General features: G+C 40.4%; 57 protein-coding genes (1 of these 57 running past the window's edge). 41 read left to right on the forward strand and 16 right to left on the reverse strand.

Going from position 1 to position 101751, the window contains the following annotated elements:
* Positions 1–1638, reverse strand: the 5' portion of a protein-coding gene (locus EV194_RS05010) for a BNR-4 repeat-containing protein (RefSeq protein WP_132432699.1). 3159 nt of this gene lie to the left of the window's left edge; the window shows 1638 of its 4797 coding nt (coding positions 1–1638); it begins with the start codon at positions 1636–1638; its stop codon lies off the left edge, out of view.
* Positions 1639–1953: 315 nt separating this feature from the next.
* Between EV194_RS05010 and EV194_RS05015 the strand changes: the two genes are divergently transcribed.
* From EV194_RS05015 to EV194_RS05055, 9 genes are all read left to right on the forward strand, one after another.
* Entirely contained in the window at positions 1954–3732 is a 1779-nt protein-coding gene (locus EV194_RS05015; protein ID WP_132432701.1) for a hypothetical protein, read from the forward strand.
* A 105-nt stretch (positions 3733–3837) separates the two neighbouring features.
* A complete protein-coding gene (locus EV194_RS05020) occupies positions 3838–6591 on the forward strand; it encodes a glycosyl hydrolase (protein WP_132432703.1) in 2754 nt (917 codons plus the stop codon).
* 698 nt (positions 6592–7289) lie between these two features.
* The gene (locus EV194_RS05025; protein WP_132432705.1) at positions 7290–9860 is read left to right on the forward strand and encodes a fasciclin domain-containing protein; all 2571 of its coding nucleotides are present in this window, start codon (positions 7290–7292) and stop codon (positions 9858–9860) included.
* Positions 9861–9987: 127 nt separating this feature from the next.
* Positions 9988–13278 carry a SusC/RagA family TonB-linked outer membrane protein gene (locus tag EV194_RS05030; RefSeq protein ID WP_207915911.1) on the forward strand — a complete coding sequence of 1097 codons (3291 nt, stop codon included), beginning with the start codon at positions 9988–9990 and terminating at the stop codon, positions 13276–13278.
* Between the two features lie 183 nt (positions 13279–13461).
* Entirely contained in the window at positions 13462–15024 is a 1563-nt protein-coding gene (locus EV194_RS05035) for a RagB/SusD family nutrient uptake outer membrane protein (RefSeq protein ID WP_165921803.1), read from the forward strand.
* Between the two features lie 10 nt (positions 15025–15034).
* Positions 15035–16993, forward strand: a complete 1959-nt coding sequence (locus tag EV194_RS05040; RefSeq protein WP_132432709.1) for a fasciclin domain-containing protein — start codon at positions 15035–15037, stop codon at positions 16991–16993.
* 23 nt (positions 16994–17016) lie between these two features.
* Positions 17017–18561: a fasciclin domain-containing protein gene (locus tag EV194_RS05045; RefSeq protein WP_132432711.1), complete on the forward strand. Its 1545-nt coding sequence runs from the start codon at positions 17017–17019 to the stop codon at positions 18559–18561.
* Between the two features lie 28 nt (positions 18562–18589).
* Positions 18590–21787: a SusC/RagA family TonB-linked outer membrane protein gene (locus EV194_RS05050; RefSeq protein ID WP_165921804.1), complete on the forward strand. Its 3198-nt coding sequence runs from the start codon at positions 18590–18592 to the stop codon at positions 21785–21787.
* A 59-nt stretch (positions 21788–21846) separates the two neighbouring features.
* Positions 21847–23457, forward strand: a complete 1611-nt coding sequence (locus tag EV194_RS05055; RefSeq protein ID WP_165921805.1) for a RagB/SusD family nutrient uptake outer membrane protein — start codon at positions 21847–21849, stop codon at positions 23455–23457.
* A gap of 144 nt (positions 23458–23601) precedes the next feature.
* Here EV194_RS05055 and EV194_RS05060 read toward each other — a convergent pair whose 3' ends face one another.
* The 4 genes from EV194_RS05060 to EV194_RS05075 all read right to left on the reverse strand — a co-directional run bounded on the left by EV194_RS05060 (position 23602) and on the right by EV194_RS05075 (position 36268).
* Entirely contained in the window at positions 23602–26148 is a 2547-nt protein-coding gene (locus EV194_RS05060) for a cadherin-like beta sandwich domain-containing protein (RefSeq protein ID WP_132432717.1), read from the reverse strand.
* 118 nt (positions 26149–26266) lie between these two features.
* A complete protein-coding gene (locus EV194_RS05065; protein WP_132432719.1) occupies positions 26267–28810 on the reverse strand; it encodes a cadherin-like beta sandwich domain-containing protein in 2544 nt (847 codons plus the stop codon).
* 270 nt (positions 28811–29080) lie between these two features.
* A complete protein-coding gene (locus EV194_RS05070) occupies positions 29081–32530 on the reverse strand; it encodes a LamG-like jellyroll fold domain-containing protein (RefSeq protein WP_132432721.1) in 3450 nt (1149 codons plus the stop codon).
* A gap of 312 nt (positions 32531–32842) precedes the next feature.
* Complete coding sequence (locus EV194_RS05075) at positions 32843–36268, reverse strand: cadherin-like beta sandwich domain-containing protein (protein WP_132432723.1); 3426 nt, start codon at positions 36266–36268, stop codon at positions 32843–32845.
* A gap of 523 nt (positions 36269–36791) precedes the next feature.
* On the opposite strand from EV194_RS05075, the gene EV194_RS05080 reads away from it, so the two are divergent.
* The 6 genes from EV194_RS05080 to EV194_RS05105 all read left to right on the forward strand — a co-directional run bounded on the left by EV194_RS05080 (position 36792) and on the right by EV194_RS05105 (position 50915).
* Entirely contained in the window at positions 36792–37667 is an 876-nt protein-coding gene (locus tag EV194_RS05080) for a glycoside hydrolase family 16 protein (protein WP_243699332.1), read from the forward strand.
* 243 nt (positions 37668–37910) lie between these two features.
* Positions 37911–38882, forward strand: a complete 972-nt coding sequence (locus tag EV194_RS05085; protein ID WP_132432725.1) for a family 43 glycosylhydrolase — start codon at positions 37911–37913, stop codon at positions 38880–38882.
* 912 nt (positions 38883–39794) lie between these two features.
* Positions 39795–42674 (forward strand): beta-galactosidase GalA, encoded by a 2880-nt coding sequence (gene galA / locus EV194_RS05090; protein WP_243699333.1) that lies wholly within the window; start codon positions 39795–39797, stop codon positions 42672–42674.
* Positions 42675–43135: 461 nt separating this feature from the next.
* A complete protein-coding gene (locus EV194_RS05095) occupies positions 43136–45553 on the forward strand; it encodes a glycoside hydrolase family 31 protein (protein ID WP_207915913.1) in 2418 nt (805 codons plus the stop codon).
* Between the two features lie 255 nt (positions 45554–45808).
* Positions 45809–47782, forward strand: a complete 1974-nt coding sequence (locus tag EV194_RS05100; RefSeq protein ID WP_132432729.1) for a glycoside hydrolase family 97 protein — start codon at positions 45809–45811, stop codon at positions 47780–47782.
* 448 nt (positions 47783–48230) lie between these two features.
* On the forward strand, positions 48231–50915 hold the full coding sequence (locus EV194_RS05105; protein WP_132432731.1) for a family 16 glycosylhydrolase: 2685 nt from the start codon (positions 48231–48233) through the stop codon (positions 50913–50915).
* 163 nt (positions 50916–51078) lie between these two features.
* Here the strand turns inward: EV194_RS05105 and rlmN are convergent, their stop codons facing one another.
* Both rlmN and EV194_RS05115 read right to left on the reverse strand, forming a co-directional pair.
* A complete protein-coding gene (rlmN, locus tag EV194_RS05110) occupies positions 51079–52122 on the reverse strand; it encodes a 23S rRNA (adenine(2503)-C(2))-methyltransferase RlmN (RefSeq protein ID WP_132432733.1) in 1044 nt (347 codons plus the stop codon).
* A gap of 2 nt (positions 52123–52124) precedes the next feature.
* Positions 52125–52796: a ferredoxin--NADP reductase gene (locus EV194_RS05115; protein WP_132432735.1), complete on the reverse strand. Its 672-nt coding sequence runs from the start codon at positions 52794–52796 to the stop codon at positions 52125–52127.
* Positions 52797–52996: 200 nt separating this feature from the next.
* Between EV194_RS05115 and EV194_RS05120 the strand changes: the two genes are divergently transcribed.
* The 5 genes from EV194_RS05120 (at position 52997) to EV194_RS05140 (ending at position 62278) form a co-directional block, all read left to right on the forward strand.
* Positions 52997–57268, forward strand: a complete 4272-nt coding sequence (locus tag EV194_RS05120; protein WP_132432737.1) for an ATP-binding protein — start codon at positions 52997–52999, stop codon at positions 57266–57268.
* Positions 57269–57457: 189 nt separating this feature from the next.
* Positions 57458–59056, forward strand: coding sequence for an endonuclease/exonuclease/phosphatase family protein (locus tag EV194_RS05125; protein WP_132432739.1), 1599 nt, complete (start codon positions 57458–57460; stop codon positions 59054–59056).
* A gap of 8 nt (positions 59057–59064) precedes the next feature.
* Positions 59065–59619, forward strand: coding sequence for an RNA polymerase sigma-70 factor (locus tag EV194_RS05130; RefSeq protein WP_132432741.1), 555 nt, complete (start codon positions 59065–59067; stop codon positions 59617–59619).
* 39 nt (positions 59620–59658) lie between these two features.
* Positions 59659–60657, forward strand: coding sequence for a FecR family protein (locus EV194_RS05135; protein WP_132432743.1), 999 nt, complete (start codon positions 59659–59661; stop codon positions 60655–60657).
* 106 nt (positions 60658–60763) lie between these two features.
* Positions 60764–62278, forward strand: coding sequence for a carboxypeptidase-like regulatory domain-containing protein (locus EV194_RS05140; protein WP_132432745.1), 1515 nt, complete (start codon positions 60764–60766; stop codon positions 62276–62278).
* Positions 62279–62396: 118 nt separating this feature from the next.
* On the opposite strand, the gene EV194_RS05145 is transcribed toward EV194_RS05140, so the two are convergent.
* Positions 62397–62636, reverse strand: coding sequence for an acyl carrier protein (locus EV194_RS05145; protein WP_079556620.1), 240 nt, complete (start codon positions 62634–62636; stop codon positions 62397–62399).
* Between the two features lie 191 nt (positions 62637–62827).
* Between EV194_RS05145 and EV194_RS05150 the strand changes: the two genes are divergently transcribed.
* Positions 62828–63274 (forward strand): DUF4494 domain-containing protein, encoded by a 447-nt coding sequence (locus EV194_RS05150; RefSeq protein ID WP_243699334.1) that lies wholly within the window; start codon positions 62828–62830, stop codon positions 63272–63274.
* 101 nt (positions 63275–63375) lie between these two features.
* On the opposite strand, the gene EV194_RS05155 is transcribed toward EV194_RS05150, so the two are convergent.
* Positions 63376–64314, reverse strand: coding sequence for a diacylglycerol/lipid kinase family protein (locus EV194_RS05155; RefSeq protein ID WP_132432749.1), 939 nt, complete (start codon positions 64312–64314; stop codon positions 63376–63378).
* 301 nt (positions 64315–64615) lie between these two features.
* Here EV194_RS05155 and EV194_RS05160 point away from each other — a divergent pair, with 301 nt between their 5' ends.
* From EV194_RS05160 to EV194_RS05180, 5 genes are all read left to right on the forward strand, one after another.
* On the forward strand, positions 64616–65227 hold the full coding sequence (locus tag EV194_RS05160; protein ID WP_132432751.1) for a TetR/AcrR family transcriptional regulator: 612 nt from the start codon (positions 64616–64618) through the stop codon (positions 65225–65227).
* Between the two features lie 65 nt (positions 65228–65292).
* The gene (locus EV194_RS05165; RefSeq protein WP_243699335.1) at positions 65293–66642 is read left to right on the forward strand and encodes a TolC family protein; all 1350 of its coding nucleotides are present in this window, start codon (positions 65293–65295) and stop codon (positions 66640–66642) included.
* Between the two features lie 178 nt (positions 66643–66820).
* Positions 66821–67864 (forward strand): efflux RND transporter periplasmic adaptor subunit, encoded by a 1044-nt coding sequence (locus EV194_RS05170; protein WP_132432753.1) that lies wholly within the window; start codon positions 66821–66823, stop codon positions 67862–67864.
* 36 nt (positions 67865–67900) lie between these two features.
* The gene (locus EV194_RS05175) at positions 67901–71026 is read left to right on the forward strand and encodes an efflux RND transporter permease subunit (protein ID WP_132432755.1); all 3126 of its coding nucleotides are present in this window, start codon (positions 67901–67903) and stop codon (positions 71024–71026) included.
* Between the two features lie 89 nt (positions 71027–71115).
* The gene (locus EV194_RS05180) at positions 71116–71409 is read left to right on the forward strand and encodes a PG0541 family transporter-associated protein (protein WP_132432757.1); all 294 of its coding nucleotides are present in this window, start codon (positions 71116–71118) and stop codon (positions 71407–71409) included.
* A 293-nt stretch (positions 71410–71702) separates the two neighbouring features.
* Here the strand turns inward: EV194_RS05180 and EV194_RS05185 are convergent, their stop codons facing one another.
* Positions 71703–72563, reverse strand: coding sequence for a universal stress protein (locus EV194_RS05185; RefSeq protein WP_132432759.1), 861 nt, complete (start codon positions 72561–72563; stop codon positions 71703–71705).
* An 84-nt stretch (positions 72564–72647) separates the two neighbouring features.
* Complete coding sequence (locus tag EV194_RS05190) at positions 72648–74240, reverse strand: BCCT family transporter (RefSeq protein ID WP_132432761.1); 1593 nt, start codon at positions 74238–74240, stop codon at positions 72648–72650.
* A gap of 672 nt (positions 74241–74912) precedes the next feature.
* On the opposite strand from EV194_RS05190, the gene EV194_RS05195 reads away from it, so the two are divergent.
* The 5 genes from EV194_RS05195 to gluP all read left to right on the forward strand — a co-directional run bounded on the left by EV194_RS05195 (position 74913) and on the right by gluP (position 80910).
* Positions 74913–76304: a sugar MFS transporter gene (locus tag EV194_RS05195; protein ID WP_132432763.1), complete on the forward strand. Its 1392-nt coding sequence runs from the start codon at positions 74913–74915 to the stop codon at positions 76302–76304.
* Between the two features lie 129 nt (positions 76305–76433).
* Positions 76434–77417: an ROK family protein gene (locus EV194_RS05200; RefSeq protein WP_132432765.1), complete on the forward strand. Its 984-nt coding sequence runs from the start codon at positions 76434–76436 to the stop codon at positions 77415–77417.
* A 151-nt stretch (positions 77418–77568) separates the two neighbouring features.
* Positions 77569–78774, forward strand: coding sequence for a tryptophan synthase subunit beta (trpB, locus tag EV194_RS05205; protein WP_132432767.1), 1206 nt, complete (start codon positions 77569–77571; stop codon positions 78772–78774).
* Positions 78775–78856: 82 nt separating this feature from the next.
* Positions 78857–79615, forward strand: a complete 759-nt coding sequence (locus EV194_RS05210) for a YdcF family protein (protein ID WP_132432769.1) — start codon at positions 78857–78859, stop codon at positions 79613–79615.
* A gap of 68 nt (positions 79616–79683) precedes the next feature.
* Entirely contained in the window at positions 79684–80910 is a 1227-nt protein-coding gene (gene gluP / locus EV194_RS05215) for a glucose/galactose MFS transporter (RefSeq protein ID WP_132432771.1), read from the forward strand.
* Here gluP and EV194_RS05220 read toward each other — a convergent pair.
* Positions 80907–81908 carry an LPP20 family lipoprotein gene (locus EV194_RS05220; protein WP_132432773.1) on the reverse strand — a complete coding sequence of 334 codons (1002 nt, stop codon included), beginning with the start codon at positions 81906–81908 and terminating at the stop codon, positions 80907–80909. The genes gluP and EV194_RS05220 overlap by 4 nt on opposite strands.
* An 18-nt stretch (positions 81909–81926) precedes the next feature.
* Positions 81927–83333, reverse strand: coding sequence for a hypothetical protein (locus tag EV194_RS05225; protein ID WP_132432775.1), 1407 nt, complete (start codon positions 83331–83333; stop codon positions 81927–81929).
* Between the two features lie 142 nt (positions 83334–83475).
* On the opposite strand from EV194_RS05225, the gene EV194_RS05230 reads away from it, so the two are divergent.
* The 10 genes from EV194_RS05230 to EV194_RS05275 all read left to right on the forward strand — a co-directional run bounded on the left by EV194_RS05230 (position 83476) and on the right by EV194_RS05275 (position 96778).
* Positions 83476–85068 (forward strand): YfcC family protein, encoded by a 1593-nt coding sequence (locus EV194_RS05230; RefSeq protein WP_132432777.1) that lies wholly within the window; start codon positions 83476–83478, stop codon positions 85066–85068.
* A gap of 127 nt (positions 85069–85195) precedes the next feature.
* Positions 85196–85726, forward strand: coding sequence for an NUDIX domain-containing protein (locus EV194_RS05235; protein WP_132432779.1), 531 nt, complete (start codon positions 85196–85198; stop codon positions 85724–85726).
* Between the two features lie 216 nt (positions 85727–85942).
* The gene (locus EV194_RS05240; RefSeq protein WP_132432781.1) at positions 85943–86293 is read left to right on the forward strand and encodes a hypothetical protein; all 351 of its coding nucleotides are present in this window, start codon (positions 85943–85945) and stop codon (positions 86291–86293) included.
* A 150-nt stretch (positions 86294–86443) separates the two neighbouring features.
* Positions 86444–87256 (forward strand): universal stress protein, encoded by an 813-nt coding sequence (locus EV194_RS05245; protein WP_132432783.1) that lies wholly within the window; start codon positions 86444–86446, stop codon positions 87254–87256.
* A 171-nt stretch (positions 87257–87427) separates the two neighbouring features.
* Positions 87428–89011 carry an AbgT family transporter gene (locus tag EV194_RS05250; protein ID WP_132432785.1) on the forward strand — a complete coding sequence of 528 codons (1584 nt, stop codon included), beginning with the start codon at positions 87428–87430 and terminating at the stop codon, positions 89009–89011.
* Positions 89012–89216: 205 nt separating this feature from the next.
* On the forward strand, positions 89217–90722 hold the full coding sequence (locus tag EV194_RS05255) for an NAD(P)H-hydrate dehydratase (RefSeq protein ID WP_132432787.1): 1506 nt from the start codon (positions 89217–89219) through the stop codon (positions 90720–90722).
* Between the two features lie 36 nt (positions 90723–90758).
* A complete protein-coding gene (locus tag EV194_RS05260) occupies positions 90759–91850 on the forward strand; it encodes a DUF4831 family protein (RefSeq protein ID WP_132432789.1) in 1092 nt (363 codons plus the stop codon).
* A 93-nt stretch (positions 91851–91943) separates the two neighbouring features.
* Entirely contained in the window at positions 91944–93401 is a 1458-nt protein-coding gene (locus EV194_RS05265) for an aminoacyl-histidine dipeptidase (RefSeq protein WP_132432791.1), read from the forward strand.
* 20 nt (positions 93402–93421) lie between these two features.
* Positions 93422–94978, forward strand: a complete 1557-nt coding sequence (locus tag EV194_RS05270) for an MFS transporter (RefSeq protein ID WP_132432793.1) — start codon at positions 93422–93424, stop codon at positions 94976–94978.
* A 3-nt stretch (positions 94979–94981) separates the two neighbouring features.
* A complete protein-coding gene (locus EV194_RS05275) occupies positions 94982–96778 on the forward strand; it encodes an ABC transporter ATP-binding protein (RefSeq protein WP_243699336.1) in 1797 nt (598 codons plus the stop codon).
* A 405-nt stretch (positions 96779–97183) separates the two neighbouring features.
* Here EV194_RS05275 and EV194_RS05280 read toward each other — a convergent pair whose 3' ends face one another.
* The 3 genes from EV194_RS05280 to EV194_RS05290 all read right to left on the reverse strand — a co-directional run bounded on the left by EV194_RS05280 (position 97184) and on the right by EV194_RS05290 (position 101028).
* Positions 97184–98176, reverse strand: a complete 993-nt coding sequence (locus tag EV194_RS05280) for an L-threonylcarbamoyladenylate synthase (protein ID WP_132432795.1) — start codon at positions 98174–98176, stop codon at positions 97184–97186.
* A gap of 265 nt (positions 98177–98441) precedes the next feature.
* Positions 98442–100358 (reverse strand): DUF4914 family protein, encoded by a 1917-nt coding sequence (locus EV194_RS05285; protein ID WP_207915915.1) that lies wholly within the window; start codon positions 100356–100358, stop codon positions 98442–98444.
* Positions 100359–100476: 118 nt separating this feature from the next.
* Positions 100477–101028 (reverse strand): helix-turn-helix domain-containing protein, encoded by a 552-nt coding sequence (locus tag EV194_RS05290; protein WP_132432797.1) that lies wholly within the window; start codon positions 101026–101028, stop codon positions 100477–100479.
* Between the last annotated feature and the right edge of the window lie 723 nt (positions 101029–101751).

Below are 101751 nucleotides of genomic sequence, written 5' to 3' on the forward strand. Positions count from 1 at the left end.
AGAGATGTTGCCATCTCCAGCCAAAGAAGCTTCTTGTATGTTTGTTTCAGCATCAATGTTAATTGATGTAGTACCTTTAGGAACAATCAAATTATATTGCGAAACTTCCGGGTCAAAGATGGGATCCAGAGCCCCTATCTCAGGTGTGATTTGAGCCAGGGTTGCATCTTTCGATTCATCAATTACAACCAATTGAATATTGTAACTTGAAGTTGTAATACCGTCTGCAGCTGTTACAATGAGTTCTATTTCAGCACTTCCACTTGAAACATCAATGATACCACTGTTTGGGTAGTGGATGTTAGCCCCATATATAACTGATGTTTCAGCAGATATGTTAACTGAGGTAGTGCCTGAAGGTAATTCTGCTGTGTAGTTAAATATTGAAGAGCTGAAATTTTCATTTATGCTGCCTGTGCTAAGAGAAATGCTCTTTAATGATGCATCTGTTAAGTCAACGTAAACAGCGCCATTTATGATCCCGTGTTTCTCATTATTTGTAAGATCGGTGACCTGAGGAGATGCATTATTGAAGTTCCAATAACCTATAATCCCATCTTCGCAACCTGTAAGGGTTTCGTTTTTATAATCGGATAGTTCTTGTGCTGATCTGGCAGTATTCCATATCCTGAATTCATTAACCAGACCTCTTAAAGTCCGATCATTTACAGCAGGATCCCACCCAAGATAAGTTGTTCCATTAAAGTTGAAATTTGTAAATGACCCTGTTTGTTCAAAAGGTACACCATTTAAGTACAGAGTCTTTGTGTTTTCGGTTATTACCAAAGCAACATGGTTCCACTCTCCTTTTAGCGGGTAATTAGGATGAAGTCCTGTACCGGAACTCCCGTTCCAGACTCCTTTAATTTTTTCAGTATCTCCCCATCTGTCATATTGTACTCCACTATTGTTATTTTCAGATTCCCTTGTGTACCATAATGTTGAGTAAAATGGTTGCATGGGGTCAGGCATGTACCACATTTCGATGGTAACCGGCAAGTTTTCTATATTTAATGGAGGAATAGCTACGTTGCTATGATTGCCATCATTTCCTCCTGGAAAGTAAATTGCCATTGGTGGCAATTTACCAACTGCATCAACTAATTTTATAGTTTTCACTTCTACAATATCAGGTTCACCCTGCGGGTTGTTTATGGTGCTCCATCTTTCAATGGCTGTTGCATCCTGATTCCTAAAATCAGCATTTTCAAATATTAGTACCGGTTCAGGCATGTTTCCTGTTTGTGCCCAAGTAGTGTAGGTTTTGGATACAGGATCAATTTCAATCCAAAAATGATATAGTGAACCTGAAACAACAGGAATATTTGTAATGTTGTTTTCGCCACTAAAAACTCCTCCATGGCGAACTTGAATGTTGTTGTAAAATGCTATTGCAGCTGAATAGTCACTCCAACTCTGAATTTCATCCTGAGATAGAACGAAAGCCGCATCATGGTTCCCATTTTCATTCTCGTCTATAAAAATCATCGATGCGTAAACGATGCTTTGACTGGTTATAGGTTCGGGAAACGCAGAACTTTCAAGAACCCTCTGAGCATTGATGTCGTTAATACCCCAGAGAAACAATAATAATATTGTAAGATTCAGAGTTAATTTCTTTGGTAATAGGCCATTCATAATAGTCTGTTTGTTTGTAAATAATTAAAAATGTTTAATAGTGTGAAATTAGGCAGGCTTTTGGGAAAGGATTTGCATAAAATTTAAATAGGCTATTAATTATTTGAAATAGCTTACACAACATCCCAATTAATTCGCAAGTGTGAATGGATATTGTTTTTGATGGCACATCAAATTTGTGTTATTGATTGTGTTTTTTGTTATATCCAGTATCGATTTCAAATACTATTTTTGAAATGTTAAAAACTATAAAATTGTGTGCTACAGTATTTATTAAAAAGCATTTATTTAAATTTTTAAAATAATCATCATAATATGAGAAGTCTTTCTTTAGTGTTTTTAGGGTTAGCAATTATATTTATTGCCTTTGGTTGTTCTGATGATAAGGACTCCAAATCGTTGCCGGTTGTTGCTGCGATGGAGGTTGATCATATATCCAAATCTTCGGCTACAGTTTTAGCTCAAATAATCTCAACCGGCGGTTCTTCTGTTATGAGTTATGGCGTTTGCCTGGATGTTAATCCTTCACCCGATATAGATAATTTGTATGTGGAAGGTTCAGGAAAAAGTCCTGATGGAATTTTTTCTGTTGAGATCACTTCACTGAAAAGCGGGACAGAGTACTTTGTCCGGGCATTTGCTATTAATGAAGTAGGCATAGCATACAGCGATGATGTAAGCTTTATTACAGACAAAAGTCCTACAAGTAAGATTTTAATCAAAGATGTTACTGATGTTTCATATACATCTGCCAGGGTTATTTCTGCCGTAAAAGTAAATGAAGGTTTTGATTTGGAAGAGTATGGCATAGTATGGGATTTTAACACAACACCTGACATGGAATCTAATAAAGTGGAGGGTGAGGAGATAGACCAGGACGGTTCCTTTATTGTTGATTTATCCGATCTTGAAAGTGGAAAGACATATTATGTGCGGGTTTATGCGATTATTGATGCAGAAGTAATTTATGGAGAGGAATACTCTTTTAATACTCTTGAAACAGAAGTAGCAAAAATTGGACAATCAGAAATTATAGAAGTTGCTGCCAATTCTATAAAGATTAGAGCTTTAATAGAAGATGATATGGGCACATCCGTTATTTCAAGGGGCGTTTGCTGGAATACAACTGGTATGCCTGAGATAGACGATTCATTTGTTGAGGATGAGGATGGTGGTATCGGAGAGTTTGTCACAACAGTAAGCGGCTTAAATAGCTCTACAACTTATTATTTCCGTGCTTTTGCTATCAACAGCACAGGCGTCAGTTATGGTGAAGAAATGGTAGTTGAAACAGACGCTGCTGAACTGGCCCGGGTTTTTGCTGGAGGAATTGAGAGCCAAACAGGTATCACTGCCAACTATTTAGGACGTGTTCCAAATGATGGAGGTTCACCTGTTACCAGCCGCGGAGTATCCTGGAGCAAAGAACCCAATCCTACAATAGAGTACAATCATATAATAGAAGGTGAAGGAACTGGAACTTATCGAACAAGAATTGAGTGGCTTGAACCGAATACAAAATACTATGTAAGAGGTTTTGCCATCAATGGGGAAGGAATCGCGTATGGCCCTGAAATAACCTTCACTACTAATAAAGCAAATGTTACCTATACTTTACACCGATCAGCTAACCCAACGGCAGATGAGTTGGATGCATACGAGCGGATCACAGTTGCTATGGATGAGGCATTATATTATTATAATAAGTATACTGCTTTTGAAAAGCATCTAAATGTATATTATAATCCCGATGTTCCAACAGCTGATGGTAACTTTAACGGAACCATTCGCTTTGGGAACAAAAATACCATGCAAAAGGTAACTGCTATGCATGAAATTGCTCATACTGTAGGGGTAGGAACAACAAATCATTGGAGGAGTAACCTGATTGTTGGAGGGGTGTACCAAGGTGCTAATGCCACATCGATGCTAAGATATCTTACAGGAAATGCAACTGCAAGACTAAATGGAGATGCTGCTCATTTTTGGCCTTATGGGTTGAATTTTTATCATGAGTACAGTTCGGAGCAGGATCTTATAAACCATTGTAAAATAGTTTATTCTATGACTTTGGATGGTCTTGGTAACTGGTAATTTAATATCACAAATTATGACTTGCACTCATGGAAACAGCAATATTCTATTAGAGTTATATAATTGAAGAAACGTTTAACCAGAAACTTAAATATATTTTTTCAAATGAATAAACATTACTATTCCATAGGAGAAGGTTTATTATCAAAACTTATTTCCTTAGATAAACTGGTATCAGTCAGAAACAGACTTAGACTGGTTTTTGCTATCCCGGTGTTTTTGCTGATGTTCTCGACCATGGCCATTACTCCTGAAGTCGTTGAATTTCTTGAGAATGAAAACCGGGTTTTGGATCAACCTTATGAGCTGCATATTACTGCGGATGAAAATCCTTTAGTTAATAGCACAATCTCTTTAAATCATGTGGATGGTTGGGTTTTCTTTTTAAATATTAAACCTTCTGTTGTAAATGAAAATTATATCGACAATATTTTAGTCAATGGTGAACCTTTTCAGCATGGAGTAAACGGTCGTATCGGTATTTATGCTCATGGAGCTGTGCTAATGCCTCACGGATCAGGTTTTCGGCCATTGACGGTTTTCACTGAAGAAGGATTTGAAGGCGAATCACGTGAGTTGGATTTGCACACCTACCACAACAATTTAGGTGATTTCAACAATGAGATTCGGTCATTTATTCTTAAAAGAGGGTATCAGGCAACATTTGCTGTTAATTCTGATGGTTTAGGTTATAGTCGGGTTTTTATCGCCGATCAGGAAGATGTTGAAATCGATGTTATGCCTGAACTATTAAATGGAACAGTTTCATTTGTTCGGGTATTTCGTCATCAATGGGTCAGTAAAAAAGGATGGGCCGGTTGGAATATGGATGAAGTTAGAAGAACAAATTCGACCTGGTATTATGACTGGGGAGCAGGAGGGAACACTTCATTGGATTATGAATATGTACCCAACAAGCATAATGCTGGTTGGCCAGGTTGGAATGAAATTAATAACAAGCAGAACATCTCCCATTTGATGGGATTCAATGAGCCAGATCGTCCCGATCAGGCTAATATGACTTTTGATGCTGCTTTGGCCATGTGGCCTGAATATATGAAGTCCGGACTCCGAATTGGTTCCCCGGCAACTTCTGATCCCTTTAACAACTGGTCTCTATTTAATTTTATTGACAAATGTGATGAGCTTGACTATCGAGTTGACTTTGTTGTTATACATGCATATTGGGGCGGAATGACCCCAAGACAATGGTACGACAGGCTTCTTCATGTACATGAGCGCACAGGAGGTCGTCCAATTTGGATCAAGGAGTGGAACAACGGAGCCAACTGGACCAATGAGTGGTGGCCTGAATCCTGGGAAGATAAGTTGCAGAAACAATTAAACGATTTGCAAGGAATTCTTAATGTTCTTGATACCACTTCTTTTGTTGAAAGATATTCTATTTATAGCTGGGTAGAGGCGCATCGTGAGATGTTCCAGAATGGAGAGTTTACACCTGCAGGTGCATATTATGCCAGTACGACACCTCCTATAGGATATAATTCAGCTTTTGAAGTTATTCCAAGCTGGTCGTACCGTAAGCCTGAATTGTCAGGAAGACATTTAACCTTGTCCAACAGCATTAGTTTGTCGTGGACTGATCCCAATGGTGATTTATCTCAATCCTATATTATTGAGAAGAAAACCGGGAATGGCAGCTTTGAAGTAATTTATAATTCCAGTGATGTTTCGGTTCGAACATTTGCTGACCCTGTGGATCCAAATGTTTCAGGGATTACAACTTATCGTCTGGGTTTAGAGTCTATGTTTGGGGGGTATGTTTATTCCAATGAATATTCTTTCTATCAAACAGAGGGAGACCAACAAATTCAGGCAGGAAAATTTCCTGTTAACAACCCTGATTGGTCAAGAGTGATATTCGCCGAAAGATTTTCTGAAAATCCGATGGTTTTGTTGGGAGCTCCATCTTTTCAAAACGTTGTAGCATATTCAACCAGGGTCAATTCGGCTTCTGTAAATTCATTTAATTTCCGTTTGCATCCATGGAATTACATCAGCAATCCAAATTTCAATTCAATTGATCAATTATCTACCATAGCATTGGTTGCAGGTAATTATAATTTTGGAGGATTAAAAGCCGAAACCAAAGCTGTTACAGGAGTTACTCAGGATTGGGTGGCAGTAACATTTGATGAGTCCTTTGAGACAGTTCCAGCTGTGTTCTGTACACAGGTGTCCAACAGTAACAATTTCGCGACAGTTGTAGCGGTAAGGAATATTACCACTGAGGGATTTGAGGTTGCCATCAGAAAAGAGGAAGGAGTTACTTCCAATGTGTTTGGAGAGCGGATTAATTATCTGGCTATTGAAACCGGTACCGGAGAAGTTGATGGCAAAAGAATCACTGTTGGACGCTCAGAAGAAGGTTCAGGAATAACATCTCAACCTGTTAATATAACCTTTGATAATACATATTCGGAGCCTGGGGTTTTTGCAGGCTTGCAATCAACAAATAATCCATTTGCATCTGTTGTAAGGCATCATAACCTTCAGGCCGGATCGGTGAATTTGTTACGACAAAGGGAGATGTCCGGTGCTATAGTGCCTATCCAATCCGATGTATTGGCATGGATGATCATCGATTTTGCTGCCGATCAGTCAACCAGTATTGGAGGAATCCAAAACTCTAACAGCCTAAAGATTTTCCCAAATCCCACAAGAGGAGTTTTGTTTTTGAATATTGATCAACCTGCAAAAATAGAGGTTGTAGATATGTTTGGAAGGTTACAGATTGAAACAGTTGCGATAAACCAGATAGATGTGAGTTCATTGCCATCAGGATTTTATATTCTGAAAGTAGAGGATCATCAACCTGTCAGGTTTTTAAAGCAATAATTTGAAGGTGTTAATTTTTTCAGCCGGGTAGTTCAATTTAATTGGATTACCCGGCTTTTTTTTAACTACTATTGAATTTTTGAAATGTTATAATCGAATTTGTGCTAATATTTAACGGAAGGTTTTAATCATTTTTAACAGTCTGTATTTTTATTTTTGTTTAAATATCAATCAGATAATCAGGGTGGTGTAATTTTTTTAGATTAGTGTTAAAGTTTGTGTTTTGCTGTGGTTGTTTTATATGAAATTCCATTTTGGTTTATTATTTTTATGCTTTCAACTTATACTATCCCATCATTCTTTGGTCTTTAATTGAATTCGCCTTTTATTTCATTACCCAAGATTTTTAAAAATTAGATCCGATTTTACACTCTGCTCTAATTGTATAAAAGTGTTATGTACTTGAAATCATTCAGATATATTATCAGATGGTTGTGTTAATTTGATTTCGGTGCATATTTAATGATCATGAAATGAGGTTGTTGTGACGCTTGTCGAATTTCTTATAGTTTATGTTGATTTATTGCAAAACATATAGAATATGAGAAAATATATTTGTAGTGTTAAAAAAGATTTTTTTTAACACTTATTTCAAAAGAGTCATAATTACTGTAAAGAATGTCCTTCCTATCACCCAATATCACAGAAGTCTGTTTATTGTATTTATCATCATACTTTAATTAAATTTTAATATTAAGATGAAGCAAAGAATTTGGAAACGAAATTCTCGTTATGTCATAACGGCTTTCTTTTTTCTGGCAGGAATGCTTGCGATGGTTTCCTGCGAGGATGATTACCTATATACCGAAAAGGAACCAGAGTGGCTTGGTGAGAGTATCTATGATTATCTGGCAGAGGATGGTAATTTCAATTATTATCTGCGGATTATTGATGATGTTGGGTACGCTGAGGTGATGAAGCGCACAGGCAGTAAAACCGTGTTTGCTGCCAATGATGAAGCGTTTGAGAGGTTTTTTCAGGGTAATCCTTGGGGTGTTACCCGCTATGAAGAACTTTCGTTAGCTCAAAAGAATATATTACTTAACTTTAGTTCCATTGATAATGCCTACCTAATTGAAACATTGGCTAACTTCTATGGCAGCGGACAGCTAAACAGAGGAACCGCTTTACGTCGTGCTTCGTCTATTTCAGTTCTTGATACTGTAGGTTTTGAATCTGGAGCACAATTACCTGACGGACCACACTGGGATTCATTCCGCCAATCGGGTCTTTATCTTGTAAAAGATGATTCTCCATGGCCGCTTGTTCATTTTCTCGACAGACCTTTGCGCAGAGCTGGTATCAGCGACAGCGATTTCGAATTAATTACTGGTGTTCAAAGAAGTGGGGATGACGCATTTATCTTTGATAGCAGAATTATTGAAAGGGACATCACCTGTAAAAACGGATACATTCATATTTTGGAGGAGGTTCTTGTTCCCAGAGTAAATATGGCACAACACATTGCAGAAAATGAGCGTACCACAATTTTTTCTAGTTTACTTGAGCGGTTTAGTGCTCCTTATCCTGCCATGGATTTAACTGATAATTATCGCCAGATTAACCCCGGATTTAACGATACCATATACACAAAAGAGTATTTCAGTCTGGTAGGAGGACGAATTCAATATCCGGATTTTACTATGATTAGTGATCAATACTGGTTGCCTTTTAATCCCGGTTGGAATAGTTATCAAAATCCTACCTCCGCAGGATTACAGGCTGATATGGGTGCCATTTTCGTACCTACTGATGAAACAATGGAGTTTTATTTTAACAGTGGGAGTGGTGCCATACTGAAAGATCGTTATGGAAGCTGGGAAAATGTTCCTGATGACATAGCCGCATTGTTACTCAGAAGACATATGCGAACCTCTTTTCTTGAATCGGTACCTGCTCGTTTTCATCGGTTGAGAGATGCAGAGAACTCTCCGATTCCTATTTCAACTTCTGATATTGAGAGTGCTTATGTAGGGGTTAATGGAGTCGTATATCACACGAGCAATGTGTATCCTCCAGATGATTTTATCTCTATATACGGTCCGGTTTTGTTTAGTGAAGACACGAGAGTATTCAATTGGGGAATCCGTCAAAATGACTTCCGACTCTATTTGAACTCCCTGGTTTCACGTTATAGCTTTTTTGTACCAACCGATGAGTTTTTTGAGAATTACATTGATCCGTATGCCTTTGGAATGGACCAAAAAGCGGCACTTAAATTTTGGTATAATACCGAAACAGAGGCTGTAAATGCCACTGTTTATGAGTACGACCCATTTAATCAAACAATTGGAGACTCTTTGAGAGTTATTACGACCTCTGCATTTTTAGCAAATCGTTTGCTTGACCTGCTCGATTCTCATATTGTTATTGGCGATGTTGAGTCCGGTGCTCGTTATTACAGGACGAAAGGGAATAATACCATACGTATTCAGGGTGCTGGCGAGAACTTAACAATTCAAGGTGGTGGTGATATCGAAAATGGTGCCATCGTAAATGTTACAGAGGTCTACAATCAGGAGAATGGACGTACATATTTTATTGATAAGCCAATTCAAACGCCACTTAGATCTGTTTATGCTATATTAAGCGAAACACCTGAGTTTAACGAGTTTTTTAATCTCATGTCTGGTTTTCCTCCCCCTGCTACATCGCAGGATCCGGATAGACGTATTTTTGTAACAGGGAATAACTTTTTTGGCATTGATTTTTCAACAAGATTCTTCAATACTTTCCACTATACAGTTTATGTTCCCACAAATGATGCGGTTAATGATGCCATAGAGCAGGGATTAATATCTCCATGGATCAGTAGACCGGGCATTCAGGGAATTGAAGATATGGATGAAGGACCTGCACGTCAGGCAGCCATTGATCAACTTGAAAGATTTATCAGATATCATTTTCAGGATAATTCACTTTTCATAGGAGGTCAAGCTTTCACAGGGTTATTTCAAACCTCTACCATTAAACTTGATGATGAAGAGACTCTTTTTAGAACCTATCAAGATAAATATTATCGTGTTAGAGCTCAAAGTAGTGGGGAAGACCTTGTTCTTACCACGGAAATAGAAGAGAATATAGATGTGGTAAGTGCCAGAGTTAGAACCGATAGTGGTCTTTATAACATCATGGCCAGGGATTATATTTTTAATTCAAACCCAGGAAATGTTGTGAATCTCGAAAGTGCTCTTTATACCAATTCGTCTATAACAACTTCCTCAACAGCTGTAATACATCAAATTGATAATGTGTTAAGGTTTGAATAAGATAAGGTTGTCATGGTTAGAGTAAAGATAAACGGCATGAAAAGTGGGAAAAATTATCCCACATCACATCGAGAATGGAATTTATTTTAATAGGGTTTATCCCTGGTAAATATATAATTATAATCAGATGAAGATTAATTTTTCAGCATTAACATTCATACTTTGCATGCTTTTTCTCTGCGGAGATTATATGCAAGCTCAGGAAAGCAATGTAGTGGTTCAGGGAACTGTTACTTCGGCCACCGATGGTGAAACTCTTATAGGAGTAAATGTTATCGAGATCGATAACACCAATAGGATGGTAGGTGCCACGGTAACAGATTTAAATGGGCGGTATCTGCTTGTTGTTCGAAACCCACAGAACCGTCTTGTTTTTAGTTTTATATCTTTTGTTAGTCAATCCATAGAAGTTGGCGATCAGCGACGAATTGATGTTCAACTGCAAGAGGAGATTCAGGAGTTGATGGATGTTACCATTACTGCAGAACGTACGTACTCAGACGGGGCTTTTGCGATTCCTCAACGAGAGATTTCCATGGCAATGTCTACAATTAGTTCCCAAGCGTTTGAGGGAGTTCAGGTAACATCCTTGGATGATGCACTACAGGGACGTGTTCCCGGTTTTGATATTGTAGGTTCCTCCGGTGACCCCGGAAGTGGCTCAACCATGCGAATTAGAGGGACTGCTTCCATTAATGCCAATGCGCAACCATTGATTGTATTAAATGGTATACCATATGAACAACCAGTCGATCCAAGTTTTGACTTCTCAAGTGCCAATGAGGAGCAATTTGCAAACATGTTGAGTATTAATCCGGATGATATCGAAGAGATCACTGTGTTAAGAGATGCTGCTTCAACAGCCATTTGGGGTTCTCGTGGAGCCAATGGGGTTTTACAAATTAAAACCAAGGAAGGAACCAGAGGTCCCACCAGGGTTCAGTACTCTTATCGTTTGTCACGCGCCACCATTCCTCAAGGCATCAAGATGCTTACGGGGGATGACTATACCATGATGATACGACAGGCTTATTTTAACCCGTTTCAAAATGAAACGGCAGCGAATATTCCTGAATTGATGTATGACCCTACATTTCCTGAATACCAGAATTTTAACAATAATGTAAACTGGTTTGATGAGGTTACCAGAACCGGTTACAAACATGATCATTATATTACTCTGACCGGTGGAGGTGAACGCGCTCGGTTTAGGGTTTCCGGGGGGTTCTTGGAAGAACAAGGTACTGTAATCGGAAATAGTTTAAGCAGGATATCTTCACGTGCTTATCTTGATTACGCCGTTTCTGACAGGATCCGATTCATATCGGAGTTCTCGTTTACATATACAGACCATGATCGTCCCTGGCGTGTAAATAACGACGCACCTACAATTCTGGATTTGGCCTACCGTAAAATGCCAAACGTTAGTGTTTACCAGCAGGATTTACAAGGAAATAGCACCAATATTTATTACAATATTTCCAGAGATTCTGATTTGCATGCTGCTCAGAGAGATATGTTTAATCCCGTGGCCATAGCTAATTTGGCTACCAATAACGTGCAGAATTATAGAATTCTGCCAACATTCCGTTTGCAGTACGATATGCTGCCCAGGACTGACAGGCAGATGTTGCGTTATAACATGTATGTCTCTTTTGATGTGAATAACGACAAAGTATCAAGATTCTTGCCGGCCGAAGCATCCAATCTGGTTTGGAACAATGAGATGGTAAATCTTGCCGACCATAACGATTCTGAGAATGTTACAGTCTATACCGACCATAATATTTCCTGGCAGCCCAACATAGCAAATCCCAACCATTTCTTGTTGCTTTATGGTTCTGTTCAGGCCACAACCGGAAGTAATATGAGGCACAGAAACGCAACTGCTAATTTACCTTCAGGACAAATCGTGGATGCATCCGCTTTGGGTTTTATTAATGACTTTCACACAGATCGATACAGTTACAGATCAAATGCATTGCTTTTGAGAGGACACTATTCCTACATGTCCAGATATATTTTGAGTGCAGTATTCAGGCGTGATGGAAGCACCAAGTTTGGCGATAACTACAAATATGGAAATTTCCCCGGCGTATCTGCAAAATGGATCATTTCTGATGAAAGGTTTATGGATTTTTCAAATAACTGGTTAAGCATGTTGGCGGTTCGACCCAGTTGGGGTATTACCGGAAACCAACCCGCCCATGAATATCTTCATTTCAGTCGCTATGCTCCTTATGGAAGTTATATGGATATGAGTGCTACCCGTCCATCAACATTACAGCTTTCAGATTTGAGATGGGAAACCACCACTTCATTAAACTATGGATTTGATTTGGGATTTCTTAATGACAGATTCAATCTTAAATTGGATCTTTATGATCAGAGAACGGAGGATTTGTTAATGAAAGACTTGTCAATTCCTTCATCCTCAGGTCATGGTCTAATTCCTTGGCAGAATGTTGGAACCATGGATAACAAAGGTTGGGAGATAGAAATGTGGACCAGCAATGCCATACGTGCCAATGACTGGACCATTGACTTTAACTTCAACATAGCTAATTTTGTTAATACCATTGTTGAGCTTAGAGATGATATCCTGGATAATTATAATTCTGATTTCAATTTTGAAAATGGTAGTTACCTGACGCGTGTTCAGGAAGGTAATCCGTTTGGATCAATTTATGGATTCCGTTTTAAGGGAGTTTACCAATACGATGAGTATATTCCAGGAGTTCAGGAGAGTGCACCTGTTGCTCGCGATAGAAATGGAAATGTCATTGTGGATGCCAATGGTGATCCGTTGCCAATGATGTTCGCATACGGCCGCAGTAACCAATACCAGTTTAGAGGAGGAGATGCCATTTATGAAGACATAAATAATGATGGTTCAATAGATGAATTGGATATCGTTTATCTTGGAGATTCCAACCCCGATTTTAGTGGTGGATTTGGAGCCACCGTACGTTTTAGAAACTGGAGAATGACCCCGTTTTTTAACTTTCGTGTAGGTCATAAAATTGTGAATCACGCCAAGATGCATGCTGAGAATATGCATTCAAATAACAACCAGAGTACTGCCGTGAACTGGCGTTGGCGTAAAGATGGTGATGAAACCGATATCCCAAGAGCACTTTTTAATCATGGATACAATTGGTTAGGAAGTGACCGTTTCGTAGAGGATGGTTCATTCTTAAGATTTCGCCACCTCACCATTAATTATTCAGTGCCGAGCAATAAACTAAACTATTTCCAACAACTTAGTTTTTATCTGACTGTAAACAACCTTTATGTATGGACCAATTATTCCGGTGTGGATCCTGAGGTAGGGACAGATTGGAGGGGAATTGCTGTTGACAGGTCAAGTACACCTCGATCTAAAGATTTTACCATAGGTGTGACGGCTATTTTTTAACCGTGAGTTAGAAATATTATCAGCCGGATTTTCTTAATGACATCTGGCGAAGCTTAGATTGAAAAACAAATTGAATAATATATGAGCATGAGAGAGTGTCGCAACAAGAATAGAATGAATTCCGATTATGCAAGAACTTATGTCCATAGTATTCTGTCAATGAATAAATTAAATTATATTCTAATGAAAAAGATATTTTCAATAGTGATGATGACCGGATTGATCTTTGTTTTTTCCGGTTGTGATGACTGGCTGGACATCAAGCCTGAAGGCGAAGTGGTTTTAGAGGATTTCTGGCAAGATGAAAGTCACGTAATGCAGGTTTTGGCCGCATGTTATCAGTCCTTGACTGAATATGGAGCAATGGAAAGCATGCTGATGTGGGGAGAGGTGCGTTCAGACAATATTATGCCTGGAAGCTTGCCACAAGATGGTGGCGCTGCTACAGATATGTTGAGAATGATGAATTTTGATATCATTCCTAATAATCGATATGCTCAATGGGGTGCCTTTTATACTACTATTAACTATTGCAATACATTCTTGCACTTTGCTCCCGAAGTCGTTAGACGTGACGAGAATTTTACGGAAAATCGGTTACGCGCTCTTACAGCCGAGGTGTTAACAATCAGAGCATTGTCCTATTTTTATTTGGTTCGTGCTTTTCGTGATGTACCGTGGATAGAGGTACCAAGTATCGATGATGATCAGGATTATCGCGTGCCTAAATCACCAGAAGATGAAATACTTGATAACCTGGAAGAGGATCTCAGATATGCCTTAATTTATGCGAGAGAGACTTTTGAAACCAATCGTCATACTAAGGGGCGTGTTACAAGAAACGCTATTCGTGCACTGTTGGTTGATATTTATCTGTGGCGCGAAAAGTATGAAGAGAGTGTAGCCATGGCTGATGCCATCATCAATGATTCTCAGTTCAGCCTCGTTCCCGGTGAGACTCTGTTACAGCAAGTGTTTTACACCGGAAATTCCACTGAATCCATATTTGAGTTACAATTTGATACTGATAACCGTTTTAACCAAGTTATTTACGATTATTATGGGGGAAGCGGACGTACCATAGGGCATTGGCAACTTAATTATAACTTGGTCAGTCCCACTAATACTTTCCGAATTTTCAACCGACCTAATTCCGGGAATGTGATTGAGAGTGTAGATGACATCCGTAAAAAGGACTTTGTCAGAACCATGGTTGATATGGTTTTCCCTTTCAAGTATGTAGGCTTGCGAACTGAAAGCGCCAGCGGAGTCAGTTCATATTTTTACAGGTCTAATACCGCGAACTGGATATTTTATCGCCTTTCAGACATCAAGCTGATGAAGGCTGAAGCTCTGATCCAAATGGGAGAGGGGCATTTTTCTGAAGCTATGGAATTGATTAATGCTGTTTATATGCGTTCCAATATTGAGGAAGATCAACAACCACTTTTGCTTGATCATTATAATTCAAGGTTGGAATTGGAGGGATTGTTATACAGAGAGCGTCAGCGTGAACTGATGTTCGAAGGGAAGCGTTATTTTGATTTGCTGCGTATTGCACGTCGGGAGAATAATCCCGGATCGCTGCTAAATGTGGTAGCACGCAAAGTTACCTCTCTTCCTACGGATAAACTGTCGTCCATGGATGCGCTCTATCTTCCTATTCACATCAATGAATTAAGGAACAACCGGGCTTTGGAACAAAACCCCTATTATTTGTTAAGTGATCAATCTATCAACTGGTAAATAAAATATTATGGATAGAAAAAATATTTTTAATCAAAAAAGAAACATACTCAAAGTAATGAATGTGTTGACGAAATCGCTGGCTGTTATCATGTTGGTTTTGTCGGTTGGTTTCTTTAGTGGTTGCAATGATGATGATATTGGTGAAAACTACTACACTTTTCGAGGCGAAACAATTGGTCAGTATATTGAGGCGCGTCCTGAGAGATTTTCTGAATTTGAAAAAATGCTGGAGTTATCCGGTGTAATGGGATTGTTAAATGCCTATGGAAGATACACGGTTTTTTTACCGGAAAACGATGCCATGCTTGCGTTGTATAGTTCCAGAGGAAAATCTTCTGTAGAAGATTTTCCGGTTGATACAATTCGCAGAATTGTACATGATCACATCATTAGAAACTTTGAGGTTCCATCTATGGAGTTCACAGCAGGAACTCTTCCATATCTAACCATGACTGGTCGATCATTAAACATCCAAATCCAGAGTACAAATGGAGGATATAATTTTGTTGTGAACGAACTTTCTGTTATTCGTAATCGTGATATAGCTGCTCATAATGGTATTATACATGTTATAGATAAAGTTATAGAGCCCAGTGATCTGACCGTGGTTGAAGCCTTTTCACAGGATGATCAATTTTCTCTTATGTATCAAGCTCTGATTGAAACTGAGCTTTACCAGGAATTGCTGAAGATAAGAGATGAGGATTATGTTATTCCGGCCGAATATGCGGATTTACCAGTGACTAATAACATTGGAAGTTTAAATGTTGTTCCCCAGGAAAGATTATATGGTTTTACCATTTTCGCAGTTAGTGATGATACATTTGCCGAACATGGGATAAACTCTTTGGAAGATATGGCTGCCTATGCAGCAACTGTTTATGACAGAATGTATCCCAATGATTCCGGTATTGAAGACATCACAAACAGGAGAAATAGTTTGAACAGGTTTATTGCATATCACTTGGTGAACAAAAAGCTTCCACGACATTTATTGATCGAAGCATACGACAATACCGGTTCGAATCCAACGGAAAGTCATTCTGTTAAATCTGTAGATATGTTTGAGTACATTGAACCAATGGCTCCAAACACATTGTTGGAAGTGAGGACTTTAAGGGATAATAATGAATACGATGTGTTCAATATGATCCCGTCTTCCGGACAAGCGGTTCGTTTGGTTCGTGATAATGTTGATAATGACGCATTAAACGGTGTTTATCATGAAATTGACGGTATTTTGATCTATAATGAGGAAGTTGAGCAGATGCTATCCAGCAAGAGAATTAGAATGAATTCCGCCAGTTTTTTCCCTGAATTAACTAATAACAATATCCGAGTGGGTAATAGAAGAGGAGGTTATCCATCGGAAAGATATTATTTCCCTAGAAATTATATCGAACGCGTTGATGTTTCTGAAACAACTGAATTTGGATATTTTAACTCTGATGACCGGTTTGTTAATTATCAGGGAGATGAAGTTTTTCTTATTGGAATGTATGAGTTTACCATCGTTACCCCACCTGTTCCACCCGGAACTTATGAAGTTCGATTTGGATTTGTAGCAACAGGTAACAGAGGTGCTGCTCAGTTGTATTGGAACGGGATTCCCAGCGGTATTCCTTTGGACTTGTCCAGAAATGCAGGACATGCATCAATAGGTTACATTCCACCGGGCAGCGATCCTAACGATCCTGAGGGTTTTGAGAATGACCGGATGATGCGTAACCGCGGGTATATGAAAGCTCCTGCCAGTTTCAGGGTCATCAACGGAACATGGTATGGACATTCAACTCAGTCTGCACGCCAGGGTCCATCTGCATTAAGAAGAATACTTGGCATTTATACTTTTGACGAGGCAAAAAACCATGAGTTTACTGTGCGTGCGGCACGTTCGGGAGAATTTATGTTCGATTATCTAGAATTTGTTCCCGTGGAGGTGTTGGAATTTGAGGATATTTATTAAACGTGGATTATAATCTTTTATATATGAAAAGGACAGTATTATATCGCATTTTTAGCGTAATAATTCTGGTCATGACCTTGGTGTTAACAAGCTGTAATGATTCATGGGATGATCATTACTCAAAATCAACCAAAGTTGTTTCCGATCAGACTTTATACGCGTATATCAATTCAAAACCTGAACTAAGCACTTTTGCAGAAATGCTGCGCATTTCCGGGTATGATAAAGTAATTAATTCAGATCAGACCTATACTGTATGGGCACCAAACAATGCTTCACTGGAAGGTGTAGATTTGCAAAATGAAGATTTGGTAGTAGAAATTGTTCGAAACCATATAGCCAGAAGCATTTTTTCTACTTCTGGAGTGATGTTAAGCAGAGTGAGTATGCTTAACGGAAAGTATGTTACATTTATTCGGGAAGAGGCAGGATTTAGCTTTGGGCGAATGCTATTAAGTGAAGGGAATACCTTGTTGAAGAATGGATTGTTACATGTTATTGATGGGTACGTTCCATATACCAATAACATTTGGGAGCATATTGGCAGGACATCAGGGTTAGATTCTTTACGTAGCTTTCTCTATGGGCAAGATCGATTTGTATTTGATCCTGTTAATAGCGTTGAGATTGGTTATAATGAAGACGACCAGCCTATTTATGATTCAATTTTTGTTTACCGAAATCTGGTTTTAGATCGTCTTGGCCACATTAATGATGAGGATAGTATATATACAGCACTTCTTCCAAACAACGATGCGTGGAATGAGGCCTATGAGAAAATTCGTCCCTATTTCAATATCCCGGATGTTTTTGGTGGGGCAGGAAGAGCCCGTTTTATTACACAATTTACCATTATTCAGGATTTGTTTTACAGAGGGGTGTATGAGAGTCCGGAGGCAATGCCGTATTTGACATCTACCAATGGAAATACTATGTATAATCCGGCTGGTTTGTTTTCGAATACTGTTGCGCAGGAGTTGAGTAATGGTTGGGTTTATCAAACTGCTTCCATACAGATTTCAGACACAGCTTCATGGTTTAAACCAATTTTGGTTGAAGCAGAAATTCCTCAAGGACGCACCAATGCAAACAGCAGCATACTTCAACGCAATAGCCAAGGTTCAGGGTTTGATATATCTGACGACAGGTACATTGTTGTAGAGCCCACCGGCTTGAGTAACGTTGCTCAACCATCAGTGACCTTTCAAATTCCAAATACTTTATCTGCTACTTATAATATTTATGTAGTTTTTGTACCGGAAGCAATTGTAAATCCAAACAGTCCAAGGCCAAATAAAGCAAATTTCACCTTGGTATCCATTAATACAACCACAGGTCGTATTCGAAGGAATCCAATCACACCTTCAAACAATGTGACAGATGCGCATGAAGTAACAAGGATGCATTTGGGCGAATTTACCTTTGATTTTGCTAATGTAGTTGATCAGGAGTATCCTTCTGTCCCTGTTGTATTGGAAGTAACCAATGCTGTCCGAACCGATGAGACTGCTGAGTATAGCAGAACAATGCGTATCGATTGTATCATTTTAGAACCCGTAATTGAGTAAGGGGATGCTAAATATTATTTTGATGATAATGAAACACAATATCTTAAGAAACCATGGCTTTAGAGCCTGCGCACTGATGAAAAGCCTGAGGATTTTGATGGTCTTTGGAGCTATAGCAATGTTTTCTACGGTATCCGGTAATGATGCTACTCAGGGAGATAATTCTTTCCCGGTTCACGTTTTAGTGCGGGATGCAAATACCGGAGAATCTGTATTAACTGCCCGTATAGAGGCTGTTAATAATCGGGCTGCCGCAACTCTTCAGGATGATGAGAGTTATATCATAAGCCTTACTTCGCCCAACGAAATTCTTCGAATTGTGGCCATTGGTTATGGCACGCGGGAAGTCCCTTTGAGAGGAAGAGAACGTCTTGTAGTTGATTTGTTTCCAGATATATTCACAGACAATTATCGGGAGATTGAAAGTTTTAAGGGGCCTGTTCGTAAAAGTTTTATGCCTTTGGCATATGGCGAAACCAGGGATGTTGATCATCCATCAATTTTAACCATCGATGATGTCATTAAAACCCGTTTAGGTGGAAATGTGAGATCTGTAAATCGTTCCGGCGTTGCTGGAATGGGATCTTCCATGTTTATTCGTGGATTCAATTCATTAAATATGAATGCGCAGCCGTTAATTATTGTGGATGGTGTTATATGGAACAGTCTTTATGATATAAACTCAATACATGCCGGATATTTTGGCAATACATTGGCTGACCTGGATTTAAATGATGTTGAGAGCATTAGTGTGATCAAAGATGGTACTTCCATTTATGGAAGCAAAGGAGCCAATGGAGTCATCCTTATTAAAACCAGAAGAGGAGAGGGGGTTGTAACCCAAATAGAATTTAATGCTTATGGAGGAATCACCACTCAACCGGAATCGTTGCCTGTTATGGGGGGAGATCAATTCAGGATCTATGCATCTGAACTTCTGGGGACAACCAATATTCACCGAAGTGAATACAGCCAATATGGCTTTTTGATGACTGATCCAACTCGTCCGGGATACAACCGTTTTCATAATAACACAAACTGGGACAATGAGGTATATCGCACTGGTTTAACCCATTCATACCATGTAAGTGTGAACGGCGGTGATAACATGGCATTATACGCTCTTTCTGTTGGATATACAGGTGTTGAAGGTGTTGTAAGAGACACAAGAATGGAAAGATTAACCACCAGATTTAATGCTGATTTTGATCTTTCTGAACTTTTTACTTTAGGCTTGAATGTGTCTTTTTCAAATGTTGACAGGGAGCTGTTTGATGACGGAGTTGTATTTCATACATCTCCTACCTATCTGGCTATGATCAAGTCACCATTTTTAAATCCATATACTTTTACATCTGCAGGTGTACAATCCAACGATCACGAAGATAGTGATGAGTTTGGCATCAGTAACCCAAGTGCAGTTATGGATCGCTCCTTAAATGTTAACAAGCATTACCGATTTTCATTGGGGGCAAAACCAACCTTTTATATATCCCCAAGGCTTCAGTTGAGTACTCATTTTGATTATAGTCTCGACAAAGTTAAGGAGACTTATTTCAGACCTATTCTTGGGGTGGCTGATATTGATTTACCTGGGTATGGGGTTTCAGAAAATATGTTTATGTCTCAGCAAATGCGCAATGTTGCTATTTTTGACGACACACGGTTGACTTATCGCAATACGTTTGATCATGTGCACAGAATTGATGCTATGGCTGGCTGGCGTTTCCTATCCAATTACTACGAATTGGATTATGGAGAAGGGCATAACTCTGGAACGGATCAAAGAAGAAATCTTTATGGAGACATGGAGTTCCGTTTTATAGATGGAATTAACGACAGAATCAGGTCAATTGCCAACTATGCTAACGTAGAGTACAGTTTTGATAACCGCTATTTTGTAACAGCTGCTGTTTCAATGGATGCATCTTCCCGTTTTGGAAAAGAGACAGAAGGTGGTTTTCAAATGTTAGGCCACAGTTGGGGTATGTTTCCATCATTAAATGCCGCATGGCTTGTTTCTTCTGAAGAATTTATGGCCGGAGCAGATTTTATTGACCGTTTAAAGTTTCGTGCAGGTTATGGTATTTCTGGTAATGATGACATTGCAGCTTTTTCCAGAGATTCATATCTGATATCTACACCTTATATGAATCGTGCGAATGGTTTAATCATTGGCAATATTGCTAATACTTCCATTCAATGGGAAACAACTTCCAAAGCAACTTTTGGATTTGATGCCATCTTGCTTAATGACAGGGTAGCATTATCTGCAGGGATATTCCACCATAATACAAAAGATTTGCTGGGTTTAAAAGAGCTTCCTGAAGTGGCCGGACAGGGATATTATTGGCAAAATGGTGGAGAACTTCAAAATCAAGGGTTTGACTTCTCAGCCAATGTTAAGGTGATCAACAACAGTAATTTCCAATGGGAACTTGGAGCTAGCATCGGACATTATAGAAATGAAATTGTTTCACTTCCTGATGGAGATTATACTACAACCATTTATGGTGCAGAAATTCTCACATCTGTTGGAAATCCTGCAGGGCTGTTTTATGGATATAAAACCAATGGTGTTTTTGCAACAGAAGCTGAAGCTTTAGCTGCTGGATTGTTAATGACCAATTCTCAGGGACACACTTACCTTTTTGGAGCAGGAGATGTTCATTTCGAAGATGTTGACGGTGATGGGTTTATTACCGCCAATGACAAACAGATTATTGGTGATCCAAATCCTGATTTTTATGGTTCTTTTAATACCCGATTTGGTTATAAGAATTTCACATTGGATGCTTTCTTTACTTACTCTGTCGGTAACGATGTTTATAACCACTTAAGAGCCAGTTTGGAGTCAGGTAGTGATTTCAGTAATCAGTCAACCGCCATGCTCACTCGATGGAGAGCAGAAGGTCAACAAACCAATCAGCCGCGTGCTTACTATGGAGATCCAATGGGGAACTCAAGGTTTTCTGATCGATGGATAGAAGATGGGTCATTTCTTAAGTTAAAGAGCATAAAACTAAACTATAAGGTTCCTGTGCAGAGTAACTGGCTAGGAGGTCTGGATGTTTGGGTAGCGGCCAATAATCTTTGGACAATGACAGATTATCTTGGTCGGGATCCTGAAGTTTCTGTTGGAAACGGAGTCCTATATCAAGGAATAGACGCAGGTCTTCTTCCATCCACCAAGAGCTTTTTTGTAGGAGTTAAAATGAATCTCTAACAGAACTTACTGTATAATTTTAGCAGATATTTTATTCTGTAGCATAAATGAAACAAGAGATGAGAAATATATTAAAACTATTAGCAGGCAGTCTCATGGCCGTTATTTTAATTACCGGCTGTGATGATATTCTGGAAGTTGATTCAGATCGACTGTTACTGGAAGAGAATCACACCATTAATACGACTTTTGACGCCATGTATGGTAAAACCGGGGTTTATGCCAAACTTCAGGAGTTAGGTAGAAGGTATGTTCTTCTGGGGGAGCTTCGGGGCGACATGATGGATATTACCAACAATGCCGGTCGTGATTTACGTGAAATTTCTGAATTTAATATTTCACCAGATAATCCTTACGCTGACATAAGAGATTATTATGCAGTTATTAATCAGTGTAATTACATCATTAGTAAATTAGATACTTCTGTGGTCATTCAGGCAGAGAAGGTTCTGATGCGCGAGATGGCTGCTGTTAAGGCTGTTCGTGCATGGACTTATTTGCAAATGGCTCTTAATTACGGTTCAGTAAGGTATTATGAAGAACCCTTACTTACAATAAATGCGGCCAAAAAAGATTTTCCTGAACTTTCTTTGAATGACTTATTACCAATTCTTATAGCTGATTTAGAACCTTGGAGAAATATTCTTCCCCCTAATGAGTTTACCATTGACGGAAATATTACCTCATTGGAAGTTAATTTTCCTGTACGGTTTGTTCTTGGAGATTTGTATCTCTGGAATGGTGAGTATGAGCGAGCTGCCTTGGAGTATAGAAATCTGATGGTGGCAGAATTTATTATAGCCTGGTCTATTAGAAATACATGGGAGGTTACCGGTTCTGCTTTTACGGGGCAAAATCGTACATGGTGGAATGCTTTTGATATTGAGAACATCCACGCAGAAAGGTTAACCATCATGGCTAAATCCACTGAATATGGTTCCGGTGCGTTTTTGGATTCAATTATGGTTTATAATTTTGAAGTGGCGCCCAGTAATGCCGCAGTTGAAACATTCCTTGAGCAGACCTATTATCACAATGCAAATGTAACAACAGATGGCGATTTACGCCGTGTACATACTTTCTATCTGTTCGATGAAATGTTTGGAACTGTTCCTGACCAATATGTAGGGCAGTCAGGATATATATCAAAATATGTAAATTATGCCAGTACTGAATCAGCAAGTGCAATTTTTATTTATAGAGCAGCTCAACTTCATTTGAGGTATGCAGAAGCTGTTAACAGAGCCGGTAAACCGAACCTTGCGTTTTCAGTGATTAAGCACGGATTGAAGGAACAAGTGATTATGAATGATAGCATTGTTCCATCGCGAGAACGGACAGCCAATTTGCCAACTTACATGGATTTTTCCCATGCATTTTTTAACAATAGTCGGGGAATTCGTGAGCGGGGAAGTGGAAATGTAAGTACTGTTAATTCTTTCAGAATTCCATCTCTTCCTACTTTACAGGATTCAATTCGATATGTTGAAGATATGATCATAGAGGAGTATGCATTGGAATTGGCTTATGAAGGTCACCGTTTTCATGATCTGATGCGTGTAGCCTTAAGACGTAACGATCCGGGATATCTTGCTCGAATGGTAGCAAGGAGAAACAGCGCCTTGGAAGGAATTCTTTCTGATCCTAATAGTTGGTACCTGCCTAAATAACATACAATGATTTTTGGTTTTCATAATTTTTGATTTGGAGTTGGATGTAAAAAGGGACTTGTGGTAACACAGTCCCTTTTTTTTTGTTTAAGCTTACTCTCAGTGAATGTTTTTGATCTGCTATAATCGTTATTCACTGAATACTTAGTTTGTCTTAATTACTTTTATCATCTCAATCTTTAATTCTGTTTCAATAACCAAAATATACACACCTGTATTTTGAACAGTGATGGTTTGTTCTGTTGACTTGTTTGTATATTTTGCTATAATTCTGCCGCTGATGTCATATACCGTAATGTTATTAATTGGTAATTCAGAAATAACATTAAACTCGCCTTTTGAAACAGTTGGGAAAACAATTACTCCTTTGCTTTCTGGTGTATAGAAATTACTTCCCGGGTCTGGATCAGGATCAACAACCTCTTCTTCTTCTACATCAAAAACAATGGTATAAATGAGTATGTCAATACCATTTTCGGCTGTTACCTCAATGGTAGCAATGCCAGGCAGTGATGTAGCATTTTCTACCAATGCGGTCGCGATAGGATTTCGTGTTGTCGCAGTAACGGCCGGCAAAATTGTTGTTCCAAACGGCAATGTAACCTCATAATCCAATATGTGTGGATCAAATTCGGTCAATAAAGCTCCATTAACCCTTATCTCTGATAGTTTGGTATCAGATGCTGCGTTGTAAAATTCAATTGAGTATGTGGTGGTATATTGGCCGTTTTCTGAAGTTACCATGATGGTTGTGATGCCAGGTAATGATTCAGCCGACGTAATAACAACTGTAGAGTTGGTGTTTTTTGGTGCTGCCAATACTTCAGGGACTTCTGTTTCGGTTTCTTCAATGTTTATCAAATAACTTGTTGTATGTGGGACAAACCCCTCCAATTCTGCGCCTCCTATCATTATTTCCAAAAGAGTAGCATCCGAAGTCATATCATATACAGGAAAGTCCGTAGATCTTAAAGCTACAATGGCAGGATCCATAACACCGTTATATATATTAAATTCTATAATTGAGCCTCTCCATGTCTGGTCCCCTGTGTAGCCTGATTTCCCCAGATATGCTAAAGAGTTCCCAATGTTTTGCACTTTATGTGATTCTGGTAGGGATGCAGAACCAATATATTGCCCGTCTACAAATAGAGAAATTGAGTCTCGCGTAACAGTACTTACCAGATGGTGAGGCATTCCGTCATCGAGTTTGTCCCCTCTTACATCAATGTCAGCGTTCCATGGACTTCCGTATTGTCCTATGCTGATGGATGCACGGCTGTTGTTGTCGTTGGTTGCAGAGAGATAAAAATAATCATTCCCATAATTATTACTTGGGTTTGTATCACCAAAATAGGCCAGCATGGTGTGGTATGGGTTGTCCTGACCTGCGATAATATAGGCCTCAAATGTTACTATTCTGTAATTGTTAATTCCAATTTTATGTGCAGGCAATTCTATATATTCATTGTTGATTGTTGTGGTAAAACGTCCCTCCGAAATAGCACCCCCATGAACTTTTCCGTGTGCATTGCCTATGACGTCAGTTGCTGTTCCACTATCAAAACGGTACGAATGTATTAATTCGAAAGGTTCTTCAACGATGTTTAAATGATAGCTTTTTGAACTGCTACCATCTTGCGATGTTACTTGTATTGTTGTGGATGCTTGTCCATTGCTAAGGTTTATTAAACCATCACCGCTTACTGTAGCTCCAGGGAAGTTAGGAACTCCCGAGAGGATCACTGATGACATCCCATTTGGAACATAAACCTTGTATTGAGTTGTTTCGGGATTGAATTTTGGCTCAATTGACCCTGTATTAAAAGTGATGTCACGTAATGTGGCGTCAGAGGTTCCTTCATCCACAAAAATAGCTACGTAATAAGATAATTCTGTTCCATCTAGAGCTGTTACTGCAATCTCAACATCCACACCATCCTCAGAAAAAGCAACTACGCCGTCTGATCCAACCAACTCTCCTGCTCCAACAAACATATCAACGGATGCTCCCATGCCTTTGGGCAAGGCATTGATGGTGATGGATTGTGTTCCATAAGGTACAGCCAATTGGTAATCTCTGATTTCCGGATTGAAAGCCGGGCTGATTTCACCCACATTGGTGGTAATGCTTGCCAGAGTTGGATCACTATCGGTAACCAGACCAACCTCTAAAACTTCAAGTCGTGCATGGTTGTTATCGGGATTGTGCAATGCCGACCAATAACCTATTCCAGATATTCCAGTTTTCCTGAAGTGTGCATCTCCGTTATAAATGATAACGGGTTCTTCCATCTCTTCAGATTTAGCATAAACCCGATAAGTCTCAGCAGGAACATTTACTGCAACCCAAAGTTCGTAAGTGGCACCGTCAACCGGTATTACAGGATTGGTTAACAGAAAACTGCCATGCACTCTTACATGAATGCCATTTGTATAAAATGGAACTGCCACTGAATAATCTGTCCAGGCACTTATGGGTGTTTCTGATAAAGTAAATACTGCGTCAAAAGTTCCATTTTCATTGTAGTCATAAACAATTACTTTGGCATAAATCAGGTGCCTGTTGGTTAAAGGTGGATCAAATGTTCCAAAATCATCAACAACTTGAGCTCTCACGTTGTTGGTTATTGATATACCAGCAATTATTAACAGGCACCACCATCTTAATAATGTAAATTTTCTTTTCATAATTGTTGTTTTAATTAGTGCATATTTGATTTTTGGTTTAAAAAAAGGGAACCAAATATAATAATTCAGTTCCCTTTTTATTCGATTGATATTGTTTAAATATCAATAAGTAAGAATGTTAGTTGGTTTTAACGACTTTGAACATTTCAGTCTTGCTACCGGTTTCTACCATTAAAATATAAACTCCGGCATTTTGAACTGTGATGGATGTTTCGTTGCCTACATTTTGATAACGGGCAATAACTCTGCCGCTTAAATCAAATACAGTGATATTATTTATGGCCGTTTCAGAAACTACATTGAAGCTGCCGTTTGTAACTGTTGGATAGACAACAACACCTGAAGTTTCTTCTTCAAATATACTGTTGCTTGGATCTGGATCAACAACCTCTTCAGCAAGTTCAAATTCAATGGTGTATGTTTTGATATTGATTCCATTCTCTGCGGTTACTTCTATGGTTGTTACACCTGGTAACTCTGTGGCTTCGGTTATTACCATTGTTGCTTCAAGATTTCTGGTAGTTGCTGTTACCAATGGTATCTCGGTAGTTCCAAATGGTAATGTGATAACATATTCAGTTACCGCTGGGTCAAAATCTTCAAGAATGTCGCCATCAACCACTATTTCGCTCAATGAAGCATCAGCCTCAGCATTGTAGAACTCAATTTTGTAGGTAGTGGTGTACTCTCCATTTTCTGAAGTTACTACAATGGTTGTTATGCCAGGAAGAGATTCGGCAGGATTGATCACCACAGTTGAATTGGTGTTAGTGGCTGCTGCCAATACTTCTGGTACTTCTGTAACGGTATCGTCAGTATTTATAACGTAGCTGAGGATATGAGGCGCAAAACCTTCCAATTCAACTCCATCAACCAGCACTTCAGATAACGTTGCATTTGATGCTACATCATATACCGGGAATGCAGTAGAACGAAGCGCAACGGTTGTTGCATCCATTATTCCGTTGTATATATTAAATTCTACCAAAGAACCTCTCCATGTTTGGTCACCAGTATAACCTGATTTTCCAAGATATGCCAGATTCCTACCAATGTTTTGTACTTTGTGCGACTCAGGAAGTGCCGCTGATCCTGCATATACTCCATCAACGTATAGAGAAATAGAGTCACGGGTTAAAGTGCTTACAATATGGTGTGCCATTCCATCGTCCAACTTGTCTCCTCTAACGTCTATGTCCGCTGCCCATGGACTTCCATGTTGACCTATGCTTAGGGCAGTTCGACTGCTGTTGTCATTAGTAGCTGATAAATAGTAATAATCGTTTCCATAGTTGTTCCCGGCGTTGGTATTACCAAAATAAGCCATCATTGTATGGTACGGATTATCCTCTCCAGCTATGAAATACGCCTCGAGAGTTACGATGCGATAGTTGTATATGCCGATTTTGCTGGCTGGTAATTCAATAAACTCACCGTTAACTGTTGTGGTAAAGCGGCCTTCAGAAATGGCTCCACCATTTACAACTCCGTGGGCATCTCCAATGGCATCTGCAGCAGTTCCACTATCGAATCTGTATGAGTGAACCAATTCAAATGGCTCTTCTACTATATTGACCGTGTACGATTTAGTAGCTGATCCATCCTGTGAATTTACCACGATTGTTGTAGTTGCAGCACCGTCACTTAATACCAATTCACCACCTCCGGTTACAGTTGCCTCTGGGAAGTTAGGAATTCCTGTAACTGTAACGCTCGATGATCCATTTGGCACATAAGCAGTATAGCTGGTTACATCGCGATTAAAGTTTGGTTCAAGTAATCCTGCGCTTAATTCAATGTCCCGAAGAGTGGCATCTGAAACACCTTCATCAACAAATATGAACATGAAGTAAGTAATTTCAGTGCCGTCCATGGCTGTTACAGTGATTTCCAGGTCAACACCGTCTCCTTCGAATGGAATGACACCGGTTGCCGGCATAAGTTCCCCTGTCCCGCTGTTAAATATGTCGATGGAGGCACCCATTCCCGCCGCTATTGGCGATACGGTGATGGATGTTGTTCCGTAAGGAACAACCAGGTCATAACTTAGTACTTCTGCATCGAATTCAGGAGACATCTCGCCTACATTCGCGCTCAAACCTGAAAGTAATGCATTGTCATCCAGTGGAAGGAAGTCAATGACACTCACTTCCAGATAATCCGGCTCACCCTGGGAATTGTGGTATGCTGTCCACCTGGTTAATTCTGATACGTGATCTTCTCCATAGAAATTAACATATCCATCGTAAACAGCCTGTGGTGCATCCATTGTGGAAGTTTGAACAAACAAAGAAAATCTGTTGTTTGGTACATCAACCGGCATCCATAGCTTCATTAGTTCTCCGGGAATAGGAATGATTTCACGTGAACGTTGGTGCTGAATACCTATGCCCCCACCTGTGCCATAAAATACGATCTCAGCGATGGCATCTCCCCAGGCAACAATTTCATTGTTGGAAAGCGAAAAAACAGCATCGAAATTACCATTTTCATTTGCATCATAGAAAACCATTTCAAAATATAAAAGGTGTTCACCTGTTAATGGGGGATCAAAAGTTCCTGTTTGGTCAACCGCAGGTTGAGCCAGAATGTTTGTAGTAAAACCCAGCAATCCCATAACAATAAGCAGGAATCGGGTCTGATTGAGTAAAAATCTTTTCATAATGATTATTGTTTAAAAGTTTAAAAGACAATTAATTATAATAGGCTAAAAACAACCCTTTATGTAAATCTATGTTTTATAAAGTTAAAGAATTGAAATCTATAAGTAATAGTACAAATTCAAAAATTAGTGTAAATTATTTGATATTTTTTTAACTGATGGTTTTGTTTGTTTGTTTTTAAAGTGCAGATAAACAGAGGGTAATAGAAAAGGCCGTCATTTTCGTAGAAAATGACGGCCTTTAATTATCTATTAATACTCTAAAAACTACTATCTGGATTTAATCACTCTAAATGTTTCCACATTAGAATTATTTTCAACTAAAATGATGTACATGCCTGGAGATGGAACATCAATTGTTTGCTCAGAATAAGCCTTCAATATTCTGCTGATCACTCTTCCCTGCATATCAAATATAGAGATGGTGCTTCCAATGGCTTCAGATTTTACTGTGAAACTACCATCGGTTATGGTTGGGAAAACAACAGTTTGTTGCTTGGTTTCTCCCGGAATATTGGTGGTTGGCTCTTCAGTAAACTCAACAGTATATGTTAGTTGGGTAATACCATCCTGAGCCGTAACCACAATTGTGGTTGTGCCTGGGATCTCTGTTGCTTCAGTAATCACCACATCTGCCCCCTGATTGGTGGATTCTGCTGTTACTACTGGTACCGTTGTTGTTCCTTCTGGTAGTTCAATGGTGTAGTTCAAGACAGCTGGATCAAAATTTTCTAAAGCAACACCGTCAATCAATAGCTCAATCAGAGTAGCATCGTCAATTTCACCCATCAGCAAGAGTAATTCAATGCTATAAGTATTGCTGTATTCGCCGTTTGCTGATGTTACCTCAATGGTTACAGTTCCAGGCAAATTATCGGGCGAATTAATAACCACTGTGGCATTTTCGTAATATGGAACAGCTTCAATCACTGGTATATCAGTAGTTCCTTCAGGGAGAACCATCAGATACTCCATCATAAACGTACTGAAATCTTCTAATGGTTCACCATCAACTGTAATTTCAGAAAGTGTTGCGTTGGATGTGTTGTCGGCAGTTGGCCAGTCTGTTGCTCTTAGTGCAACTGTTTGCTCATCCATTTCTCCTGAATAGATATTAAACTCATGGATGGTTCCGTTCCATGATGGATCATTCCATCCTCCTCTTCCTAACCATGCATTTTCGGTGCTGATTCCTTTAATGATAAGATTGTCCGGTGTTGGAGTAACCGCCTGAAGTGCACCGTCAATATACCAATAGATGTTATCGTAGGTAAGCACACTCACAGAATGTTGGTTGGCACCATCAACGGCTCTTGCCCCTGAAGATGTTGCTACAGCAGCGCCCAGCATATTGCTGCCAAATTCAGTGCGGCTTGTTAAGTCACCACCCCCTCTTGTTGGCTGCATCCAGTATGCATTTGAACCTGTCATGCCTCCGAAATATGCAAGCATTGTAAAGGACTCATTAACTCCGTTTGTAACATATGCCTCTAAAGTAATTGCAGTATATTCATTTAAAGCAATTGTTTCAGCCGGAAGTGTAATGTAATCACCAGCTTCGGATGCAATATAAGTACCATTATTTATAACGCCCCCGTTGATGGTTCCATTGGCACCGGATACTACATCTTTAGCAGTTCCATCCACAAATGTATAGGAGTGACGTAATGCGTATGGCTGTTCTTCTATGTAATTAATAACATAGACCTGAGTATACCTTTCGTCTGCGGATGCCACTTCAATTGTTACCTGGCCTTTTTCCTCTGATATGGAAATCGTTCCGGTTCCGGAAACAGATGCCGTTTCGTCAATGGCAACTGCACTGATTTCTAATTCAGTAGTTCCTATTGGAAGCACGGTGTAATATTCAGTTACATTGCTTCTGAATTCCGGGTAAATATTTATATCAGTAATTTCAAGAGACTCCAGGTTTAAATTTGCCTTGGGGAATGAGGGAACATAGGTTCCGCCTCTGATGATTCCATGGTGCTGATTAGTTGTTAGATCCAATGCATAACTTGGAGTTGGCGTGTCGAAATTCCAATAACCTACCAAACCGGATTCGTCTCCGTTCAATATTTCATATTTATTCTCATTGATTTCTTCAACAGTTAGTTCTCGGTTCCAAACACGAACTTCATCAATATCACCTTTAAAAGCGCGATTTGCATCACCATTATCCCATCCAATGTAAAGTTTGCCTATAGCATAGTCAAATGGCTGATTAATGGTATGTTCAGCACCCCCAAAATCAGAAGTGTATTGGGTGTATTCTATACCGTCCAGAATAATGGTTCTTGAGTCTTCGTTGAGAATAACCGCAACGTGTTGCCAGGTATTGGTAGGAATAGGATCCGTAAGGACTCCGTAATCACCGGAAACATTGGTCATAAACCTGAGTCTTCCAGATCCCTGCCATCCTGATGAATATTGCAAACCTGCGTGGTGGTTGTCATTCTCTCTATTATAGAATAAACCTGCGTTATTGGGCTGTGCTCCATCAGGTCTAATCCACATTTCGATGGTATATGGCAGACTGCTTAAACTCAATCCGCTTAAATCGATGTGGCTGTTGTTTCCATTGCCTCCTTGCATGCGAATTGCATAGTCGGCAGGCTCAGCTTCCTCAATTGCAATTAAGTAGTTTTGTGTTTCAGAACCATCTGCTGAAGTGACTGTAATCGTTGCCGTTGCTGTTCCATTTGACAAAGTTATCTGAGTGTCTCCTGAGATAGTTGCTTCCGGGAAGTTAGTTGTTCCAATGATATCAACGGTAGTGGTTCCCGCAGGCACGATAGCGGTATATTCAAAAATCTCACGATTGAAAATGGGGTGAATTGCACCGGCACTTAATTGAAGATCGCGCAAAGTTGGATCGCCAGAACCCTCATCCACGAAAATATACAACCAATACGGCATTTCAGATCCGTCCATGCTCGTTACAAGTATCTCTAGGTCAACTCCGTCACCGGTAAATGGAACAACGCCATCACTTCCAATCAGAGCTCCGGTTTGGTCAAAAATATCGAATGATGTACCAATGTTTGGGAATGCGTTTACTGTTATAGATTGGGTTCCGTATGGAACGGCCAGTTCGTAACTTGTAATTTCTGAATTAAAATCTGGTTCAAATTCCCCAATGCTAGTTGTTAAACCTAATAACGTTGGTTCAAAATCCAAGGGACGTATTTCAACTTCGTCAACAATTTCCAATCTGGCATGCTGATTGTCTGGATTGTGTAGAAGCGACCAGTAATTTATAGCAGAAACATCTGTTTTTCTGAAATGCGCATCTCCATTGTAAATAATTACAGGAAATTCCATCTCTTCTGATTTGGCAAAAACCCGATAAGTTTCAGCCGGAACGTCCACTATGATCCATAATTCATACATTCCACCGTCTACAGGAATAACATCATTGGTTTTTAAAAAACTACCGTCCACCCTTACATGAATGCCATTCGTGTAAAACGGAACTGCTACAGAGTAATCAGTCCAAGCTTGAATTTCTGTTTCAGACAGAGTGAATACGGCATCAAAAGTGCCATTAGCATTGGTATCGTAGACTATTACCTTCGAGTAGATAAGATGTCTTCCGGTTAAGGGTTCATCAAACGCGCCAAAATCGTCAACAACTTGGGCATTTACACTTGTCATGCTGAATAATCCGAGGAATGTCAGCAAGCAACTCAATCTCACAAGTAAATCTTTCTTTTTCATCTGTTTTCCTTTTGTTAAAAAAATAATAAAATGACTTTGTTCAATTTTCCGAAATTGCTTTTGCCACAAAAACGATTGATTATTTCAAAATTAGTATCTCTTATAATTGATGTATGTTTAAAAATTAACAAAAACTATCAAATTTTTGAAATAATTAGAAGGGAGCCGTTTTGAATAGGGGTAATGTAAAAAGGTGTAAAGTCTATATTTATAATGGATCTGTGAAGTTTTGTATAAAAGAGAAGGCTGCCTTCACGAGGCAGCCTTCTAAAAAATAGAGCTATAGGTTTTCGGCACAGCCGAAAAATGGTTCTAGTTGTTTTTGATCACTCTGAATGTTTCAACATTTGAGTTGCTCTCAACTACAATGATGTACATTCCGGGTGTAGATAAGTTGAATGTTGCTTCCGATGAGTCAGCAATAGTTCTTAAAACAACTCTTCCCTGAAGATCATAAACCGTAATAGAGCTCCCAATGGCTTCTGTGTTTACAGTAAAACTTCCATTAGATACTGTTGGGTAAACAACTGTTTTGGGTTTCTCGTTTTCAGAAATATTTGTGGTTGGCTCTTCAGTAAACTCTATGGTGTAGGTCACTTGTGTTGTTCCATCTTGAGCAGTAACAACTATGGTTGTGAAACCTGGAATTTGATCAGCATCGGTTATTACCATGGTTGCTCCAGGGTTATTGGCTACTGCAGTAACAGCCGGAACTGTCGTTGTTCCCGAAGGAAGTTCAACTGAATAGCTCAAAACTTCAGAATCGAATCCATCAAGTTCAACGCCGTCAATCATGATTTCTGTAAGGCTCGCATCGTCTATCTCGCCTTGAAGAACAACAAATTCAATAGTATAGGTGTTGCTGTACTCTTCATCGGCTGAGGTAACAACGATGGTGGTTGTGCCCGGTAGATTATCAGTAGCATTGACTACGACTCCTGCATTTTCATAAAATGGAGTAGCTTCAACTACAGGGATATCTGTTGTTCCTTCAGCCAAAAATACTGTGTACTCCATTACAAATGGACTAAAACCTTCGATGATATCAGAATCAACCATAATCTCAGATAAAGTTGCATTGGATGCATTGGTAAGAGTAGGCCATACTTGTGCTCGCAAGGCTACCTCTTGCTCATCCATTACTCCTTTATAAATGTTGAATTCGTGAAGCGTTCCTCTCCAACTTGGATCGTTCCATCCTCCATAACCCAACCATGCATTTTCTGTACTGATGCCTCTTATTAAAAGATCATCAGGTGTCTCAGTTACTGCTTGTAATTGACCATCGATATACCAGTAAATGTTTTCATAAGTAAGGACACTTACAAGATGCTGTTGTGCACCATCTACCATTCTTGGTCCTGAAGCCGTAGCTACGCTGTGGGTGTACATGGTACTGCCAAATTCAGTACGGCTGCTAAGATCGTCACCACCTCGAGTGGGCTGCATCCAATAGGCATTAGAACCCGATGCTCCACCAAAATATGCCAACATGGTATAACCTCCGTTTATATCACTTGTGATATAAGCTTCAAGGGTGACCGCCGGATACTCATTCAACGCAATCTCTTCAGCCGGAAGAGTAATGTGATGCCCGTTAGCACTGGATATAAATGTTCCATTGTTGATGGTTCCACCATTGATATCACCATGAGCATTTCCAACCATGTCTTTGGCTGTTCCATCAGCAAAAGTATATGAATGTTGCATAGTCAGTTCAGGCATTTCCATGTAATTAACTACATAGTCTCTGGTGTATTCAGTATTAACAGCTGTAACAGTAATCGTCAATTGGCCTTCACCGCTTACTTCATGAGTGCCATCTCCTGAAACTGTAGAACTCTCATCTCTTGGAGTCGCATTGAAAGTAAGAGATGTTGCGCCTGTTGGCAGAATAACATAATACTCATCTATATGCATATTAAATGCCGGATGTAGTTTTATCTCATCATCTAACGACAAGTCTGAAAGATATGTGTCATAAGGAGAAACGAGTTGTTCTATCGGCTTAATACTCCATATTGCTAATTCATTATCAAGCCATTTGTCAGAGTAAACTCCACCTTCCAGATTTGTGTTGTTGGTTCCGATGTATCTGCCTCCTTCATTAATTCGTCCAACCGGAATAATTCTGAAACGGCCAGGTTCAAATTCGTTAACAACGAAACGGCTGCTGTCAAGATCATCGGTCTTGTTTTCTGACATCACCAAATCCCAAACTGGTTCTTCTACTAAAGTTAAATATAGATCATTTTGATTTTTAATGAAATATTGACCTTCAACTCCACTTTCTTCAAATACAAACAGTATAGATGGCTCATCATTTATCGCATGATAAATCCTTGTAACATTATACTCTTCTCCGCTTTCTCCTAATACAAAACCAGAGGCTTCATGCTGTATGAATAACGGTTTCTCTGTAGTAAAATCAGTTACGAATAGTTCTATTTCATATGTTAATGTTGATTCACCATCTTCGGAAGTTACGGAAATTGATGTTGATCCAGTTCCTTCAGATAGAGTGATGCTTCCGCCTCCTGTAACTGAAGCCCCTGCCCACATAGGAATTCCGGTCACTTCAACAGATGTGGATCCATAAGGGGCAATTGCAATATAACTGGTTACATCGGGGTCGAATTCGGTGGTTAATCCACCTGCAGAAAATTCTATTGCCGATAAAGCTGCTGATTCCTGACCAGGATCATGATTGATGTAAACATAATAGGTTAACTCGGTTAACTCATCCAGGGCAGTTACTACTATTTCCAGATCAATTCCATCTTCAGTAAATGTAATATCTTCATCTATAGGTAGCAGATTGCCTGCCCCATCATAAACAACAACTTCAGCTCCATTTGCTGAACTTCGGGCGTTCAAGGCAACCGAGGTTGTACCATAAGGCACATAAAGGTCATAAAACTGTTCTTCCGGATGGAATTCCGGTGTAAGTACTCCTCTATTAAATGATAGTTCTGAAAGAGTCGGATCAAAGTATGATTCTCCCATGAAATCCCAGAAGCGTTGTTCTACGTCTTCTGCAGAAAGAGTGCCATCGAAAATGTTCATCTCATAAACTTCTCCTTGCCATTTTGCATCATTTAGATAAACAATGTAACCAATAAAGACTTCCTCATTGCTTATGGCAGATAATGCATTGTTGCCTTCCAATGGTTCTGTTGACATAAACTGACCATCCAGATAGAGAGTGATTTCAGTTTCAGTTAACACCCCCACTACCTGATGGGTTCTTGTATCTGTAATCATATCTCCATTGGCACCAACTTCTGTTGTCCATGGGTTCTCGGTGTTAAGAGTTGAAATGGCAAATCTCGAGAAGTTATCATCACCTCCTCTGGTTGGCTGATAAATCAAATAGTCAACTCCCATTGGCCATCCCGGATCATGATTGGTTCGGCCAAAACAGAATAAAGTTGAATTGCCGGATACGCCTGCAGCCTGACTAAAAAATACTTCTACTGAAAGGCTCTCATAAGAGGCAACGTTAATTTCTTCGCCGGGTAGTGATACGTAGCCTGTGCCCGAGAGTATTAGTCTTCCGTTTTCCACGACTGCATCGTCATGCAGTGTGCCATCCGCTCCCCCTACGATGTCTGCTGCTGTTCCATCCTCAAACGTATAGGAGTGTTTTAATGTTTGTGCCATGATTATATTGGTACTTGAAAGTCCCAAGACAAATATAACCATGAAAATTTTCAAGAGTAATCCTGTTTTTTTCATAAAGCTATTCTTTTAATATATAATAATTGTTAAAGATACTTTATTGAAAAAGCAGGGTTTGTCAATTTCTCTGCATATGATGTTAATTTTTCTAAAATCCTTGATTTTATTGAGTTTTTGTAGTTTTAGTATGGCTTGTTCGGACATTTGTTTAAGTCTTTTTTCAAAGATTTAATTCTCTGAATTTGCAAAGTGTTAATTATTTATTTTGTTTATCCTATAAGTAATGGAACGGCCAAAACGCATTTTTTTATGGACTGTACTAAGTTTATTTACCGCTTTAACATTGCTGCTGCTTAGGTTTTTGTTGATCTGGAGAAAATAAAATTTCTGCCTGTCTTTTATGATTGTCACCTATATGTCATTTGTGAAATCCTTTATTGATCAGAGAAATAAAATCGCTGCTTTAAAAAATGTTATATATAATGCCGAATTTATGATGTTTGAGATATCTTAATAAGGCTAATTTTACATTAGTGTGTAAGTTGTTAACTATAATTGATTAACTATTATATTTAGGCTAATGAAAACGATGAAATTGATTGCTGTAATATGTACATCTATATTAATGTCTTGTATTGTTGCAGACAATGGAGATAACTCGCAAATTCGGACACCGGATGGGTATGAGCTTATATGGTCGGATGAATTTGATCAGGATGGCAGAGTGAATGAGAATTATTGGGAGTACGATGAAGGGTTTGTTCGTAATGAAGAATTGCAATGGTACCATCGTGATAATGTGTACATAAAAGATGGTGTTCTTGTTTTTGAAGGACGGAGAGAACAGATTGAAAATCCGAATTTTGATCCCAATAGCCGAAATTGGAGAAGAAATAGAGAGTATGCAGAATACACTTCGGGATTAATAAAGACACGAGATCGGTTTTCTTTTAAATATGGGATAATGGAAGTGCGCGCACGAATCGATCCACGAAAAGGATCGTGGCCTGCAATCTGGACTTTAGGCATAAATAGAGGATGGCCCTCAAGTGGCGAGGTAGATGTTATGGAATATTATCGCATTGATGGTGTTCCATCTATTTTGGCAAATGCAGCTTGGGATGTTAATAATGACTATAACCCCAGATGGGATTCCGAGGTTATTCCTTTTTCGTATTTTCTCGAAAAAGACCCCGATTGGGCTAGTGAATTCCACATATGGAAGATGGATTGGACAGAGGATTATATCCGTATATATTTGGATGATGAGTTGTTAAATGAAATTGATCTTAATGAAACCATAAATTATGATGGGTTCAATCCATTTCGCCAACCTCATTATATCTTATTAAACCTTGCAATTGGTTCTAATGGCGGAGATCCATCTGAAACAGATTTTCCGATATTGTATGAGGTTGATTACGTAAGGGTTTTTCAAAAGGTTGAAAATAAATAAAACTGTCAGATTTCGAAGGTTGGTTCAAGTTGATAGTTTAAATGAGATGGTCGAATACACCTTGTCGCATGATTACGATGATTAGAAAGATCTGTTCCGATTGTTATAGATTAGAGTCTTGTCTATCGGTCTATTAGTTTTATTCCGCATTGTGGGACTTCGCTTTGCTCAGCATCTAATCTAAAAATCTTTTCAATTGATTCAAAATGAATTATTACAGTCGCTTAATTTAATATTTATAGAATGAAACGGAACTACTTTTATTTTACATTATCGCTTGTCCTGCTTTTGATTTCCTGTCATCAGAGTAAGCAAGATCAAGTGGTTGGCAATCCTCTTTTCGGAGGATACTTTGGAGCTGATCCCGCAATAGTTGAATATGAAGGGAAATTTTTTATTTACGCAACAAAGGATCCATGGGGAGGAGATGATCTGGCTGTGTTTGTCACGGAGGATTTTTTGTCGTGGGAAGAAGCTTCCCTAAATTGGCCAACTAAAGAGGCATGCACCAGTCCAACGTCAATGGATGCAAATGTTTGGGCTCCAGATGTTATTCAAGGTAAAGACGGGCGCTTTTACATGTATATATCTGTTGGAAGTGAAATATGGGTCGGCGGAAGCGACCACCCTCTTGGCCCTTGGGAAAACCTAAAAGCCGACAACACTCCATTGATTCCATCTGATTTTATCGAAGGAATACATCACATTGATGCAAATTGCTTTATTGATGATGATGGCAAAATATATCTATACTGGGGTTCTGGTTGGGACTGGGTTAATGGACGTTGCTTGGTTGTTCGTCTTGACGATGACATGAAAACTTTTCTTGAAGAGCCCCAGGATGTGACCCCACCAAACTTTTTTGAGGGAGCCTTCATGATTAAGAGAAACGGACAGTATTACCTGATGTATTCTGATGGAATGGCTATTAATGAGACTTATCACATTAGGTATTCGGTAGGAGATACGCCTTATGGACCTTGGAGGGAAGGTAAGTACAGTCCGATTTTGGAATCAACTCCCGATGGGGCAGTGGTAGGACCCGGCCATCACAGTGTATTCAGAGTTCACAATCAGGATTATATTCTTTATCACCGGATATATCCACAGGAGCAGGAGTATGTTTTGCGTCAGCTATGCCTTGATAGTTTAAATTATGACGCAAAAGGGAATGTTCTGCCAATTTCATTAAACAGCGTACCGCCTTTTCAATAGGTTCACAAATGTATGAAATTTTAAAAAAGTACAGATAAACGGTTTTTAGATGTACAATATCCTTCTTGAAATACTCATTGTATAATTAAATTTAAAAAATTATTTTTACAAATGCCGGAATGAGTAAGTCTTAATGCTTAATTCTAGAATTGATCGTCTGGTCTTATATTCCGGGATTTTTGTTAGGTGTGATTTGTTTTAAAAAAGGGCTGTCGATCGACAGCCCTTTTTACTCCTAGACTTTTAAATTTGGATTATTCTGTTCCGGATTAAATTCTCCTACTTCGGATATTGGGTTTGGTGCGAATTGGGTGTAATTTCCCACTTTATCATAGTATCCAGTAATGAAATATTGGTATGCCCATAAATCTCTTTACGACATCCAAATTAGTGCGAGCATTATATGTCCATATGACGAGGATGCCATCCAACTAATTGTTTGAAGCTTGCTTTTTGTCTAACTAATTTCAGAGAAGGAAAGAGTATATGAAAATATAAATAAACTCACGGAAACATCTCATTTGTGTTGGGCTCTTTAGAGTTTGTTTAGTTAAGTGTTTGATTGTTTGTGTGTAGTGGTGACGTTAAAATACATTTAACACCTAAGTGGTGTACATAGCAACCTTGTATTTACACAAATTATCCCTTTAAGTTATACAAATACGTACAAGCAATCAAAAAGTGTTAAGATATATTTGTATAGTCTAATGAATTGTTTCTGCCGGGACGTTTGGATTTTGCCAACTGTAAAGTGTGGACTTTTACCGCAAAATGCCGATTTTTCGTTAATCCGGTTAAAAAGATTATTGTTGTCCGGATCATGCGAGATTATTTTAAACAATTACATTTAGTAGGAGGTATATCTAATCAGTTCTGGGAAATAAATAAATTCTAACAAAAATTAGAAGAGTAATGAATATGATACTAAGAAAATTGGGAGTTCTGTTTGCAGTCTTGATGTTGTCTTTATCAGCAATTGCTGATTCATCACCTCGCGAACGCTTACTGATGAATTATGACTGGAAGTTTGCATTTGGACATGCAACAGACATTGAAGAGGACTTTAATGTTGGAACCAGTTATTTTACCTATTTGGCCAAAGCCGGATATGGTGATGGTGCCGCAGCTGCTGATTTCGATGATCGATCATGGCGGCTGTTGGACTTGCCTCATGATTGGGCTGTAGAAGCAGAATTTCATCCCGATGCTAGTCATAGCCATGGCTATAAGGCTGTAGGACCAGGCTTTCCAGAGTCAAGTGTTGGTTGGTATCGACGTTCATTTTATATTCCGGAGGAGGATTTGGGAAAGCGTATTTTTATTGAATTTGATGGTGTTTTTCGTGATGCCAGGGTTTGGGTGAACGGATTTTATTGCGGCAATGAACCCAGCGGATATACCAGTTTTTCATATGATGTAACTGAATACCTTAATTATGGAGGCAATAATGTAGTTTCAATTCGTGTTGATGCAAGTATGGAAGAGGGGTGGTTTTACGAAGGAGCCGGTATTTATCGACATGTTCATTTAACCAAAACAGATCCATTGTATGTTCCGCAATACGGAACATATGTAACCACACAAGTTGATGACGACCAGTCGGAGGTTACAGCTCGCATCACTGTTATGAATAAAAATCTGGAACCGGTATCTTTCCAGATTGAGAATAAAATAATTGATGCTGAGGGACGAGTAGTCGCTTCAGGAAAGTCTGGTATTAAAGAACTAAAATCTATGTATCATGGGGAGTACCCCATGATATTAAACGTTGATAATCCACGTTTGTGGGATATTGACGACCCACATCTTTATCAACTGGTTACAAATATTTGCCAGAATGGTGTTTTGGTGGACGAGTTTAAAACAACGTTTGGCATTCGTACCATAGAATGGACTCCTGATAGAGGCTTTTTCCTCAATGGCCGACATGTGAAAATTAAAGGAACCAATAATCATCAAAATCATGCCGGGGTTGGAACGGCCATCCCTGATGCACTTCACGAATGGCGTATTCGTCAGCTGCAATACATGGGTAACAACACTTACCGTATGGCTCATTATCCGCCATCACCTGCACTGCTTGAAGCGTGCGACAGAATGGGAATGCTGGTGGTAAATGAAAACCGGCTAATGGGTACTACCGATGAGATTTTGGATCATCTGCGAAGATTGATCATAAGGGATAGAAATCATCCAAGTGTTATCCTTTGGTCAATTGGTAATGAAGAGTGGATGATTGAAGGCAATGAAAAAGGCGCTCGAATTGCTCTCAATATGCAGGCTTTTGCGAAAAAGTACGATGAAACAAGACCCATTAATGTCGCTGTAAGCGGTACCTGGGGGGGCGGAATTTCCAGTGTGATTGAAGTTATGGGGTATAATTATTTGCGCCATGGAGATACCGATAAGCATTACGCTGCAAATCCGTGGCAGGCCTCTTTGGGAACAGAGGAAGGATCTACCAACACCACACGAGGAATTTATTTTGACGATTTTGATAAACAGCATTTAGCTGCTTATGATCGTCCTACAAATGGTTTTATTAGAATCCGCGATGGTTGGAAGCATTACGCAGAGCGTGATTATTTAGCCGGAATGTGTATCTGGACCGGGTTTGATTATAGAGGAGAATCTACACCATTTGAATTCCCATCAGTTGTTTCTTATTTTGGGATGATGGATTTGTGCGGTTTTCCCAAAGATAATGTTTATTATCTGAAGTCGTGGTGGTCCAATGATCCGGTTTTGCACGTCTTTCCTCATTGGAATTGGCCCGGCCGTGAAGGAGAAGAGATTGATGTTTGGGTTTACAGCAACTTTGAGGAGATAGAGTTATTCTTAAACGGTGAAAGTTTGGGGAAACAGACTATGAAACCCAATGATTATCTTTCATGGATGGTAGAGTACCAGCCCGGCACAGTAAAAGCTGTTGCTTACGAGAACGGAGAGGTTGCCATGACAACTGAGGTTTCTACTACCGGTACTCCTTCTTCTGTCGCACTGGTTGCCGACAGAACCGAGATTCGTGGCGATCGGGCAGATCTGTCTGTTATCACTGTGCGGGTGGAAGATGAGAACGGTGTTTTAATTCCTGATGCGATGCATGATGTTGTTTTTGATATTTCCGGCCCCGGACGCATCATTGGAGTTGGAAATGGCGATCCGGTTTCTCACGAGCCATGCAAATTCGTTGAAACCATTAAGGCATTAAAGATTGAAAGTATCCGGGCAAAACCGCTTTCTGAGGTGCGTCTGAGAAGGGTTTTGGCACCAGGTTTTGATTGTTCATCCTGGGAGCCAGGATTGCAGGGAGATGGTCTTGCACCCGGCACAGAGTCTGTGCCAGTGGTTTTCCGAGGGACGTTTAACCTCACCGGAGAGGATCTTTCGAAAGGTAAAATTCAGTGGATGTATAAGAGTATTGGACACAATCAGTCGGTTTATGTGAATAGCAAACTTGTTGGAGAAAATTTATCAGGAGATGCTCCGTTTCACCAGTTTGATCTCGCAGCATCAACACTAAAGGTTGGAGCAAATGTAGTAACAATTGTGGCCAATCCATTTGTTAAGGCACATGTCTGGAACAGTGAAAATACCAATCCTGGATTGGTGCGCGTTGAAATTCCTGCTGATCAATGGAGAAGGAGGGTATTTAACGGTTTGGCACAAGTTCTTGTGCAGAGCACAGGAGAAGCAGGGGAGATTGTTCTCTCAGCAAAATCAGATGGGTTAACGCATGATGATATTGTGATCACTGCTTTAGAATCTGATATTGGGCCTGTTGTGAAATAATGAGTATTTAATTGTGGTTTGTTTTGTAATGATTATGTTTTTTCTTAAATGCCGAATCCCTTTGGGATCGGTATATAGAAGAAAATAGTTTCAAATAAATAGAATCTCAGACCACTGTATTTCGCTATCCTCCTTTTCAGAAAATAACAGATTGTTGTGAATTCATTAGAGTCAATAATTCGTGATTTTAACATGTTTTGTTTAATTAATAGTTCGTCAATTATTTTTTATTTACCTAATTATCAAGCGTTTATGAACTCGCTATGGCGTTATGCAATTAACTGATAATAAGAAACTTACTTGTGTCTAAAATCTAATAATCTATCCCGAGGGAGTCGGGACTAACGATCTATTGTATAATATAGTACAAGTTTTTGACAATAAAATACTAGGCTGGTTGGTAGTGGTAGGGTATCTTGCATATACCAATTCTTTAATCGGTTTATAAAAATCTTAATGTTATGAAAAAATCTAATTGGCGTGTTTTCAAAATGAAAACACTGGTTGTTTTGGCAATTGCTTTACTGTCGGTTCCGGTTTACGCACAGATGCAGGGAATGCAGTTGCTGAATGAACCTCAGGAGCTGACTCCGGATTTCAGATCTTTCCGGAATACATATTTTGTGGCTGATCGTTTAGCAGACTTTGATCCGCAAACAGCTTCCGGGAAAATTGTTTACGAACGATACAATTACGAAACTCGTCAGGCTTTCAGTAATATGTTGGGAGTTCTGGCTCCGGCTGAACCAAATGAATTCCCCGCAGGAGAATACGAAGTATCTCCTGCATTACCATTCTCAATGGAGTTTATTTCACCCCGTGCAGTCAGGATTCGGGCTCAATCAGGAGTTGTTGTCCCCCAGGTGGCAGCACAGAAGTCGTTGATGCTGATCAATAACGATATGCCGCCATGTAAAAATTGGGTTTATTCCAAAGTGGAAGAAGGCCATAAGTACACCAGCCCCTATGGCTCTGTTGTTATTACTGAACAACCATGGCGCGTGACTGTGTACGACGAAAATGGTCGCATATTAACAAGTACAAATAATTATGAGGATAATACCTCAACCTATACCCCGGTTCTGCCTTTCTCGTGGGTGCGAAGAGCAAGAGATTATTCGAGAAGTTTTAATGCAGCTTTTAATCTTCAGCCGGGTGAGAAAATTTTCGGGTTTGGAGAGCAATATACCGAGTTTAATAAAAGAGGACAAAGCGTTACCCTTTGGGTAAACGACGCAAATGGAACCCAGAATGAAACCAGTTATAAACCTATTCCTTTTTTCTTAAGCAGCAGAGGTTATGGAATGTTTATTCATACTTCAACACCAATTACTGCCGATATAGGTAAGTATTTCAGTGGTGTTAATGCTCTGATGATTGGCGACGAAGAACTGGATCTGTTTGTATTTATAGGAGAACCTAAAGATATTTTAAACGAATATACTAACGTTACGGGAAAACCAACCATGCCTCCTTTGTGGTCTTTTGGATTTTGGATGAGTCGCATTACCTATTTTTCTGAGGCCGAGGGTCGTGAGGCTGCCCGTCAGTTACGCGAAAACAGGATTCCGGCAGATGTTATCAATTTTGATACCGGCTGGTTTGAAGTTGATTGGCGATGTGATTATCAATTTGCAGAATCGCGGTTTGATGATGCTGAAAAGATGATATCAGACCTGAAGGCAGATGGCTTTCATACATGTTTATGGCAGTTACCTTATTTTGTGCCGAAGAACAGATTATTTCAGGAGATCGTTGAGCAAGGATTGTTTGTGAGAAATGCAAAAGGAAATATTCCATACGAAGATGCAGTTCTTGATTTCACCAACCCAACTGCCATTAAATGGTACGAGGATAAAATACGAGGTTTGCTTGAAATGGGTGTAGGTTCTATAAAAGTCGATTTTGGTGAAGCTGCTCCGGTATATGGAATTTATCATAACGGTCGTACCGGATGGTATGAGCATAACTTGTATCCCCTTCGCTATAATAAAATAGTGGCCGAACTAACTCAAGAAATTAAAGGTGAAAACATCATTTGGGCAAGAAGTACATGGGCCGGCTCCCAGAGATATCCTCTTCATTGGGGTGGAGATCCGGCTCCGACCAATTCAGCCATGAAAGCAACATTGCGTGGAGGGTTAAGCATGGGGTTGAGTGGATTTACTTTTTGGAGTCACGATGTAGGTGGATTTGTTGATCCTACACCGGCAGATGTGTATAAGCGTTGGCTGGCATTTGGTGTTCTTTCTTCGCACACTCGTGCTCATGGTCATCCTCCCAAGGAACCATGGGAATATGGTGAAGAGTTTCTGAACGATTACAGGGATGCTGTAAACATGCGGTATAAGTTGATGCCTTATATTTATGCTCAGTCGAAGCATGGAGTGGAAAACGGCCTCCCAATGATGCGTGCTCTATTTATTGAGTATCCTGACGACCCGGGTGCCTGGCTGGTTGATGATCAGTACCTTTTTGGATCTGATATGTTGGTAGCGCCTCATTTTGAAAATCTGGAGGCCAGAGATGTCTATTTGCCGGGAAATCATAAGTGGATAGATTATCAAACGGGAAAAATTTACAATCCCGGATGGAACAGAATTGAGACCGCTCATATTCCCGCAGCAATCCTGGTAAGGGACGGAGCTGTAATCCCACACATTGGACTTGCTCAGGCTACTAAATATATGGACTGGTCGAATATTGAACTGAAAGTATTCAGTGCAGATGAAACCACTGCAAGAGGAAAGGTTTGCTTGCCCTCTGATGATTTTCTAAAGGAAGTGGTAATAAATAAAAGAGATGGTAAAGCTGAACTTGTGTCAAATCCGTTTGGCAGAAGAACCAAATTGAACGTTTCCGTTTTTGATGTTAAATAGTTGAGTACTGATCAGGGCTTCACTTAACGTGAAGCCCTGATTTTGTATATTTAGAATTGAATGTGGCTTTTTTATATCACACCAAATGAATTCAGAAATGTTCTGATTTCTCATTTTCAGATCAGCAACTAGATTTTTAAGGGTGATAATGTTGAGATGGTTGAGCGCAGATATATAGATGTATGGTTGCATTAGCTGTATGCAATTGAAATGAGACCCGAGGCTTCGGGAATAACTAACATAAATTATAAACAGATGAAGAAACAGATTGTTACTCTTTTAACGGCACTTCTGATTCCCTCTCTTTCATATAGCGAGGTGCATAAGGTGCATTCACCCGACAAAAATCTTGAAATCAAAGTTGAAGTCACCGATCATGTATCCTGGTCACTTTTAATGGATGGAGAAAAGGTGATGGGGCCTTCTATTATATCCCTTACTCTCGAGAACGAGGGAGTTTTGGGAAAAGACACACGTGTGCAAAGGGTCACCCGGCAATCTGAAAACCAGATCATCAACACCCCTATTTACAGAAAAAGTGAGGTCATTAATCACTATAATCAAATGACTGTTGAGTTGAGAGATGGACTTGGCATTGTTTTTAGAGTTTATGACGATGGGGCTGCGTATCGGTTAACCACTTCGCTTCGACGTGATATAACCATTTTAAATGAAGAGGCAAACCTGGTGTTTCCAACGCACGAAAAGGCCTGGGTTCCCTATATTGTTCCGAGGGATTTTGATCCATACAGTACTTCTTTTGAAAGTACTTACGATTTGCTTACCCTGGATGAGGTTGTGTCAGATTCGTTAATTATCATGCCACTGCTTGTGGAAGCCGGGAAAAACAGGAAGATTGTGATTACAGAAGTGGATCTTGAAGATTATCCCGGAATGTTCCTTACTGTGAATAGCGAACGCACCGGCTATTCTGCCCGGTTTGCACCTTTCCCTCTTGAAGAGGAGAGGGGTGGGCATAACAATCTGCAATCTATTGTCACGAAACGTGCCGGTTACATTGCCAAAACAGAGGGAAGACGAAGTTTTCCATGGCGTGCAGTTGCTGTCAGTAATAATGATGTGGAACTGCTTGATAACGATTTGGTGGCTCGTTTGGCATCCCCCAATCGCATCGGTGATTTGTCGTGGATTAAACCCGGAAAGGTTGCATGGGATTGGTGGAATTACTTAAACATTTATAATGTGGATTTCAGGGCAGGTGTAAATACTGAAACATACAAATACTACATTGACTTTGCGGCCGAATATGGTATAGAGTATGTTATTCTTGATGAGGGCTGGTCTGAACAGGAGAGTCTGCTTCAGATTAAGCCCTATATAGATCTTGAAGGTATCATTAAACATGCAAAAGAGCGTGGGGTAGGCATTATTTTGTGGGCAGGGTGGCTGCCTTTGAATCAGGAAATGGATGAGGTGATGAGGGTCTATTCAGAAATGGGGGTGGTAGGATATAAAATTGATTTTATGGATCGGGACGATCAGCCGGTTGTAAATTTTTACTATAAGGTGGCAGAAATGGCAGCTAAATACCAACAGCTGGTTAATTTCCATGGTTCATATAAACCTACCGGATTGCAATTTACCTATCCAAATGTAATTACTTTTGAGGGCGTTTATGGTTTGGAAAATGTGAAGTGGACTGACTATCTGGATATGCCGGATTATGATGTGACCATTCCGTTTATCAGAGCTTTGGCCGGCCCCATGGATTATACGCCCGGCGCCATGATTAATTCTAACCGCAGGAACTGGAGAGCAATGCATGCAACTCCCATGAGTCAGGGTACAAGGTGTCATCAATTGGCTATGTATATTGTTTATGAATCGCCTCTTTCGATGATGGCCGATAACCCCACTCATTATAAGAGGGAACATGAGAGCACCATGTTTATTGCTTCAATTCCCACGGTGTTTGATCAAACAGTTGCGCTTGAAGGTGTTTTAGGAGAATATGTTGCCATCGCTCGCCGCAATGGGGAGAATTGGTATGTGGGAGCTATGACAAACTGGGACGAACGTGATATAACCATCGATTTTTCGTTCCTTGGAGAGGGTGAATACGAAGCAGTAATCTTTAGAGATGGAATTAATGCCGACCGTAACGGGCAGGATTATGTTCGTGAGATGAAGCGAGTTGATAAAAGTACAACAATGACTGTTATAATGTCATCAGGTGGCGGTTGGGCTGCCTCAATAAAGAAAAGGTAACTATTTAAATTCATTCTAATGAAGAAAAGGATTCCGGGAAACCGGAATCCTTTTTTTGTCTCCGTTATCAAATAAAATGATCTGGATTTAACTCTTTTTGATCTTTAGTTTTAAGTGGTTTTGGTTGGTGAGGTGATTGAAAGTAGGACTGTGTAATTTTTAAGGACTTTATAGACAGGTTGTAAGAGTTTTTATGATGAGGTTTTTATGAGGTGTGAGTTTTAATAATAGAGTTTATTGTGAAATGATATTTATTCAAAAATTAACATCTGTGCATACTTTTGCTGTGTTCATAAGCTGTGAACCTAATTTCACACCTGACTTTTTATTGTTGAAAGCGTTCCCAACGATCTATTGTTGGGAAACGTTTTCATAATTAACTGAAGCAATGTTCAAGGAACGATTAAAAAATCATTTTATCATACAATTAATCTAAAATCTTGAAAGAATGAAGAAGAATTACCTTGTTTTACTTAAGTTGTTCGTTGCGGCCTTTATCATGTCAGCAACTGCACAGGAGTACCAACTTGTTTGGGAAGAGAATTTTGAAGGAACAGAATTAAACACCAATGTGTGGAATTATGAGACAGAAGTTGGTGTTTGGAACTGGGGAGCCAACCAGGAACTTCAGCACTATCGTGCTGAAAATGTGGAGGTGGGGCCTGACGGAGAAGGAAATAATGCTTTGATTATTACTGCAAAACGTGAAAGTTTTGGCGATTATCAGTTTACCTCCGGACGAATCAATACCTCCGGCAAAGTAGCTGCATTATATGGTCGTATTGAGGCCAGAATTAAATTGCCGGTTTTGGCAGACGGCTTATGGCCTGCATTTTGGATGCTGGGTACTCAGAATACATGGCCGGCAAGTGGTGAAATTGACATTATGGAGGCTGGACACAGGGAAGGTATCGATGCCGGAACTCAGGACAGAACATTTAATGGAGCATTACACTGGGAACACGCAGGCAATTATGCCGGATATGGACCGCAATGGACTGCACCCGAAGGGGCATCTCTATATGAGTACAATGTATTTACAATGGAATGGACGCCGGAAAGAATTGAGATGTATTTTAATGATCATCCAACTCCTTACTTCGCTATGGATATTACCGGCGAAGATGCAGAAGAGTTTCGTGACTGGCCTCACTATTTCATTCTAAATCTGGCAGTGGGAGGCTCATTCCCGGGAATAACAAATCCTGATAACATTACAGCTCCTCTTCCAGCTCAGATGTTTGTGGATTACATTCGTCTATACCAACGAGAGGGCGAAGGAGTTCTTGTTGTTTCTGAGCCGCAAACACCTCAGGCAGATTATTTCGGAATTTTCACGGAAAATCCTTCTATATCTGAGCGGTTCGTATTCGATGACTTTTCTAATACATTGCAGGTTTGGGATAATTCATTGCAACCACTCGAAAATGCACCTTCTTATGATGGTGATGAGGTTTTAAGTTTTTATGCATACCCTGCAAGAACCTGGTTTGGATTTGGAATTAATGCTGCTGCCGGTATTGATTTTTCGCATTTTAGTAACGGTTCTCTGCATTTGGCTTTACGCACTTCAGCGGATAATGATTTCTGGATTGGCATGGGAGGTGCTGCCGAAGGGCGTATAAATTTTAATGAAGGGAGCGATCCCTATGGATTTCAACGGGACGGGCAATGGCACGAGTTATCCATTCCTGTTTCGGAATTAGTTGCAGCAGGTTTGGATTTGTCTGATGTTAGAAATATTTTCATGCTTGGAGGGGAAGGCGCAATTTCCAATATTCTTGTGGACGATATTTATCTGTCGGTTGATGGGCAGCCTTTGATGAATAGTGAGTTAAAACCCAATAGAAATGATGATTTGCAACTTTTTGAAAACAAGGTTATAGCAGATTATTATGGTATCTTTACTGAAAATCCTAATGTAGAAGAAGTCTTACTCATTAATGATGTTGATGCTCACATTTATATTTGGGAAGGAACATTGAACAACATCTCTTCTTCGCCATATGATGGCGAAGAGTATCTGGCTTTTACATCAGTTGGTGCAGGTTGGTGGGGTTTTGGAATTCATGATGACATGGCGGCAGATCTTTCTCATTTTGAGAACGGTTATTTGGCGTTTTCAGTAAAAACATCTTCTCAGGAGAGTTTCAGAATCACCATCACTGGTGCCTCTGGGACTTCCGGTTCTATTGATTTTGTGGCTGGTTCAGATCCTGAAGGATTTGAGCGTGATGGCGAATGGCATAGAGTTAAAATTCCTGTTAGCTCTTTTGCGGGCGTTGATTTATCTGCAGTTCCAATTCCATTCTCCGCAACACAAGGATCTGGAAGTACTTCCATTTCCGACATTGCTTTTGATGATATCATCTATACCACCGGAGTAGATCCTGAAAACCCCAACCTTTATGATGGCTCAGATGACAATGGAGACCCCAATGGAGGAGATCAGGGTGTTTGGGAATATTGGTTTGGTGATGGAGGACAAGGATCAGTTGTTTTCCCGTCCGAACACCTGGCAACGGTAAGTATCACCAATGCAGGATGGCAACCATGGTCGGTTCAATTTTTCAAGGATAATATTGATACTCCAGATGGTGAGTATATCCTAACTTTTAGGGCAAGAGCTGATGCTCCACGATCTTTTAATGTAAACTTTGGAAAGGGCTTGGATGCAGCTCCGTGGTTTATTGAATTTATGAGCCCTGCACAATTCAATGTTACTACAGAATGGGATACCTATTCTATCACCATTAACAAAGATAATGTTGAAACTTTAGGTAAACTGGTTTTTGAACTGGGTAGCACAGGAGGCGATAATCTGATAAATACTGTTTATATCGATGATTTTTCCCTGGTTTATTCAAATGCAACTAATATACCTGAGATTATGCAATTGGAGACAACTGTTTATCCCAATCCAGCTTCTGATGGTTTTACTGTTAATTCGGATGCAAGCGTGTTTAATGTAGCTGTTTACAGTGTGGCCGGAGTTCGTGTATTTGAAACCGGAAGCATAAATTCTTCTTCTGTCAGGATTAGCACTTATGGTTGGATGGATGGCGTTTATATTATTGTTGTAACCGGCGATAATGGAGAAAGAGTTTCTAAAAGAGTTGTGATTAAAAAATAGAAAAACCAATCAACGGGAATCAAAATCAGGTTTTTTCTTTCAGGGGCTGTCTTTAAGACAGCTCCTTTTTTATATATTCGAAGGATTTTCATCCAATTGTTAATATGTCTCCGGAACGATCTGCTGGATAGTATAAGTCTGCTGGATTCACATGATTGTTTGATTAAAAATCTTTCGGTTTATTATCATTCAAAAGAGCTTTGGTTGAAAGCAAGCCACATGCAGCATAAATGTCTTCACCTCGTGAACGGCGTATGGTGGTGGTTATGCCTTTGTTGTTGAGTTGGTCACAAAACCATTGCATGGTTTTGTGAGGTGTTCCTCTTAGAGGTGAATCAGGAATGGGGTGAAACCTAATCAGATTTATTCTGCATCGTATGCCGTTAAGGAGTTTAGTGAGGCCTTTTACATGTGCGGGTGTGTCATTTATCCCTTCAAACATGATGTATTCAAAAGATATTCTGCGCTGACGACCAAAATCATATTCACGAAGAGTTTCAATAACCTGCTCAATAGAATATACCTGTTCAATTGGCATCAGTTTCTGCCGTTCTTCATTAAAAGGAGTATGAAGGCTGATGGCAAGATGGGCTTCGCTCTCCTCAATAAATCTCCGCATGGCTGGGACTATTCCAATGGTGGACACATTTATTCTTCTCGGACTCCAGCCATATCCCCAGTCAGATGTGAGTATGTCAAGGCTTTTGAGAACTTCCTCAATGTTATCAAGAGGTTCTCCCATGCCCATGTAAACCACATTGGTCAATTCTTCACTTTCGGGAATGCTCCTGATTTGATTTAGTATTTCACCGGCTGTAAGTTGCGACTGGAAGCCTTGTTTCCCGGTCATACAAAACAGGCATCCCATTTTACAACCAACTTGAGAAGAAATGCAGAGCGTTTTTCTGTTGTCTTCCGGGATGTATGCAGCTTCAATAAATAATTGCTTGTGTGCCGGAAAAAGATACTTTTTTGTTCCATCAACCGACTCTTGTACTTTTGATGGTAAAGTGATGCCGGTTTCGAAATTTTCAGATAATAATTGTCGGGCTTTTTTAGAGAGATTGGTCATTGAATCGATGGATTCAGCTCTTTTTTTGTATAGCCAGTCAGCTATTTGTCCGGCTGTAAAGCCGGGCAAATTGTGTTGTTTTACAATTTCTTTTAGTTCATTTAATGTCTTCCCGTACAAAGGCTCTTTTTGCATCTTTAAAAGTATATTTCTGCTACTATGTTATTGAAAGGAATTCCTTTATTTATTAAAATATCTCTCACCTCAACCACCATCTCGGCACTTCCGCAAAGGTAATATTTTATTTTGGGCGAAAGGGTTTCTTGTTTTTTTAGGTAATCGGTTAATCTTCCATGTATTACCATGTTATTCTCTTCAGCAGTGCAGAACCTTAAATAATTCTTGTGCATTGCTTCTTCAAATTTGTCGGCAAAGTAAAACTGAGAGATATACCTGGCTCCATGTAATAGTGTTTTATTTATAGCCAAGCCGGATTCCAGCATACTGATAAATGGTGCAATGCCTGTTCCTGTGGCTATCCAGAATGCCTGTTCCTGAGTCCCGATAAACTTCCCGAAAGGCTCTGAAACAAATACTGTATCACCTATCCGACATTTGGACAGTGCAGGCGTCAGTTGACCCTCCGGGTTGATGTCGAAAAGAATACGCAGAGTTTTTCCTTCATTCCCCGATGCAATGCTGTATAAACGAGGCTCATCTTCGGGATTAAGCGCTAATGCAATGACTTGCCCGGGGATAAAACTGAACTTTTTCTCTGTTTCAATAGTGAAAACGCCGTCAGCAATTTCCTTTTTGCCAAGAACAAGACTGGGGTATAGATTCTTTTTTTTTCGTTGAGTGTGGGGCATATCTATATCACTTATATATCATGAACTAACCGTAATTTAACTATTTACAAACAAAAATATAGAGCTTTTTGTTTTTGTTAAAAAACGCAACTTAATGTTATAAAGCATGTATAAATTAATTGAAACCAAAAATGATATAGTTCCGCAATTTTTTGCGATTTTTGTTGTTTCTAATTAAGTCGTGATTTTAACAGTTATTAATGTCGTTTTTTACCCATAAGGAAAATAATAGTTCAATAAGCAAGCGGGTGTTCCGGGGATACATTGTCAATTTGTTATTATTGGTAATGGTTTCAGGTGCAACGGTTTGGGGGGTTCAGCGTTTGCATGAATGGATTGATAGTACCGAAAAGGTAGATAAGCTACTACACCAAATATATCTTGCGCGGATTGAGGCCAAAGGTTTTAGTTTAAGTAGTGATACCACCCACGCGTCACAGGTTGATAGTCTGGCCAATGAAATAAGTAATGCCTTGTATGCAGCGGAGAACAGCAGATTATACTCCAAAAGCCGCAGTGAGTTAGAGAACGTGAACGTCTGGATGGAGGAGTTCAACCAATATTGGTTAATGTTTATTGACTTAAAACAAAAGAGGTTTGATGCGGAGGAGAGAATGGATCGTTTGTTTCAGCAAATTTTTATAAATGCCAGAGAACCTTTCCCGCGGCTTTTTCGCGGTACTTCCCAGGTCTCCGGAGCCGATACTCACAACGATCTGCTGTTTCAGCTTTTGCATCTTAAGGAACTGGAAAAACGAATATGGAATTTTCCGCTGGAGATTGTTCATCGGGATTCGGTGGATGTGATATTTTTGCGAATCCGTAGACTGCTACCTCCATCTGATCTTGTTCCTCCCGGTACCCGAGCGGGAGAGTCCATACGACAGTTAAAAACAGATCTCGCATCTTATCAGTCCGTAATAAACGAATTGGTTTTTGCCATACATGAGTTACATAGTGCTCAGGGACTGATGATCAGCAGTGCTGAAGCCATTCAAAATGCCGGTGAACGTGCCAACGATCAACAAAACAGAGCCATGGAGCGGCTATCGCTCTATAGTTTGTATGCACTTATAACCATCATGGCCCTGGCCATTATTGTTGGATTTTGGATGGCATATATCTTTATGCGTAAAGTTGATAAGGATGAGAAAAACCGCGCTGTGAAAGATCAACTGCTGCAGGAGAATCGAAAACTTTTGAATGACATTATAAACAACAGCGCATCTCTTATTTATGTAAAAGACTTAAGAGGAAAATATACCCTGATTAATCAACAGATGGAGGAGATTCTGGGCATGGAAGCTCACAGGATCATTGGAAAGACAGATGATCAGATTTTTCCTTCGGAGTATGCCCTGGCACTACAGAAGAATGACCAGGATGTTCTGAGAAAAGGAGAGCCGGTTCAAATAGAGGAATTTCTGCCATCCTCAGGTAAAAGACGAACTTTTCTCTCTAATAAATTTCCAATCCAAAATCACGATGGGGAAATTACATCTCTTGTATGTGTTTCCACAGATATAACTCCTTTACGCCAGGCTTTATCGGATTTGGAGCTCAGCCGGGAAAACTACCGAAACATTGTATCCAATGTTCCCGGTGTTGTTTATCACTGCCATAACGATGCCCGAAGAACCATGCTTTTTATTAGCGGAGGGGTTGAAAAGCTAATTGGTCTTGGGGTTGATGCTTTTATTGCAGAAGGTCAGTCAATGATGCCATTTGTTGACAATGAAGATGTTCAAAAAGTTCGGGAGACCATCAGAAGTGCTGTACTCAGGCAGCGTCCTTATGAGATTGAATATCGCATTCGTGATCTGTTTGGCCATCGAAAGTGGGTTTATGAGAAAGGTTTACCTGTCTATGAAAAGGAATCAACCAAAGTGACGTTGCAGGGTGTAATCATAGATATTACTGCGCAGAAAGAAGCCATGACAGAGTTAATGCTTCGTGATAAGTTGCTGGAAGGGGTATCCGAAGCCGTCAAAGAGTTGATCATGACTGCCGAGCCTGAAGAAGCATTGCTAAAAGCATTGCGCGTGATGGGGCAGGGAGCGGGAGTTGACAGAGCTTTTGCTTTTACCAACGAGAAATCGCCTAAAACAGGGAAGTTGATATTACGTCATATTGTGGAATGGGACAGGATTATTTTGGAACCAGTTAGCCGCAATGAATTTGAGAATGTGTCCTATGAGGAAATATCCACCACCTGGTTTTACAGGTTAAGCGAAAAAAAGGAGGTAGTTGTTTCTCAAAGAAATGCCGAGCCTGGAGAAATGCAGTTTCTCAAAACGATGAAATCAGCATCAGCAATGCTTATACCGGTATTTGTTCATGAGCGATTTTGGGGATTTATCGGGTTTGGATTGGGAACCAGAAACGGCGACTGGAATGAGTCTCACAACACTCTTTTTAAAGCATTTGCAGGAACACTCGGGATTGTATTGGCCAGAAACGAAGGAGCCATAGAATTGCAGAAAGCCAAGGAGGCTGCCGAAGCTGCCACTCGTGCTAAGAGTGATTTTCTGGCTCGTATGAGCCATGAAATTCGTACGCCATTAAATGCCATCATCGGCTGGACTCATTTGGGGTTAGAGAAGCTGAATATCCCGGGGCATTCTGATTACCTTAAGCGGATTCAATCCTCCTCAAGGTCGCTTCTGGGAATCATTAATGATATTCTCGATTTCTCAAAAATTGAAGCTGGTAGGCTTGAAATGGAGAAAATTGATTTTGATTTGGAGGCGGTCATGCAAAACCTGGCTGACATCGTCATGTTCAGAGCCAACGAAAAAGGCCTTGATCTGGTTTTTGATTACGCTCCAAATGTTCCTTTAAGTCTTGTGGGTGACCCTTTAAGGATTGAGCAGGTTTTGGTTAACCTCGTTAATAATGCCATTAAGTTTACCGATCAGGGAGAGGTGGTTGTTAAAGTTCGGGTTAAACGCAAAGATGGCGATCAGGTTAAACTATTATTCTCAGTTTCCGATACCGGTATTGGTTTAAAGGAGGAACAAAAGAACCATCTGTTTAAAGCATTTTCACAGGCCGATGTTTCCATAACCCGAAAATATGGAGGAACCGGTCTTGGATTGGCGATATGCAAGAGATTGACCAGTTTGATGGAAGGTGAGATTTGGGTGGAGAGTGAGTATGGAGTGGGGAGTGTCTTTTCATTTACAGTATCACTGGGGATGCAATCTACCCAGAAAAAGGAGCAAATGCGTAATGCCTTTGAAGGTACAGGAGATACCGTTTTAATAGCCGATGGAAATAAGGCCTCTGCAAAAAGTTTGCAGCAAATGCTACAGGATTTTGGATTTAGTGTGAAAAGATGTAGTTCTTCACGATCCCTGTGGCAAGAGTTAGAGCGTTCTGAAATGGGTTCTCCATTTGGAATTTTATTCCTCGATCCGGAGATATTCAAAACACATTCAGACATCGAAATACAGAAAATAGTTAAGAGTACAGGAGAATTTGAACATTTGGTTTTTCTTACAACACCATTTAATGAAAATCGTTACGCCGATTTTTATGTGAACAACGAGAAGGTTACAAGGCTCAATAAACCTGCGAACTATTCTTCTCTATTTGACTGTTTTATGGATGTTTTGGGAGGTGATGTTATTGGAACAAATGCTTCGGCTGGCAAGAGAAAAATATATAGAGAGCTGCTAAAGGAGAAATCTCCGTTAAAGATTCTTGTTGTGGATGATACTGCCAGCAACAGGATGCTGGCAGTAGAATTACTCGATATGGCAAACATTAAAACTGAAGTGGTTGCAGGTGGCCCCGAAGCCCTGGAACTCGCTTCTCGATTCAGCAGTGATTGTCCGTACGATCTTGTTTTAATGGATATTAATATGCCTGGAATGGATGGGTATGCCACCACCAGAAGATTGAAAAAAATGCCTGGATGGGAAGAGGTGCCAGTGGCTGCTATGACTGCTGAAGCTTTTGGAGATGTTGAATCACTATGTCTGCAGGCAGGAATGACAGGAATGGTGGCAAAACCAATTGATCCTGAAGACCTATTCCGGGTAATTTATGGTTTGGTTTTTGGCGTACACGATTTAAATGACAGGCAGGTGATGGCTGAAGATTCTATGGAAAGGTTTGATTTTCCTGAGATAAAGGGTCTTAAGGTGCATCATGGCATTCGACGCATGGGGGGACGGTCTGATCTTTATAAACGTTTGCTCAAAGGGTTTTGCCATGATTATAAAAACTTTGGAAGTAGTCTTGATGATCTGTTGGGTGAAAATGACAGCGACAGTATTTACAGGTTGCTCCACTCTCTCAAAGGAATTGTGGGAACGATGGACGCGACGGAATTATATGATTTGGCCATTAAAACAGAAAGCGCATTTAAAAATCAGTCTGATGAGTTTGCAAAGCTGGCCGATGAATTAAAGGAGCAGGTTAAAGAAATGGTTACACGATTAGAACACATTTCGGAATTGCAATAATATGAGATGTTGCTCATTTTTGAATGATTGTGATTATATTTTAATGATAAAATAGTTGGTCTGATTTTTTTATCAGTTTTTGGTTAGTTAGCAAAACCTTTTCATACTAAAAGCCAAAAGAACTGAGCAAACTATTATTTAGAATTTGATAGCAAGCAATCTGTTGTTTAATAATTAGAATTTAATCATATGAAGAAATTGCTCTGTGTACTATGGAACTCTTGTTTTCTTCTGTTTTTGGTGCTTCTTTTTGGTTGCAACAGAACTCCTGTTACCGAAGTGCCGTCAATGCCGTTAATCCATCTAGAATTTGATAACAAAATATCCAATGAAGGGGTTTTGCCTGTAACTTTTAGAGGTGATGAAAATGTCTCTTTCTCTAAAGACGGTGTTTCTAATTATTCCTTAGATCTGACATCGGCTGCAAAATTTCGTAAACCTGTAGTTATTGTAAAAGGTGATGGGCAGTCGTTCAACGACTACCCTGGATTGTCGATCTTTTTTTGGGTTAAGGCGCATCCGGGTGATCCTTATGAATATACCATTATCTCTCAACTGGCCGATGATGAATTGGCGCCCCAAGGGTGGCTGTTCGGGAAAACAACTTCCGGTTCATACAGATGGATGTTAACCGATGGTCTTAACGAGGCAGTTTACGAGCCAACCAGCATTCGTCAACCTATTGCTAACGGCGAGTGGCATCTGCTTGGTTATACACTTGATTTTGCCAGAAAAGAGGCAAGAGTTTATTACAATGGAGAGAATGTCGCTGTGTTTTGTTTGCAAAATTTTAACCTTGATATATTCAAGGGAGACATTTATATAGGTGGTCATCCTTTTTCGACCAACCCAATTAGAGATGCTTTTCATGGGTTGATAGATGAATTTACCATATGGAGCAGGGTATTAACTCCTGAGCAGATTAAAACTCTTTGCGGTGATAAAAGCCAGTTAACGCGAAGACGAAGAGAATCGAGACCCGATTCGTTAACAATTATGACCTGGAATATATGGAATGGTGGTCGTGCTGATGGCCTTTTTGCAGGGCCACAAAGGGTTGCAGAGATCATTCGAGAATCCGGCGCCGATATTATTTCTTTGCAGGAAGCCTTTGACAGTGGCGAAATGATTGCAGACATACTTGGCTTTTATTACTATCAGCGAAGTCCTGGTCTGAGCATTTTAAGTCGCTACCCGTTTGGACGAACTTACAATGTTTATCGTCCAAGACACTCTGGGGCTGTTGTGGTAAATCTTCCCAGGGATAACCAGATTGTAATGGTTCCCGTTGCCTTAAGCTACCTTCCCAATCTTGGTCCCTACATTATGTCTGGCCACGCCAGATCCGATTCAGTAATTATCAGGGAAATGCAATCACGAGGAAGCGAAATTCGTTTTATTATGTGGGAAATGCAATCTATCCAAAATTCGTACAGCGATTATCCCATCATATTAGCAGGTGATTTTAACTCCGGGTCACATCTCGATTGGACAGAAGCTAATCGTGAGAGCCGGTTTGATCTTGTTATAGAGCATCCTGTGAGTAAAACCATCGAGGATGCTGGTTTTATAGATGCTTTTCGTTATATTTATCCTAATGAAGTAACCAACCCCGGTTTTACCTGGTCACCCAGATATAAAGAAGTTATGCAGGACAGGATCAATTTTATTTATTATAAAGGCCCCGGATTTAATGCATCCTGGAGTCGAGTTATAGATCAGTTTGAACCAGGTTTCCCTTCTGATCATGCAGCGGTTGTTGTTTCTTTTAAATGGGACGATCAATAATCTGATATATGCAACAACCTCCATATCCTGAAAAAGAACTATTCGCGCAAATAGCCAATGGAGATGAAAAAGCTTTCGAAAAGCTTTTTCGGTTGTTTTACCCTATGCTGGTGAATTTTGCCATGAAATATTTAAACGATCGGGAGATTGCTGAAAACGTTGTTCAGGAAATGTTTGTGAGCATATGGGAAAAAAGGGGGGCATTAAAGGTGGATAACCCCCGGGCATACCTCATGCGCGCTGTCACAAATCGATGTTTTAATGAAATGAAATCCAAAAAAACGTTTTATGATGTGGATGATTTTCAGATTCCCGAGGTTGATCAGGATATTCCGGATGAATCACTTATTGCAGAAGTGCAATCAGTGATATCAATGCTGCCGGAACAGAGGCAAAAGATCTTTCGCATGAGTCGCTTCGAGGGAATGAAATATAAGGAGATCGCAGAGAGATTAAATCTTTCTGTTAAAACCGTTGAAGCTCAGATGGGAAAAGCTCTTCAATTCTTAAGAGAGCAATTACCGAAAAAAATTAAAGAGAGTGGTAAGGGTTTTCCCAATTAGTGTTGTCAATATTACAGGAATGCTATAGAATTATCGCAAATGAAATTATCAGACAATATAAATTACAATCAGTTATGCAGGGTGTTGTCGGGCGAGGCGACCAGTAAAGACATGGCCTTTCTGGAAACCTGGCTGAGAAGTGATGAGAGAAATCATGAGATATGGAATGAACTGAGGGAATCATGGATGCTTGCCGGAACTGCTTCGCAATGCGATCAAATCAATACAGACAGTGCATGGCAACAAGTTAGTGCCAGAATGAAGAGTAAACCAACTTCCAAAAATCGACTGATTCCTATTTATCAATATGCCGCTGCTATTGTTGCTGCAATCGTACTGATTGGTGGCCTGCTCTATTTCCTGCTTCCAACATTTTACCAGCAGGCTGACCAAGTTGCATATATTACCTATTCAGACAGTTCTGAAATTATTCTGCCTGATGGAACGCTTGTAGCGCTAAACAGCGGTAGCAGTATCAGTTATCCGGAAAACTTCGGTGCCACTGAACGACGGGTTTTGTTGTCTGGAGAAGCATGGTTTGAAGTAACTTCTGATCAGCAAAATACTTTTATTGTTGAGACTAGGAGTTTTGAAGTAAAAGTGTTAGGTACCTCTTTTAATGTTCGTTCATACGAACACCTTGAACTTTGTCAGATCGATGTAAACAAAGGAGTTGTCGAAGTTGTTTCATTTTTGTCTGATTTAGACCCGTTAAAACTGGCAGCAGGGGATGGAGCCGATTTTTATGTTCCATCCGGGACAATGATTAAGCGATCACTATATCCCAATAACCTGGCATGGAAAACAGGTGAACTAAGGTTTCATGATGTTTCATTGTATGAGGTCTTTAATACTCTTGAACAAACATACCATATCAGAATTGTGACAGAAGACCCCTCAATATTAGATGAGAAACTGGTTGCTTCATTTTCTCAGAATACTTTTGATTATATCATGGATGTTGTATGTTTAACTTTTAACCTGACCCAGGTAAAGTCCGATGAGTTTGTCCTGGTTAAGAGGCTAAATGCAGATTAAGTTTTTAACCTATTTGGTCAGCATCCCGGTTCTTTAACTTTCGGCTTTTTATTTTCTGAATACAGATTGTAATTCCAAATCGATTAATGCATTGAATAGTGATGGGGTGACAAGATTAAGCATCATATGGATTTTAAGTGTGATCAGTTTTTTCTTTCGAAAAAAACTGATTGTTACCTGTGTGGTTTCATTATTTACAATTGGTACAGTCTGGTCCGGTGATCACCAACGCGATTCCTTAATTATCTTAGATGATATTTCCACCTCTGCTTTAATCGACTCTCTTACTGCTATCCATTCTCTGGATTTCGCCTACGATGCCGATATTCTTAACGGATCGGAAAAGCGCAATATTGCAGTACCCTATCTTATTTCGGAACAATGGCTGGAGGAGGTGTTTGGTCGTGATGGTGTCGAAGTGCGTCTCATTAATAACCAGGTAATCATTGGTCGCAGAAGGGGTCGGATTCTCTCTTCTGAGGCAGTCAGAGTTAGCGGAAGAGTTGAGGAGGCTTTATCCGGAGAACCAATGCCAATGGTTAATATTGGCTTAACCGGAAGACCCATGGGTACAATTACAAACGATGCTGGTTATTTTGAGTTTCTGGTGCCGGAGCAGTTCAAAGGAGAACAAATGGTTTTTTCTCACCTTGGATATATTGGCGAAAAAATTATAGTTCCTTCTCGTGATACCATGGTGGTTGTGAGTCTGGCCTCATCATCGGTAAATTTACCGGAAGTTAACATTCTTTATCAGGATGCTGATGTGATTATGCGGCGGGCATCACAAAGGGTAGTTGAAAACTACCCGGTTTTCCCCACTTTTTTAACAGCATTTTTCAGGGAAACCATACAACAGGATGACCGTTTTGTTGACGTTTCGGAGGCCGTCGTGGAGATTCTAAAACCTTCATATCAAAATGTATTTGATCAGGAAAGAGTCCGCTTTATCAGGGGAAGAAAGGGAAGAGAAACTGTTGATATGGATTTGATTAATTTCAGACTGGTAGGGGGGCCATATCATTTTTCAAGATTAGATGTGGTAAGGAATGGAGATTTCTTTTATAATGAGGAAGGGTATTCGCAATACGAATATACTTTTAACGGTGTTGATATTGTATTTGATCGGATGGTTTATCGGGTGGGATTTGAACCAATTAACGATGCAGAGTCCCTTTTTTATAAAGGAGAAATGCGAATTGATGCTGAATCTTATGCTTTGGTGAGCATTGAATTTGAACTAACCTCTGCCTCCATACGGCGGAGTCGAAGTTATTTGGTTCAGAGAGATGCGCGTCGTTTCCGGACAACTCCTTTGTTTGCCAGGTATCTAGTTGAATATCGCCCATGGGGTGATTTATGGGTGTTATCAAGGGTAAAGGGCGAAGTGAACTTGCGTGTAGTTGATCGGAATAGACGTCAAAGAACAGTTTTTCATACGGTATCCGAAATGTTGGTAAGTGATCATACCCGTGCAGCAAGCCAGCATCGGATTCGTTGGGCTGAAACTTTTCGCCCCTCTTATGTGCTTTCTGAGCATCTTGGGGACTTTGATCCCGAATTTTGGAAGGAATATAACATCATCCAGCCAGACGAAACCCTCGAGAAGGTGTTTAGGTAGGATTAAGAATCAAAAAAATCCTGCATAATCCACCTTAAACACGAAGATGCTAAAAGATTAATATCCTGGTGTATAACGCTTCAATGCAGGAGCGGCTCTGTTGTTAATCGAATCGATTCTATGCGCAGCGTTGCTGCAAATAATCAATGGTTGATGGAACTGAGTTGATGCGAGGTAGCGCATCATTATCAATGTTGACATTAAAACTGGTTTCCAGATAAAATAAAAAACAAGTCATATCAATCTCATCCATCATCAAATCCATTGAGAATGAAGAATCCTCAGCTATTCTCTCCCTTGGAACTCCGGTCTTTCTTAATACGCGGTATAAATTCCTTCTTATGTTTTTGCAATTCATATCTGTTTGTTTTCTGTTATTTGATAGTATGACAATCAAACTCTATTTGACACGTACTTAGGATATGAATTTTTTTTTGCTTTGTTTGAAATTTCTGATTTGCTCATGTTGTTGATAACTTCCTCTCACATGATCAGATTTGTAATCTTTGTCTTCTTATCTTTGACTCTTTAATTTCAAAATTTATTATCATGCATACCTGGTTTGAATGTAAGGTGAAGTACATTAAAATTGATGAAACTACCGGAAAAGAGAAGAAAGTGTCTGAGCCCTATTTGGTGGACGCTGTATCTTTTACCGAGGCAGAAAGCAGAATTCACAAGGAGCTGGAGCAGATGATTCGTGGAGAGTTCCATGTTACCAATATTCGCAAGGCTGACTATTCTGATATTTTCCCAAATGATAATGCTGACAGATGGTATAAATGTAAAGTGGCATATATTTCCATTGATGAGAATGCCGGCAAAGAGAAGAAGGTTACATCTCAAATGCTTGTAATGGGGAACGATTTAAAAGAAGCGTATGAAAATCTTATGAATTCGCTGTCGGGCATGACCGTGGATTTTGAGGTTACTGCTATTATCGAGAGCCCTATCATGGATGTGTTTCCATTTTTTAGTGAGAAAGAAAAGGAATAACTCCTGTCAACTTATCTTAAAAACCAATACAATTGACGCCTTAATGCTTTTTTGGGGCATTTGAGTTGGGTCAGGTGTAGAAATAATACATAAATTGAAATCTATTTAATAGCCGGCAGCATCTCAAGAAGCGGAGATAAAATGTTTTGTGTTTGCTTTAAGTGCTTTGGTGGAATGGCCACTTTTAATGCCAGAGGGAGAATTTTTACTTCTGCTTTATTGCCAAGAACAACAGGTTCCCCATCTACATGTCCCAACAGATTGGAGTCATGCTCTATGGTTATTTTTACCGCTTTCACAATGATGTCATATCTGTTTTTGTCAATGCTTCGGTCAAGCATGCTGATGAGCAGAGCCGGGGCTGTTACTTTCGGGAAATCACGAATCAGGCAAACATCGATTAACCCATCGTCTATACGAGCCTGAGGGGCAATATGGAAATTGTTTCCATATTGTGTTGAATTGGCGAAACTTATTAAAAAAGCATCCCACAGTTGCGTTTGGCCATCAATGGTTACTTTGTATTTTGCGCTTTTGTAGTTGGCAAACTCTTTCGTAATTAACTGCATGTAAGCCAGTGGGCCTCTATTCTTCTTTTTTGCAAATTTATGACTGATAAACGCATCAAATCCAATTCCCGCAACATTCAGAGAGAAATAGTCATTAGCCTTTATGACATCAATTTTTCGGAAATTACACTGGTTTAAGGCTTTTAGGGCTCTGTTTATTTTAAATGGAATTTCCAAATGCCTTGCCAGTCCGTTTCCCGAACCGGTGGGGATTATTCCAAGAGCACTTTCTGAATTAATTAGTCCCCGCCCTACTTCGTTAACTGTGCCATCTCCACCTACGGCAACCACCACGTCATAAGAATCTGCTGCTTCAGAACTGATTTCAAAGGCATGGTTTTTATATTCGGTATATGCGATTTCAACGAGCCATTCATCCATGTTCATCTCTTGATGAATGATTCCTTCCATAGACTTTTGACGTCCAATGCCTGATACTGGGTTTATAATAAAAAGAATCTTTTTCTTCATGAGATATCAATTGATTGCGGCTACAAAGATACTAAATTGTAAATGGTAAGTCTATTGTTTTCAGTATTAAACTTTTGTTACGGGACTTTCATTATTTTCCATTTCAGTGGTGTGTATTTGCAGTTCAGCATCAAATATGTGCAATTGTGCAGATGTTAGGCGACCTCATGCTCTATAGTTTATTAATTTGCCACCAGTATTGATCATTGTACGGCGATTGTTAAAGAGTTATAAAACATGAAAACCGAATTGGTTTTATGAGTTTTCTATCATAGTTTTGTATTGTTCAAAAAATCGAATAATGGAAATAAGAGAAAGAATTCTGGATACTGCCGGAAAAATGTTCTTTACTGAAGGAATACGCAGGGTTACGATGGATGCCATTGCCCGTAAAATGGGTATGTCTAAGCGAACTATATACGAAATTTTTAAAGATAAAAACGAGATATTAAGAGCCAGTATAGCAGACTTAATAGACAAGAATGAATTGGAATTGAATGAACTTAAGGAACGTTCGGCTAATAGTATGGAGTTGATTGTTGGCGCATTTGAGTTTGGAATAAAAGCCATTAATGAAGTGAACCCTGTCTATTTTGAGGATTTGGAACTTTATCATCCGGAATTGTGGAATGAAACCATGTACCGTCGAAAACAGGAAAGCTATCGTGACTTTCAGAATTTGGTTAAACAGGGGATTAAAGAGGGATTCTTTCGCGAAAAGTTAAATGTTCCCCTGGTTGCTAAAATTTTTATCGAACAAATGAATGCCATGCATCGAAGAGATGTTTTTCCAGCACATGAATATCCTGCTGCGGAGTTGTTCGAAACCTTGTTTTTAAATTATATAAGAGGTATTTCAACCTATGCTGGAATTGAAAAACTTGAGGAGTTATTATTGTCCAAGTTGAAGTAATGATAAATATGAGTATGAAAAAAATGAGATTTTCGTTTATGAAATGCTTTTGCCGGATTAAATCCGTGAGACGAAGCCTCACGTTGTGGCTTGTTTTAGGACTTATGTTTCCGGCACTGAATTCAGCTGCCGGGAATGACGAAGTGTTGCCTTTAACACTCGATCGTGCCATTGAAATTGCTTTGTCCGAAAACCCGATGATAAAAATCGCGGATAGAGAAATAGAGAGAGTGGACTATTCTTTGCGAACTGCCAAAAATGCATTACTCCCTTCTTTAAATGCCGAAGGAAATTATTCACGTAACTTCAAAAAGCAAGTTATGTATCTTCCTGATGGGATATTTGGACCGGGGTCAGGTGGTGCAATGGAAATGGGATTTGATAACAGTTATACAGCTGGGTTAACGGCGTCGCTTCCATTGTTTTCGTATTCAATATATCAAAACATCCGATTGACTGAACACGATGTGGCTCTTGCCATTGAATCGGCCAGAGCTTCAAGGGTTAACATGGTGTCAGAGGTTAGGAAAGCTTACTTTGGTCTTTTGTTGGCAGCAGATTCTTATCGTGTCATGTCTCAAAGCATGGAAAATGCTGAGAAAAATCTTGAAGATGTCCGAAATTTGTTTAATCAGGGCATGGTTGCGGAGTATGATCTTATTCGCAGTGAAGTTCAGGTACGGAATTTACGTCCATCTTTATTGCAGGCGCGAAATGGAGTACGTATGGCCGAGTTGATGGTACGCGTTCTATTGGGAATTGATGAGGCTGTGGTGATTGTAACGGAAGATGATTTAGAATCATACAATGAAGGAAGTTTATTGCAGACCAACAGTGCGGGTATGGATTTGACCAACAATCCAGATTTGCGTCAACTGAATCTGGAAATTAATCGCATGCATACACAATTTCAGGTTGTGCGTGCTCAGCGCTTTCCTACTCTCGCTGCATTTGGAAATTTTCAATATATGACACAAGCCAACGATTTTAGATTTGGTAACTATCAATGGGCTAATCCTATTATGGCTGGTCTTCAATTACAGATCCCTATTTTTAATGGTTTCTCTGTTCGCAACCAGGAACAACAGGTATCAATTGGCATTGAGCAGATGCAAATGCAGATGGAATACATGGACAGAAATATTCAAATGCAGCTACAGAATGCCTATAATGAGATGGAAACAGCTTATGATCAAATTGAATCAAACCGCGAGGGAGTCCGACAGGCGGAGCGGGGCTATGTCATTGCACAAACTCGTTATCAAACAGGTTCAGGAACTTTCCTTGAGTTGAATGATGCCGAAATGGCACTCACACAGGCTCAACTTAACCTGAATCAGTCATTGTACAATTTCCTTACGGCTGAGTCGGAATATCGAAGAATTATAGGAATGGATAATGTTGCTATTCATTAGGGATTTATCATTAGAAGAATTTGAAATATAATTAATAACTGTTCTGCCTCCAAGAGGCAGAACAGAGCAAACTTCCGAAAATACTATGAGAGAGTCATACTTAACATACAGGGAACAAGGATTTTCCTTGTTGTACAGCCAAAAGGAGAATCAAACCTATCAATTAAACAGTAAACGAATGATAAAGAATGTAAGGCAGTTTTTTATACTGTCATCGGTGGTTATGTCCATGTTTGCGATGATGGCATGCGGAAGCAGTACCGAAACTTCAGAAGATGCCGGTGACGAAAAGGTGTTGGTTAAAACGGAGCGGGTCGCAGTGCAACAAGTTGAGCAGCGCGATCAGTTTACGGGCAATGTGGAACCTTTTGAGAAGGCTTATATCAGTCCTGCAACTCCTTCCCGAGTTTCCAGGATTTACAAAGAAGTGGGTGATGCAGTACGAAAAGGTGAACTGCTTGTACAAATGGATGCATCCAATTATCGCCAGGCAAAGGCTCAACTTGACATACTTGAACGTGAGTTTGCCAGGCTTGATACCTTGTATAAAGTAGGGAGTGTTTCACAACAGCAGCTTGATCAATTAGCCACCGAATTAGAAGTTACCAGAACTGCCTTCGAAAATCTACAGGAAAATACTCAGTTACGTTCACCGATTAATGGCGTTGTGACCGGAAGATTTTTTGAGAACGGAGAAATGTTCAGCGGCTCTCCCGTGGTGGATAATAGAGCAGCCATTTTAACTGTAGAGCAGATTAATCCTGTTAAAGTGACGGTGAATGTGAGTGAGCAACATTTTCCCAGAGTTGATAAGGATTTAAATGTTTCGCTGGCTTTGGATGTTTACCCCGGAAAAACCTTTGATGGCTCTGTGCACTTAAAGTATCCAACCATCGATCCGGTTACCAGAACTTTTACCGTAGAGTTGCAGTTTCCAAACAGAGATCAGGTGATTCGTCCCGGAATGTTTGGCAGAGTAACCTTAGGTTTTGGAGAGTTTGAAAGAGTGGTTGCGCCAGACCTTGCTGTACTTCGACAACAAGGTACAAGTGAACGGTTTGTATTTGTAGTAGAAAACGGAAAAGCTGTAAGAAAAACAGTGAGAGTTGGACGCAGAATAGGTGATACTTACGAAATCATCAGCGGACTTACTGATGGGGAAGAAGTGGTAACCGCCGGACACTCCAGATTGTTGGATGGAACTTCCGTGAGATTTGAATAAGTCTGGTTTATTCTGTCATTATAAAAATATAGAACCATGAGGATATATGAAACGGCTGTTAAAAAGCCGGTTACTACAATATTGATATTCTTTGGGGTAGTGATATTTGGGCTCTATTCATTGCGATATCTGCCCATTGATTTGTACCCCGAAATTGAACCACCCATTGTTACTGTTTTTACTTTTTACCAGGGTGCAAGTGCCATTGATATAGAAACAAACGTATCACGTTTGTTGGAGGATCAATTGAATACGGTTAATAATCTTAAAAAATTAACCTCTACATCCCGGGACAATATTTCCGTCTTGATGATGGAATTTGAATGGGGCTCAAACCTCGATGAAGCCACCAATGATATTCGGGATGTTCTTGGAAGGGCAGAGGCTTTTTTACCTGAAGACTCCGATAAGCCAATTCTTTTTAAGTTCAGCACCAGCATGATTCCAATCATGATGCTGTCGGCAACCGCTGAAGAGAGTTATCCGGCATTGACTAAATTGCTTGACGATGCCATTGTAAATCCTCTTAATCGGGTAGAGGGAATTGGAGCAGTATCACTTTCCGGAGGTCCTAAACGAGAGATCCAGGTGAATGTTGATCCCGGTAAATTGGAAGCCTATAATGTATCGGTTGAACAGCTGGGAAATCTCATAAGGCAGGAGAATTTAAACCTGCCGGGAGGTACTTTGGATATCGGTAGTTTTTCATATCCCATCAGGGTAGAAGGCGAGTATAAAGGAGCCGACGAGATTGCAAATTTGGTTGTAGGGAATTTTGAGGGACGCACCGTAAGGATGCGTGACGTGGCTGTTGTAAAGGATACCATCGCCAAAATGACCATTGATGAACGGAGCAACGGACGACAAGGTGCCAGAATCATCATTCAGCAACAATCGGGAGGTAATGCCGTTGAAATTGCCAAAGAGGTGAATGCCATGTTGCCATCTTTAATGGAGTCGCTTCCTGCCGACGTAAAGCTTGATATGATTTTTGATACTTCTGAATTTATCGAAAACTCCATTAACAGTTTAGCTACTACCATATTGTATGCCGGTATCTTTGTGGTTTTGGTGGTGTTGTTCTTCCTTGGAAGATGGCGAGCAACTTTCATCATCATACTCACCATTCCGGTGTCGCTTATTGTGTCGTTTATTTATCTTTATGTAACAGGCAATACTCTGAATATCATTTCTCTTTCATCCTTATCCATTGCCATTGGGATGGTGGTTGATGATGCCATTGTGGTTTTGGAGAACATCACTTCTCATATTGAGAAAGGCGCCTCACCACGTGAGGCTGCCATTTACGGAACCAATGAAGTGGGATTGGCTGTGGTGGCTACAACCCTCACAGTGGTGGCGGTTTTCTTTCCGCTGACATTGATCCAGGGGTTGAGTGGAATTATGTTTCGTCAATTGGGGATGATTGTGACACTGGTCGTAATTGTTTCAACTTTGGCAGCCTTAACGCTTACGCCCATGTTGGCTTCGCAAATGATGCGTGCACAGCCTCCGAGGAAAACGGGTGTAATAAAGGTGATTTTTGATCAAATTGAGAAGTTTCTCGGTTGGTTGGATGATATTTACGAGAATACATTGAAGTTTGCTGTTCGCCGTCGATGGCTGGTAGTGGTTTCTTCCGTTGGACTGTTTATTGGAAGTTTATTCTTATTACCAATTGTAGGTGTTGAGTTTTTCCCACCGGCCGATAATGCCCGAATGGAAGTGTCAGTTGAGTTGCCCATGGGCGTTGGGCTGGAAAAAACCAAGGTCGTTGCCAGACAGATAGAAAAAACTTTTCTTGAAAAGTATCCTGAAGTGGAGGTGATTTCAACCAGTGCAGGGGTGGCCGATGACGGAAATATTTTTGCTGCTTTTAGTGATAACGGCTCACACATCATCAATTTTACCATGCGAATGTCCCCCAGTACTGAGCGCGACAGGGATATTTATGAAATAGGTGATTTGATGCGCGCCGATCTCTCATCCATACCCGAAATTGATAATTTTAGAGTCGATCCTGGAGGAGGTGGTGGTGGACTGGGTAGTGGAGCCAGCACCGTTGAAGTTATTATTTCAGGTTTTGACCTCGATGTTACGGGTGATTTGGCTGACCAGATGGCCGAAGCCATGAACAATATGGACGGTCTGAGGGATGTTGAAATCAGTCGGGACCGTTCAAGTGTGGAGTATCAGCTGGTTCTTGACAGGGAAAAAATGGCGTTGCATGGTCTGAATACTTCACAGGTGGCCAATGCACTGCGCAACCGCATCCAGGGATTAACTGCTGCTCAGTTTCGCGAAGATGGTGAAGAGTACGACATTGTGGTGCGTTACGATGAACAATTCCGCACTTCTCTGGCTCATGTCGAAAACATCATGATCCCGAACAGTCAGGGAGTCTTTATCCGATTAAGCGAAGTTGGTGGTTTGCAGGAATTTTTCTCTCCTCCATCCATCGAAAGAGAAAACAGGCAGCGTATCATTCGGGTTACGGCATCCATTTTCAATGCTTCACTTACCGACGTTGTAAGGGATATTCGTGCCGAATTCGCGAAAATGGATGTGCCGGCCGGAATAGGAATGGATATTGGAGGAACTGTTGAGGAGCAACAGGAAGCTTTTGCAGATATTTTTCTATTACTTGGCCTGGTTATCATTCTTGTTTACATTGTCATGGCATCTCAGTTTGAGTCCTTGCGATCACCATTTATTATCATGCTAACGTTGCCGTTTGCATTCACCGGTGTGTTTTTGGCTCTGTTTGTTACCGGGCACACTCTTAATCTGATCTCTCTTATTGGTTCGGTGATGTTGGTGGGAATTGTTGTGAAAAATGGTATTGTTTTGGTAGATTATACCAATCTGATGCGCGATAGAGGGTTGCAGTTAAAAGAGGCTGTTGTAACCGCCGGGAAATCCCGTCTCCGTCCGGTACTTATGACAACATTAACAACTGCTTTGGCCATGATTCCTCTTGCCATGGGTATTGGTGAAGGTTCAGAAATCTGGCAACCAATGGGGGTTAGTATCATTGGTGGATTGATGTTCTCTACACTTATAACTTTGATATTAATTCCTGTGGTTTACACTCTGTTTGGAGCCAATCGTATGAAGCGTGAGCAAAAGCGTTTGGAACTGATGGAGTTGGAACTTCAATAGAAATGAGAAGGTTATAACACCCGATGACCTATGGTCATCGGGTTATTCAATCATTAGAAGATAATAGTCAGATTAAAATAGATTGTCAAATGAAGGCAGTGTTTATAGCATATAATCAGGCTTTAACCGAAAAGGTAGAGTTTATTCTTGACCGAATGAAGATTCGGGGTTATACCCGTTGGAACCAAGTCCAAGGGAGAGGGAGCGAAGATGGCGAACCCCACATGGGAACACATACCTGGCCGGCTCTTAATGATACAATTTTAACCATCGTTCCTGATGAAAAAGTAAAGGAGCTTATGGACACTTTGCGAAAGTTGGATTCTAAAACACAAATGCAAGGAATCCGAGCCTATGTTTGGAATGTTGAAGATTCTCTTTAGATAGAGAATATTCATAGTTATTGTTTTGTTGTTGAGTGCAGTGATGTTTAATTTTAACCACATAAGGCACATAAGATTGAAACCACCATGTGCACAAAGAAGGACACAGATGTCACTAAGAACGCTTCGTGTACGTTGTGTAAATCTTTGTGAGCATTGTGGTTAGAAAACTACCAACCATAAACTCAAAACATTTCAACATTCCTTATCAACTCAAAACCATAAACTCTAACTCCTTTTAACCCTCCAACCGTGCCACCTTTCACCCTTCCAAACCATTACCTTTAAAAATATCACTTATTAACAATCAACACTGGAATGTTTCTGTCATGTGCGATCATTCTTTCCGCCACGCTACCAATTAAAAGGTCGCTGTCGTCTGCTTTGCCTTTATTTCCTAAAATGATTAAATCAATGCTTTGGAATATGGCTTGATCGTAAATGGCTTTGGATATGTGCTGATCGCCTGCATTTACAATCAGGCAACTCTCTGAAATACCAGTTTTTTGTTTCAGTTTCTCAAACTTTTTTTCGACCTCTTTTTCAAGCATCTTTTCCAGTTCTTCCTTGTTTTTTACAAAAGGATAGTACTGCAGGCTCATTTTTAATGCGTGAACCGGAACCAACTCTGCATTTATCAGATTAGCACTTGTTTTGGCTAGTTTCAGCACTTTTTGGGTGTAATTCGAAAAGTCAATGGGAACCATGATTTTATGAATATCACCTCTGGCCATTTCAGTTACAAACAATGTGTTGTTGCTCAGTAGCCTAACCATTTTTCCTGAAAAAATACCGGAACCATGTGAACCCGATTTCTTGCCAATTATAACCAGATCAAACGACTGTTCATCCATCCACTCAAGAAACGATTCCATTTCACCTCCTCCATGAACATGTATTTTTATTTTTTCCTGACAATGTGGGAGGCAGTCGTTTTTGTACTCTTCAATCTCTTCGGCAATCATGTTTTCTATGGGTTGGTCAAGATCGGGATACATTTCCAGAATTTCTTTGGGAAATTCTGTTACCTCCACAAAATGTACCAGGTGAATGGAATTGAAATGATGGCTTTCGTCCAGCCGTTTTGCATAGTTCAGTATAATGTTGTCCATTTCGGACATGTCGATTAATATGGCGATGTTTGCATTCTTCATTTTTCTGATGTTTTTGGTTTTCCATTAATGGAGAGCAATTCATTAAGCATACGCGTAATGAATTCCGGGAACAGATGCTTCAAACTATTTTTTTGTCTCTTTTTTAATTAATCGTTTGGCAATCATTCCGGCTATTTTCTTCTCATACGATTTTTTGTCTTCACTTTTGGATAAGTAGATGGTTCTTGCCATTTCCGATTTCAAGCCTTTGTTTAAACTATAAATCATAACCAACAAAATAATGAGAAATGGGAGTCCGGTAGTAACTGCCGCTGTTTGCAGTGCCGTTAATCCTCCGCCTACTAAAAGTACTGCGGCTACGGCTCCTTCGGTGTTGGCCCAAAAAATGCGCTGGCCCACAGGTGCATCAAGTTTTCCGCCTGCCGTGATGGAATCAATTACCAATGAGCCGGAGTCCGATGAGGTGACAAAAAAGCTCATAACCAAAAGAATTCCAATAACTGAGGCAATGTTCGCCAATGGAAAATTCTCAAAAAAAACGAACAGTGCCGTTGACTCGTCTGCAATTATCCGTTCTCCCAAACCGGGAACAACACCTTTCAGGTCGAGCCATATGGCCGAGCCTCCAAAGGCAGTAAGCCATAAAAAGGTAATTAAGGATGGAACCAGAAGCACGCCAAAAATAAATTCCCGTATGGTTCTTCCTTTGGAGACTCTGGCAATAAACATGCCCACAAAAGGCGACCAGGAAATCCACCATGCCCAGTAAAACACTGTCCAGCTACCCTGCCATCCGCGGTCGCGGTAGGCCTCTGTCCAGGTGGAAACCATCAGTATTTCGTTCAGGTAATTTCCAATGTTTTGAATAAACGACTTAAATATGAACAGCGTTGGTCCTACAATCAGTACGATGAGAAGAAGGATGGCTGCAATTCGCAAGTTCCATTCACTCAGAAACCGAACTCCCTTTTTTATGCCGGTTACAACTGAAATGGTTGCGATTAACGTAATGCCTATAATAAGCAATACCTGCATGGTTACAGTATTTGGCGTGCCAAATACGTGATGCAATCCGCCGCTTATCTGTTTTACGCCTAATCCTAAGGATGTTGCCAATCCGAAAAGCGTTGCAAGCACAGCAAAAACGTCGATGATATTTCCAACAGGTCCGTTCACTCGTTTGCCAAGCAAAGGAAGAAATACGGAGCGTATGGTAAGGGGTTGTTTGCGGTTAAAAGCGAAAAAAGCCAGTGAAAGTCCCACCAGAGCATATATTCCCCATGCATGAAATCCCCAGTGCAGGAAGGTCAGATTCATAGCCTTTTCAGCCGATTCCAGTGTGCCACCTTCACCAAACGGCGGATTCATGTAGTGAAAAACTGGTTCGGCAACGCCCCAAAACAGGATTCCAATACCCATCCCGGCGCTGAATAACATAGCAAACCATGCAGGTGTTGAAAACTCTTTTTCGGCATCATCTCCGCCCAGACGTATGTTCCCATATTTACCAAACCCTATGTATAAGCTGAATATGAAAAAAAAGTTGACTGCGATGATGAATAACCAGCCAAAATTTCCGGAAATGGCATTTTGAGTATTTGAAAATATCTCTGCCATGGGTTCTCCCACAATCAACGTTATGGCTATAAACAATACAATCAGGATGGTTGCCGGCCAAAAAACAGGTCCGTGAATATCAAAGTATCTGTTTTTCATCTGTAGTTTCTTTTGAAATAAACAATTGCATTATCGAAATCTACAAAATTTCATTCAATATTGCTATCAATCTGCATTTCTTTTGCAAAGAGATTAGGCAGTGTTTTCACAACCATAAAGCGAAAACTGTAAGATGGATTTTTTATAGAGGGGATGATCAAATTTAGAGACATTGAAACATGACACGTTTTTTCATAAAAAAAAGGACAGATTCGAAAATCTGTCCTTTCCCCTTAAATCAGCCTTTGTTAACCAAATCCAAATCTATGAAAAAAAATCTACTACAAATATATGCTCTAATTCGGTGAAAATCTTTGAAATGAGGTTAATTAAACTTAATAATCACACAAAAAAGAAAGGATGACATCTTTCGATGATCATCCTTTCATAAAAACCGACTAACTAAATTCAGGTTTTTATTAAATCCCCGTACAAATATCGTCATAGATAGGTAGTTAATTTTAATATTGGTGGTTAAATATTGTTAATTGTCATTGGGTATGCCTCCCATTGCATTTGCATTATTTTGAGGAAGATTCATAAATACAGGATGTTATAGATGTGTTGCGAAAAAGTTAAATTTTAAATTGGGCAAAAAACCAATATTGAAATTTTGTGAAAAAATTAAATTTAAAGTATCATTGCAAAACACATCTAACAAATATTTATATTATGGAAAAGAAGAGCAACAATGTTCTGGTGGGCATGTCCGTTTTTGGAGCCATATTTTTTATTTTTGGTTTTGCCACCACGTTTATTATTCAGCTGAGTGCGCCGGTTATGGCGGTTTTTAATCTTACTGAGTTTCAAGCTCAGTTATTAACCTCCTCCTTCTTTATTGCTTATCCAATCATGTCAATTCCAACAGGAATATTGATTAACCGTATTGGATACAAATGGACAGTGAGCATGGGGTTGATTTTAATGGCAATTGGTAGTTTGGTATTCATACCTGCTGCAAAAATACCATCCTATCCCTTGTTTTTGATGGCTACTTTTATTTTGGCAACCGGAGTTGTATTTCTTCAGGTTTCTGCCAATCCTTATGTAACAGCAATTGGCCCTGAAAGCGGTGCATCCAGTCGTCTGAATCTGACACAGGCATTAAATTCAATTGCTACAATGGTTGCTCCATGGCTTATTGCCGTTGTGATTTTCCGTGGATTGGAACTTCCTGCTCAGCCAACTGAAGCACAGGAACTTGCCTATGGACTTGAAGTTGCAACACGTATTCCTTTCCCATTTATTGTAATGGCACTTATTGTTGCATTTGTTGCAGTTGTTCTGTTTATGATTAAACTTCCTGTGATTGCTGTGGATAAAAAGGATACAGCTCCTGCAAGTGTATATCGTTATCCTCACGTTTTAATGGGTGCTTTTGGAATTTTCTGTTATGTAGGCGCTGAAGTTGGTAACGCCGGTTTAATGGTTAACTATCTTCGTGGAGGTACCCTTGGCCTTTCGGCAGAAATGGCATCAACCTATGCCGCAATTTATTGGGGTGGAGCAATGGTTGGTCGTTTCTTCGGGTCAATAATGTTCTCTGATATTGCAGAAAAATCGAAAAAATTTATGTTGGCCGGACTTGTTCTAATTCTGGCATTTGTATCCGGTGCTTTTGTAACAGAGTGGAACTGGCAAATTGGTGGAATCTTTACCGGTGTGGCGCTTGTTAATTTTATCATTATGCAGTTTGGTTTTGGAAAACCAGCACGTACATTGGCAATTTTCGCACTTATGGCCGGAATTCTAGGTTTGGTTACAACCTTTACAACGGGACATGTGGCGTTATGGACTGTGGTTTCTATTGGCTTATTCAATTCAATCATGTTCCCCAACATTTTCTCACTGGCCGTAAAAGATCTTAAAGGTGGTGAGCTGGGATCAGCATCCGGTATCATCAATGCGCTTATTATTGGTGGTGCTATTATACCTCCTCTTATGGGGTCAATTGCCGATAACTATGGATATACATATGCCTATATTGTTCCTGCATTATGTTATCTTTATATCTTCTTCTTTGCTGTTAAAGGAAGCAAGATTCGTCCTGCTTCGATGTCATAATACTTTTTTTAAATTAAACCCATCACCGATATTTCGGTGATGGGTTTTTTAATTGTTGAATCTGTTCCGACAGATTCTTATCTTTATTGATAATTTTTAAAAATTAATCACATAAATACCTCTGTAATCATGAAGAAATTCTCAGTAGGAATAGATATTGGCGGTACCAATACCGCTATTGGAATTGTAGATGAAGATGGAAATGTTCTGGTAAAAGGTGGGATTGACACTCCTTCTCATGGCGATATTGACAAGTATGTTAAAGAGATGGCAGCTACTGTTAAGGAGATGACTAAATCTGTTAAGCTAACAAATCCGGATTCAGAGATTCTCGGAATTGGAATTGGAGCACCAAACGGTAACTACTATAGCGGAACCATAGAATATGCGCCGAACCTTTCTTTTATAGGTGTTGTACATTTGATAGACCTTTTAAAAGCGCAATTCCCGGAATACAAGTATCTGGCGCTTACCAATGATGCCAATGCCGCTGCATTAGGCGAGATGATTTATGGCGGTGCAAAGGATATGAAAAATTTTGTGATGTACACGCTGGGAACCGGAGTTGGAAGCGGCATCATTGTTAATGGTGATTTGGTTTACGGACATGATGGATTTGCCGGCGAGTGTGGACATACCACCCTTATTCCAGGAGGCAGATTGTGTGGCTGCGGTGCTTTAGGACACCTGGAGGCATATTGCTCAGCTCCGGGTATGAAAAGAACAGCTTTTGAACTGATGGCGAAATATAATGCTGCTGACAGTTTGCTGGCTGACAAATCTTTTAAGGAACTTGATTCTAAAATGATATACGATGCTGCCGAGAAGGGAGATAAGGTAGCGCAGGAAGTTTTTGAACTAACCGGAAAATACCTGGGACAGGGACTTGCCGACACTGTTCACCATTTGGCTCCGGAAGCCATTTTCCTTTTTGGAGGGCCTACTGCTGCAGGCGATTACATTTTTAAGCCAACCATTGCAAGTATGGAACAGCACCTTCTGCCAATCTTTAAGAATAAGATTAAGATTTTGCCTTCGAAACTCAAAGCTGGAGATGCTGCCATTGTTGGAGCCAGTGCTCTTGTTTGGAAAGAGATGGAAAAGGAAGCATAGTCCAATAGCATTAATAAATACCAAAAGGAGAAACCATTACCGGTTTCTCCTTTTTTTGCCGAAATTCAGGAGTTTTGCTTTATGTTTGAAATGAATAATACACTTTTTGATTTTTATTTATTACTTTTAAGCATCAAAAAATATTAAAATTATGTCTGAGAACTATTTCAAGAAATATCCTTCCAAGGATGGATTTTATAAAGAGTACGGTGGCGCATTTATTCCTCCTGTTTTAGAGGAGGAGATGAAAAAAATCAATGATGCTTATTACGCCATCAGCAAATCACACAATTTTATTTCAGAGTTGCGGAGCATCCGGAAACATTATCAGGGTCGGCCGACGCCTGTCTATTTTTGTAACCGGCTTTCGGAAAAATATGGTGGCCGCATCTATCTTAAGCGCGAAGATCTGAATCATACAGGAGCGCATAAGTTGAATCACTGCATGGGAGAGGCGCTTTTAGCTAAATATTTGGGCAAAAAGAAGCTGATAGCTGAAACCGGAGCAGGACAGCATGGAGTGGCATTGGCCACTGCCGCTGCCTATTTTGGTCTTGAATGCGAAATTCACATGGGAGAAGTTGATATTGCAAAGGAGCACCCAAACGTAATGCGCATGAAGGTACTTGGAGCAACCGTTGTTCCTGTGTCTCATGGGTTAAAAACCCTGAAGGAAGCTGTTGATTCTGCGTTTCAATCTTACCTGAAAGACCCGATTACCACCATCTATTGCATTGGCTCCGTGGTTGGCCCACATCCGTTCCCTATGATGGTGAGAGATTTTCAGCGCATTGTGGGAATCGAAGCCCGTGAGCAATTCTTTGACATGACCGGTGAACTGCCCGACAGTATTGTGGCGTGTGTGGGTGGTGGAAGTAATGCGATGGGGCTTTTTTCCGGATTTATGGATGATGAGGAGTGCAAACTTTATGGAATTGAACCCGGAGGACGTTCCATGGACAATGGAGAACATGCTGCAACCATGACTTTGGGTAAACCCGGTGTGATTCACGGGTTTAAGTGTTACATGTTGCAGGATGAAAAAGGTGAACCGGCTCCTGTATACTCGGTAGCCAGCGGACTTGATTATCCGGGCGTTGGACCTGAACACAGCATGTTGAAGGATATGAAAAAAGTGACTTACGATGTAATTGATGATAAAGCAGCCATTGATGCATTTTTTGAATTGAGTCGTTTGGAAGGAATCATTCCTGCTCTGGAAAGTGCCCATGCCGTTGCTTATGCCATTAAACTTGCTCAAAAAGAACCACAAACTTCCATTCTTGTGAATCTCAGCGGACGAGGTGATAAGGATATGGACTTTGTGGTTGAAAAATATGGAGAAGATTATTTTTAGTCAGAAAAGTATTGACTAATAATACAATTCCGGCTGCATCATTTCATGATGCAGCCGGAACATTTAACAACACACCCACAATATGTTCTTCATTTTATCCAAACTACTGGGATTTCTTCTGTCGCCTCTCAATCTGGTTCTTCTCTGTCTACTGGCTTCATATTTCTTTCTAAAGCAGAGGAAACGGCTTTGGTTTATTGCGCTGTTTTTGGGCTTGTTTTTCAGTAATCCTTTGATATTTAGAGCTGTGATTGTGATGTGGGAAGATGCGCCCGATCCATTACCGGTTAATGATTCGTCTATCAGGCAGGTAGTGGTTCTTGGCGGGATGAGTTCATGGTATGAGGAGTCGGAAAGAATCAGGTTTTGGCAAAGCAGCGACCGGTTGATGCAAACACTTTTATTGGCTCATCATAACCCTGTTGAACGCATCATCATTTCTGGGGGATCAGCTGCTGTTTTGTACAAGGAGAGGGGAGAGGGAGCTTTTCTTTCTGAATTTATGGAGAACCTGAGCCTTGCTGATGTTGAAATAGTCGTGGATTCACTGTCCAGAAATACTTATGAAAACGCTTTGTACACGGCACAGATTTTTAACGAATTTGGTTGGGAAAAAGAGATCGTTCTGGTAACATCGGCCTGGCATATGAAAAGGGCAAGGGCTGTGTTTGAAAAGCAGGGATTTAATGTGATACCGTTAGGTGCCGATCCGCTTTATCCAAATAGTCCAATAACCCCGGCTAATGTAATTTTGCCATCGGCGGGGATTTTTAATTCATGGGAGTTGATTCTTAAAGAGTGGGTTGGTATTGCAGTTTATCGGCTAAGAGGATATCTTTAACGATTCTTAGTGGTTTAAAATCCCAACATCAAAAACAGACAATAACATTACTCAAATATGAATTGAACATGATAAAAAAGAATTTTCTGATTGCCATGGGCATCATCAGCATCGTTTTTTTTGTAACCGGTTTTGGTGTCGGAATCAGTGGTATGCTCATTCCATTTTTGCAAAATGCATTTCAACTCAGCAATGCGCAATCGTATTTGGTAACAGCAGCCATATTTTCGGCCTTTGTTGTTTTTGGTGCGCCTTCGGGGATAATTCTTAAAAAAATTGGATACCGTCCGGGGTTGGCAGTGGCATTTCTGTTAATGGCATTGGGAATGTTTCTGTTTATCCCCTCTGCACGAATGTTAAGTTTCCCTATGTTCTTGCTGGCCTTGTTCATTGGCGGTATGGGAAATACACTGCTACAAACGGCCATTAATCCATACATCACCATTATTGGGCCACAGGAGAGCGCAGCCATGCGAATTTGCCTGATGGGAATTTTCAACAAAACAGCATGGTGGGTATCCTCTCTCTTTTTAGGAATGTTTCTTGATTTAGGCAATGCCAATCTGGCCGATGTAGTTCAGCCCTTTTACTTGATTACCATAATTCTGTTGGTTCTGGCTGTTTTCATATTTTTCGCTCCCCTTCCTGAGGTGAAAGCTGAAGGTGAGGATGAAGAGGAAGGGACTGATGGTTCATCTTATGCAGCAGGAAAAACCTCTATCTTTCAGTTTCCGCACCTTCTTTTAGGCGTATTGGCTTTATTTCTTTATGTTGGAGTAGAAACACTACCCATGGCATCGATCGTAAGTTATGCGCGAATGGTTTTTGGTCACGATGTCGCTGTGGAGAGTTTCTCGGTGTATGTGACTCTTGGTTTGGTGCTTGGATATATTTTTGGAGTTATTGCCATTCCTCGATTTATCTCGCAGACGAAAGCATTGACGGTATTCTCTCTCATCGGAATTGTTGCATCACTTTGTCTCATCATGCTTCCGGGCGAATATGGAGTTTACGCACTTGCCTTGGCTAGTTTTGCGAACTCTCTCATGTGGCCAGCTATATGGCCCTTGGCCATAGCCGACTTAGGAAGATTTACAAAAACAGGATCCTCGCTGCTTGTTATGGGCATTGTTGGAGGAGCTGTTATTCCTCTCATTTTTGGTGTACTGGTGGATGCATTCACTGTGGGTGATGCAGCAACTGTGGTGGATTACCAGAGGGCATACTGGATATTTATTCCGGCGTATATTTATATTCTTTACTACGCCATGAAGGGGCACAGCATCCGGCGTTAATTCAGGTCGGCAGATGTTATGATGACTTCCGTTGATGCTCCCTGCCAGTTTTCAACCAATCTGCGGATTTCAAGATCAGAGGTGGCCTGACGCACCATCGATCGCAGATCGATGGTGGCTGTTAGTCGTTCTGGACGATCCCTGATGGTTCTTAATTCAGGAAAAGCAATCAACCCTTGTTGATTGCTCACAGCACGGTTTCTTGACAAATAGCTCCCGGTGTAATCAAAACGCACTGGGACATCGGCAATGGGTTGATCATCTTCATTCACTATGATGAAATGCCTGTTGTTTTGTTCGGTTGCTGATTCGATCTCGGTTTTAATATTAAGACTTCTGGAAATTCTATGAAGTCTGGATAAAGATTCAGTTCCAATGTCAACGGAGGTGTCATCGGTGATGGCAATGGTTGTGCCGGTGTGCAGATAATCCTTTACCAATTCAAGGCACTCTGTATAAAGGGAAAATGCCCTGGCATAGTTGAAGGTATGTTCATAAATGACAGCTTGCTCGAATCTGGTTCTGGCGCTGATTAAGGCTTCGTTTCTTCTCCTGTTTTGATGGTAGCTGTATTCTGAAACCGACAACCGGTAGTATTTATGAATATAACCAGCACTTTCCCATCTGTCAACAAATTCATATCCTTCCAGGTGCTCGTTGGTAACGGTTTCGATGCGACTTTGGAGAAATTCTCTGGCTCCAAACCGGTCTTCGGCCTGATAAACAGTGGTAGTGGAGGTCAATTGAGTTCTGATTTGTGCAGCCAGGTCGTCCAGAGCAGCCTGACGGGCTCTGTCCCGGTATAGTTGAGGTGAGCCTGCTTTTGGCACGGATCCAATTCCATGATAATATTGTCTGTCGATTGGCCGGCTTCGCAGCCATTCGGGCTGCGAAGCAAATTCTGCTTCGGCTTTTCTGGCTGATCCACAACTGTTTAATAATGCCAAAAGCATTATTGCTATCAATATATATGGAAACTTGGTACTCATCTGCATCATAAAACTCAACTTTTATATTTAACCTTCGGGGTTGTATTTCTCTATTTCTCGGGCGATAATTGAAGCTGATGTGTTCAGAAGTTCTTCCAGCAATGCACTACCAGGTTTAAGTTCTTTCCGTGCATCAAATAATTCTTGTAAAGATCTGATGGATCTGCTGCTGGTATCAACGCGGTCAGATTCGTGGTCTTTATTGGCATCTCTCCAACTCCCGGGAACTAAATTTCTATGGTTTCCATCAAAATCAGCAAATTCAACCTGATCTCGTTCTTCCAGACTGATGGATTCGCTGATCAATATTTCACCAGTTTTAAAGTTAACAAGAGAAAACTCAATACCCAAATTTGCGATGCTTCTTCTTTCAATTTTGGTATAGCTTGTTTTGCTGTATTCAGTTATTTTTTCGGTTTCGCCTTCTTCATTTTCCACTTCTCGGGTATGCTGAAGGTATGCTCTCTGTGTGGTTCTGCGAACTGGGCTAGTCTGTTCATTCATCCTGGTTATTCTTCCCAAAAGAATATAATCTGTGTTAATGGAAATGCCTCTGCGATTGATATAGTCAATGGCTAAAAGAGGGTCGTTAAAATTCTGATTTTGAAATGCCGATGCCAATGCCGGCTCATTGATGAGCCGGTAGAAAGGACTCTCCAGCCGGTTTATGGAACCAATTGTTTTGGTTTGAAGTTCTCTGGCTTGTGGTCTGTGTTCTCTTTCAACGGCCATAAATGGTATCACCGTGATGTGCATCATGGCCTCTTTAAGTGCTTCTTCTCTGAGTTGTAACGCATTTTTATAATTGCCTGTGCTGGTAATGATGGAGTGAAAAGTATTGTAGGCATTTCGGTAAAGTCCGTTGGCCATAAACTCCAGCCCGTTGCGATAAACGGGCTCATAGGTTGCCGTTTTTATATGGTCGGCAGCATCTTTGTAACGGTTGTCAATGCTCAGAATTTCCTGAAAGATGGAACGTGCTGATGAGAAGTTTTCCAGGTCGATGGCTCTCAGGCCATCCTGGTATAAATCTTCAAGGTGGCTCTCTTTTGAATCATTGAAAAAAACCTGATAATCGGAATCAATGTCCAGTCTTACGCCCAAATTGGCTACCCGGGCTCTGTATGCTTCAACTTCCATAAAGGTGTTTACGGCTTCGGCGTGTTGGTTATTTCGGTGAAATGCCATGAAATCTCTCAACTTGTTGTCAACCATCAGCTGCCCCGTCCTCATTAGCCCCAAACGGGCATCAACATTGTTGCGGTTGGACGATAAAGCGCGCATGTAGCTGTCTGCGGCATCCTGAAATAAACCTGAGTTTTCAAGTTCCAGAGCCTGTTTAAGATGTCTTTTGGAACCACATCCGTAAATGGTTAACATCACCAGAAGCAGTGAGAGAAGTAAGGAGCCTGTTTTACAAGTAAAAATACGCATATGAAATGATTAAGTTTTGGTTGATTTAACTGATTCATTTTGTTTTTACGGTTTAATACAGAACCGATAATCCACATTATATACGAAAAAATCAGGGTTTGGTTTGAATTTTATTATTTTTGAATTTCAAAAATAATAATTTATGCTTCGAAAGGTACCCCATACTTATGTCATTGTCTTTTCCCTGATTCTAATTTCTGCAGTTGCAACCTGGTTTGTCCCAGGTGGAGAGTATGTTCCTTTTGTGGACGAACATGGTGTTGTTCAGGAGGGGATGCTGGTGTTTGAGTCCATAGATAACCAACCACAAACCTGGGAGGTTTTTGCGGCCATGTTTCAGGGCTTTGAGCGGCAAGCCGGAATTATAGTTTTCATTCTGATGATTGGCGGAGCATTCTGGATTCTTAACGAATCCAGAGCCATTGATGTAGGTATTCGCTCTTTCCTTAAATTTACCTCGCAGTTGGATAAATATCGCATCATGAGATGGCTGGGTACAGGGAACATCATCATCGTGTTCATCATGTTGATGTTCTCAGTTTTTGGGGCAGTTTTTGGTATGAGTGAAGAGACCATCGCATTTATTATCATTCTGGTGCCGTTAGCCATATCTTTAGGATATGACTCCCTTACCGGGGTAGGAATGGTTTTTGTGGCTGCGGGACTTGGTTTTGCCGGGGCGGTTCTCAATCCGTTTACCATCGGTATTGCACAGGGATTGGCTGGATTACCATTGTTCTCGGGGTTTGAATATCGCTTGTTTTGTTGGGTCGTCATCAACATCGTTGGAATCTCATTTATATTGTGGCATGCCAATCGTGTAAAGCGTCGTCCGGAAAATTCTCCGGTTTATGAAGAGGATGAGTATTGGCGTGAGCATATCCACATCAATGATGTGGATAATGATAAGCCTGTTACATATAAATCCTCCTGGATTACATGGGGTATTACCTTAATGACGTTGATTCTCTTTTCTTTTTCTCATCCAGAAACCACGCTTGTAATTGGTGGCGGTTCCGGTTTTACATGGTATTTTATTCCTTTAATTACCCTTCTTTTTGCAGTAACCGGGTACTTATCGCTAAAGGTTTCATCGCCGGTTTTTGTTTTAAACCTGCTGGCCTATACTATTGTTTTCCTCATTGTTGGGGTGATGGGGTATCATTGGTATATTATGGAAATAGCGGCTCTATTCTTTGCAATGGGAATTCTGTCAGGATTAGCGATGAATAAAACTGCAGATCAAATTACCAATCTTTTTCTCGACGGAGCAAGGGACATCATGGCGGCAGCTCTCATTGTCGGTTTGGCCGGTGGTATCATTGTTATTTTGGAGGAGGGACGAATCATTCACACAATACTACATGCCATGGCCGGTGGAATGAGTGATTTGGGAGATGTTGCTTCAGTGGGGGTTATGTATGTTATTCAAACTGTTATAAATGTTGTGATTCCCAGTGGTTCGGCAAAGGCTGCGCTTACCATGCCGATAATGGCACCGTTTAGTGATTTAATTGGATTATCCAGACAAGCCACAGTAATGGCTTTTCAGTTTGGCGATGGCTTTACAAACATGATTACACCCACCTCCGGTGTGTTAATCGGGGTGTTAGGAGTTGCAAAAATTCCTTATGTAAAATGGGCTAAATGGATTGCACCGCTGATCATTATTCTAGGAATTCTTGGTTTCTTGCTGCTAATTCCAACGGTAACCATGGATTTGAATGGCTTTTAAGGCTTTGTGAAATAACTTTTCCAATTAAGTACTGTTTATACCTTAACTCGAATTGATTCATTCATTTGAACACTTACATATTTGTGTTGTAATTATCTAAAATATAATCTTTTAGGAAACTCTTGCAATGACCGATCCTGTTGACGTAATTAAGTATTGTCCCAAATGCGGATCACCTGAATTTTTCCCCGATAATGAGAAGTCATTCACTTGTGGTGGTTGTGGATTTAATTTTTACGTAAACTCAGCAGCGGCAGTAGCAGCACTAATTTTTAACGAAAAGGGAGAACTTCTGTTAACGCGTCGGGCATTGAACCCAAATAAAGGGATGCTTGATTTGCCGGGCGGATTTGTAGATCCCGACGAAAAAGTTGAAGATGCGGTTATTCGGGAGATCAATGAAGAACTTAACCTGGAAGTTACTTCACTAAGGTATTTGGTTTCGTGGCCAAATCGGTATATTTTTTCAGGTTACACGGTTTTTACCATCGACCTTGGGTTTGTTTGTGAGGTGAAAACTTTTGATGGAATCGGATTTCATGATGATATTTCAGGTTACGAGTTCATTGCACCTCATAAAATAGATAACACACAAATATGCAGTGAATCTATCCGACAAATTATTGATTTCTATAGAAGGGATACTGGAAAGAAGTGATTATTTTTAGTAACTGTTTAAATTAAGTTTCTGAAGATTCTTATAGATTATAGATCTTTAGAATTTAGACAGATAGAACAGTTAATAAAGATGATTAGACACAACTGGTTTTCTATTTTGTCTTGTCTGTCGGTCTAAAATCTAGCATCTAAAAATCTATTTGTTTTACTCGATACAAATTTAAACAGTCTTTTAGTTGTCTTAAAAAATCTTGTCATGGAAAATGTCAATGGGTTTTGGAGGTTTAACGAAGAGTTTGACTATGGCCGTAAGGTTGGTGAGGTGCGGCTGTTTCAGGATGGAGAAGATATATCAGGTATTCTGGTTTTTAAGGAGTGGGATGAAAATAAAGATTTCATCATGGTGCGTTGTCATCTTGAAGGATCTTTAAAAGGGAATAAACTTGAATTCAAAGACCTTAAACCTACATTGTTATTTGGTAAGGAAGGTGATGAGTATCTGCCTGAAAACCGAGAGGGAGTCATCAATGAATTGGGTCAAATCGTTGGAAGCACCATTGATGCGGAGGGGATCTCTGGAATATTTGTGATGGAGCGTTACAAGTAGTATTTATAAAACTTGATGTTTTCTTTGATTTTTGCGTAATTCTTCTTAAATTAAGTAACAGTAAAGCGGGGTTTCCCGATGGCTTGACCCGGCTATGCAAATCATTGGTACAGCATAGTTGAAGTAAGTTGAACCCAAAACTGTTACATCATGAAACGAATTCTTTTATTGACGGATTTCTCGGAAACAGCAAGGAATGCATGTCGCTATGCATTAGAGATGTTTCAGAATCACAAAGTGCAGTTTCATCTGCTAAATGCTTTCGATGCAGAGTTCGGAGGGAGCCCATATGTGATGCAGGTTAAGGAAGAAATGGCCGAGGAAAGCATGCGTGGCCTAAAAAGAGAGCTCGCAGAATTGCACCGCGATTACCCAAATTCCCGAATAGAGCTTGCCAGTCGGTTTGGTCCTTTGGTTGATGTACTCATCAAGGAGAATCATGAAGATGGCATCGATCCTGAATTTATTGTTTTTGGTTGCAGGGGCGAAAGTGCAATTGAGAATTTCCTTCTGGGAAGCAATGCGTATGATGTCATCAAACATGTTCACAATCCCATGATGGCAGTGCCAAAGACAGCTCAATATCGGTCTCCTGATAAAGTTGTGTTTGCCACTGATTTCAAAACCATTGATCAGAAAATAGCAACTCCTGTTCTCGATCTGGTTACGATGTTCAACTCCGAGCTGCTTTTTGTTAATGCCATACAGGAAGAGGAGATAGACAGACTCTCCTCCGAAAAACGGGTAGCTTCCTTTTTTCCCGGCATAAAACTTAGCTTTCATTTTGTTGATGGTGATGATGTGTGCCGAAGTATATGTGATTTTACTGAAGAAAATGATGCTGAAATGGTCGTAATGGTTCGCCATAATTACAGTTTCTTTGAAAGGCTCTTTCATCCCAGTCTGACAAAAAAAATGGTCATGCATCCACAATTCCCGATGGTTATCCTACACGCCCGATAACTCTGAATTAAGTTTTCTTTTGCAAATAATTCAGATTAAATCTGATAATTGTTAGAATCAGGCTGCAAAAAATATCTTATTTTTGAAACTTTGTTTGTCCTGAACCAATTTTTAACCCTGTTATTCAACAGGGTTTTATTGATATTGTAATTGCAAAAGAAAATTCTAGTTATGAGTGAAACCAAGAAAGATGGATTCTTTAAAAGAGTCCTCGATAAAGTTGAGGTAATAGGTAACAAGCTACCACAGCCGGTAACTTTATTTGCCATGCTGATGGGAATTGTTCTTGTTCTATCATGGATATTTGGAGGAGGGATCCCCTGGCTGATAGAAGGAACTTCAGTATTGAAACCGGGAACCGGTGCTGATACAGGTGTTGCAGCGGAATACATCAAAGTTAAAAACCTGTTGACCAAAGATGGTTTACAACAGGTATTTACCAATATGGTAGATGTTTTTGCCACTTTCCCGCCTCTTGGGTTGGTGTTGGTTGTCATGTTGGGTATTGGTGTAGCTGAACACACTGGAATGATTGCTGTTGCCCTTAAGGTATTTGTATCAAAGGTTCCTAAATATTTAATAACTTTTTCAATAGTAGTTGCCGGTATGATCAGTTCGGTTGCTGCCGATGCTGGTTATGTGGTTCTGATTCCCATGGGGGGAGCCATCTTCTTAGGGATGGGTCGACATCCGCTCGCTGGGATTGCAGCTGCTTTTGCAGGAGTATCCGGAGGTTTTGGAGCGAATTTCCTGCCGACAGGACTGGACCCTATGATTGCAGCGTTTACCGAGCCTGCAGCGAATCTCATTGATCCTACATACACAGTAAACCCCCTTTCTAACTGGTATTTGATGGCTGCGTCCGTACCTCTTGTTGGTATTGCCGGAACATGGGTTACTGAGAAGATTCTGGTTCCACGTTTGGGATTATATACACCCGAGGAAGGATTGGATCTTGAGGAGCAAACCAATCATGTCACCCGAGAAGAGAAAAAAGCTTTGATGTGGTCCATGATTTCAGTGCTTGCCCTGATTGGTCTGGTTGTACTGGCCATTGCTCCCGCAAACGGATTGTTGCGAGGAGACTTTGATGAGGTTTTAGGTACAAACAGTTTTCAGCCATTTTACAGTTCTTTGGTGCCAATCATGTTCATCATTTTTTTTGTGGCTGGTTTGGTGTATGGCATTGTAGCCAAAACCATTAAAAGCGACAAAGATGTTTCTGATATGACGGCCAAATCCATGTCCACTATGGGATTGTACATTGTGATTGCCTTTGTTGCGGCTCAGTTTGTTGCTTATTTCAACTGGTCAAATCTGGGAAGTGTACTGGCGGTGAAAGGATCTGATGGACTACAGGCCATAGGTTTTACAGGAATTCCCCTGTTGGTTGGCTTTATCCTTATATCATCGTTGGTTAACCTTGTGATGGGAAGTGCTTCAGCTAAATGGGCACTGTTGGCACCAATCTTTGTCCCCATGCTCATGTTGATGGGTTACTCTCCTGAAACCACCCAGGCGGCCTACCGTATTGGTGATTCTTATTCCAATATTCTCACTCCTTTGTTACCTTACTTCCCGCTTGTGATTGTTTTTGCACAGAAGTATGTTAAAAATGTGGGAATCGGAACGCTTATTTCAATGATGTTGCCTTATGCCATCGCATTTATGGTTGTAAGGATACCGATGTTCGTAGCCTGGATCATGCTTAACTTACCGTTGGGTATTCAAGGTCCTATCTATTATAATCCCTGATTTTTTTAAAAAACAAAGTCAGCAGATTGTTGTAATCTATGCATTGACTTATTAAACCAAACAAACAGTCCTGCTCCTTATTTGGAGCAGGACTGTTTGTTTTATTACTGTTTCATAATGTTTCTGTCAACTATTCTTTTTAAATTTGTTAATGTTGAAATTTTCAATCTTTTATTGTGATGCACCATTAAATTGTCAAGGTTAAATGAAGATATTTCCTGTAAAATCCATAGCTGAAATAGATCAATATACCATCGAGAACGAACCGATTCTATCTATAAATTTAATGGAGAGAGCATCTCGTCGGCTATTTGATGTGTTAGATCCGATATATCGGAATCGTCCTTTTGTGGTTGTTGCAGGAGCAGGTAATAACGGTGGAGATGCTTTGGCTCTCTCAAGAATGTTGCTTTTGGCCGGGTATGATACAACCATTGTTTTACTAAAGTCGGATTGTTTATCGACCGACACAGCATTAAATCTAGAGAGATTAAAGCACATTCGGCAATCTAAAGTTATTTTGTACCAATCCGTAGAGGATTTACCAAGCATAACATCAAATCATGTGATTGTTGATGGCCTTTTTGGGTCAGGTTTAAACCGCCCATTAGAAGGAAAAGCATTGGAATTGGTGCAATGGATGAATGAATTGAATGTTGAGATTGTATCAATTGATATTCCCTCAGGATTGATGGGTGAAGATAATTCCGGTAACAACCCGGAAGGCATAGTAAAAGCCCGCAGGACTTTTACGTTTCAATTTCCAAAACTATCATTTCTTTTCCCTGAAAACCATAAATATACCGGGCAATGGGAGATTATAGATATTGGGTTGCATCCAGAAAAAATCTCAGAAATTACCACTTCATGGTATTTCATTGATAGGGACATTTGCAGGAACCTTCTTCCACAGCGAAGTTGTTTCGACCACAAAGGAACCATGGGGCATACTTTGTTGATTGCCGGAAGCTATGGGAAAATGGGCGCTGCTGTGTTATCAGCGCGTGCCTGTCTCAAATCCGGAACTGGCCTTCTGACTGTTCAGGTGCCGCACGACACTTGTCAAATCATGCATGCAGCTGTGCCGGAAGCCATGGTCAATATTGACCGTTCTGACTTAATGTTTACGGAATTTCCTAATCTGTCCACATTTTCTGCAATAGGTGTTGGCCCCGGCATAGGCATCCGATCCAATGCCGTAAAAGCATTGGATGCGCTTTTGGATTCCATAGGAGATCGCCCGTTGATTTTGGATGCAGATGCCATCAACATCATTGCTCAAAATCCACATATGAAAGAGAAACTCCCGCCTGGTGCTATTTTAACTCCACATCCGGGAGAATTTAAGCGTTTGGTAGGGGAGTGGGACAACGATTTTGAACGTCTGGAAAAGGCAAAGGAGTTTGCAGCACAACATAAGGTTATTCTGGTTCTAAAGGGAGCCTATACAACTGTGGTGCTGCCATCGGGTGTTTGCTACTTTAACTCAACGGGAAATCCAGGGATGGCAACGGCAGGAAGCGGAGATGTACTCACAGGCATAATTCTTGCTATGTTGGGACGGAAGATGGATGCCTGGAAAGCTGCTGTGGCCGGGGTATATATTCATGGCCTCGCCGGAGATATTGCCTGCGAGACAGAAGGTGAAGAGGCTTTAATTGCGTCAGACATCATAAGTTCACTTGGAAAAGCGTTTATAAATACAAAGTAATTGGTTTTTACCCTAAAACAATTTAACTATTTTCAAATGAAACAGATAGGATTATTTTTATTGATAGCTATACTTTTTGGTGGTTGTTCATCCAAAGAGACTCTAACCCGTGGAAGTGTAGAACAAGTCAACAGTGATTACCCAACCGGACACGGATTATGGTATTATTTACCGGAAACGGTCATACAAGTTGAAATAATTGCAGAAAAAACGGTTGCCCGTTCGGGGCCTTTTTTCCGGTTTTCCCAGAGGTTTTTGAATGTTTCGGATGTGATTACCGAGAACAAGGAAGAGTGGCGCATTGTTGGAGCTAAAGTAACCACAGTTGGCCGGCCTGATAAAACACGGTTGTTTAGGGTTGAATCCAGCGGTAATCCTTCGGTTACCGCTTTAACTCTTTCTGAAAATGGTGTGTTACATGGAATAAATCTGCCATTTATTCCTGAGGTCACTACCGGAGTTGCAAAATCTGATCAACCTGTTATTAGTCTGGCAGATATTAATTTTAACGATGTACCTTTTACCGAGGAGCAATTGATTAGAACCAGCAGTACTGCCATGGCCGAGGAGGTGGCAAGGGAAATTTACAGACTGCGTGAAATGCGTTCAAATATCCTTGAAGGGGATGTCGATTTGTTGCCGCCCGATGAGGGTTCTTATGCCATTGTCATGGCGGAAATTGACCGCAAGGAACAGGCATATTTGGAGCTGTTTACCGGAAGAACCAGAACTCAACAGGTAAGTCGGGTGTATGAATTTGTTCCCAGACCTGGCAAGACTTTAAATACTGTTCTTTTGCGTTTCTCTCATCAGAACGGATTTCTTGATTCGATGGATGTGAGCGGAACTCCGGTTTACATAGAAGTTGATGTTCATGAGCAGGCCGCTTATAATTTTTTAAATGATGAACATGACAAAAGTCCAAACCGGCGCGGGATGGTTTATTGTTATCCCGTTGAAGCAGTTGTAAGGATCATCGACAGAACCCTTTTGCTTAACGAGCAAAAGGTGAATCTGGCTCAGTTTGGCCAATTGGTGCGCATGCCGGCCGATCTATTGGATGCAACCAATGTGGTTGTTGAGATGGACGAAAGAACTGGTGCTGTAAAGAGAATCTCTTACAAATAGTAAATGGAGTAGGGGCTGTCTTTGAATTCCAGGAAGTAAATTCAACCCCCGTCTTAACTCGATGAGGTAATCAACCACATAAAAATATACGATATGACACATTCTTTGAAATCTCTTAAACCAACAAAACTGTGGGAGCAATTCCATCACCTGACCACCATTCCACGTCCATCCAAAAAAGAGGAAAAGGTGGTGGAGTATGTGAAGAATTTCGGGGAACAACTGGGTTTGGAGACCATTGTTGATGAGGTTGGAAATGTGATCATCCGAAAACCTGCTACCGCAGGGTTTGAAGATCGTAAGGGTGTGATTCTTCAATCACATCTTGATATGGTTCCGCAAAAAAACAGTGATAACAACCATAATTTTGAAACCGATCCCATTGAAACTTATATCGAGGATGGATGGGTAAAAGCCCGGGGAACAACCCTTGGAGCAGATAATGGCATTGGAGTGGCAGCTGTTTTGGCAGTTTTAGCTTCTGATGATTTACAACACGGACCTGTGGAGGGGTTATTTACCATAGATGAAGAGGCCGGGATGACTGGTGCTCATCGTTTAAAACCAGGTCTTTTGAATGGTGAAGTACTTCTAAACCTTGATTCGGAAGATGAGGGTGAATTGTATGTAGGGTGTGCTGGTGGAACCAATGCCAATATGATTTTCTCTTTCAGGGAAGAGCCTGTGCCAGATGATCACGTTGCATTTAAAATCTCACTGACAGGTTTGAAAGGAGGTCATTCCGGACTGGATATAAACCGGGGACGTGCAAATGCCAACAAATTGCTGTTCAGGTTTATCAAACATGCTGTTATACACCTGGGGGCTAGATTGGCCGACGTTGACGGAGGCAGTCTTCGCAACGCGATTCCTCGCGAGGCATTTGCTGTTTTAACCGTGCCAAAGGAGGAAGTAGTGGGTTTTGTTGAAGAAATCCACAGTTTTGAAGTTAAGTTTTGTCAGGAATACAGTACTGCCGAGCCGGATCTCTCATTTAAAGTTGAGGAAACAAATATCCCGGCCTTTGTCATGGAGGAGATTGTTCAGGACGATTTAATCAATGCCATACAGGCCTGCCCGAATGGGGTGATTAGAATGAGTGCCGATATGGAGGGATTGGTGGAAACTTCTTTGAATCTGGCAATTGTAAAAACAGAGGGGCATGAGGTAAAAGCCCTTGCTTTGTTGCGCAGTTCAGTGGAGAGTTCCAAAGAGGATTTGGAATCTTCATTGGAGAGTTTGTTTCGCTTGGCCGGAGCCGAAATTTGGTTCGATGGTCATTATCCGGGTTGGAAACCCAATATGCAAAGCGGTATTTTAAAAACTATGCAGGAGGTTTATAATCAAAAATGGGGAGTAACCCCTGAAATTAAAGCCATTCATGCCGGTTTGGAGTGCGGGATTTTGGGAAGTGCTTATCCACATTGGGATATGATATCTTTTGGCCCTACCATCCGATTCCCCCATTCACCCGATGAAAAGGTTGATATTGCAAGTGTTGAACAGTTCTGGGAGTACCTAGCTGCAACGTTGAAGGAAGCTGGTAAATAAGTCATAAATTTTAATATTCTATGCAAAAAACATTACGCGATTCGGCTGCATTGAGGTGGCTGGTATTGATTCTGATTAGCAGTCTTCTGTTTTCAACTTATTGGTTTTACGATTTTTACGGTGGCATAAAAGGTCTAATGGAGCGTGGGATGGGAATCTCAAGTGAGGAGTATGGCCGCATTATGTCATCAACCACATACGCTAATGTAGTTGGGATGATTATTCTGGGTGGAATCATCCTCGACCGCTGGGGAATTCGTTTGGCCGGACTGGTCTTTGGCGGGTTATCATTTTTAGGTGCAATAATCTCTGCCGCTGCTGTGGCCGGCTGGTTTGGCGATGATAAGTCAACCATGCTCATATGGTCTATAGTTGGCCGTATTATTTTTGGAATTGGAATGGAGGTGGTGTGTGTCATGGTGACCCGAACCATTGTGAAATGGTTCATGGGTTATGAAATGGCACTGGCCATGGCCTTAAATATCGGATTTGGCCGTTTGGGAACGGCCATGGGAATGGCCGTGGCTCCTGATTTAGCAGCTGGAGGATTCATTAGCCCCGCATTCAGTTTTGCCGCCATCCTTATTGGTATATCGCTGGTGTTTTTTATCATCTATATCTTTTTCGATATAAAAATTGATAAGCAGCGTGCCGAATCAGGAATCGTAACGGAGGAAGAGGTTGATGAGGAGAAGTTTCGGTTTGCAGATTTCAAAAAACTGATTACGAACCGTTCGTTTATATACATTGCTCTGTTGTGTATGGTGTTTTATTCGGCAGTGTTCCCTCTTTTGGCTTATGCACCGGATTTATTGGTTAATAAATACGGTTTCTCCTATGAAATGGGGTCTGATGGTGAATTTTTGATATTTGGAAGTGCCATACTTGGCACGGCTTTCATATTTGTGTTGTTGCTCATTTTCGGACTTAGTTTCTCAATGGTTCCCCGAGCATTTAAAAGCAATACACATAAGTTGCTGAGTTTTCTCGTAATTTCTACGCTATTTCTAGGGTATGTATATGTTCTGCGTGATGTCTTTTCCGAATGGCTTTTAAACGGCCCCAAAACGGCATCACTTATTCCCATGGGAACCATCTTGTTTACACCGATTTTCGGAAGCATTGTTGATAAAAAGGGAAAAGCTGCCACTCTTATGATGATTGGATCTGCTTTGCTTGTTTTCGCATACCTTTCCCTGTCGGTGTTTAATCATGTATATCTTGGTTATCTGGGATTAATTAGCCTTGGAATTGCCTTTTCATTGGTTCCGGCCGCCATGTGGCCTGCTGTTGCCCGAATTGTTGCCGAAAACCGGTTAGGAACTGCGTACGGCACCATGTTCACCTTTCAAAATTGGGGACTCGCAGCATTTTTCTGGGGGATTGGTGCTCTTCTGGATTTTGTAAATCGATACCGATTAGCAGACATTGAAGCCGGATTGACCAATTATGATTACACCATACCTGTTCTGATGCTGGCTTTACTGGGAGTGATTTCAGCCTGGTTAGCATATAAACTGAAACAAGCGGATAAATTGCAAGGTTACGGACTTGAAAACCCCCATACATCAAACTAAGAGTTGAAGAATTCCTGGAGACATATTCGCACCATATTAAAGTATGTTTGGAACAGTTCACCAGGGTGGACTGTTCTGAACATACTTCTGGTATTGGTTCGAGGAGTTTTACCATTGCTTCTGCTCTATTTGGTTAAACTCCTCGTGGACGAAATCCAAATCATTGCTACATTGCCTCTGGATGAACGGGATTTTAGTCTTCTATTAACGGTTTTGATTGCTGCGGGTGTCATTTTTCTAATCAATGCGTTGACTGCATCTTTGGGTTTATTGGTGAGAGAAAAACAATCGTATGTTATTTCTGATTTTTTCGATAACCTGATTCACGATAAAACAACCAGCCTGGAGTACGGTTATTTTGAACATCCCGAATATCAGAGCATTTTCTATCGGGCACTCAATGAGGCATCTTTTCGCCCTTCTCGTATTTTTTATGGCGTGCTGGGGGTTGTTCAGAATTTTATTACCATTCTGGTAATGGGTGGCGTATTGCTAATGGTGCATTGGTCGGTTTCTGTAATCCTGTTATTGATTACAGTTCCTGTTTCCTGGATTCGCTTAAAACATGCAAGAGACCTGTTCAGGTTTAAAAAAGCTAACACGCTTCTAGAGCGGGAGGTCAATTATTACAACCGTTTAATTACAGCTCCGGAATTTGCAAAAGAGGTCAGAGCCTTTGATTTGAGCGGTTTGTTTCGACGTCGGTTTTTTAACAGGAAAAGAAAATGGAGGCAAACTCAATTTTCGATGCTGGTGAGTAAAACACGTCGGGAAATAGTTGTGCAACTTCTGGCTGCGACCTGTTTCTTTCTGGTTTATGGTTTAATTGCCTGGAAAGCCTTTGAAGGTCAGATTTCCATTGGGGAGGTGGTCTTATATTTTCTGGCCATGCAAAGAGGCTATGCCTATTTGCAGGATTTTCTTGGCCGGTCATCTGCTTTATATCAGGATTCTCTATTCCTCAATAATCTCTTTGAATTTATTGATTTGAGAGAGGTTTCAAAACCTGTTGTAAGTGAAGAGTCCCTCTCTTTTCCATCACCTGTAAATAATGGGTTCGAGTTTCGGAACACAGGATTTCATTACCCATCCAATAATCGTTGGATTCTTCGAAACCTGAATTTTAAAATTTTGCCGGGCGAAACCGTTGCCCTTGTTGGAGCCAACGGTACCGGAAAATCAACCATCGTGAAACTTTTGTGCAGTCTTTATCAGCCTGTGGAAGGGGAGATATTGGTGGATAATATTCCCTTGAACAAAATAGCAAATTCCGAGCGAGTGGCTAACATCAGCGTTATTTTTCAGGATTTTATCCTGTATAATGTAACGGCACGAGAGAATATCTGGTTTGGTGACGCACAGAAACCTGCCGATGATGAACTGATAAAACAGGCTGCTAATCGAGCCGGAATCAACAACGTGATTGAGGGTTTCGAGAAGGGGTATAACACGACCTTAGGCACTGTTTTTGAAGGGAGTGAGCAGATGAGCCCGGGGCAGTGGCAACGACTTGCGTTGGCGCGATCATTCTACAACAATTCTCAACTCATCATTCTTGATGAACCCACCAGTTCGCTGGATGCCTTTTCTGAGGCTAAATTATTAAAATACATTCGTTCGGTTACAGAAAACCGCACGGCGTTAATTATTTCTCACCGATTATCAACCATCCGGATGGCCGATCGTGTGGTTGTTCTGGAGGGAGAGCAAGTCACCGAAACAGGTTCTTATGAAGAGCTCATGAGCAAAAACGGCTCATTCAAAAAAATGGTGGATGCTCTATCTGATTCGTTTATTTGAGGTTGGAAGGTTGAAGTTCAAGGTTCAAGGGTGACAAGGTTGTTAGGGCATTAGGTTGAAAAGTTTGAGTTTGTAGTTTTGAGTTCAAGGTTTAAGGTTCAAAGTTTCGCAGCGTAGCGAAATCCCGAGAATCGGGATAAGGTATAAGATTGATAAGAAAGCTGAAAGGTTTTGTTTGAGTTTCATTGAACTTCAAACATTAAACATCAAACTTCGAACACTAATCTTATCCTGTTTGCATTGCACACCTATGGCGGCGTTACCTATCGTTCCAAAAGCACTCTGCAATTGACATACTCCTGTCTTTAGTTTCCCGTCTCCATCTCACCCTGTCACCCTTCTACCATAAACCATCCAACCAAAAATTCCGATAAAATAAACTCCTGTATACCCTATGCGGAAAAATCAGATTTGAATTTCATCATCAGATGCTAGAGTACTGTACCTGTAAGCCGCTTTGTTCATTCTATCCATGATGGCTAAACCAATTCCTTCCGTCTTAACTTTTAGCGCATAAATCTGTTCGACTTCGGGATCAGATTCCAGTTCATGCAATACAGTGAACATGTTTGAAGCAGCCTCAAGTAAATCCCCTTTATCGGAGAGCAATCGAATTCGCTGCTCGACTCCTTCTGGCAGCTCGCGTGGTTCAAAAAGCATTAATCGCACATACTCCGGAATTTCATCGGGCATTTCATCCAATAAATAGAGAGGCTTTCGAGGAGAGTAGTGACTCTTTAATTGTCCGGGTGCCTGAATATGGTCTTCCGTACTGGATATCGATACATTGGCATCGGGAAAATCAGATTTAATCTGTTCCGGAGTAATGGCTCCATGTCGCAATACCTCAATGTTGTTACCATTTACTGATACAATGGTAGACTCAATTCCATAGTTGGTTTTGCCGCCTTCCACTAAATAATCAATTGTAGTGAGTTGTTCTCTTACATGTTCAGGTTCGGTTGGGCTCAACCGTCCAAATAAATTGGCGCTGGGGGCAGCCACCGGCACGCCTGCTTGTTTAATTAGTTTAAGCGCAACAGGATGTTTCGGCATTCTGACAGCCACAGTTTTAAGTCCCGCAGTAACAATAGCCGGGACTTTCCTTGTTTTTGGAGCCACAATTGTAAACGGTCCAGGCCAGTATTTTTCTGCTAAACGCATAATCAATTCTGGTACAGGAGATTTGAATACGGAATCCAGTTGCTCTGTGGAAGAGATGTGTAGAATTAACGGATCGAAAGATGGTCGTTTTTTTGCTTCAAAGATTTTTGCTACTGCTTTAGCATCAAATCCATTTGCTCCCAACCCGTAAACTGTTTCGGTAGGAAAGGCAACCAATTTACCCTCCCTGATTAATTTTGAAGCAAAGATGATGTCTTTTCCTGATTTAATCATTAAACATCAACTTAAAAATAAAGAAAACTTTGTTTGAACTTTTCTGAAATCCCCAAATTAAATCTCTTTGTTGGGATCTGTACTGAATTCAAAACCTTTTTTTTGAATCTCATTTGATACCTCATTGTTAATATTGAAATCCCTATTCCCGTTTGAGTTATTTACTTCGACTTAAACAAGACGAGGGGATATCACAGGCAGAATGGCCAGCTCCTGAGAGCTGGCCAATTAACCTGTTAATGATAAATAATTTAATCATTAATTATTACTTGTTCTTTTTAAGAAAAGCGTATTTGTACTCCATTGGAAGCAATTCATTGTAACGCTCAACGGAAGCACCTTCCAAACAAGCCTCAATAATTTTTCTTCCAAGTGGTAGCAACTCAGGCTGCAAATATTGCTGAAGTTCTTGTTTGAAGAAATCATACAACATTTCGGCACCTTTATCATAACCTTCAACACCAACCTCAGGCTGTTTGTAAACCTTAAGGAAACGTGAAGGAATTTTATTTCCTTCAAGAGTCAGGTAGTTTAACTCATAACCTAACAGCGGGCAACGAGCGGCCTGGTATTGATCCTGAACGAATTTTGCATTTCCACGACGGGTAAGATACTCACGCATCAGCAACTGAGGTTTGAAATCAACTTTCCAAACACCAATGTGCTGGTTTGGAGCAATGGTGTAACGAACTCTTGGTGTACTGATTATTTGCTCCAGAAGCAAGTTAGCCTGGGCAACACGCTTTCCAGTGGCAAAAGGCCAGTATGAACCTACACCTTCACTTGACATTTTGTCGGTTCCAACAATACTTGGATTTGCATGTCCGCGTGGACTAACCAAGCGCCACAACCATGCTAGTGCCGGAGGAAGAATATGGAATAATCCGAAGATCCCGTAATTGGGGTTTTCAAGAGAAGAAGGCGGAGTACGTACTCCAAAACTACGAATATCTACAGTAACATTTTTGTTTACTGCGTTACCAACAATATGACGAGGTAAGATAACCCTTGGGTTTGGACACTTTTTGCCGGGCTCATCTTCAATATGATTCCAAATCATTGCGGTACCATTTGGATTGGTATCAATGTTCAGGAACAATACTGGCTCAGGTGGATTCAATGTAAGTTTTTCCAATACAGGATCATCACCATAACTATGAACGCCATCCACACGAATAAACCAAGCTTGCTCAGCATCAGCCACGGTTAGTTTTCCGTTACCTTTTTGGTATGATGGGTGGCACAATGCCATATCATCGGTAACCGGAGCAAAAGTACAGAAAAGAGGAATGTTAATCATACGCTCTTCACCAGTAATAGTATTTCGACCGATCATAACCTGTCCGTCTGGTTCGCGTGGAACCATCTGTAACATTTCACTCTTTCCACCTCCACTGGCTCCTTCGTGCATAAATGTGGTGGTATTGTCATAAGGGTTGGTAGCCTGAACTGTAGAACAGTGAGCAGTTACCCATCCTTCGGCTTCTCCACGGGTAATTAATACACCATAAAGACCTTTTTTCGCACTTGGCCCAGGATATAAGTTGTATGAGAACAACTCATGAATATCATCTAAACGATTGTGAATAACCCGCTGTTTCCCTTCAAAATGAGTGTGACGGAACGGAGGAGCTACATAAATAGCAGAGTCCAAACGGAATCCCTTTGGAAGGTCGTTCATAGGAAGAATCTTCTGAAGGAAAGCCAAACCTAAAGCAAAGAAACCTGCATTGGCCGGAGCAATGGCGATTCCACCAATTCCTACCGGATAGTTACCTGCATAGTACATAAATACTGCAAGCTCTTGTCCTTTTAGCCATTCAAATGTATCCTTACGAAGATCTTCAAATTCGTATCCATAAACATCCTTAAATTTCTTTTTATCAGATGGTTTGTCATCTGCAATTAACATGGTACCCGGGTCACGACGACGCATATAGGACTCAGTGTAATTTGCAGAGATTCCGTTTGATACACGATGTACAACAGCCTCTGTGTATTCTCCTTTTCCGGGAACATCATATTTCACCTCGAATGAAGAATTACCAGCTCCACCTACTGATGCATCCACCAACTCATCGGTTGTGTTGAAGTAATGCACTTTGGGAGCATTAACCAAAAGGTCTTTGATTTGCGCAGGTATTTTCACACCTTGCTTTTCGAGTTCTTTTAACATGCTCATTTTATTATATTTATTAATTACTATTGTTATTCTCTATCACACAAAGTTAAAAAAAAATGACATTTATCTCTAATTTAGAACACAGATATTGTGATCTGTCTGTCAATAAAATCAGGACTTAGAAGTAAGGAGGGGTTATCACCCAAAGAACCTCTGCCATTGAACTACCAGAATTAACAACTTCTCTTCTTTTTTGGGAATTGGTATATAAACTATCTCCCTTTTTCATTGCATATGTCTGGTCATCCACAAAAAATGTCACTTCTCCGGCAACTATGTAACTGAATTCCTGACCAGAATGCTTTTTCATCCAATCTCCTGAAGATGCACCCTTCTCAAGAACCACCTGGTATGCTCCCATGATTCGTCCCTCTTCCCTGTGAGTCAACATATAAAGAGCTGCTCCTGTTTCGTTTTTATCAACCAGAACTTTATCCTGATCAGGCACAATCGGTGCAGGTGCTGCCATTTCATTTTCGCCAATTAATTCGCCAACAGTCGACCCAATTGCATTTGCCACCGATTTTAAGGTAATAATGGAAGGAAATGCTTTGGCATTTTCGATTTGCGACAAAGCACTGGAACTAATGCCAGCCAATCGGGCTACCTCTCCTAAGGGCATCCCAAGCAATTCTCTTTTCTTTTTAATGCGGCTTCCTAACCTCTTCATTAATTTTATTATAAAACACCAAATTAACAATGTCCTTCTTTCCCGATACAAACATATAAATTAAACTGCACTTAATTTGTTAATCATTACTTAATAAAACTTAAAAAGCAAAAGGGAATATGGGGATCGGAAACCGCAGACCGGAAAGTGGATACAGGGTTTATGGTGGGATGGTGACAGGGTGGAAAGGAGAAAGGGTGAGCGGAGACCGGAAATTGAATGCAATGAAATTGCGATAGGTTTTTAGGTTAAGAGGTCGATAGGCTGATGAAAATCAGAGACCTGAGCATGCCAATTGCAGAGTGCTTTTGGAACGATAGGTAACGCGGCCATAGGAGGCAGTTTAACCACATAAGGCACATAAGTTTTTTTAACCACAATGGGCACTAGAAACCTTTGTGAGCGTTGTGCAATCCATAGTGACCTTTGTGGTTCCTCTTTCCTATTTTAAACCACGATGGGTACAAAGCTTTTCACAATGGACACAAAGAAAAGAATGTTGATATAATAATCATAGTGAACATTGTGTATCCTTGGTGAACTCCGTGGTTAGGTTATACCATATAAGGCATATAAGATAGGGTTTAGGGTTTAGAGTTTAGGGTTTAGAGTTTGAAAGGAACTGAACTGTCTTTTCATAATAGAGGTTGACAAGATTTTACAAGATCCAACTACCTGTTGAAAACTTTAATTATCTACCTTAATTTTTATTTCAATATTTAC

Origin of the sequence: Natronoflexus pectinivorans (assembly GCF_004345615.1) — a bacterium.
GTDB classification, from domain to species: Bacteria; Bacteroidota; Bacteroidia; order Bacteroidales; family Marinilabiliaceae; genus Natronoflexus; species Natronoflexus pectinivorans.

Bases quoted from the DNA above. Each gene is read 5' to 3' on its own strand.
- EV194_RS05015 (WP_132432701.1), top strand. From the start codon at position 1,954: ATGAGAAGTCTTTCTTTAGTGTTTTTAGGGTTAGCAATTATATTTATT.
- EV194_RS05020 (WP_132432703.1), top strand. From the start codon at position 3,838: ATGAATAAACATTACTATTCCATAGGAGAAGGTTTATTATCAAAACTT.
- EV194_RS05025 (WP_132432705.1), top strand. From the start codon at position 7,290: ATGAAGCAAAGAATTTGGAAACGAAATTCTCGTTATGTCATAACGGCT.
- EV194_RS05030 (WP_207915911.1), top strand. From the start codon at position 9,988: ATGAAGATTAATTTTTCAGCATTAACATTCATACTTTGCATGCTTTTT.
- EV194_RS05035 (WP_165921803.1), top strand. From the start codon at position 13,462: ATGAAAAAGATATTTTCAATAGTGATGATGACCGGATTGATCTTTGTT.
- EV194_RS05040 (WP_132432709.1), top strand. From the start codon at position 15,035: ATGGATAGAAAAAATATTTTTAATCAAAAAAGAAACATACTCAAAGTA.
- EV194_RS05045 (WP_132432711.1), top strand. From the start codon at position 17,017: ATGAAAAGGACAGTATTATATCGCATTTTTAGCGTAATAATTCTGGTC.
- EV194_RS05050 (WP_165921804.1), top strand. From the start codon at position 18,590: ATGAAACACAATATCTTAAGAAACCATGGCTTTAGAGCCTGCGCACTG.
- EV194_RS05055 (WP_165921805.1), top strand. From the start codon at position 21,847: ATGAGAAATATATTAAAACTATTAGCAGGCAGTCTCATGGCCGTTATT.
- EV194_RS05060 (WP_132432717.1), bottom strand. From the start codon at position 26,148: ATGAAAAGAAAATTTACATTATTAAGATGGTGGTGCCTGTTAATAATT.
- EV194_RS05065 (WP_132432719.1), bottom strand. From the start codon at position 28,810: ATGAAAAGATTTTTACTCAATCAGACCCGATTCCTGCTTATTGTTATG.
- EV194_RS05070 (WP_132432721.1), bottom strand. From the start codon at position 32,530: ATGAAAAAGAAAGATTTACTTGTGAGATTGAGTTGCTTGCTGACATTC.
- EV194_RS05075 (WP_132432723.1), bottom strand. From the start codon at position 36,268: ATGAAAAAAACAGGATTACTCTTGAAAATTTTCATGGTTATATTTGTC.
- EV194_RS05080 (WP_243699332.1), top strand. From the start codon at position 36,792: ATGAAAACGATGAAATTGATTGCTGTAATATGTACATCTATATTAATG.
- EV194_RS05085 (WP_132432725.1), top strand. From the start codon at position 37,911: ATGAAACGGAACTACTTTTATTTTACATTATCGCTTGTCCTGCTTTTG.
- galA (WP_243699333.1), top strand. From the start codon at position 39,795: ATGAATATGATACTAAGAAAATTGGGAGTTCTGTTTGCAGTCTTGATG.
- EV194_RS05095 (WP_207915913.1), top strand. From the start codon at position 43,136: ATGAAAAAATCTAATTGGCGTGTTTTCAAAATGAAAACACTGGTTGTT.
- EV194_RS05100 (WP_132432729.1), top strand. From the start codon at position 45,809: ATGAAGAAACAGATTGTTACTCTTTTAACGGCACTTCTGATTCCCTCT.
- EV194_RS05105 (WP_132432731.1), top strand. From the start codon at position 48,231: ATGAAGAAGAATTACCTTGTTTTACTTAAGTTGTTCGTTGCGGCCTTT.
- rlmN (WP_132432733.1), bottom strand. From the start codon at position 52,122: ATGCAAAAAGAGCCTTTGTACGGGAAGACATTAAATGAACTAAAAGAA.
- EV194_RS05115 (WP_132432735.1), bottom strand. From the start codon at position 52,796: ATGCCCCACACTCAACGAAAAAAAAAGAATCTATACCCCAGTCTTGTT.
- EV194_RS05120 (WP_132432737.1), top strand. From the start codon at position 52,997: ATGTCGTTTTTTACCCATAAGGAAAATAATAGTTCAATAAGCAAGCGG.
- EV194_RS05125 (WP_132432739.1), top strand. From the start codon at position 57,458: ATGAAGAAATTGCTCTGTGTACTATGGAACTCTTGTTTTCTTCTGTTT.
- EV194_RS05130 (WP_132432741.1), top strand. From the start codon at position 59,065: ATGCAACAACCTCCATATCCTGAAAAAGAACTATTCGCGCAAATAGCC.
- EV194_RS05135 (WP_132432743.1), top strand. From the start codon at position 59,659: ATGAAATTATCAGACAATATAAATTACAATCAGTTATGCAGGGTGTTG.
- EV194_RS05145 (WP_079556620.1), bottom strand. From the start codon at position 62,636: ATGAATTGCAAAAACATAAGAAGGAATTTATACCGCGTATTAAGAAAG.
- EV194_RS05150 (WP_243699334.1), top strand. From the start codon at position 62,828: ATGCATACCTGGTTTGAATGTAAGGTGAAGTACATTAAAATTGATGAA.
- EV194_RS05155 (WP_132432749.1), bottom strand. From the start codon at position 64,314: ATGAAGAAAAAGATTCTTTTTATTATAAACCCAGTATCAGGCATTGGA.
- EV194_RS05160 (WP_132432751.1), top strand. From the start codon at position 64,616: ATGGAAATAAGAGAAAGAATTCTGGATACTGCCGGAAAAATGTTCTTT.
- EV194_RS05170 (WP_132432753.1), top strand. From the start codon at position 66,821: ATGATAAAGAATGTAAGGCAGTTTTTTATACTGTCATCGGTGGTTATG.
- EV194_RS05175 (WP_132432755.1), top strand. From the start codon at position 67,901: ATGAGGATATATGAAACGGCTGTTAAAAAGCCGGTTACTACAATATTG.
- EV194_RS05180 (WP_132432757.1), top strand. From the start codon at position 71,116: ATGAAGGCAGTGTTTATAGCATATAATCAGGCTTTAACCGAAAAGGTA.
- EV194_RS05185 (WP_132432759.1), bottom strand. From the start codon at position 72,563: ATGAAGAATGCAAACATCGCCATATTAATCGACATGTCCGAAATGGAC.
- EV194_RS05190 (WP_132432761.1), bottom strand. From the start codon at position 74,240: ATGAAAAACAGATACTTTGATATTCACGGACCTGTTTTTTGGCCGGCA.
- EV194_RS05195 (WP_132432763.1), top strand. From the start codon at position 74,913: ATGGAAAAGAAGAGCAACAATGTTCTGGTGGGCATGTCCGTTTTTGGA.
- EV194_RS05200 (WP_132432765.1), top strand. From the start codon at position 76,434: ATGAAGAAATTCTCAGTAGGAATAGATATTGGCGGTACCAATACCGCT.
- trpB (WP_132432767.1), top strand. From the start codon at position 77,569: ATGTCTGAGAACTATTTCAAGAAATATCCTTCCAAGGATGGATTTTAT.
- EV194_RS05210 (WP_132432769.1), top strand. From the start codon at position 78,857: ATGTTCTTCATTTTATCCAAACTACTGGGATTTCTTCTGTCGCCTCTC.
- gluP (WP_132432771.1), top strand. From the start codon at position 79,684: ATGATAAAAAAGAATTTTCTGATTGCCATGGGCATCATCAGCATCGTT.
- EV194_RS05220 (WP_132432773.1), bottom strand. From the start codon at position 81,908: ATGATGCAGATGAGTACCAAGTTTCCATATATATTGATAGCAATAATG.
- EV194_RS05225 (WP_132432775.1), bottom strand. From the start codon at position 83,333: ATGCGTATTTTTACTTGTAAAACAGGCTCCTTACTTCTCTCACTGCTT.
- EV194_RS05230 (WP_132432777.1), top strand. From the start codon at position 83,476: ATGCTTCGAAAGGTACCCCATACTTATGTCATTGTCTTTTCCCTGATT.
- EV194_RS05235 (WP_132432779.1), top strand. From the start codon at position 85,196: ATGACCGATCCTGTTGACGTAATTAAGTATTGTCCCAAATGCGGATCA.
- EV194_RS05240 (WP_132432781.1), top strand. From the start codon at position 85,943: ATGGAAAATGTCAATGGGTTTTGGAGGTTTAACGAAGAGTTTGACTAT.
- EV194_RS05245 (WP_132432783.1), top strand. From the start codon at position 86,444: ATGAAACGAATTCTTTTATTGACGGATTTCTCGGAAACAGCAAGGAAT.
- EV194_RS05250 (WP_132432785.1), top strand. From the start codon at position 87,428: ATGAGTGAAACCAAGAAAGATGGATTCTTTAAAAGAGTCCTCGATAAA.
- EV194_RS05255 (WP_132432787.1), top strand. From the start codon at position 89,217: ATGAAGATATTTCCTGTAAAATCCATAGCTGAAATAGATCAATATACC.
- EV194_RS05260 (WP_132432789.1), top strand. From the start codon at position 90,759: ATGAAACAGATAGGATTATTTTTATTGATAGCTATACTTTTTGGTGGT.
- EV194_RS05265 (WP_132432791.1), top strand. From the start codon at position 91,944: ATGACACATTCTTTGAAATCTCTTAAACCAACAAAACTGTGGGAGCAA.
- EV194_RS05270 (WP_132432793.1), top strand. From the start codon at position 93,422: ATGCAAAAAACATTACGCGATTCGGCTGCATTGAGGTGGCTGGTATTG.
- EV194_RS05280 (WP_132432795.1), bottom strand. From the start codon at position 98,176: ATGATTAAATCAGGAAAAGACATCATCTTTGCTTCAAAATTAATCAGG.
- EV194_RS05285 (WP_207915915.1), bottom strand. From the start codon at position 100,358: ATGAGCATGTTAAAAGAACTCGAAAAGCAAGGTGTGAAAATACCTGCG.
- EV194_RS05290 (WP_132432797.1), bottom strand. From the start codon at position 101,028: ATGAAGAGGTTAGGAAGCCGCATTAAAAAGAAAAGAGAATTGCTTGGG.